The sequence below is a fragment of the Amycolatopsis roodepoortensis genome, from assembly GCF_014873915.1.
GTDB lineage: Bacteria > Actinomycetota > Actinomycetes > Mycobacteriales > Pseudonocardiaceae > Amycolatopsis > Amycolatopsis roodepoortensis.
Window position 1 is genome coordinate 733,375 of sequence record NZ_JADBEJ010000008.1, and the last position, 111,942, is coordinate 845,316.

Genomic DNA, 111,942 nt, shown 5'->3' on the forward strand with positions numbered 1-111,942 from the left:
GTAGTAGGCCAGGGCGGTCGAGAATCCCGGGGTCGGGATGCCGAGCCGCACCGCCGTCGAGATCACCGAACGCCAAGAGTCCTGGGCGTCCTCGACGGCCTTGCGGAAGCCTCCTGAGGTCAGAAGCGTCGGCAGCGCGGGCTCCTCGGCGTACGCGGCCGTGATGTCGTTCAGGAACTTCGCGCGGATGATGCAGCCGCCGCGCCAGATGGACGCGACCTTGCCGAGGTCGATGTCCCAGCCGTATTCGGCGCCGCCCGCCTGGATCTGGTTGAAGCCCTGGGCGTACGCCACCACCTTCGACGCGTACAGCGCCTGCTCGACGTCGTCCGCGAAAGTGTCCAAAGCGGACCCAGTCAGCGGAGCGCGCGAGGGGCCGCCGAGACCGCGGGAGGCCTCGCGCAGGCTCGACGAGCCGGACAGCGAACGCGCGAAGACGGCCTCGGCGATGCCGCTGATCGGCACGCCCAGGTCCAGTCCGATTTGGACGGTCCAGCGGCCGGTGCCCTTCTGCTCCGCCTGGTCCGCCACGACGTCGACGAACGGTTTGCCGGAGGCGGCGTCGGTGTGGGCCAGTACCTGCGAGGTGATCTCGATCAGGTACGAGTCCAGCCTGCCCGAATTCCAGGTGCGGAAGACCTCGGCGATCTCGGCGGGGGAGTAGCCGCCCGCGCCGCGCAGGAGATCGAACGATTCGGCGATCAGCTGCATGTCCGCGTACTCGATGCCGTTGTGCACCATCTTCACGAAATGCCCGGCGCCGTCCGCGCCGACGTGCGTGCAGCACGGCTCGCCGTCGACCTTCGCCGAGATGTCCTCGAACAGCGGCCCGAGCGACTGGTACGACTCCTTGGACCCACCGGGCATGATGCTCGGCCCGTGCAGCGCTCCCTCCTCGCCGCCGGACACACCGGTGCCGACGAAGTGGATGCCCTTCTCGCGCAGCGCGGCCTCGCGGCGCCGGGTGTCCGCGAAGTGCGCGTTGCCCGCGTCGACGATCACGTCGCCCTTCTCGAGGAGCGGGACGAATTCGTCGATCACGGCGTCCGTCGGCGCGCCTGCCTTGACCATGATCACGACCTGGCGCGGCCGCTCCAGCGCGTCGACGAACTCCTGCGCCGAATACGCCGGGATGAAGTCGCCTTCGTCGCCGAACTGCTCGACCAGTTCCTTCGTCCGCTGCTCGGAACGGTTGTGCAGGGCCACCGTGTGCCCGTGCCTCGCGAGGTTCCTGGCCAGGTTGCGGCCCATGACCGCCAGGCCGGTGACCCCGATGCTCGCCTTCTTGCTCATCCGCACCCTTCCGCTTCGTTTCCCGTGCCGAGCCTATCCCCGTCGAGGGATACGGCGCCGGGGCGAGAAGGGATCAACCGGGAGTTGTCCACAACCCGGCCCGCCTGTGGACAACTCGGCTCACGCGGCCCGGGGCGGCGCTCGCGGCGGTACGCTGGGATCGGGGTCGCCCCCCAGGGACGGGTGGGGGCTGCGTGTGGGGGTTTGGGCCGGATTTGGAGTGTCTTGAAGGGCGCCTTTGGGGCGTTGGACGTCTCGAAGGGCGCCTTCGGGACGTGGGGTGCTGCCGGGGGTCGGTGTTCCCGATGTCGCATTTGGGGCGCTGAGGGTCTCTGATGCGACATTGGTGACACCCGAGCGGAAGGCGGCAGCGCGAAGGAGCCCAGGGGTGGGCGCGGCGGCCGGGAGGGTTGCGAAAGCCACTTTCGCAACCTTCAACGTTGCGAAAGTGGCTTTCGCAACATGCGGCGGGCGCGGAGGTGCGAGGCCGTCAGGAGAAGCACCGGATCGGGGCGCCGTTGAAGGTGACCATGTCCGCCAGCGCGGCCCCCAGATCGATCGGCGCACCCCACTCCAGCCCGTCCAGTTCGGCGTAAGCCCGGTGCAGGTTCGCCGGGAGCCGTTCCTGTTCGGACAGTGCCGCGTAGGGCCCGAGATCCGCTTCGCGAGCGGCCTGCAGCGGCGTCAGCCCGGCCGCCTTCCCGTATGAGGCGAGTTTCTGCAGGAAACCCAGGTACCCGTCGACGACGTCGATCGCTTCGGGGCCGCAAACCGGCCCGTGGCCCGGCACGATCGTCTCCGGCTCCAGTTCGCGGACCAGGTCCAGCGCCTTCCGCCAGCCGGCGGGCGAGCCCATCAGCGCGAAGGGGCTGCCGCCGTTGAAGATCATGTCGCCGACGAAGAGCACCCGCCGTTCCGGCAGCCAGACCAGTACGTCGTTGGTGGTGTGCGCCGCGTGTCCGGGGTGGATCAGCTCAAGCCGGACATCGCCGGCGTGCACGGTCAGCCGGTCGTCGAACAGGACCTCGGGCGGCCGCAGTTCCAAATGGCCCCAGTCGTTGCCGGTGAACGAGTTCTCGTAGGTGTTGATCCCGGTCGCGACCATCACCTCGCGCGTCTTCCGGTGCCCGATGATCGTGGCGCCGACCGCCAGGTAGTTGCCGTTCGTGTGGTCGCCGTGGTGATGCGTGTTGACCACGGTGGTCACCGGCGCCCCGCCCACCGACTCCGCCGTCGCCAGCAGCGCCCTGGTACGCCGTTCGGTCGAACAAGTGTCGATCAGCACCGTGTGATCGCCCGCGGCGACGAACCCGCAGTTGTTGATCCACCACGAGCCGTCCGGCTGAACGTAGCCGAAGACACCATCGGTGACCTGGCTGGCGAAGGGGGATTGGTCCACTCGGTCACTATGCCCGACCGGCGTGCCCGAAATGTGACGAGATCGCTCCGCCACCAGGGTGACGTACCAGGTGACTGGTGTTTTCGGGCGTTTCCTGGAACGCTGCGCAATGTCATCATCGAACCCCTCAAGGTGAAGTACCCTGGGTGGGTTCGAGTATTCGCGCGCAGGACCGCGGGCAGCCGCGGTCCTGATTATGTGGTCCGGGAGAGCAAGGCGATGGCCAGCACCGTCACCTCGCGCCGGAAGCAGCTCGGGAACGAGCTCCGGCATGCCCGCAACGCCGCGCGGATGACACAGCAGCAGGTCGCCGACGTTCTCGGCTGCACCCAGGGCAAGGTCAACAAGATCGAGTCCGGTGCCGTCGGGGTCAAGCTCGGGGATGTGCGATCCATGCTGAACGCGTTCGGGATCAACGGCGACGAGGCCGACACGTTGATGAACCTGGCCCGCGCCGCGGCCGGGCAGCGCGGCCACTGGTCCGGCTACCGATCCGTGGTGCCGCACTGGTTCCGCACCTTCACCGACCTCGAACCCGCGGCCGCGGAGATCCTCACCTGGCACGGCGAGCGCATCCCCGGCCCGTTGCAGTCCGAGCACTACATGCTCAAACAGTTCACCGAAGCGGGCGCCACGGACGTCACCTCGCTGGTCCGCAACCGGCTGGACCGCAAGGCCGTCTTCGAACAACAGCAGCCGCCCTACTACCGGTTCATCATCAGCGAAGGCGCCTTGCGCCGCGCTCCGGGCGGCTCCGCCCCGGCGGTGATGCTGGACCAGGTCGAGCATCTGCTGGCGCTGGACAAGCATCCGCGCGTGTACGTGCACGTGCTGCCGTTCGGCGCGCGCCTCGCCGCGGTGCCCAACGACTTCACCATCATGCGGTTTCCCGATCGCACCAGGGATTTCGTCTACATCGAACATTCCGCGGGCGGGTTGTACCTCGACGACGTCAAGGACTTCAACATCTTCGTCGACTCCTGGGACAGGCTGCGCGGTGCCGCGCTGGAACGTCAGGAGACCCGGCAGTTCCTCAAGGAACTCGCCGAGCTGTACAGAACCCAGATGCAATCCTGAGATGGACCCGCGGTTCCTGCCCGACGGCGTGGATCTCGAGCGGCCCAACGCCGCCCGGATCTACGACTGGGCGCTCGGCGGAACCGCGAACTGGGCGGTGGACCGGGAATTCGGCGAACAGCTGGTCAAGGCGTTCCCGCTCGTCCGCGCCCTCGCCAGGGCCAACCGGGCCTTCCTCGGCCGGTCTGTGCGGTACTGCGCCGAGCACGGTGTGAACCAATTCCTCGACCTCGGTTCCGGCGTGCCGACGGTCGGCAACGTCCACGAGATCGCCGACGACGCCGACGGCGACAGCCGGTGCGTGTACGTCGACAACGAGCCGGTCGCCGCGGCGCACGCCAGGATCCTGCTGGAGAAGAACGGGGATCCGGCCAGGCACGCGGTGCTCGGCGGCGACCTGTGTGACGCGGACGACATCTGGGAACGCGCCATCGACACCGGTGTCCTCGACCCGGCGAAACCGGTCGCCCTGCTCACCGTCGCGGTCCTGCATTTCGTGCCGGGCCCCGAACTCGCCGCCGTCATCGCGCGCTACCGGCGGTTGCTGCCCGCCGGCTCCTTCTACGCCCTGTCCCACGTCACGATGTCCGACGTGGAGGGTGACGAGCTGGGACAGGTCCAGCGCGTGGTGAAGCAGTACGAGCAGTCGAGCACGCCCGTGTCCTTCCGCGACAAGGAAGAGATCCTGGGTTTCTTCGGCGATTTCGAGCTCGTGGCGCCGGGTCTCGTCCCGGTCGGCGCATGGCGGCTGGACGACCCCCACTCGCCTGCGCTTAACTGCGCCATCGGCGGGGTCGCCCGCAAACCCGGTTTCTGACGAGGTGTGACGGTATGACTACGCAGCAGGATCCCAGCGACCCGGTGGCCCCCGAAGGTGTCGATCTCGAGCGACCCAACGTGGCCAGGGTGTACGACTGGTTCCTCGGCGGTTCGGCCAACTGGGCCATCGACCGCGAGTTCGGCTCGCAGGTGCTGAAACAGTTCCCGGAGGTCAAGACGTTCGCCCGCGTCGGCCGCGACTTCCTCGGCCGCGGCGTGGGTTACCTTGCCCGCCAGGGGATCACGCAGTTCCTCGACATCGGCTCCGGCGTGCCCACCGTCGGCAACGTCCACCAGGTCGCGAGCGCGATCAATCCCGACAGCCGGGTCGTGTACGTCGACATCGAGCCGGTCGCCGTCGCGCATTCCCAGCTGCTGCTGGAACGGGAAGGTCTGCTCGGGCGGCACGCGGTCCTGCAGGGCGACGTACGGGATCCCGACGACATCTGGAAACGCGCCCTCGAGACCGGAGTGCTCGACCCGCGGCAGCCGATCGGGCTGGTACTGGTCGGCCTGCTGTACTTCCTCGGCCCGGAGGAGCCCGTGCACGAGATGGTCCAGCGGTATCTCGATTTCCTGCCGTCGGGTTCGTACTTCCTGTCCTCGCATCTGACCGAGGACGGTGTCACCCGCAAGGAAGGCGACAACCGGGAGAACGTCCAGGAGCTGTACAAGAAGACGAGCGCGCCGTTCCATCTGCGGTCCCGCGCGGAGTTCGCCGCGTTCTTCGACGGGCTGGAGATGGTGGAGCCGGGTATCGACTGGATGGCCACCTGGCATCTCGACGAAGCGGATTCCCGGGCGAGCGACCGGTTCGCGGACGACCCGACCTTCACCGGCGGGCTCGGCGGGCTGGGCCGCAAGCCCTGAGCGATCAGGCCCGGCCGGTCAGATGCCCGACCATGGGTGTCAGATCGAATCGACCTTCGAGCGGCCGGCCGGTCCTGATCGGGTCCCGGTGCGCGCCGGGCGCGTCGATCTCCGAGTTCCACGGCGGCTGTTTGCGCAGCGGCGCCTGGATGAGGCTGAACCCGAACCGCTGACGCAGTTCGAGCCCGATGGTGCGGTGGTGGTGCTTCGCCGAGGCCAGGCGTTCGTCCTCACGGCGGAACAGCAGCGTGGTGAGACGGACGGCCATGGCGGTCACACCCCCCGGCTCGGACGCGGCAACCGCGCCTGGTCGGCCGAACCGGCGAGGCCGAGACAACGCTCACAGGGCATCCCCGAACCGACGGGGACCCATTCCAGGTGGTCGTACGGCATCGCCGCGCCGCAGCGGGCGTGCAGGAATTCGGGGTGCGAACCCCCGGTGTGCAAGTCGAAGAGATGCGCGGAGCGGCGGCTTTCGCCCGCCGTCCCGGCCATGAGCCTGCCGACGGCCAGTACCGTCGACGGCATGGTGTCCTGAATGATCACGCTGATCCTCCCCCACGAGGTCGGCGGTGGGTGGTCATGCGCCGCGGGGTGGGTGTTCCCGCCGGTCACCTGCCGTCGGTGTCCTGCCGGAACGGCGAAACTCCCGATCGGACGCACCCGGTGACGTCCGTCGCCGGGGTGTCCGCGTGCTGCGAGCGAATCACCAACAACCGAGCCCCGGCCGCTGCGATTAATCCTACTCCTGGAATAATCTTCATGTCGAGGGTGGGCGGAGTTGATCACCCACTTGGCCGTGCGGGATAGTCCCGTTGAGGCAGGGAGAAGCCGGGACGGTGACGGTTCGCGCAGGTCGCGGCCCGCACCCCCGACCGACGTTCGGAGGTACGACCAATGGCCGATTATCCATCGGCGTCGGATTACGATCCGACCACGGCCGTGTCGCTGTTCGACGACTCCGCGTGGGAGAAGTCCTTCGCGAGTGAGCCCAACGGGGGGAACTGCGTCGAGGTCAACCTCGCCCGTGAAGGCCTGGTGGGAGTACGTGACACCAAACTGGCCAACAGCCCCGTCTTCGTCTTCGATTCCGGTGAGTGGAACGCCTTCCTCGTGGCGGTCAAGGCCGGACAGTTCGATTTGAGCCCATGACGAAAGGCTCGCGTGCCCATCGGGACACGCGAGCCATCCGATCTTCGGTCACTTCGAGTCACACCGGGGCGGGTAGCCCGTTCCCGCGCAGCCTGGATTTCGTCCTACGCCAGGCGACGGCGATCAGCACGGCGAGGACGATCAGCGGGATCAGGCTGATCGACCAGCTCACCGCCATCGGCGGTCCCGGCTGTTCGAGCACCGCCAGATCCCGCAGTTCACCCGTGCCCTTGCCCGCGGGTCCCTCGATCTCGAACCGGAACGTCCACGAGCCCTCTGTCTGCAGGGCGCGGATGTCCAGTCCCCACACCTCCAGTTTCCGCGGATGCTTCGCCAGCGGCTGCGGACGGCCCAGCCGCCCGGTCTCCGGATTGAGGAACGCGAGCGTCCCCGACTTCCCGGCGATCCCGTCGTCCGGGATGAACGTGAAGTCCAGCGATTGCATGGCGCGCAACGGCCAGGTGCTGAAGCCGACCGTCATCCCGTACGGACCGACCTGGACCCGTTCGGTGTGGACGATGTTCACCGGTTCGTAGGCGTTCGCCGCGGGCGTGGTCGCGAACAGCAGACCGATCGCCGCCGCCAGTGCCAGCAATGTCTTACGCATGCGCGTTGTCCCCCTTCGCCGGGGCCAGCAGCCCCAGCATCCCGCCGAAACGCCAGCCGGCGAACCCGCCGAGCAGCCCGATCACCGCGCCGGCGGCGCCCGTCGCGAACACGACCGCCCACGGCATCCGGTCGGCGCCGTAGACGATCGCGTTCTGGATCGGCATGCTCGCGCCGACCAGGAGCCCGCCGATCCCGCCCGCCAGCACCGAAACCCGGCCCGCGGACCAGCCGCGCCGCGAAAGCAGGTAGACCGCTTCGAGCACGGCCGCGATGGGCAGCAGCGCCATCGGCATCATCGAGGGCATCGCGGGCACACCGTCGATGTAGTCGCGCATCGGCAGGCCGACGGCGCCCGCGTACGCTTCGGCGGCCCACGGCGAGAACCACCAGGTGATCGCCTGGATGACCGCCAGCGCCGCGGCGACCCGGACCGCTCCGCCGGGCCGCGCCCAGAACCCGGCGCCCGCCGAGACCAGCAGTACCGAAAGCAGCGCGATGCCGACGGAGACGACGTCGAGCCCGTCGACGTCGATCTGCTGCAGCCCCAGCACGGTGACCGTGCTGAACGCGATCAGCACCCCGAGGCTGCCGACCACGCCGACGGTGCCCCACCGGTGTTCCCGCGCGGCCGCGAAGACCATGACCGTGCCGATGATGCTCAGCGTGATCGACAGCAGCAGCCCGATATGCGGCGGCGAGTCGATCACCGCGTCGAAGCCGTAGAGACCGTGCCACCACTGGTCCCACAGGCCGTACAGCAGGAACATCGCCGCGCCGGTGCCGGTCACCAGATAACCGGCCGGGGCGGCGAAGACCTTGCCGAAGACGTTGATCGCCCGGCCGCCGACGCGCGCGTCGATCGGGCGGCCCGCCCGGCGCGCGGCCGTGGTCATCAGCACGACCACGAGGCTCGCGAGCCCGGAGATCGCGCTGCCCGAATACAGGAACAGGTGCGGCATCGTGAAGAACGTGTCCGGGCCGACGTCGCCGTGCCACTGGATGTCCCAGGTCAGCCCGATCAGCGAGATCACCGATCCGGCCAGCACGGTGCCCGCCGGTACGAGACCGGTGCGTTCACTTCGTGCCACCGAGACGGCCCTCGCTCCTCCCGCGGTGAGATCCATACCCCCGACCTCCCTCTCTTTACTTGACCAGCAAAGGAAAAACGTGCTGCGTGGCGCCGGACGGCCCGCGCAGTGAAACGGTGATCTCCCATTGCCCCGACATCGGCAGCAGGACGTCGCCGGTGCGGAACTTCCCCGGTGCCTCGGCGATCGCGGGCGACGGGGCGAGCGCGTGCCCCATCTGCGGCATCACGGGTTCGAGGGTGACGACGTCCGGCGTGGCGCCCGTGACGGTCAGGGCGAAGACGTTCCCGCCCTGGTGCGGGTCTTCGACCGACAGCTGCACCGTGTACGGGCCCTGCGTCGAGCGCTGCACCTGCTCCCCGCCACTGCTCGGCCACACCAGCCAGGCGACGATCGCCGCCGCGAGCACCGCGACCACGGAGATGAGCAGGACGGGCCTTCGTCTGTCCACTGTGGTCATTGCGGCGCCCCTTCCACCGGGACTTCGATCTGCATGGGCACGGTCAGCACCGTGTAGTCGCGTTCGGCCTGCAACCAGATCCGGTATTTGCCGGGTGCGGAGAAGGTGTAGGTGAACGGGACGTCGGGGCCGTACGCGGCGACGGTCTCGTCCGGTTTTCCCGGCATGCCAGGCGATTGCGGGATCATCGAATGCACATGGGCCCAGGTCGGCGCGGCAGCGGCATCCGCGCCGACCCGGCTGTCGTCGGTGATCGGGCCGACGACGATCAGGTGGCCGAGCATGCCCAGCCAGGGTTGGAGATCCGCCTTCCCGAACCGTGCGGTGATCGTGGTCGGTTTCCCCTGCCGAATTTCGACGTCGACCGGGTTGCCTTGCACGACTCGCTTTCCCGCTCCGGCGGGAACGGGTTCGGCGGGGGAGTCCGTTCCGGTCGCGACGCTCAGCGTGGTGCGGGCCAGCTGCACGCCGCCGCCTCGCCGGGCGAGTTCCGCGGCGACGGCGTAGGTCCCGGCCTCGGGCGGCGTGAACTTCACCCGGTAGTCACCGGGGCCGACCCGCACCGGATGCAGATGCCACAACCTGCCCGTCGGCGAGACGACGACCAGGTGGATCAAGGCGTTGTCGTGTACCAGAAGGTCGTCGACGGGGCGGCCGGTCGCGCCGTCGGCGACGGCGATCCGGACCTCGGCGAGACCGCCCGATCGCGCGTTCGGCGAGTGCACGGCCAGATTCACCGGCGGCCGGGAGAAGTCCACAGTGGACATCTGCGCGTTCGCGTACGGGTCCCGGATGTTGTCGATCGTCGGGTCCAGCTCCGCGCCGGGCGCGGGCGGCGGTGGGGTGGACGCGGAGAGCATCGCGCCGGTGATCGCGACCGCGAGCGCGGCGACCATCCCGCCGGCGGGGATCAGCGCGAGCTGCGGACGGCGCACGCGCATCGCGACGACGAGACCGAGCACCAGGAACACGCCCGCGGCGACGAAACCGCCGAAGGTGGCCTTCTCCCACGGCGGGATGACCCTGGCCGGGACGATGAACGGGATCGACGCGGTGTCCGTCCCGTCGTCGAGGCCGAGCTCCCACGGCCCCGGCTGGTCGACCTGGAGCCGCGCGGAATGCGCGCCGGGTTTGCCGTCCAGCGGCACGGTGGTTTCAGAGAACGTCGTCCCGGCGGCCGACGCGCGCAGTTTCAGTGTCCCCGGCGCGCTTCCGGTGTGGGTGACGACGTCGACGTGCAGCGGCCCGGGCGCGATGTCCATCCGGCGCAGGATGACCGTGAGGTCACGGGTGCCGAGCGTCTGCGCGACTTGGACGTCCGCGCCACTCGACACGCCGTCCGCCTGGGCGGTGCCGGACAGCAGAACGGACGCCAGCGCGCAGAGCACGAGTACGCGGGCGATGACCAACGGCGTCGTGCGCCGCCCCCTCGGTGAATTCCCCATCCCGGCCGAAGTTAACGACGATGGTCTCCGAAAGCGTCACGGCGCGGAGTGAACCGGGGTCCCCCGTAAAGGGGACCGCGCCCCTTACCGCAGTTGGGGGTCTCAGCTCAGCAGAAACGGTTTCAGGCTTTCCAACAGCGCCTGAGGGCGTTCCTCGGCGAGGAAGTGACCGCATTCTTCGATCGCCGTACCGGAGACGTCGTTCGCGTAGTCCTTCCAGATCTCCAGTGTCGGCAGCTTTCCCAGTAGACCGCTCGCTCCCCACAGCGCCAGCACAGGAAGTTCGAGGCGGCGACCGGCGTCGAAATCGGCGTCGTCGGCCTCCGCGTCGTGCGGGAACGAAGCGCGGTAATCGTCGAAGCCGGCCCGCAAGGCGCCCGGCGCGGAGAACGCGCGGACGTATTCGTCGACGGCCTCCCGGCTCAGCCCCTGCCGCTTATGCGTCCAGCGTTCGAAGAAGTAGCCGAGGTAGGCGGCGATGTCCCGGCCGGCGAGCAGTTCCGGCAGATCCGGCTGAAGGTGGAACAGCCAGTGCCAGTAGGCGCGGCCGATTTCGGTATCGAGGCGTTTCCAGAGTTCCCTGGTGGGGATGATGTCGAGGACGGCGAGCCGGTCGACCTGATCGGGCCGGTCCAGTGCCCAGCGGTGGGCGACCCGGCCGCCGCGGTCGTGCCCGACGACGGACACGCGCTCGAAACCCAGGTGGGTGGCGAGGGCGGCGACGTCCGCAGCCATCGTGCGTTTGTCGTAGCCGTCGCGCGGCTTGTCCGATTTTCCGTAGCCGCGCAGGTCGGGGGCGATGACGGTATGCGTGTCGGCCAATTCGCCGATGATCTCGTGCCAGCAGAAGGACGTCTGCGGCCAGCCGTGCAGGAGGAAGAGCGCGGGGCCCGTTCCGGCACGCAGGTAGTGCAGGCGGATGCCGTTGACCGAAGCGGTCTCGCTTTCTAACCGGTTCATGGGGTTAGAAGGTAGACCGACATCCTAACCGATGGCAAGGGTTAGAATCCTCGGATGGAGTGGGTCTTCGACGGCGGGCGACCGTGTCTCGACCTCGTGAACACCGTGCGCGAGCGGCACGAGGACGGCCGGGAGCTGCTCACCGACCCAGCCGCCCTCGCGGAATGGCTGCGGCTCATGGGTTTCGCCATCGCTGAGGCGAGCGCGGGCGAACTGTCGGCCGCGCGGGCGTTGCGGGAAGCGGTCGACAAAGTGCTGTTGGGTGAGCCGCGGAGCGCGGATGTTCTTCTGGTCAACGAGATGGCGTCCGGCGCGCCGTCACCGTGGCTGCGTTACGACGACGGCAAGCCGGTGAAGGAGCTGAGGCCGGTGTCGGTCGTCGCCGCGCTCGGCGCGCTCGCGGCCGACGCGATCGACCTCGCGACCGAGGACGTCGCGGTCCGGATCTGCGCCGCCGACGACTGTGGCCTGCGGTTCTGCGACGCTTCACCGAGGCGGTCGCGCCAGTGGTGCTCGATGGCGCGCTGTGGCAACCGGGCGAAGGCCCGTGCCCACTACGCCCGCACCCGAAAGCGTGTAGAGGACTAAATGCTGTTTTGTTAGTCCTGTTGGCGGTCTCCGTGCCCCCAGGTGTCGCGAAAGCCACTTTCGGGACATCAGACGTCGCGAAAGTGGCTTTCGCGACACGCTCCGTCTAGGGACACAGCGTCGGCCCCGACGTTGCGAAAGCCACTTTCGCAACCTTCAACGTTGCGAAAGTGGCTTTCGCAACCCGCCCCCTTTGTCCTCCCCGCACTAAAGACGGGCACTTCCGGGGCCGCTGGTGCCGCCGAGGAAGCGATAAGCGCGCGGATGCGCCCGGAACCAGACGTTGAGCCTGCCGATCCGGCGCACGAGCGAAGACCGCAACGTCACCGGCACGAGCCCGCCTGCCAGCCGCACCGCCGCGCGGAACCGGTCGAACCGGCGCTGGTCCCGGTCTGTCCACTGTAGACCGAGGCGCTCGCGGAACGCGGGCGGCAGCGTGGCGCGGATGACGAACATCTGGCCCCGATGCTGCCACCGCTGGAGCCGCACCCACCGTTCGTCGGGCAGCCATCGCCACGGCTTCTTCACCGTGCGGATCGTTTCGAACAACGTCGAGATCGTCTCGTTCGGGCCGAAACCGTCGATCATCTCCGCGTAGTACCGCTCGAATTCCGGCCATGTCGGCGGCATGTCCTGTTCGCGGAGGCCGAGGAGCCGTCCGACGTCGCACATCTGCGCGTAGTACTCGTCCAATTCGGACGGTGTCATCGGCGTTCCGTAGAACCGTTGTGTGTCAACGGGAACCATGACGAGAGTCGCGTGCACCCATGCGTAGGCGTGTGGGTTCAGCGCGCTGTATCGGCGGCCGTCGTCGACGCCGGTGAACGAGCGGTGCAGCGCACGCAGCCGGTCCGCTTCGTAGCGCGCGCCCTCCGGGCCGCCGTAGATGTAGATGGACAGCGACGCGGCCGTGCGCATGAGCCGGGTCCACGGATCCTCGACGTAGTCGGAATGATCCCGCACCCCGGCCGCGACCACCGGATGCGCGACCTGCAGCACCAGCACCTGGCCCGCCAGCAATCCGGCCCGGAAGTCGCCGAAGTACTTCCACGCCGCCGTCCCCTTGACGATCGGCGGACCGCTCATGACGCGCCGCGGACGAGCATCATCAGCGACTGCGCCACCCCGACGCCGTCGTCACCCGTGGCCAGCCTGCGCAACTGCAGGCCGGCGATCAGCGCGACGACGGGGCCGGTCAGCCGTTCCGGAGACGGCACGCCGAGCGTTTTCAGGATCACCAGGGCGAGCTCGTCGTAGGCGGCGAAACAGCGGGCGGCCGCGTCCTGGAGCCCGGGGTCGCGCGCGGCTTGCAGGTACAGCTCGTGCGCGCCGAGTTCGTCGGTGCCGAAGGGCAGCTGCGCGATGACCTGCTCGACCACCGACGCGGCCTGCTCGACGCTCAAGCCCTGCTCGCGGTACGCGTCGACGAATCCGGTCAGCTTCGTGGTCTCTTCCTCGACGAACAGCAGCATCGCCTCGCGCAGCAACGCGGTCTGGCTGGGGAAGTGGTAGGTCAGCGTGCCGAGCGAGACGCCGGCCGCGGTCGCGATCCGGCGGTTGGTCAGCCCCCCGACGCCCTGTTCCCCGACCACCTTGAGGGCGGCGTGGAGAATGGCTTCGCGGGTGTTCACCAAGCGGTCTCGGGTTTGCGGTCCTGCCACCGTTCGACCTCTTCCAGTTGCGCGGCCAGCGAGATCAGCCGTTCCTCGGCGTGCGAGGGGCCGAGCAGCTGCCCGCCGAGCGGCAGGCCGTCCGGGCTCAGCCCGGCGGGGACGTTGACCCCCGGCCAGCCCAGCACGTTCCACGGCCAAGCGTAGGGGCACGCGGCGATCATGGCCTGGTCGGTCTGCCAGCCGGTGAGCTTGTCGAAAGTGCCGATCCGGGGTGGCGGCGTGGCCGTGGTCGGCGTGAGGACGACGTCCACCCGGCCGAACACCGAGCCGATCTGCCGTTGCAGCAACGGTTCCGTGGCACGCGCGAGCCGCAGCGCCGGCCCGGCCAGTGCCGAACCCTGCCGGGCGTTGGCGCGCGTGCGCGGGTCGAGTCGCGCCTGGTCCGGGACGCGACGGGACCAGTCGCGCACGCCGACGAGCGAACGCGGCAGGAAGGTGAGGCCGATCAGCCGGTAGTCGGGTTCGATCTCGACGATCTCGTGGCCGAGTTCGGCGAACCGCTCCGCGAGCCGGACGACGGCCGCGTGTGCCTGCGGATCGAGCCGCGTTTTCGTCGCGGTGAAAGGGATTCTGGTGGACAGTCCGATCCGCATCCGGCCCGGTTCGCGGCGGGCGGCCGCCTGGAACGCGGTGCCGGTGCCGGCGGCGACGTCGAGCAGCAGGGCAGCGTCGGCGACGGTGCGCGCGAGCGGGCCGACCACGGTCAGGCCGTGGAAGAGTTCGCGTTCGGTCGGGACGCGGCCGCGCTGCGGTTTGATCCCGACCAGATCGGTCCAGGCGGCGGGGATCCGGATCGACCCGGCCCCGTCGGAACCCAGCGCGGCGGCGATCACCCCCGACGCGATGGCCGCCGCCGCGCCGCCGGAGGAACCGCCCGGGGTGCGCTCGGTGTCCCACGGATTGCGGGTCGCGCCGAACGCCGGGCCTTCGGTGAACGGCCACTGGCCGAGTTCCGGGGTGTTGGTCTTGCCGATGAGCACCGCGCCCGCCCGGCGAAGCGCGGCGACCGGCGGGGAATCCGCGGTCGCGACGGTGAAGTCGCCTTCGCAGCCGAACGCCGTCGGCAGACCGGTGACGTCGAGGTCGTCCTTGATGGCGGTGGGGACGCCGAGCAGGGGAGCGGTCTCGCCGTCGGCGAGCCTCCGGTCGGCCTCCGCCGCCTCGCGAAGGGCTTCTTCGGCGCGAAGGCATTTGAAGGCGTTGAGAACGGGCTGACTGGCCTCGGCCTTTTCGAGCGCCAAGCGCGTGAGCTCGACCGACGTCGTGGCTCCGGTGGCGAGCATCGAGGCCTGTTCGGCAAGGCCGGTGAACGCGAGGTCCGCCTTCGAGGTGGTCATGGGATCCCCCTGCACGTCTCGTTCGTTCAAACGAACGATACCACCGGGTAGCGTGACGCGCATGAACCTCGATCGCTTCCCCCGCGTCGACCTCGGCGGCTATCCCACGCCGCTGCATCCGGCACCCCGGCTGGGTGAGGCCCTCGGCCTGCCGAACCTGCTGCTCAAACGGGACGACGTGCATCCACTCGGCGTTGGCGGGAACAAACTGCGCAAACTCGAGTTCCTGCTCGGCGCGGCGATCGAAAACGGCGCCGACACGGTGATCACCTTCGGCGCGCTGCAGACCAACCACGGCCGCCAGACCGCCGCGGCCTGCGCGAAGCTCGGATTGCGGTGCGAACTCGTGCTGACGGCGAAGGTCCCTCGCGAAGGTGACGCGTACGAACGGTCCGGCAACGTGTCCCTCGACCATCTCTTCGGCGCGAACGTGCACATCTGTCGCGACGGCGAGGAGACCGGCAGGACCTACGAGCGGCTGATCACCGAGGCCGCGGCCGAGGGTCGCGAGGTGGCCACATTCCCGGTCGGCGGCTCCGACGGCGTCGGCGCGCTCGGGTACGTGGCGGCCGCGCGAGAGCTGGCCGGGCAGCTCGGCGAGCTGGGTATCACCAAGGCGCGGCTGGTCGCCCCGCACGCCAGCGGCGGGACGTCCGCCGGGCTCGTCGTCGGGACCGCGGAACTCGATTGGCTGACGCTGGACATCGCCTGCGTCAGCCATCCTGTCGACGAAGCCCTCGACAACCTGGCCGACCTCACGATCGCGGCCTCCGTACTGCTGGGGAGCGAACCACCGTCACTCGAAGGTCTGCACATCGACGACCGCACGATCGGCCCCGGGTACGGGATCCCGACCGCCGGGACGTGGGACGCGGTGCGGCTTTTCGGCCGTACGGAAGGGATCGCGCTCGATCCCGTGTACACCGGCAAAGTGGGCGCCGCGCTGGTCGAGTGGGCCGCCGAAGGCCATTTCGCGGCCGACGAGCACGTTGTCTTCCTGCACACGGGCGGGCTGCCCGGTCTCTACGGCTACGCCCCCGAATTCGCTGACGCGGTGCGCCGCTGACGCGACCTTCAGCATCCCGGCGATCAGGATCACGTGTGCCACCAGCGAAATCCGCTGCATGACGCCGACCGGCGCGAGGTCGGTCAGCGTCATGAAGAACGGGATGTCGGACAGGCGCACGAAGATGAAGCTGAGCCCGAAGACGATCAACCCGGCCGTGCTGCCCCACGCCAGGCGGCCGACCAGCTTGGCCGCCGGCGTGCCGCGCAGGTTGTCGCGCAGGGTGAAACCGGCGGCGGGCAGGCTGAGGAACGCGATGAGACAGGCGTACAGGTGGATCTCGCCGCTCACCGGATCCGGGAATTCGGGGTAGCTCGCCGGGAAGATCGCGGCCGCCGCCAGCCCGAGCGACCACAGCACGAACAGCAGTTTCGTGGTGCGGCTGAGCGGGATCCCGGCCGCGGCCAGCGCGCCGAGGGCGGTGAGCGAGCCGATGGACAGGGAGAGCACGCTGGCGCCGAGCATGCCCGTGCCGCGGTCGACGTAGGCGTAGCTGGACAGCGTGTCGAACACCGGATCGCGTGAGCTGATCAGGTGGAGCACGACCATGGTGAACAGTGCCCAGCCGATGGCCGCGGCCGACGCGATCAGCCAGGGCTTGGCCCGCGATCTCTCCCCAGGGAACGTCATGCGTCCAGCGTGCTCGCGCGGGCGGGGTTTTCCGATCCGGGAAGCCCCCGGTTTTACCCTGGGGCTACCCCGAAGTCGACGAGTACCAGTAGCTGGTCATCGTGCCTTTTCGCGCGGGGCCAGCGCTCGCCGTCCGGGTCCTGTTTCTCCGCCGTGCGGACCGCGTCGAGGACGGCGTCCGGACCACGCTCCCGGCTGATCGCGAGCACCTCCGGCCAGTCGAACAGGTCGTACTCGTCGACGCCGATCGAGACGCCGTCGGTCGCCAGCAGCAGGGCGTCGACCTCCGAACGCGGCCAACTGCGGCGGACGGCCTCGGCGGCGGCCTTCGGTTCCGCCTCGGCGACCCAGAAGCCGTCCGGCGCGTTGCGTTTCGCGCGCACGTCGGCGCCGGTGCGGAGCTGGCCGCCTTCGCGCAGCGAGACGAGCCTGTCGTCGGTGAGCGGATCGGCGCCCGACGGGCCGAAGGCGACGATCGGGCTGTCGGCGAGCACCAGCCCGTCGACGGTGTCGTCCGTCCAACGCGCGATCGCGACCGTGCTCGACGGCGATCGTCCCGGTTCGAGGCCTTCGCGGCGGGCGACGTCGGCGATCGACTCGGCCAGCAGCACCCCGAGATCCGCTTGTGGTTCCGCGGCCAGGGCCCGCGACAGGCTGTGCACGAGCAGGCTCGCGTACCAGCCGCCGGACGGCAGATCCGGCCGTGGCGCGGTCGCCCCGTCGAGCACCACCACGGCGTTGCCGAGTACGGCGACGTGGTCTTCGGTCGGGCGCGTCGCTCCGTCCGCGCCTACTCCGTCCCTTTCCGCCACTGCGATTTCGACCATGACCCGACCCTAACTGTCAACTGAGGTTGACGCGGGCGGGATGTCAACGTAGGTTGACGTCATGACCGAAGCGACAGATCTGGCCGCGCGAGCCGGCGACCGCGATCCCCGGGTGGGATTGCGCGCCGTCGCCGCCTTGCGCCGGCTGTTGGAACAACTCGAGGCCGTGCAGGTCCGCAGCGCGCGGGTGCACGGCTGGTCCTGGCAGGAGATCGCGGCCGAGCTGGGGGTCAGCAGGCAAGCGGTGCACAAGAAGTACGGGAGGCACTGATGTTCGAACGCTTCACCACCGAAGCCCGCGATGTCGTCGTCGGGGCTCAGCGCGTGGCGTCGGACGAGGGATCGGGGAACGTCGACGCGCTGCACCTGCTGACGTCAATCGCGCGGCACACCGGCGTGCTCACCGCGCTGGGCTGCCCGGCGGACGAACTGGCCGACGACCTCCGGCGCGTCCGGCGGCGTGGCGGGATGAGCGATGCCGACGTCGAAGCCCTGAGCGGTTTCGGCATCGACGTCGAGCACATCGTCGAGCGGGTCGAGCAGACCCACGGCCCCGGCGCGCTGACCGGTGGCCGTCGTGCCGGGCGCGGTCATCGGCCGTTCACGCCGGAGGCCAAGAAGGTGCTGGAGAAGAGCCTTCGCGAAGCCATCGACGTCGGCAGCAAGCGCATCGAAGGCGAGCACCTGCTGCTCGCGCTGACCGCCGTCCCCGGTGCCGCGGCCGACGTGCTCGCGCAGCGGGGCATCGACTACCTCGCCGTCCGGCGCCTGCTGGAGCAACGGGAGGCCAGCTGACCTCCCGCTTCGCGGAACTCGCGTGATCAGACGCGTAACTCGCGTGCTTGGACGCCGCACACGCGAGTTACGCCCCTGATCACGCGAGTTACGCCTCCAAACACGCGAGTTGCGCCTCCGATCACGGGTGGGCGCGCTCCCGCCAGATGACGTACGGCAGGAAAGCCTGCGTCAGCGGCCCGATCGCGAGCGCGTAGAGGACCGTGCCGATACCGACGGTGCCGCCGAGCAGCCAGCCGGCCGCCAGGACGGTGATCTCGATGAGCGTCCGGACGAGACGGATCGACTTGCCCGTTCGCGCCGAAAGGCCGGTCATCAGCCCGTCGCGCGGGCCGGGGCCGAGCCGCGCGCCGACGTAGACCGCGGCGCCGAGACCGTTGAGCACCACGCCGGCGACCAGATTGAGGAGCTGCCAGCCGAGCACGTGCTGGTCGGGCAGGAAGAGCCGCACGAAGTCGACGGTGAGCGAGATGACCACGATGTTGGCGACGGTGCCGATCCCCGGCCGTTGCCGCAGCGGGATCCACAGCAGGAGCACCAGCACCGACGCGATCGCGGTGACCGTGCCGAACGAGAGCCCGGTGATCTTCATCAGCCCTTCGTGGAACACGTCCCACGGGTCGAGGCCGAGCCCGGACCTGGTCAGCATGGCCATGCTGCCGCCGTAGAGGACGAGCCCGGCGACGAGCTGGACCGACCGGCGGGTGGTGTCCTGGGAGATGCCGACAGGTCTGAGGTCGAGTTTGAGTGCCACGAGTCCACCATCAGGGGTAAGTGGCTACCTTGAACATGACCAATCTGGAACAATTGGCCTTATGGAACCGCTTATCCCGCTGACTGGACGCGTTTCTGGGTCGAAATTGGCCATTTTGCTGGGGAACTGGCGGCAGAGTGGTTCTCGACACGGTGCCGCGGATCTCGCGGCGGCCGTCGAGCTGCTGGTCCTCGACGGCAGGCTCCCGCTCGGCACGAAACTCCCGGCCGAACGGGAGCTCGCCGACGCGCTGGAGGTCAGCCGCACGCTGATCGGCGCCGCGCTGGACAAGCTGCGGGCCGACGGTCTGGTCGCCAGCCGTCGCGGGGCGGGTTCGTGGATCGCGTCGCCCGGCGGCCGGGGCCGGGACGCGATCCTGCCGACCGGCGAGGACCTCATCGACCTCGCCCAAGCCTGTCCGCCCGCCGTCGCCGGCCTGGTCCCGGCCGTGGACGCCGCGCGGAAAGCCCTGGTGGACCACCTCGGCGAGAACGGTTACCAGGTACGCGGCCTGCGGATCCTGCGCGAGCGGATCGCGCGCCGCTACACCGAACGCGGGCTGCCGACCAACGCCGAACAGGTGATGGTCACCAACGGCGCGCATCACGCGTTCGTGCAGGTCCTGCGGATGCTGGCCGGCCCTGGTGACCGGGTGCTGGTCGAACAGCCGACGTATCCGAACTCGCTCGAGGCCATCGGCGCCGCGCACGCCATCCCGGTGCCGGTGCCCCTGGATCCGGCCACCGGCTGGGACATCGTCGGGATCGAGGCCGCGCTGCGGCAGTCCGCGCCGAGGCTCGCGTATTTCGTCGCGGACTTCCAGAACCCGACCGGCCTGCGGATGGACGCCGACAGCCGTCAGCGCCTCGCGACCGCGCTGAACCGCGCCCGGACCCCGGCGATCGTCGACGAGACGCTGGTCGAGCTGGACCTCGAAGGCGATCCGGCCGACGGGCCGCCGCCGCTGGGCGCGTACCTGGGTGACCTCGGCATCACGATCGGCTCGGCGTCCAAATCGCATTGGGCGGGTCTGCGGCTCGGCTGGATCCGCGCCTCCGAGGACGTCATCGGCAGGCTGATCGCGGCCCGGTTCGCCGTCGACCTGGGATCGCCGGTCTTCGAGCAGCTCGTCCTCGCCGAACTGCTCGACGACGGCGGGGCCGCGCTGGCGCACCGCCGTCAGGAGGCGCTGGCGCTGCGGGACGCGCTGACGGGGGCGCTGAACTGGTACTGCCCCGAGTGGACGTTCACCGTGCCGCGCGGCGGGCTTTCGCTGTGGTGCCGTCTGCCGGAGCCGATGAGCACGCGGCTGGCCGTCGCTGCGGCAGGCCACGGTGTGCAGGTGGCGCCGGGTTCGCGATTCGGTGTCCACGGTGGACTGGAGCGCTGGCTGCGGCTGCCGTACGCGCTTCCGTCCGACCGGCTTTTCGAGGCCGTGCGGCGGCTGGGCACGGCGGCCGCTTCGGTGGCCGCGACCCCCGCCACGGCGGCCCCGGCCACCGTCCAGGTCATCTGACCCCCCGAAATGCTTGGGTGGAAAACGGAAATAGCCGGTGCGCCGGCGGGGCGCTCGATGCTCCAGGGAGGGCATCGGCGCCGCGCGACCAGCGCACCGGCTATCCGGCCCGCCCCGAGACCGGAATCTCGGGACGGGCACCGCGGCGGTTACCCGGCACAGCCCCTCGACGTGCCGGGAACCGCCCGCGGTTCAGGCGGGCTTCGAGCTTGACCGGCTCCTGCTCGGCGCGGTGAGCAGAAGCCCCCGAAGTCCACCCGGTGCTGGTCCCGGCGCCGCAGGGGCAGCGCGGCGCCGGGGCCGGGATCCGAACCGGCCGGGCGCGGTCGGCCGTTCGGAAAGACAAAGGGGATGCCTGAAAGAGGGGCAGGCGAAAAGCGGCTTGTGCCGGCGGGATCAGCAGACGTCGGAACCCGAAGTTGATCTTGGTTTGGACGTGGTTCTCCCCGGCGACCCGGTCAGGTCAGTCGGGGGAGGTGGCGGGAAGCGCGGCTTCCCTGCCGGTGCGCTCGCCTTCGTGGTCGCAGCCGGTTCCGATGAGCTTCAGCTGCGTGGCGGGCATTCCGGCGTCGAGCACGGCGAGCGGCCCGCGGCCGCCGCCGGTGTTGTCGTGGCCCGGCTGGGCGGTCGTCGTGGGCGCGATCGGGGCCACCGGGGTGCTCGGCAGGCCACCGCCACCGCCGGAGCCGCCGCCGTCCGGGGACGCGTGCGTGTCGGATTCGGCGGGCGCGGCCGGAACGGGCTGGGCGTCGGTCTTGACCCGGACGGGCAGCGCGACGCGGTGGTTCTGGCTCGCCGTCGCCGGAGCGGGGCTCTCGGCGGGGACGGCCGGACGCGGGGCCGGAGCGGCAGGCGCGGGGGCGTTCTCCGTGACGGCCTTGGCCGGGACGGCGATGGTGACCGAGCCGCCGGCCGACTCGCCGGAGCCGCCGCCGAAGACGGGGTCGAGCATGTCGCCGGTGCCCGGCAGGATCACCGGAGCACCCGCGTCGCAGCACGGACCCGGCGTGAGGATCGGCGTGACGACCTGGTCGCCGATTCCGTCTACGACGCCGACGACCCCGCCGACGGTCTGGACGACACCGCCGACCGTGGTCGTGACGACATTCAGCACGCCGCCGATGAGGCCGCCGAGCAAGCCGTTGGACGCCTGGGTTTTCGCGGTCTTCGTGGCAGGTTCCGGAGAAGAAGTCTTCGAAACCGCCGCTTCCTCCACAGTGGCCTCAGGCTCCTCGTGCGCAACGGGAGCGGGCTCTTCTTGAGAGGTCTCAGCGGGTTTCGCGGTTTCGGTCGCGGTGGAGTCCGAATTGGACTCAGTGGACTCGGCGGGCTTCTCGGGAGTAGTCGTTTTCCCGGATCCGGTTTCGTCCGCGGGCTGCACGACGGAGGTCTCCGGCGTCGCGAGGGGCTCTTCGTCGGCCGAAGCCGTCGTGCTCAGCACGGCGCCGAGGAGCCAGCCGGTGAGCACGAGTCCGCCCGCGAAAAGGATTCGCTTCGGGGCGGTGAGGCCGCCACGGCGCACGACTGCCGTACCACTCATGGCAATCACCACCGTCCGCGCCTGAAACCCACGTTTCCCGCGTGAGTTCGATCTTTCTTGGGGTCTCTTCCGGCCAGGTCGCAGTTCCCCCGGGGCTGCACCAGTTTTAGCACCGGAGGGGAGTGTTTCACTTCAGCCGCCGCCGATCCAGCCCGTTAGGCGGAACGACGCAACCGGCTCCGGTGCCTGGAGTACCGGAGTTGATCACTCTCGGTATGTACCCGGCGGCCATCCGGGGAGGGGTGGAACTACTCAAATCATCGGTGACCTGACCTTTTCCGGATCCCGGATGCGGTGTGTGCCGTCCAAGTCGCGTTCGGTGATCGGTGCGGCGAGCGCAAGCCGCTAGGAGGGGAAGGTCCGGGATGTGGGACGTGAACGCGTTGTCCGCGGCGGTGCTCAAGACCCTGAAGGCGTACCGGCTGAGCGAAGCCGACGCGCACGACGTCTGTCAGGACGCGTGGCAGGAACTCCTTCGCGCACCCGGCGCGTTACGCGACGAAGCGAAGCTCGCCGCTTGGCTGACGACCACCGCGCGGCGCCGCGCGCTCCGGATGATCACCAGGAACAGGCGCGAAACACCGCGTCCGCTGCCCGGCGCGGAGCCGACCCCGGAGGCCGAGGTCGTCCGCGCCGAACGCGACCGCGCGCTCTGGGCGGCGGTCGATCGCCTGCCGGACTCGCATCGGCGGATGATGCGGCTCCTCGCGTACCGGCCGGAGCTGTCCTACGCCCAGCTCGCGGGGGAGCTGGGCATCAGTCCGGCCAGCGTCGGCAGGCTCCGACGGCGGTGTCTGGACCGGCTCAGACGGGCACTCGAGAAAAGCGGCTGGGCGTGAACATCGGACGAGTCACCGAAGTTTGCGCAATCGGGTGACCGCTTCGTCGATGACCTCGTTGCGTTTGCAGAACGCGAAACGCAGGAGGTGTTTCCACTCGTCCGGGTGATCGGTGAACACCTTTACGGGCACGGCCGCCACGCCCACCCGTTCGGGGAGTTCCCAAGCCAGTTCCGCGGCGTCGTCGAAACCGAGCGGCCGGACGTCGACGCAGACGAAGTACGTCCCGGCGGTCGGCCGGACCGCGAACCCGGCCTCCGCGAGACCCGCCGCGAGCCGGTCCCGTTTGTCCTGAAGGCTCGTGCGCAGGTCTTCGGCCCACGGCAGTTCGTGGTCCAGCGCGTGGGCGACGGCGGGCTGGAACGGGCCGCCCGAGACGAAGGTGATGAACTGCTTCGCCGCCTTCACCGCCGCGACCAGCTCGGGGCCGGCGCAGACCCAACCGATCTTCCAGCCGGTGCAGTTGAACGTCTTGCCCGCGCTGGAGATCGAGACGGTCCGGTCGCGCATGCCGGGGAAGGTCGCGAGCGGCAGATGCTCGGCGTCGTCGAAGACCAGGTGCTCGTACACCTCGTCGGTGATCGCGATCAGGTCGTGCTCCACGCAGAGCGCGGCGACGGCTTCCAGTTCGGCGCGCGTGAACACCGTGCCGGTCGGGTTGTGCGGAGAGTTGATCAGGATCGCCCTGGTCCGGCCGGTCACCGCGGCGCGCAGGCCCTCGACGTCCAGCGCGAACCGCCCGTTGCGTTCGACCAGGCCGACGACACGCCGCTCCGCGCCCGCCATGGCGACCGCGGCCGCGTACGAGTCGTAGTACGGCTCGATGACGATCACCTCGTCACCCGCCTGGGTCAGCGCGATCAGCGACGCCGCGATGGCCTCGGTGGCGCCGGCGGTGACCAGGATCTCGGTGCCGGGGTCGTACTCGACGCCGTAGCGGAGACGGTGCCGCGCGATCGCCGCGCGCAGCTCCGGCCGCCCCGGACCCGGCGGATACTGGTTCGCGCCCCCGAACAGCGCGTTCTTGGCGGCGTCGAGCATTCCGGCGGGCCCGTCGGTGTCGGGGAAACCCTGGCCGAGGTTGACGGCTTCGTGGCGGACGGCCAGTGCCGTCATCTCCGCGAAGATGGTCGACGTGAAGGGCTGGAGGCGGGGTACGAGGACAGGTTCGCGCACGATCAGCCATCCTCACGGACAATGGCCGTGTGGAGCAACTGACGCCCGCCAAGGTGACCCCAGCCGATCCGCCCGGTGGAAGCGCCGCCGAGGAGGAGAAGCGCCGCGGCCTGCGCAAGATGAAGATGGTCGCGCTGTCGTTCCTGCTCGGCGCGACGGTGATCTTCCTGCTGACCAGCTGGGCCGAAGCCGCCGGCTGGCCCGCCTGGGTCGGCTACGTCCGCGCCGCCGCCGAAGCCGGGATGGTCGGCGCGCTCGCCGACTGGTTCGCGGTGACGGCGCTGTTCCGTCATCCGCTGCGGATCAAGATCCCGCACACCGCGATCATCCCGAACAAGAAGGACGCGCTGGGCAGCAGTCTCGGTGACTTCGTCGGCTCGAACTTCCTTTCCGAGACCGTGGTCCGCGAGAAACTGAGCCGGGTCGAGGTCTCGAAGCGGCTCGGCGGCTGGCTCGCGCAGCCCGCCAACGCGGAGCGGGTGACGTCTGAGCTGGCCACCGTCGTGCGGGCGGCGGTCAAGGTGCTCCGCGACGAAGACGTCCAGGCGATCATGGAACAGGCCGTGGTCAAGCGGATCGTGGACAAGCCGTGGGGCCCGCCGCTGGGGAAGATCCTCGAAGGCGTGTTCGCCGACGGCGCGCACCACAAGCTGGTGGACCTGATGTGCGATCGCGCCTACGAATGGGTGCGGGACAACCACACGACGATGCTGCGCGTGGTCTCGGACCGGGCGCCGAGCTGGTCGCCGAAATTCGTCGACGAGATGCTCGCGGACAAGGTCTACGGCGAGGTGCTGTCGTTCGTCTGGGCGGTGAAGACCGACGTCAACCACCCCATGCGGCTGGCGCTGGACAAGTTCCTCGGCGAGTTCGCCCAGGATCTGCAGACCGACCCCGAGGTGATGGCGCGCGCCGAACAGGTCAAATCCCAGATGCTCGGGCACGACGAGGTGCAGAAGCTGATCGGCTCGGCCTGGGCGACGGCCAAGGAGATGCTCCTCAACGCCGCCGAGGACCCGTCGAGCGAGCTGCGGCGCCGCGTGCGCACCGGCCTGGAGACCCTCGGCGGGCGGCTCGTCTCCGACGACCACATCCGGTCCAAAGTGGACACCTGGGTGGAGGGCGCGGCGGCCTACGTGGTCACGCACTACTCCAAGGAGATCACCACGATCATCACCGACACCGTGGAGCACTGGGACGCCGAGGAGACCTCGCGCAAGATCGAGCTCCAGGTCGGCCGGGATCTGCAGTTCATCCGGATCAACGGCACGGTGGTCGGCGCGCTCGCCGGGTTGGTCATCTACACCGTCGCGCAGCTGCTGTTCTGAGTCGCCGCGCGTATACCACACTCCGGAGGGCCTACCGGGAGTTGTCCACAGGAAGTGGAGTCATCCCCAGGGTTATCCACAGCTTTTCACGTTTTTGGCCTAACGGTGTGCACAACCCCTGGGGGTAACTCGGGGGTGGGTGACACCAGAAGTTGTGGTCGTTGGGGCCCGGCCGGTAGCCGTAACTCGCGTGCTCGAAGACGTAACTCGCGTGTTTGAGGGCGTAACTCGCGTGCTTGAAGCCGTGACACCTCCAAGCACGCGAGTTACGCCTCTGATCACGCGAGTTACGCCCTCAAGCACGCGAGTGACGAGCTCAGGTCGAGATGTCCGCCGTCCGCGCCCGCCAGGCCCGCGCCTTCTCCCGGTTCCCGCAGGCCCGCATCGAGCACCACGTCCTCGACCGGTTCCGCGATTCGTCGTAGAACGCCCAAAGACAGTCGTCCGCCGGGCAGATCTTGAGCCGGATCCATTCGCCGAGCACGGTCAGCCGGGTCGACGCCGCCATCACCGCCTCGCAGACCGTTTCCGAGACCAGCAGCGGACCTTCCGGGCCGAGGACGATCTCCGCCGGAGCGCGCAGGCCGAGCCGGGGCAGCCGGGGGTCGCCGATCGCGGCCCGCAGCGCGTCCCGGGTTTCGCGCGCGGCCGCGGGGGTATCCGCGCGAAGCCGATGATCCCGGGCCCAGTGTTGCCAGGACTCCAGATCGTCCAGGAGGTCGGTGCCGCGTTCGACGTTCACCGTGTTCAGAAACTCGACCACCAGGGACGCGTCGGTGTTCACCTCGCCCAGTGTACGGGCGACACCGGTTGTCATCGGCTCCGATAACCCTCATACTCGGTTCACTGGTTACTCGATCATTCTGGAGGCTGAACCATGGGTGCGGTACCGACCTTCGGCGCGGTGGCCCTCGACTGCCCGGACCCGGTCGCGCTGGCGGAGTTCTACCGCGAGCTGCTCGACTGGAAGGCGGCCGAAGTCGCCGAAGACGGCCATTGGGTGACCCTGCGGAACCCGGAGGGCGGCGCGCGGTTCTCGTTCCAGCGCGTGCCCGACTACCGGCCGCCCGCGTGGCCGTCCGCCGAGAACCCGCAGCAGGCCCACATCGACCTCGACGTCACCGACATGGAGGCCGCGCACGAGCGCGCGCTGAAGATCGGCGCGAAGCTGCTCGACGACTCGCCGGAGACCTTCCGCGTGTACGCGGATCCGGTGGGGCACCCGTTTTGTCTGTGCGCCTGCTGACCTCGGACGAGAAAAATGCGTAATCTCTGATACGTGATTTGTCCGAAGTGCCAGAACGCCATGAAGACCGTCGACAAGAACGGCATCCACATCGACCAGTGCCAGGGATGCCGCGGCATCTTCCTGGACCGGGGTGAGCTGGAAGCCATCACGAGCGCCGAGAGCTCGTACTACGGCGGTGGACACGCCCCGCCCCCGCCGTACCAGGGAGGTGGACACGCGCCGGCTCCGCACTACGGACGGCCGGACTCCCCGCGGCCGCATCGCGGCGGCTACGCGGACTCGCCGAAGGGTTACCGGGGCGGTTACGCCGACTCGCCCAGGGGACACCGCGGCGGCTACGCGGACTCGCCGCACGGTTACGGCCACAAGCGTCGTAAGGGTGGCTTCCTCGAGGGCCTCTTCGACTGACCGTGGTCCTCGATCTCAAGATCTGCCCGGCCTGCGGTGATCGCGCCGAACGGCCACGAGTCGAGAGCGGGCTGCTGGTGTGCGCGGTGTGCGCGCACCAGTGGCCGTTCCGGCGCCTCCCGCTCTTCGCGCTGACCGGCCCGAGCGGCGCCGGCAAGTCGACGGTCGGGCCGCGGCTCGCGGAACGCCTCGGCGATCTCGCGCTCGTGGTCGAGCAGGACGTGTTGTGGACCGGGGCGCTGCGGGACGACGTCCCCGGTCATCCCGCGTTCCGCTCGACCTGGCTGCGGATGGCGGCGATGCTGCACCAGAACGGGCGGCCGGTCGTGCTCTGCGGCACCGTCGCACCGCCCGAGTTCGAGCGTTTGCCCGAGCGCGTCTTCTTCTCCGACATCCACTATCTGGCGCTCGTCAGCGAGCCCGAAGCGCTGCGCAAGCGTTTGCTCGCGCGGCCGGCCTGGCGCGAGTGGGACGAGGAGCGTGTCGAGGAGATGCTGGAGTTCAACGAGTGGCTGCAAGCGGAAGCGCCCTCGATGGATCCGCCGGTCGAGTTGTTCGACACCACCCACATCCCGGTGGACGACGCCGTCGGCCACGTCGAGAAGTGGGTGCGTGGCCTGCTTTCAGGGACGCAGCGGCCAAGTACGGCCGTCGGGTGAGTCCAGCCAGATCACCTGGTCTTCGCCGTCGAGGCTGAGCCCGAACCGGTCCCGCCCCGGCTCGCCGAGGCCGAGCCAGTCTTCGTACGCCGCCTCGACGATTTCCCACAGCCGCCGTGGGCCGCCTTCGGCCACCTCGAACTCGCTGCCCCGCTGCCGATGCCGCATCCATGAGCCGTCCGGGTGGACCAGCGTGGTGCTCTGGCCCGCCCGCGCGGCCGTCACGCCCGGAAGGTGGAGCCCGGCGAAGAACTCGAAGCGGCTGCGGACTTCGGTGATCACTCCCATCGGCAGCTTGGTCGGCCGCCAGGAGACGTCGCCTTCGAGCGCCTTCGACGGCTTGAAGCGGTGTGCGCGCAGGGGCATGAAGCGACCGTCGCGGGCGAGCACCCGCCCGTGTCCCGTCGCGCCTTCGCCCGCGACGATCCGGACGAGTCCGCCGCCGATCGGCCGGTTGAGCGTCGTGACGATCAGCCCGCCCGGCACCGTCTGCTCCAGCCACGCGGGCGGGATCGACGAAACCGAACAGGTGCACAGGACCCGGTCGTAGAGCACGCCGGCCGGGAAGCCCTCGGCGCCGTCGGCCGCCGCGCACGATGGCGCGTAGCCGATCTCCGCCAAACGTTTGCGCGCGGCGTCGACCAGCTCCGGATCGATGTCCACTGTGTACACGAGCCCGGAGCCGAGCCGATGGCACAGCAGGGCGGTGTTGTAGCCGGTACCCGTGCCGATCTCCAGGACACGGTGCCCGTCGGCGACCCGGAGCTCTTCGAGCATGATCGCCATGATCGACGGCTGGCTGGACGAACTCGTGGGCGTTCCCGGCTGGGCGCCGAGATAGCGCGCCCGTTCCCAGAGCCCGGAGTCGTCGTCGAGCTGGACGACCAGCACATCGGGGGAGTACACGCGCCGGAGCCACTCGTCGTCGCCGCTTTCGACCGCGGCCCAGCCGTTCGCCGCCGGGACGAAGAACCGCGGCAGGAAGACGTGTCTCGGCACGGAACGGAACGCGGTCATCCAGCGCGCGTCGTGCAGCACGCCCTCGGCGAGCAGATGCTCGACGAGGCGCCGCCGCAGCCGCGTCGCGTTCGACATCCCTCCACGGTAGCGGGGTGAGCACCAACACACCCGATGGTTGCAAGCAGAGTGCTTGCAATTGCTAGCACCCGGGCGTAGCGTTGAAGACGTCGCGAGGAGGTGACCGATGTCAGACAACGACCGGGATCAGCCCCCATCGGGTGGGCCGATGGAGAAGGTCGCGGACATCGCTTCCGACATCGGCGAGTACATCCGCCAGCAGCGCAGCAACGCGAAGATCTCCTTGCGGCAGCTGTCGAAACTCGCCGGCGTGTCCAATCCGTACCTGAGCCAGATCGAGCGCGGGGTCCGCAAGCCCAGCGCGGAGATCCTGCAGCAGATCGCCAAGGGCCTGCGCATCTCGGCCGAGGCGCTCTACGTGCAAGCGGGAATCCTCGATCTGCCCATGGGCGGCCCGGTCGGCGACGCGATCCGTGCCGACACCGAGCTGACCGAACGGCAGAAGCAGGTCCTGCTCGACGTCTACGAATCGTTCCGCCGAGAGAACGCCGCCGCGAAGCCAGAGCCGGTGGCGTCGACCACAGAACAAGCCGCCGAATCCAAGGAGTCAGCATGACCACCGCCACGAAGAACGACCGCAAGCACACCGCCCTCGACCAGGTCCGCACGCCGCTGCTGGCGGCGCTGGGTGCCGGCAACCTGGCCGGCCAGGCCGTCGTCGACGCCGTGGCCAAGGCCAAGGAGAAGGTCGTCGAGGGCAGCGAGAGCGCCCGCAAGAACATCGAGGAGCTCCCGCACGACGTCGAGGGTCTCCGCGAGAAGCTGGACCCGGCCGAGCTGCGCAAGGTCATCGACGAGTACACCGAAGCCGCGCTGAAGCTGTACAACAAGCTGGCCGAGTCCGGCGAGCAGGCGTGGGACAAGATCGCCGCGCAGCCGCAGGTCAAGAAGGCCATCGAGCAGCTCGAGGACGCGATCAGCACCGCGCAGGACCGCGTCGAGGGTGCGACCACCGACGCCCGCGAGCGCATCGACACGGTGCTCGGCAAGGTCACCAAGGGCACCCGCTCCGTCGGCGAGAAGACCGCCCGCAAGGTGACCGAGGTCGCCGGCGAGATCGCCGACGAGGTCGAGGAGATCGGCGACGACCTCGCGCACGAGACCCGCTCGGCTTCGCGCAAGGTCGCCAACAAGACCGCGCCGAAGACCACGGCCCCCGCGCGCCGCACCACCACCAGCCCGGCCGCCAAGAAGCCGGCCACCGCGCCGAAGACCACCGAGAAGTAAGGTCCGCGTGAACTCCGGGGCCCCCGGCACCGCCTTCGGTGCCGGGGGCCCGGGTCATTCGCCCGGTTTGACGTAAGCTGAGTTCGTGTTCGTTGCCACCTGGATCCTCATCGCCATCCATTGGGGCGGCGCGCTGACGGGGCTGTTCGCTTTCGTGCATGCGCTGTTGCAGCGCGCGGACGCGTATTCGGCCGCCGATCGGAAGACCAAGCCCATCTGGATGCTCATCACCGGTGGGTCCACCGTGGTGCTGACGTTCTTCCAGTTCTACGGCGGCGGCATGATCCTGTGGCTGCCCGCGCTGGTCGCGGTCCTGGTCTACCTCGTGGACGTCCGGCCCAAGCTCATCGAGGTGCAACGTGGCGGCCGTAACTGGTGATTAGGGTGGGCCTGTGACTACCTGGACCATCGCCGGAAGCCTCACCGTCGTCCCCGCCCTCTCCCGTACGGACCTGCTCGCCGAACCCGTCGCCAAGGCACTCGCCGCCCTGCCCGATCCGGACGCCGTCGGCGTCGTCGAGATCGACGCCGAGCTCGCCGACACCGCCGCCTTCTGCGAGGCGTACGGCTCCCCGCTTTCCGCGTCCGCGAACTGTGTCGTCGTCGCCGGCAAACGTGCCGGTGAGGTCCGCTTCGCCGCCGCGATGATCCTCGCCACCACCCGCGCCGACGTGAACGGCGTGATCAAACGCCGTCTCGACGTGCGCAAGGCGTCCTTCGCCCCGATGGACGAGGCCGTCTCGCTCACCGGAATGGAGTACGGCGGCATCACGCCGGTCGGGCTGCCCGCGGAATGGCCGATCCTGATCGACCAGCGCGTCGCCGACGAACCCGAACTGGTCATCGGCAGCGGTATCCGCGGCGGCAAGCTGCTGATCCCCGGCCCGGTCCTCGCGTCCCTGCCGGGGGCCGAGGTGATCGACGGGCTCGCGCGCCCCGTCGAGTGAGGCTGTCCACAAAGGACTTCTCGCTGGCCTCGGCCTTCGAGGCCGGGTCACTGGAGATCGATCCCGCGTTGCTGGCGGGGCTCGGCGAGAACCGCGCCCGTGTCCTCGCCGCGCTGACCGACCGCCCCGTCTACGGCGTGAACACCGGGATGGGGCGGCTCGCGGGGATCGCCGCGCCCGCGTCGAGCGCCTACCAGCGGAACCTGCTGCTCGGCCGGGCCGTCGGCGGTCCGCCGTGGCTCTCGGCCGGCGAAGTGCGGTGGCTGCTGCTGGTGCGCCTGCGGGATCTGCTCGCGCCGGAGGCGGGCGCGAGCCCTGAGCTGGTGACCTTCCTCGTCGACCGGCTGAACGAGGGATTCACCCCCGCCGTACCGCGGACCGGGCTGGGCAGCGCCGGCGAGATCATCCCGTTGGCGCACGCCTTCCAGACTTTCCTCGGCGTCGGGACCGTGCTGGTGGACGGCGTCGAGACGCCCGCGGCGGAGGTCCTGGCGGAGCCGTACGAGCCGGGGCTCAAGGAGGCCACGACCCTCATCCAGGGCTCGCCGCTGGCGGAGACGCTCGCCGCGTTCGCGCGGACCGAGGTCCAGCAGGTGGTGGACCTCCAGACGCTGGCCGCCGCGATCGCGATCGACGTTCTCGGTGCGCCGCAAGCGGTCTATCGCCCCGCGTCGGCGGGAGACGATCAGGTGCTGGAGTCGGTGCTGTACGAGATCGGTGGCCTGCTCGACGGTGCCACGGAGCGCCCGGGAGTCGTCCAGGCGCCGGTGTCCGTGCGGGTCGCGCCGCGGGCGATCGCCCATCTGACGCGGGTGAACGGTGAGCTGGGCGAGGTCCTGCGGCGTTCGGCGCCGACGGACTCGCCCGCCTTCCTCGACGGCGAATTCGTGTCCACGACGGGATTCCACGCCGTCGAACTCGGGCTGCGGATGGACGCGGTGACGGCGGCGCTGGTGCATCTCGGCGAGGTGAGCGTGCAGCGGACGCACCGGTTGCTCGACGAGCGGTTCAGCGGCCTGCCCGCGCAGCTCGCGGTGGAGCCGGGGCCGCGGGCGGGGCTGGTGCCGTTGCACAAACGCGCGGTGGGGGAACTGCATGCGCTGCGGCGGCTGGCCACGCCCGCGACCCTGGGCTCCGTCGACACTTCCGGCGGACAGGAGGACGTGCAGGCGTTCGCCTGGGCGGCGGGGAATCAGCTCCGTGACGCTTGTGCGCGGATGTTCGCCATCACCGCCTGCGAACTGATCACGGGTTCGCAGGCGCGGTGGCTGGCGGCCGGTGACGGCTCGCCCCGGCTTCGTGCCGCTTACGAGTGGCTGAGCGGACTGGTTCCACCGGTCACCGAGGATCGCCCGCTGGGACCCGAGGTGACCGCGTTGATCGCCGTGCTGCGGGATTCCTACTTCGACGACCTGACGACATTGGACTAGGTTCGGGCATCCGCGCGGGACTGGATCGCCAGCCCGCGAGGAGTCACCCAACGCGTGACGAGCGCGAAAACGCCTTCGCACACCAAAGCCAGCACGACGACCGCGATGCCACCCGCCAGGATCTCGCCGTGGCCGGGTTCGCCGAGGGCGAAACCGTCCACAATGTACCGTCCGAGCCCGCCGCCGTCGTTGACGATCGCGCCGATCGCGACCGTCGCCACCAGTTGCAGGAACGCGACGCGGGCACCCGCGAGAATGACCGGGGACGCGAGCGGCAACTCCAGGCGCAGCATGATCTGCCACTCGCGGTGACCGGTTCCGCGCGCGGCGTCGACGGTTTCCTGCTCCAGCTGGATGACGCCCGCGTAGGTGTTCGTGAACAACGGCGGCAGCGCCAAGGCCACCAGCGCGAGCATCAACGGCCAGAAGCTCGTATCCGCTTCGAGCCGGGCGGCCAGGAACCAGAACAGGATCACCAGCCCGAAGCTGGGGATCGCGCGGCCGATGTTCACCGCGCTCGTGGCGAGGAACTGCGCGCGGCGGTAGTGCGCCAGCCACAACGCGGGCGGGATCGTCAGCACGGCCGAGATCGCCAGCGCCAGCAAGGAGAATTGCAGATGCTCGACCGTCCGGTACGGCACGCCCGCCGGATCGGTCCAGCTCCAGCGGTTCGGTTCGCCGAACCACTCGATGGTCTGGTCGATGATGCTCATCGCGACGCCGCCTTCCGCGACCACGGCGCCAGTGCGCGCCCACCGAGCCACAGCAGCAGATCGACCACCACGGCCAGCGCCACGGAAAGCCCGACGCCGACGATGATCGACGTCGGATTCGGTGTCGCGGTCTGGATGCCGTTGCGGATGAAATACCCCAGGCCGCCCTTGCCGAGCATGGAAGTCACCGTCACGAGCCCGATCGTGGTCACCGCCGCGACCCGCAGTCCCGCGATCACCACCGGCAGCGCGAGCGGGAGTTCGACCTGCCACAGCAGCCGCGCACGCGTGAAACCCATGCCTATCGCGGCTTCGCGGACTTCCTTGGGCACTTGTTCGACACCCGTGACGATGTTGCGGATGAGGATCAGCAACGTGTACGTGGCCAAGGGGATCACCGCGGTGGTGAACGACGTCAGCCCGGTGAAGGGCACCAACACGGCGAAGGCGCCGAGGCTCGGGATGACGTACAACGAACCCGCCGTGCCCAGCGCGATGACGTAGAACCACCTGCGACGCAGCGAAACCACGGAAACACCGATCGACACCACCAGCCCGATGGCGAGGGCCGCCGCGGTCAGCGTGATGTGCTCGCCGAGCCGTTCGAAGATCTCGTCGAGGTTGCGGTCCACCCACCGCCACTCGAAGAGCGGCCGTCCGCCCTGGGCGGGAACGGGGAAAGCGGAGGATGCTCGCACCGGCCGACCTTACCCCGATCGGGCGGCCGGATTCCGTTCTCTGGGAGCGGACGGGGTGCAACTCTCAAAATGTGGATTCTTGTCGGGGCCCGGGGATACGGTTCTTTCCTCTGACGAGTCATAGGAGTGTGTGCACGTGCGCTGGACACGGAATGTTCGAGTGGGCGCGGTGCTCGCCGCCGCGATCCTCGGTATGACCGCCTGTGGGGGCGGAGACGACGCGGCGGCCCCGGCCGCGCCGAGCAAGGGCGGGGCGCCGATCGTGGTGGCGTCCTTCAACTTCACCGACAGCGTGATCCTCGCCGAGCTGTACGCGAACGCGTTGGAGGCCGAGGGTTTCCCGATCACCCGCAAGCTGAACCTCGCCACGCGTGAGCTGATCTACCCGGCGCTGAAATCCGGCGAACTCCAGTTCATCCCGGAATACCAGGGCGCCGCCATCACCACCGGATACGGAAAGGAAGCCGCGAAGGACGCGGCGGGCGAGCACGAGCAGCTCAAGAAGTTGTTCGAGCCCGACGGCATCACCTTGCTGGAGCAGTCGCCGGCGGAGAACAAGAACACCTACATCGTGAAGGCCGACCTAGCCAAGGAGAAGGGCCTCACGAAGATCAGCGACCTGTCCAAGGTCGACAACGTCATCGTCGCAGGAGGGCCGGAGTGCGCGGAGCGGCTTCCCTGCTTCAAGGGCTTCACGGACGTCTACAAGCTGAAGGCCACGTTCCAGACCGTGCAGGAGGCGGGCCCGCGCGTCGAGCAGCTGCGGTCCGGCAAGGTCACCGTCATCCCGGTCGACTCGGTGAGCCCGCTCGTCGGCGACCCGCAGTTCGTGGCGCTGGAGGACGACCTCGGCATCGTGCCGACCGAGAACGTCGTGCCCGCGGTGAACAAGAAGGTCCTCGACGAGCGCGGCGCCGACTTCGTGGCCGCGGTCAACGCCGTGAGCAAGGCCCTCGACACCGTGCAGCTGCGTGAGCTGAACAAGCGCGTCGACTCGGACGGTGAGAAGCCGGCCGACGTCGCGAAGGACTGGCTGAAGGAGAAGTCCCTCATCTAGGGCTGAAGTACGTGAAGGCCCCCTTCATTGCGCTAGACGCAGTGAAGGGGGCCTTCACGTACTCGCGCGAGGGGCCGCCCGTTCCCCCTGCGAGCACCGGTGGAATCGTGGGCGCTGTCGTTGCAACACGGGTGAAAGGGAGTGGGATGGGAAAGGTCACGGCCATCGCGGAGCGCACCATCGAGGCGCCGGCGGACAAGGTCAGGGCGCTCGTCGCGGACTACGCCGAAACCCGGCCGAAGCTGCTCACCGAGCACTACCGCGACTACGAGGTCACCGAAGGCGGGGTCGGCGCGGGCACGAAGGCGCGCTGGAAGCTGCAGGCCACGTCGAAGCGCGTGCGTGACGTCGCGGCGACGGTGACCGAGCCTTCCGAAGGCACCATCGTCGAGACCGACGCGAACTCCAGCATGGTCACCACCTGGACCGTCCGCGAGGTGCCGGAGGGCAGCCTCGTCCGCATCGAGACGACCTGGGACGGCGCGGGCGGCATCGGCGGCTTCTTCGAGAAGACCTTCGCGCCCGGCGGGCTCAAGCGGATCTACGAGGGAGTGCTCGGCAAACTCGCCGAGGTCGTGTAGTCCTCACCACAACCGGAATGGCCGCCCCGGTTCGCTCGTTGTACCCGGCGTGAATACGGGGCGACCGCCCCGCTTGAGCGACAGACTTGGAGTTACCTCGTGAACGCAACCGAGATCCGGCTCGCCTCCCGTCCGCACGGCGTCCCCACGCTCGAGAACTTCGAGATCGCCGACGTCGAGATCCCGGTGCCGGGAGAGGGGCAGATCCTGGTCCGCAACCAGGTGCTGAGCGTGGACCCGTACATGCGCGGCCGGATGAGCAGCGCGAAGTCCTACGCCGAACCGTACGAGGTCGGCAAGGTCATGCACGGCGGTGCCGTCGGTGAAGTGATCGAGTCCACCGTGGACGATTTCAAGCCCGGCGACATCGTGTTGCACGGCCTCGGCTGGCGCTCGCACGCCGTCGTCGCCGCGAAGCACGCGGTGAAGGTCGACCCCGAAGCCGCGCCGGTCACCGCGTACCTCGGTGTCCTCGGCATGACCGGGCTCACCGCGTACGCCGGGCTGCTCGACGTCGCGGAGTTCAAGGAGGGCGACACCGTCTTCGTGTCCGGCGCGGCGGGCGCCGTCGGGTCCGTCGTCGGCCAGCTCGCGAAGCTGAAGGGCGCGAAGCGGGTCATCGGCAGCGCGGGGACCGACGAAAAGGTCAAGTGGCTGACCGACGAACTGGGCTTCGACGCGGCGTTCAACTACAAGGACGCCCCGGTCGTCGAGCAGCTGCGCGCGGCGGCGCCCGAGGGTATCGACGTGTACTTCGACAACGTCGGCGGTGAGCACCTCGAAGCCGCGATCGACTCGATCAACCTGCACGGCCGGATGGCGATCTGCGGGATGATCTCGGTCTACAACAACACCGAACCGGCCGCGGCGCCGCGCAACCTCGCGTCGATCATCGCGAAGCGGTTCACCATGCGCGGCATGCTGGTCGGCGACCATTTCGCGCTCCAGCCACAGTTCGTCAAGGAGGTCGCGCCGCTGGTCGCCTCCGGTGAGCTCAAGTACTCGGAGACCATTGTGGCCGGTATCCGCAACGCGCCGCAGGCCTTCCTGGACCTGCTGGGCGGGGCGAACACCGGCAAGATGCTGGTCCGCGTCTGACCCTGAAGCGAAGGACGCTTTCCCCGCAGCTCATGCGAGGAAGGCGTCCTTCGGGTCAGTACTGCGTCGTGAGCGCGCCTTCCGTCAGCGCGGCGTCCAGCGCCTCCGCCGACATGTCCAGCTTCATCTGGTCGCGGAAGATCTGGCCGGCGGTCGGCAGGCTGGAGCGCTCCGGCCAGGTTTCCGGCTTCCACAGCGACGACCGCAGGAAAGCCTTGGCGCAGTGCATGTACAGCTCTTCGACCTCGACCATGATCGCCAGCGCGGGGCGCTTCCCCTTGACCACGAGGTCGTCGAAGAACGGCGCGTCCGCGACCAGTTTCGCGCGGCCGTTGATCCGCAGCGTCTCGTTCATCCCCGGGATCACGAACAGCAGCCCGGCGTGCGGGTTCTCGAGGATGTTGGTCTGGCTGTCGAGCAGCTTGTTGCCCGGCCGGTCCGCCAGCACCAGCGTCCGGTCGTCGAGCACCTTCACCGAACCGGCCGGGTCGCCCCGCGGGGAGACGTCACAGGTCCCGTCGGACGACGCCGTCGCCAGGAGGTAGAACGGCGAGTGTTCGATCAGCGTGCGCGCGTGCGGATCGAGGAAGGGGATGATCTTCCCCTTGGTGCGCTCGGCCGGGTGGCCGAGGTGCTCACGCAGCGCTTCGCGCGTCTCGATCACCTTGATCTCTGAGGTCCCCATAGCGACAGTGAACCACTAGGCGCTGCCCTGTGGGTCTGTCCGCGGTCTTCGCGCCCAGGTGCTCCCTGACGGCACGGGCGGGCTCGGCCGAGTACGACCCGGTACGAGGCCGACCCGCCCGCACCGTCAGGAACCACCTGGATCACGAAGCCCATCGAACAGACCCACAGGACAGCGCCTAGAACACGACAGTCCGGTTCCCGTGCACCAGCACGCGGCCTTCGAGGTGCCACCGCAACCCGCGCGCGAGCGTCACCTTCTCGATGTCGCGCCCCTTGCGGACCATGTCCTCGACGGAATCGCCGTGGTCGACCCGGATGACGTCCTGGTCGACGATCGGGCCCGCGTCGAGGTCCGCGGTGACGTAGTGGCAGGTCGCGCCGATGAGCTTCACCCCGCGCGCGTGGGCCTGGTGGTACGGCCGTGCGCCGACGAACGACGGCAGGAAGCTGTGGTGGATGTTGAGCGCCCGCCCGGCCCAGGCTTCGCACAGTTCCGGCGGCAGGACCTGCATGAACCGGGCGAGGACGACGGCGTGCGGGTCGTGCTCGTCGACGAGTTTCCGCACTTCGGCGAAGGCGGACGCCTTGGCCGCGGCGTCACCGGCGGGGAACGGGACGTGATGGAACGGGATGCCGTGGGCGCGGGTGATGTCGCCCAGCGAGGCGTGGTTGCCGATGACGGCGGCGACGTCGACGTCCAGTTCCCCGGAGGCGACGCGGCCGAGGAGGTCGTAGAGGCAGTGCCCGGCCTTGGAGACGAGGATCACGGCGCGACGCCGCTCACCGGTGTCGCTGACCTGCCAGCTGGACTCGGCCGAAAGCGACTTCGCGACGTCGGCGAAGCGGGTGCGCAGTTCGGCGGCGTCGAACGGGAGCGAGTCGGCGCGCACGACCTGGCGCGTGAAGAACCAGCCGGTGTCGGGGTCCGTATGGTACGCCGCTTCGACGATCCAACCGCCGTGTTCGGCGAGGAAACCCGAGATACGGGCGATGATGCCGGTGCGGTCAGGGCAGCCGAAGGAGATCACATAGCGACGTTCAGGGTTCGACACGGACCCCATTGTCGCTGGTCTCGGCCGCCGCGCGGCGCCGGGTCAGTATCCGGACGCGGACCCGCCGCCCGACCTCGATCGCCGCGACCAGCAGCAGGCCGAGCGCGAAGGACAGCAGAAGGCCCTTCTCCGGCTCGTCCGCGAAGGCCGCTCCGCCGACGAGGCCGATGAGGACGCTGTACACCGCCCAGATGCTCGCGCCGAGGGCGTCGAGCGGGACGAACTTGCGTGGCGGGTAGCCGAGGCTGCCGTTGGCGAGCCCGCTCGCGACCCGGCCGCCGGGCAGGTAGCGGGCGGCGAGGATCAGCAGGACGGCGTTGCGCCGCACCTGGATCTTCGCCCATTCGTAGCGCCGGACCCCGTCCGGGCCGCGCTGCAGGCGGGCGAGCGCACGCGGGCCCGCGGCCGCGCCGACGGTGTAGCTCAGGCAGTCGCCCAGCCAGGCCCCGAGCGCGGCGATCAGGGCGAGCAGCGCCAGCTGGGGGAAGTCCGTGCCGATCAGGACGGCGACGGTGATGACGGTGGTCTCGCTCGGCATGAACGGCAGGAGCGCGTCCAACCCGGACACGAGGAACACGATCACCCACAGCCAGGGCGATCCGAGCGTGCCCTCGAGCAGCCCGGTGACGTACTCCAGCAGTTCCACGGTTCCATGGTGATCACCGCAGGTCGCTTTGGGGTGACGGAGCGGGGTTCGACCGGTGAATTCCTAGTCCGGGGCCACCGACGACCACGGCACGGTGAGTTCACCCAGCCGCCACCGCGACGGGCGGTTCAGCACCGGCCAGCCCCGGGCGGTGAGCAGATGGACGGCGTGCGCCCAGCGGGCGCGGACGCCGAAGTTCTGGTGCGGTGCCGCCGTCGCCCAGCAGGTGTCCAAAATGGACAGTAGTTCGTGGACCCGTTCGCCGGGAACGTTGCGGTGAATGAGGATCTTGGGCAGTCGTTCGGCCACTGTGGACGGACGTTCCAGGCTGGCAAGATGGACGGACAGGGTCAGGCTGCGTGGCCCGCCGGAGCCGACCGCGACCCACGTGCTGAGCCGCCCGATCTCGTCGCAGGTGCCTTCGACGAGCAGTCCGCCCGGCGCCATCGCGTCCAGCATCAGCGACCAGGCGCCCGGGACCTCGGCCTCGTCGTACTGGCGCAGCACGTTGAACGCGCGCACCAGCACCGGCCGCGTCCCGGCGAGTTCGAAGCCGCCGCGCCGGAAGTCCAGCCACGGCCGGTCGACGGCGGTTTGCGCCACGGCGACCCGTTCGGCGTCCAGCTCCAGGCCAAGGACCCGGACGTCGCGCCGGACGGTGCGCAGCCGGCGCGCCATCTCGACGGTGGTCACGGGTGAGGCGCCGTAGCCGAGGTCCACCACGAGCGGTTCGTCCGCGCGATGCAGCAGCCCGGTCACGCCGGGGTCGCTCGCCAGCCAGCGGTCGACGCGGCGGAGCCGGTTGGGGTTGGTCGTGCCCCGTGTCGGTGCCCCGACCGGTTTCAGCGCTCGGCCAGCCACTTCGCGACGAATTCGGCCTCGCGTTCCAGCAGCTTGGTGACCTGTTCGGCGATCACGCCTTCCAGCTTCCCGCCGACGAACGGGATCCGCACCTTGACCTCGCCGCTGTTGACCAGCGTCGTCCGCTCGCCTTCGCCGGTCAGCGACGTCTTGGCGGTGATCTCGCCCGGCACGCCCGAGACCGACGCCGTCGCGGTGCCGGTGTAGCCGGATCCGGCGGCCTTCCAGGTCTGCTCCCGCTCGACGATCAGATCGCCCCGGTGCAGTGTCCGCACGGCCGACGGGAGCTTGTCCGAGCTGATGCCCTGGCGCAGCTTGTAGCGCACGCCGTCCCCGGCCGGTGCGTACTCCAGCAGCTCCGCGTCGTCGCCGCCGATCTGCTCCAGCCTCGCCCGCAGCGCCGCCTCGCCGGCGACCGCGTCGAACGTGGTCGCGAGGTCTGCGGAGAACGTCGATCGGTGCTCGATACGGGAGGCCATGGCGCCAGACAGTACCGTTCACGGGCGTGAGCACTGCCGAAACTCCCACCCTCGCCGACCACACCACGTTGCGCCTCGGCGGTCCGGCACGGCGTTATGCCGAGGCGAAGACCGTGGAGGCCCTGGTCGACGCGGTCCGCGAGGCCGACGACGCCGGTGAGCCGATCCTGCTGCTCGGCGGCGGCTCGAACCTCGTCGTCTCCGACGACGGTTTCGCGGGCACGGTGCTGAAGGTCGGCACGACCGGCTGGACACGTGACGGGGATCTCGTCGAGGTCGCGGCGGGGGAGAACTGGGACGGTTTCGTCGAGGATCTGGTCGCGAAAGGCCTCGGCGGGCTCGAATGCCTGTCCGGGATCCCCGGTTCGGTCGGTGCGACACCGATCCAGAACGTCGGCGCGTACGGCTGCGAGGTGGCCGAGTCCCTGGTCTCGGTCGACCTCTACGACCGCGCCACCCGCGAGATCCGCACGCTGAGCGCCGAAGAGCTCGGCTTCGGCTACCGCACGTCGATCCTGAAGGGGACCGACGCGGGCGTCGTGCTCACCGTGCGTTTCAAGGTCACCGAAGACGGCCTCTCCGCCCCGATCCGCTACGCCGAACTCGCCCGCACGCTAGGTGTCGAGATCGGTGACCGGGTCCCGGCGGCCGAAGCACGCGGAGCCGTCCTCGGGCTGCGTCGCGGCAAGGGCATGGTCCTTGACGCCGACGACCACGACACGTGGAGCGCGGGCTCGTTCTTCACCAACCCGATCATCGGCGAAGCGCGGCTGGCGAAGGTGCTGGCGGGGATCGTTGAGGTCGTCGGCGAGGACGTGCGCGTGCCGCAGTACCCGGCGCCCGGCGGCACGAAGCTGTCCGCCGCGTGGCTGATCGAGCGGGCCGGGTTCGCCAAGGGTCACGAAGGGCCCGGGGGCAGGGTCTCGCTGTCGACGAAGCACACGCTCGCGCTCACGAACCGGGGTAAAGCCTCGACGGAGGACCTTCTCGCTTTGGCACGCGAAGTGCGCGACGGCGTCGAAGCTCGCTTCGGCGTTTCGCTGCACCCTGAACCCCTTTTGATCAACTGCGCCCTCTAGCCTCCGCCCGCGTTCAGAGGACGAAATGCGGGAGGTGAACAACCCCACGCCCTCCCCGTGCGTCTATCCCCGTGAGGGGCGCGGGTGACTTCCGTCGCCGCGGGTAACGTCGGAGAGGTTCCCAGCGCTGAGCGGGTAGGGGCTCGCGGGGAGACGGGGATCTTCATGGGAGGTACACGTGATCGAACGGCGCACGGTGTTCAAGGCCGCGCTCGCCGCGGGGGCGGCCGCGCTGGCCGCTGCCTGCTCCAGCGGAGAAGGCGGTAACGCCAAGCCGGAAGGCAGCGGCGGGGAACAGAACGCCGCCCCGGTCGCCAAGATCACCGCCGAACCCGCCGCCGACGCCAAGGACGCCTCCGTGGTGACGCCGGTCGTGGTGAAGGTCGCCGACGGCAAGCTCACCGAGGTCAAGGTCACCGGGGAGGGCGGCAAGGACGTCAAGGGCGAGCTTTCCCCCGACGGGCTCACCTGGACCAGCACCGAGGTCCTCGGCTACGGCAAGACGTACACGTACGCCGCGAAGGCCACCGGCAGCGACAACAAGCCAGCCGAGTTCAAGGGCTCGTTCAGCACGGTCAAACCCGCCAAGGAGGTTCGCGCCACGCTGAACCCGACCGACGACGCCGAGGTCGGCGTCGCGATGCCGATCAGCGTGAAGTTCGCGTCCCCGGTCAAGGACAAGGCGGCCGCCGAAAAGGCGCTCACGGTGAAGACCGACAAGGACGTCGAGGGTTCCTGGGGCTGGCTGTCGGACACGCAGGTCGACTGGCGGCCCAAGGAGTACTGGCCCGCGAACATCAAGGTCAACGTCGAGGCGAAGCTCTACGGCGTCGCGCTCGGCGGCGGCGCGTACGGCAAGGCCGACGTGACCACCGAGTTCAAGATCGGCCGCAACCAGGTGGTCAAGATCAACACCCCGGACCACGTGATGAAGGTCTACCGGGGCGGCGCGGAATCGGCGAGTTACCCGTGCTCGAACGGCCTCGACTCCGACGTCCAGCGCAACACCCCGAACGGCACGTTCATCGTGATGACGAAGGAGCCGACGGCGCGGTTCGACAACGCGCGCTACGGCTACACCAACGTCAACAAGAAGTGGGCCTGCCGGATCTCGAACAACGGCGAGTACATCCACGAGAACCAGGACAACGCGGCGAACATCGGCAAGGCCAACACCTCGCACGGCTGCGTGAACCTGCTCGACTCGGACGCGAAGAAGTACTTCGACTCGGCCATGATCGGCGACCCGGTCGAGATCACCGGTTCGAAACTGGGCAGCCCGACCAAATCGGACGTCAAGGACTGGTTCTACGACTGGAAGTCCTGGAAGGCCCTGTCCGCGATCAAGTAGCCGGTCGGCCTCGTGAGTGGCTAGGACGGTTAGAACCGTCCTAGCCACTCACGAGGCCCATGCATATCGGAACCTCATAGGCTGGCGGCCATGAAGACCGAGGTAGTCGGCTACGGCGGGACCCGCATCGGCTTGTGGGTCGAGGGCGCCGAGAACACCCGTCCGATCGTGTTCGTGCACGGCTGGGCCCAGTCCGCCAGGGCCTGGGCGCCGCAGCTGGCGGACCCCGCGCTCAGCGAGCGATTCCGCCTGGTGGCGATGGATCTGCGCGGTCACGGCGACTCCGAGGTGCCCTCCGCCGGTTACGACGATCCGCGCGTCTGGGCCGAAGACCTCGCGTCGGTCCTCGACTTCGCCGGTGAGGACGCGATCGTCGTCGGCTGGTCCTACGGCGGTCTGGTGATCACCGACTACCTCCGCGTGCACGGCTCGTCGAGGCTCGGTGGCGTCGTTTTTGTGGGCGCCATCACAGAAATCGGCAAGAATCGGCCCGGTGGCAAGGTGGGGCCCGCCATGCGCGAGGCCATCCCGGCGGTGCTTTCGGACGATCCGGCGGTCGCGATTCCGGCGTTGGTGCAGTTCAGCGAGCGGATGACGGCCGCCCCGGTGTCCGGCACGCTCGCCCAATCGTTGCTCGGCGCCTGCCTCTCGACCCCGCCCGCGGTGCGCTCCGCGCTGTTCCGGCGCGACATCGGGAGCGAGGACGTACTTCGCGATCTGGACAAACCGGCACTTATCATCCATGGTCTCGCGGACGCTGTGATCGATCCGACGTCGGCGGAATACGCGGCGGGGAAGATTCGGGGGGCTGTCGTGCGTTGGCTACCTGAGGTGGGGCATCTGCCGTTCGCCGAAGCGGCGGACGAGTTCGGTGATCTACTGCGCCGGTTCGCCGATCAGTAGGACTTCGGGAGTGTTGACCAGGTGACGATCCCTCTGCACGGGTTCGACGCCGCGCCCAGGCGCGTCGCGGTGCTGTCGTTGCACACCTCTCCGCTGGAGCAGCCGGGCACCGGCGACGCCGGCGGCATGAACGTCTACGTGAGCCAGACGGCCACCGAGATGGCCCGCCGGGGCGTCGAGGTCGAGGTGTTCACGCGGGCGACGTCCTCGGATCAGCCTCCGATCGCCGAACTGGCGCCCGGCGTGCTGGTCCGGCACATCCCGGCCGGGCCGTTCGAGCCGCTGGGACGCGACGAGCTGCCCGCGCAGCTGTGCGCGTTCACCGCCGGGATGCTGCGGGCCGAGGCGTTCCACGAGCCGGGCTACTACGACCTCATCCATTCGCACTACTGGCTTTCCGGCCAGGCGGGCTGGCTCGCCCGCGACCGCTGGGGCGTGCCGCTGGTGCACACCGCGCACACCCTGGCCAAGGTCAAGAACGCCGCGCTCGCCGACGGCGACACCCCGGAGCCGCGCACCCGCGTGATCGGCGAGGAACAGGTCGTCGAGGAGGCGGACTGCCTGGTCGCGAACACCCGCGTCGAGGCCCGCGAGCTGATCGAGCTGTACGACGCCGACCCGCATTCCGTGCACGCCATCCCGCCCGGCGTCGACCTCGACCGGTTCACCCCCGGATCCCGGCCCGCCGCGCGCCGGGCGCTCGGCCTGCCGCCGGACGCGATCGTGCTGGCCTTCGCGGGCCGCATCCAGCCGCTGAAGGCGCCGGACGTCCTCCTGCTCGCCGCGGCCGAAATGCTGCGCGAGCGGCCGGAGCTGGCGTCGCGGCTGGTGGTGCTGATCGTCGGCGGCCCGTCCGGGACCGGGCTGGAGCAGCCGCAGGCCCTGCGCGAGCTGGCCGTCTCCCTCGGGATCGGGGCGCAGACCCGGTTCATGCCGCCGCAGCCCGGCCAGTCGCTGGTCGACGTCTACCGGGCGGCCGACATCGTCGCCGTGCCGAGCTACAACGAGTCGTTCGGGCTGGTCGCGCTCGAAGCGCAGGCCTGCGGGACGCCGGTGATCGCGGCCGAGGTGGGCGGGCTGCCGGTCGCGGTGCCGCACGGGGTTTCCGGGCTGCTCGTGCCGTCGCACGACCCGAAGGACTGGGCCGGCGCGCTCGCGAACGTCGCGCTGCGGCCAGGCTGGCGTGCCGAGCTTTCGGCCAACGCCGTCGTCCACGCGCGGCGCTTCTCCTGGCGCCGTACGACGGACCGGCTGCTGGACACGTACGCTCAGGCGACCGGCGCGTTCCGGCGTGCCCTCGAACAGCGCGCGGAGGTGGCGGTTTGACGCTCGACGAGACCTTGCGGTCCTCTTTGGACAATGCGGGCCTGAAATACGACAGGCGTGGCGAAGGAAAGTACTTCGTCACTTTGCCCGGTACGAAGAAGCTGCAGACCAATTGCTGGCTGGTCGCCGGGGATCACGCCTTCGCCGTCGAGGCCTTCGTCTGCCGCCGTCCCGATGAGTCCCATGAGGACGTTTACCGGTTCCTGTTGCGCCGCAACGCGAAGCTGTACGGCGTGCACTACACCGTGGACGCGATGGGCGACATCTACCTGGTCGGCCGGTTCGGCCTGGACACCGTCACCGAGTCCGAGCTGGACAAGATCCTCGGGCAGGTGCTGGAAGCCGCCGACGGCGATTTCAACACGTTGCTGGAGCTCGGTTTCGCGGAATCGATCAAACGCGAATGGGATTGGCGCGTTTCCCGTGGCGAGTCGCTCGCGAACCTTCAGGCGTTCAAACATCTCGTCGAGCCTTCGAACGGGCACGAACCCGGAGCCTTGACCGACTCGTGACCCGAACGGTGCAACGGGCCTGAGCCCGGCTCCGTCTCTTTCCGCGACACTGGAGGGAGACGGTCTTGATGCGCAAGCGAATGAGATGGGTCGCCGCCGCCGGCATCGTGCTGGCACTGGCGGGCTGTTCGGCGAACGATTCCGGCGGCAGCAGTGAATCCGCCGGGATGCCGATGTCGGCCGACACCAAGCAGGCCGCGCCGAACCAAGGGCCGGCGAACAAGGAGGGCACCGACAGCAAGGCGGGTTCGGGCAAGGCCCCGGCGCCGGCGGGACAGCCGGGCATCGCCGACCGCAAGCTGGTGCGCACGGCGAGCCTGGAGCTCACCGCGCCGAACGTCGCCGACGTGATCTCGCAGGTGCGCGTCATCACCCAGGGCGCCGCGGGCTACACGGGGCAGGAGAGCACCCAGGAGAAGCGGGCGTCGGTCAACGTCATCGTGCCCGCCGAGCGTCTCGACGGCGTGCTGGACCAGCTGGGGAAGCTCGGGAAGCAGATCAAACGCGAGGTCACCGCGACGGACGTGACCGAGCAGATGGTCGACGTCGATTCGCGGCTGGCCACCCAGCGGGCGAGCGTCGAGCGTATCCGCGCGCTGCTCGCGAGGGCGACGTCGGTCTCGGAGATCGCCTCGGTCGAGAGTGAGCTGACGAGCCGGGAGGCCGAGCTCGAGTCGCTGCAGAAGCGGCGCGAAAGCCTGGCCGGAAGTGTCGCCATGTCGACCATCTCCCTGCAGGTGAAGGCGGAGACCGTCGCGGCGGCGGAGGAATCCCGCGGCGGGTTCCTCGGCGGGCTGGGCGACGGCTGGGACGCGTTCCTGACCTTCGGCGGCGGCCTGCTGACCGTGCTCGGCGCGATGGTGCCGTTCCTGCTGGTCTTCGGTGTCCCCGCGGCCGCGCTGGTGTGGTGGCTGCGCAAGCGGCGCCGTCCGGCGGAGCCCGCGATGGCGACCGCTTCGGATCTGCCGTCCGCGCCCCCACTGGACTGAGGGGCACCAAGGCGCCGGCCCCGGAATCACCCTGGCGATCATGTCGCGAAAGCCACTTTCGGGACATCAGACGTCCCGAAAGTGGCTTTCGCGACACGCCTCGGAGATCCCAGGCGCGGACTGGAGCCGGAAGCCGGTAGGGGCCCCCGAAGATGAACAGGCGGGACGGCTCGAGGGAGGGGGGAGTCGCGATCTCGAGCCGCCCCGCTGAAGTTCCCGCCAAGGTGGACCCGGTGACGAGGGGGATGCCAACGGGGCCGGCGGGCGCCGCGACTCGGCAGGGGGGAGACGAGTCGCGGTCGTCACCCGCGTCGAACCGGGGAGTGCGTGGAATCCGGCCGCGCGGGACGTAGTCAACCTGTCAGATCTCCACCTGTAATCACAAGACTACCGGTTACTCCGTTCGAGTGAACTTGGAAAACGGGGATAACGGAGTGCAGCCTGATTTCCGGGGAACTGGACTTGTTGGCAGCCCGTCTTCTGGACGGGTGAAGGTGTTACTCGTGGGTAACGCACTCTCCGTAGAAACAAGGCGAAGCGCCGCCCTCTGACCGGCGCTTCCGCTCGCTCTGGCAGGCTGAACCCCATGGCTGAGCTTGGGACTCTGGTGCTGCTGCGTCACGGGCAGAGCACGTGGAACGCCGAAAACCTGTTCACCGGCTGGGTGGACGTGCCGCTGTCCGAGCAGGGCGAGCAGGAGGCCCGCAAGGGCGGGCAGCTCCTCGCGGAGTCCGGTCTGCTGCCGGACGTCGTCCACACGTCGCTGATGCGCCGGGCGATCTCGACCGCCAACCTGGCGCTCGACGCCGCCGACCGGCACTGGATCCCGGTGAAGCGCGACTGGCGCCTCAACGAGCGGCACTACGGCGCGCTGCAGGGCAAGAACAAGAAGCAGACCCTCGACGAGTTCGGCGAGGAGCAGTTCATGCTCTGGCGCCGCTCCTACGACACCCCGCCGCCCCCGATCGACCCGGCCGACGAGTTCAGCCAGGTCGGCGACGCGCGCTACGCCGACCTCGGTGACGCCGCCCCGCTGACCGAATGCCTCAAGGACGTCGTCGCGCGGCTGCTGCCGTACTGGGAGTCCGAGATCGTGCCGGATCTGCGCGCGGGCAAGACCGTGCTGGTCGCCGCGCACGGCAACTCGCTGCGGGCGCTGGTGAAGCACCTCGACGGCATCTCCGACGACGCGATCGCCGGGCTCAACATCCCGACCGGCATCCCGCTGCGCTACGACCTCACCGAGGACCTCAAGCCGGTCACCGCCGGCGGGACCTACCTGGACCCGGAGGCCGCCAAGGAAGCCGCGGCCGCCGTCGCGAACCAGGGCCGCTAAACCCACGCATTTCGTCCTCTGGACGCGGTAGTTCGCTCTCGAACCACCGCGTTCAGAGGACGAATTGCGTTCAGGGGAGGGCCTGGACCGATTCGACCCCCGCGGCCTTCCAGCCCTCGGGCAGCCGCTGGAGACGCAGGACGATCGGCAGGTACCTCTTCGTCGTCTGCCCGGCCGCGTCCTTGACGTCCGTCGTCGCGAAGAGCAGCACGCTCGCCTTGTCGTCCACGACCTCCATGACCGCGGTCGCCGGGTTCGGCGCCAGCGACGTCTTCGTGCCGCTGGACCGGATCTGGTTCAGCCGCGCCGCCTTGTCCTGCTGGAACTGGGTCAACAGCTGCCCGGTCGACACGGACTCGTAGCGGGCGTACGTGCCTTCGGGGTCGGCCGAGTCCACGTTCAGCAGGGCCTCCGCGGCGCGGAGGGCGCCGTCGCGGGCGGAATCCCGCGTCCTCGCGAACACCCGGTCGCCGGCGCCCGGTTTCTCCGCCGCGGGCGGCGGTACGGACGGGTTCACCTCGACCTTGCCGATCCGCCAGCGGTCGCCTTCGCGCGTGGCCGCGAGCAGCACCGACGCGATGCCCTTGTTCGTGGCGCCCGCCCTGGAGCTGCTCTGGTCGAGCACCGTCAGCACCCGCGCCTTGTCCGGCGTCTCCTCGACCGCCGCCGAGACGATCACCTTGGTCACGAGCTTGATCGGCTCGGCCGACTTCCGGACCTCGGCGAACAGCTTCGCCAGCTCGTCGCGCGCGCTCGGCGTCAGGTTGTCGGCGAGGGCCTTCTCGTACGCGGGCACGGCGGCGCTGTCGTAGGAGAACACCGCTTCGCTGGCCGTCTTCACCGCCGTGAGCACGGATGCCGTCTTCGCCGGATCGACGAGCGCGAGGTTCGCGGGCGGGGTTTCCGGTTCGGGCCGGGCGGTGCCGGAGACCGCGGTGGTGCAGCCCGCGAGCGCGAGCAGCACGACGAGTCCTGTCCAGCGTTTCACAGCAGCCCGAGTTCCCGCGCCCGCGCGTCGACCTGGAGCCGCGACGTCACGCCGAGCGCGACCAGCAGTTCCGAGACGCGGCGTTGATAAGTGCGAACGCCCATCCCGAGGCTCTTCGCGGCCTTCTCGTCCTTGCAGCCGGTGGTCAGGAACTCGAGGATCTGCGGTGCCTCCATCCGGATGTCGGCGAACCGCGCGTCGAACGTCTCCAGGGTGGTGGACGCCAGCCAGGCGGTTTCGAACAGCGAAAGGATTCCCTGCACCAGCTCGGGGCGCGAGATGACGCTGTACGAGCGCACCGCCTTGCCCTCGTCGCCCGCCATGATCGCGACCCGCTCGTCGAGCAGGATCGTCTCGTTGATCTCCTCGGTGCCGATGCGGATCTGCGCGCCGAGGCCGGACAGGTGGTGCAGATGCTCCGCGGTCTGCTCGTTCAGCAGGACGCCGGGGCGGTACAGCTTGCGGATCCGCTTGTCGCGGACCAGCCGTTCGCCCTGTCGCGTGAGCGACGGCCGGGAAAGCGCCCAGGTGTAGAGGTCGTCGGCCGCGCACGCGATGTCGGTCGCCGCGACGAACAGATGAGCCGTCCGGTCGAACAGCTCTTCTTCTCCGCGAATCAGGGAGATGTCACTGACGAGTTCCACGGCGACAGTCTTCCAACATTCCCCGGCACCCGTGACGGGAACGTCGCTATTCACCGAGGAGCGGGTTCGAAAGGTCACGACGAAAGTCGGGATCCGGGCACGGGACGGTACCGATGTCCCCGTTTCGGGTGACCCGCCTCACCCAGGAGGTCTCGGCCACGTGAACGAGGCCTGACCTGCAGGCGAACAGGGTGTCCCCAGGTGTCATAGGCATCACGAGTACGCGGCCGGGACTAGGCCAAAAGGCTACCCGCACGCTTACGATTCCCCTGTGACCACGCCTGTTGCACTCGCCCTGGCCGTCGGCGGACTGATCGTCGGTGTGGTTTTCGGCTTCCTGATCGCGAGGGGCCGCACCCGCCGCGAGGAGCGGCGGCCGACCGGTCCCACCGTGGCCGAACTGCTCGAACGCCTCGTGCGGTCCAGCAACAACGGCGTCGTCGTCCTCAACAAGTTCGGCGACATGGTCCTGCACAACCCGCGTGCCTACGAACTCGGGCTGGTGAAGGTCAACCAGGCCGATCCGCGGGCCCGCAAGGCCGCCGAGCAGGTGGTCGAGACCGACGAACCGATGGAGATCGACCTTTCCCCGCTGGAGGCGAGGGGACGCCAGCCCGAGGCCGTCCTCGGCGAGGTCCGCCCGCTCGGCGACGGGTTCACCGTGGTCGAGGCCGTCGACCACTCCGAGGCGATCCGGCTCGAAGCCGTCCGGCGGGACTTCGTCGCGAACGTCAGCCACGAACTGAAGACGCCGGTGGGCGCGATCGCGCTGCTCACCGAGGCCGTCCTCGACGCCGCGGAGGACACCGAGGAGGTCCGCCGCTTCGGCGGCAAGATCCTCCGCGAATCGACGCGGCTCGGCCAGCTCGTCACCGAACTGATCGCGCTGTCGCGGCTCCAGGGCGCCGAGCGGCTGCCCGACCTGAACGTCGTCGAGGTCGACGCCGTCGTCCGCGAGGCGCTCGGCAGGACGACGCTTTCGGCGGAATCCGCCGAGATCACCATCACCACCGACGCGGCCAGCGGGCTCCTCATCGAGGGCGACCGGACGCTGATGGTCACCGCGCTGTCGAACCTGCTGGAGAACGCCGTCGCGTACTCGCAGCCGGGCAGCCCGGTGTCGATCAGCAGGCGGCTGGTCGACGGGAAGGTCGAGATCGCGGTGACCGACCGCGGGATCGGTATCGCCGAGGACGAGCAGCAGCGTGTCTTCGAGCGGTTCTACCGCGCGGACAAGGCACGGTCGCGGGCAACCGGCGGTACCGGGCTGGGGCTGGCGATCGTCAAGCACGTGGCCGCCAACCACGGCGGTTCGGTCGGCCTGTGGAGCCGCCCCGGCACCGGGTCGACCTTCACCCTGCGGATCCCCGCGCACATCCCCGCCGAACCGGCCGCGCCCGCGAAACAGGCTCCGCCGGCGTCCCGGCCGGAGAAGACCCCCGAGCGGACACCCCGTCTCGTGGCAACAGGGCAAGAAAGCCCCGACCATGGAGGAAACCTGTGACGAGGGTTCTCATCGTCGAGGACGAAGAGTCGTTCGCCGACCCGCTCGCGTTCTTGCTCCGCAAAGAGGGCTTCACCGCCGCCGTCGCCGTGACGGGGCAGCAGGCACTCGAGGAGTTCGACCGCAACGGCGCCGACATCGTCCTGCTCGATCTCATGCTCCCCGGGATGAGCGGCACCGACGTCTGCAAGCAGCTCCGGCAGCGTTCCGCGGTACCGGTGATCATGGTGACCGCGCGCGACAGCGAGATCGACAAGGTCGTCGGCCTGGAACTCGGCGCCGACGACTACGTCACCAAGCCGTACTCGGCCCGCGAGCTCATCGCGCGGGTGCGGGCGGTGCTGCGCCGCGGTGGTGAGCCGGGCTCCGAAGGCGATCTGGCGCCGCTGGTGCTGGCCGCCGGGCCGGTGCGGATGGACGTCGAGCGGCACGTGGTGACCGTCGACGGCCAGGAGGTCTCCTTGCCGCTCAAGGAGTTCGACCTGCTCGAGTACCTGCTGCGCAACGTGGGCCGCGTGCTCACCCGCGGGCAGCTGATCGACCGGGTGTGGGGCGCGGACTACGTCGGCGACACCAAGACCCTCGACGTCCACGTGAAGCGCCTGCGGTCGAAGATCGAACCGGACCCGGGCTCGCCCCGGCACCTGGTCACGGTGCGTGGCCTTGGCTACAAGTTCGAGACGTGAGATAGCGCGTGAAGGCCCCCTTCCCTCGGCTCAGCCGAGGGAAGGGGGCCTTCACGCGGAGCCGTGCGATACAGATCACGGTTACGGTTTCGTGACCTGACGTGGGGGCGGGTACCGTAGACGCTCGTGCGCCTAGGGGTACTCGACGTCGGTTCCAACACCGTCCACCTGCTCGTGGTCGACGCCCACCGTGGCGCCCACCCGACCCCGATGCATTCCGAAAAGGCCGTCCTCCGCCTCGCCGAGCAGATCACCCGCAACGGCGACCTGAGCCGGGCGGGCGCGGACAGCCTCGTGCGCGCGGTCGAATCGGCGAAGGCGGCCGCGGCCCGGCTCGGCTGCGAAGAGGTCATGGCGTTCGCCACCTCCGCGGTCCGCGAAGCCAAGAACGCCCCGAAGGTGCTGGCGAAGGTCCAGGAACAGACCGGCGTCGAGCTCCGGGTGCTTTCCGGGATCGACGAATCCCGGCTCACCTTCCTCGCCGTCCGCCGCTGGTTCGGCTGGTCGGCCGGGAAACTGCTGGTCCTCGACATCGGCGGCGGCTCCCTGGAGGTCGCGATGGGCCGTGACGAGGAGCCGGATCTGGCCGAATCGCTGCCCTTGGGCGCCGGCCGGACCACCCGGACGCGGTTCCAGCACGATCCGCCCACCCGGTCGGAGCTGATCGCGACTTCGGCGTGGCTCGAAGAACAACTCGCCCCGCTCGCGAAGAAGGTCGCCAAATTGGGTGAACCCGATCGTGTCGTGGCGACGTCGAAGACGTTCCGGTCGCTCGCCCGGCTGACCGGAGCGGCGCCGTCGGCCAGCGGGCCGCATGTGCGCCGTACCCTGACCGACACCGCGTTGCGCCAGCTCATCGCGTTCATCTCCCGGATGACCGCCCATGACCTGGCACAACTCGAGGGGGTCAGCGCGAGCAGGGCGCATCAGCTGGTGGCGGGCGCGCTCGTCGCACAAGCCACCATGCGGGCGCTTTCCCTGGAAGAACTGGAGATCTGTCCGTGGGCGCTGCGAGAAGGTGTCATCCTTCGACGGCTGGACCATTCGAACGGTGCGGACGAGACTGTGGGCGGCAGCGCCCGACTGGACTTAGTCGACGGAGAACGGGCACGGTGAAGAGGTGACGGAGATGCGGATGACGGTGGATAGCGCGCGCGACGCCGCCCATGCCCCGTCGCGTGCCGGTTCGCAACGGCTGGAGCGCGCATTGGACTGCACGGTATGACGGACGAGACAGAGGGCGGCCAGCCACAGAAGACCGTGGCGGAGCTGCTCGCGCAGCACGGAGCCCAGCCCGAGGGCGGGCGCCGCAGGCGACGCCGCGCGGCCGACGACGACGAGGCTCCCGAGCCCGCTCGCGGGCGGCGCGCGCCGTCCCCGAGCGACACGGCGCCGCAGGCGATCATCGACAGGGTGTCCGGCGACACCCCGCCGCCGCTCAACCGTCCGCCGCGCCGCTCGCGCCCGCAGGACTCCGGAGCGCGTCCGCTTCCGCAGCCGCAGCAGGACTCCGGTCCGCGTCCGCTTCCGCAGCAGGACTCCGCGCCGCTGCCGGTGCCGCCGGACGTCGCGTCCACCCCGACCCGGCAGACGCCGCCGGTGCGCCCGCCGCAGGAGCAGAGCGGCTATCAGCAGCGTCCGCCGCAGCCGCCTCAGCAGTCGGGTCAGTTCGCGCGGCCGACACCGCCGCAGGAGCAGAGCGGTTACCAGCAGCGTCCGCCGCAGCCGCCGCAACAATCCGGCCAGTTCGCGCGGCCGACACCGCCGCAGGAACAGTCCGGCTATCAGCAGCGTCCGCCGGACTCCGAGGGGCTGCCGCCGCGTGGCCGTCCCCGCCCGGAGGAGACCCGCGGCGCGGTGCCGCCGGTCCGCCGTCGCCCCGAGCCGCCCGCCGGACCCCCGTCGTCCGGGTTGTCGGCGAGGCTCGACGGTGGTCTCGACACCCCGGCCGAAGACGTGCAGGACCAGCCGGGTCCGATGGCCAGCGGCGCGTTCGCGACGCCGCCCGCCCAGCCGGCGCGGCGCCGCCGTCCCGCGGCGCGCCCCCCTCAGCCGAAGGCCGAGCCGAACACCGAACAGTTCGCCGCGGTCGGCGACGAGGCGCCGGCCGAACCCGAGGCACCCGCGCCGGTGGAACCGCCGGCACCGCCCGCCGGCCTCGCCGGATGGCGTAAGCGCAGGCAGAAGGTGCAGTCCGAGGACACCGAGGTCGGCGGGATCCCGCCGGTGCCGCCCCCGGTCGCGCCCGTCGAGCCAGACGCCGATCCCGAGCCGGACCCGTTCGACGCGGGCCCCCCGACCATGGGGCATCCCGCGCCGATGCCCTTCGTGCCGCCGCACTCGCTCGACGACCGCGACCGGCAGGACAACCTCGACGAGTACGAGCGCGAGTTCGCCGACCCGGCGTACCCGGACGGCGGCCCGGACTTCGGCCGCGACGACTACGGCTACCGCGCCGACGACTACGAGGACGACTACGACGACAGCGTCGACGATGTCGTCGAGGACGAGCCCGCGGCGCCCGCCGAGAAGGTCTCGCCGGGCAAGCAGTGGCTGGCGCTGGCCGGTCAGCTCGCCCTCGGCGTCGTCGGCGGCGCCGGGGTCTGGCTGGGCTTCAACTGGCTGTGGGTGAACATCCCCGCCGCCGCGCTGGTCGCCGCGTTGCTGGTGATCGTCGCGCTGGTGTGGATCGTCCGGAAGATCCGCAAGGCGGAGGATCTCCAGACCCTGGTGCTCGCGGTACTGGTCGGACTGGTGGTGACGGTCTCACCGGCCGCACTCCTGCTGGTCGCGCGTTAGCGGCCTCGGGAAGGATGCCGGAATGGTTCAGCAGATTCCGGTAGGTCTCTCGACGGCGTCCGTCTGGCCGTTGCGGGCGGGCGCGGCGTTCGAGCTGGCCGCCGACCTCGGCTACGACGGTGTCGAGGTGATGGTCTGGGCGGACCCGGTCAGCCAGGACATCTCCGCGCTGCGCCGCTGGTCGCGCCGCACCGGCGTGCCGGTGCTGTCGATCCACTCGCCCTCGCTGCTGATCACCCAGCGCGTGTGGTCGCCGGATCCCGAGGTCCGCCTGCGGATGTCCGTGGACGCGGCGCAGGAGCTCGGCGCGCGCACGGTCGTGGTGCATCCGCCGTTCCGGTGGCAGCGCCGCTACGGCGACGCGTTCGGTGACCTCGTCGACGAGCTCGAAGAGGCGAGCGGGATCGAGATCGCGGTCGAGAACATGTTCAAGGTCCGCCCGCCCGGCGGCTCGCGAACGTCCCGCGTGTCGGCGTTCCGGCCGTCGATCGACCCTACGGACGTAGGGTTTCGCCACTACACGCTCGACCTGTCCCATACAGCGGCAGCCGGGATGGACGCCCTCGCGCTCGCCGAACGGATGGGGTCCGGGCTCGCGCACGTCCATCTGGCGGACGGCACGGGCCTGCCGAAGGACGAGCACCTGGTGCCCGGACGCGGGATCGAACCCTGCGCCGAACTGCTCGAAAAGCTCGTGAACAGCGATTTCTCCGGACAGGTCGTGCTGGAGATCAACACCCGGCGCTCGCCGAGCGCGGCGCGGCGGTCGCGGGATCTCGCGGAGTCACTCCTGTTCGCGAGGCTTCACCTCGGTCAGTGACAAAGATCGTCTCCGGGTGCGGAGATTCATTCCTCACTGCGCCCGAGGCGCTGGTACACGTAAAGTTCCGACCGTGAACCAGCTGCGCTTGTTGATCTCCCGCACCCCGATGGATCGGCTCGTGGCCTGGGTCAGTGCTCGGTGAGCGCGGCCGACGACACGAGCACCTCCTTCGACGCGGCGTGCGCGACGAGATCGCTGGGTGACGGCACTTTCACGGCGGTCCTCCGGACCGAATGGTCGATCGGTGGACACCCCCACGGCGGCTTCCTGATGGCACTGATGGCACGGGCCGCCCTGACCTTCCTCCACGAGCGCGGCGAGCCGCCGTCCGAGCCGCTCGCGATCAGCGCGGAGTTCCTGCATCCGCCCGCGGTGGGGCCGGTGCTGCTGCGCATGGACGTCCGGAAGGTCGGAAGGCGCGCCTCGGTCGTCGCGGTCACGCTGGAGCAGCGGGGCCGCAGTTGCGTCGAGGCCAGGGTGACCACCGGGCGGCTGCCGATGCGGCGTCCGGAGTGGACCGACGTCCCCGTCATGCCCGCGGAGCCGCCGCCCGGCGCGGTACCCATGACCGGCGAGACCTCCGAAGGCCTGTTCAACCTCGCGAAGGGTTGCGAGGTCCGGCTCGATCCCGCGAGCGTCGGCTACCTGCACGGCCGGATCGGGGACCCGCCGAGGATCCGGCTGTGGGTCCGGCCGAGGCACGGGCTCGCGGATCCGTTCTTCGCCCTGCTCGCGAGCGACGTGAACCCGCCGGTGGTCTACAACCTCGGGCGGGTCGGCTGGGCGCCGACCGTGCAGCTGACCGCGTTGCTGCGCACTCGCCCGGCGCCGGGCTGGCTGCGGGTGCTGGTCGAGAGCCGGTCGGTGCACGAGGCCTGGTTCGACTCGGACGCGCTCGTGGTCGACTCGCAGGGCAGGATCGTCTGCCAGGCGCGGCAGCTGGCGCTTGCCCCGGCGCCTGGAGCCTGACGGCTGTTTGGCACGCTGAACGGCATGAGTGTGATCGCGGTTCTGGGTGCCGGGAAGATCGGGGAGGCCCTGCTCTCGGGCCTCCTGCACGGCGGGCACAGCCCCGGCGACCTGCTGTTCACCGAGCGGTACCCGGCGCGCGCGGCCGAGCTGACCGAGCGCTACGGCGTGCACGGGGTCAGCGTCGCCGACGCCGCCCGCCGGGCCGACGTGCTGGTCGTCGCGGTCAAACCGCAGGACATCGAACCGGTGCTGGACGAGCTCGCGCCGCTGCTCGGCTCGGAGTCACTGGTGGTCTCGCTGTGCGCGGGCCTGCCGACCGCCCTGTACGAGCGCAGGCTGGCCGACGGCGTCCCGGTGGTGCGGGTCATGCCGAACACCCCGATGCTCGTCGGAGAGGCGATGAGCGCGGTCTCCGCGGGGGCGCACGCGACCGCCGAGCACATCGCGGTGGTGAAGGACCTGCTGTCGCACGTCGGGCAGGTCGTCGAGGTGCCAGAGTCGCAGCAGGACGCCGTCACGGCGCTGTCGGGCTCCGGCCCCGCGTACTTCTTCTACCTGGTCGAGGCCATGATCGACGCCGGCATCCTGCTCGGCCTGCCGCGCGCGCTCGCCGGACAGCTGATCATCCAGTCGGCGGTGGGCGCGGCGAAGATGCTCGCCGAGTCCGACGAGCACCCGGTGCTGCTGCGCGAAGCCGTCACCTCGCCCGCCGGGACGACCATCAACGCCATCCGCGAGCTGGAGAAGCACGGCGTCCGCGCGGCGCTGCTGGCCGCCATCGAGGCCGCGAAGGACCGCTCGACCGAGCTGGGCGCCGCCCACGAAGGCTGAAGCGACCCGAGCTCAAGGCGACCGAGGTCTTTTGATCTCTTGTAGTCGCGCGTTTAGGCCGTTAGGCCCCGCGATCGTGATGGCAGGGCGCCGTTCGAGCTAACGCGACTTCGCTGCGTAGCCGCGTCCTGGCAGTGCGGTCGCGGTCGCGCGATATTTATCCGGTCTCGCGTCGCTTTAGCCACACGTGTCCCGCTACTCTCAGGAGAGCACGTGCGTGTCGATACCACAGGTGGGGAAGCCTCGTGGCGCGACACGTGTCGAAGGACACGGTGAATCATGCCGCCGAACAAGAAGGATGACCTGCCTTCAGTGGGCCAGGTCCAGTTCCTGACGGTCGCCGAGGTGGCCACGCTGATGCGGGTCTCCAAGATGACCGTCTACCGCCTCGTTCACTCGGGCGAGTTGCCCGCGGTGCGCGTCGGGAAGTCGTTCAGAGTGCCCGAAAAGGCCGTTCACGAATATCTGCAGGGCGCGTACTTCGACGTGGGCTGAGGCCCGTTTCGCGGGACAGAACGTGCCCGCCCGAGGGCGTCTTCCGGGGCGCGAGTACCCTGGAAGACCGCTCGTGCCTGTGCGCTCCACCCGTTGGACGCTGCGCCGGGCAGCGTGACCGACGACGAAGGAAGGAGCGCTCACGATGGGCTCTGTGATCAAGAAGCGCCGTAAGCGCATGTCGAAGAAGAAGCACCGCAAGTTGCTGCGCCGGACGCGCGTTCAGCGTAGGAAGGCCGGCAAGTAAGACACAGCCGGTGAGTGGCCCGTCCAGTTTCTGGACGGGCCATTCCCATTTCGTGGGCGGTTTCCGCCCATTCGAGTGAGACGTGCATCCCCTCTGCGAGCGGCTGGTTAATAGCATGTAAGCGCTGGCTCGACTACCCCTAATGAGCGGTAACATCTCAAGGGCAGCCGCGCGATGCTTCCAATGAGTGCAGGTTCGCGCACACACGGTCGATGGACCAGCGCTCAAGGTCATCAGGACCCCGTGATCGAAGTCCGAGAACCGCCCGAAAGCCGCAGGGAGTCCTATGCCGTCGAACATCGTGCTCGTGACCGGGGTCGGGGGAGACCTTGGCGGGAAGCTGCTCGCCAGACTCGGCAACAATCCGGAGTTCGAGCGGGTGATCGGCGTGGACACCACGCCCCCTCGCAAGGCGGTCCTGCAGCGGATGGGGCACGCCGAATACGTCCGCGCCGACATCCGCAACCCGCTGATCGCCAAGGTGATCAGCACGGCCAAGGTCGACACCGTGGTGCACGCGTCGTGCACCGCGCATCCGGCGGGCCCCGCTCGCCGCACGGCGATCAAAGAGGTCAACGTCATCGGCACGATGCGGCTGCTGGCGGCCTGCCAGCGCTCGCCGCTCGTGCGCAAGCTCGTGGTGAAGTCGACGGCCGCGGTGTACGGCGCCGGAGCGCGCTCCCAGGCCGTCTTCACCGAGGATTCCGAGCTCATCCCCACCTCGACCAGCGGGTACGTGAAGGACGCCGTCGAGATGGAGGGATACGTCCGTGGTCTCCTGCGCCGCCGTCCCGACATCACGACGACACTGTTCCGCTTCGCCAACATCATCAGCCCGGAGATCGACACCGTGCTTTCGCGCTACTTCGCGCTGCCGGTCGTCCCCACCGTCTTCGGCTACGACGCGCGGATCCAGCTGCTGCACGCTTCGGACGCGCTGTCCGTGTTCGAGCAGGCGACGCTGAACGACAAGCCAGGCGTGTTCAACGTCGGCTCGGAAGGGGTACTCACCCTTTCTCAGGCGATCCGGCGGGCAGGCCGCGTCGGACTGCCGATGCCCAGCGGTGTCGTGCCGTCGGTCGGCAAGGTGCTGCGCGGAGCGAGGGTCGTCGACTTCTCCGCCGATCAGGTGCGGCTGCTGAACTTCGGCCGCGTCGTGGACATCACGAAGCTCAAGCAGGACTTCGGCTACACCCCGCGCTGGACGACGCGGGAAGCGTTCGACGACTACATCACCGGCCGCGGGCTCCGGCCCGTGGTGGACGGCGGCAGGCTGGCCGGTTTCGCGGGCAAGGTGCTGGTGGCCGCGGCGACCGGACAGGCGACCCACCGATGAGCAGACCGCACGAGAACTCTCACGAAGGCGAGGCGGAAAACGTGAGCGGCGCTGAAGCGCAGGTCATCCCGTTGCACGGCCCCGGCAGAGAGAAGCCGGACCCGGCCGTCCAGGCGGAACGGGATCTTCGCGAGTCGGAAGAAGCGCAAGAACATCTGGAGCGGGAGCGCCGGGCCGACGCGCCCGTCGTCGACTTCCCCGGAGCGGCGCGCGTCGCGCCCGCCAGGACCCGTCCGGCCGACGCGGATCTCCTCCCGGCCTCCCTCAGGACGGCGCTGGGCTTCCTGCGTGACCGGTTGACCGGTGACTACACCGTCGACGAGTTCGGTTTCGACGCCGAGCTCACCGAGACCCTGCTGTTGCCGCCGCTGCGCGCGCTGTACGAGAAGTGGTTCCGCGTCGACACCTTCGGCGTCGAGAACCTGCCCGCCGACGGCGGCGCGCTGCTGGTGTCGAACCACTCCGGCACGTTGCCGCTCGACGCGCTGATGACCGCCGTCGCCGTGCACGACCACGTCCCCGGCGGCAGGCATCTGCGCGGTCTCGGCGCGGATCTGGTGTTCCAGGTGCCGCTGGTGGGCTCCTTCGCCCGCAAGTCCGGGCAGACCCTCGCCTGCAACGCCGACGCGGAACGCTTGCTGCGCAAGGGAGAACTCGTCGGCGTCTGGCCGGAAGGGTTCAAGGGGATCGGGAAACCGTTCTCGTCGCGGTACAAACTGCAGCGGTTCGGCCGCGGTGGTTTCGTTTCGGCCGCGCTGCGGACGGGCGTGCCGATTATCCCCGTGTCGGTCATCGGCGCGGAGGAGATCTACCCGAAGATCGGGGACATCAAGCTCCTCGCGCGCGTGCTCGGCCTGCCGTACTTCCCGGTGACGCCGTTCTTCCCGCTGCTCGGCCCGCTCGGCGCGATCCCGCTGCCGACGAAGTGGAGCATCGAGTTCGGCGAGCCGATCCGCACGGACACCTACGACGCCGACGCCGTCGACGACCCGATGCTGGTCTTCACGCTCACCGACCAGGTGCGGGAGTCGATCCAGCAGTCGCTGTACAAACGCCTTTCGCAGCGAAAGAGCGTCTTCAAGGGCTGAAACGCGTCACTCGCGTGATCAGACGCGTAACTCGCGTGATTGGGGCCGTAACTCACGAGTTACGGCCCCAATCACGCGAATGACGGCTTAAAACACGCGAGTTACGGGTTGGGCTCCGCGTTCAGTGCGGTGTTGGGCAAGCGCGGCGGGTTGCGAAAGCCCGGACCGCATCCAGAGGACTAAACGCGGGGCTTAGCGCTTCCGGTACGCCATCCCGGCCGCGACGGCACCGGCCACGGCGCCGACGCCGAGCACCGAAGGCACGCCGATCTTCGCCGCCTTGCGCCCGGTCCGGAAGTCGCGGATCTCCCAGCCGCGCGCCCGCGCGACGTCGCGAAGACCGCCGTCCGGGTTCACCGCGACCGCGGTCCCGACGACCGACAGCATCGGGACGTCGTTCTGCGAGTCGGAATACGCCGTGCAGCGCTTGAGATTCAGCCCTTCGCGTGACGCCAGCGCCCGGACGGCGTGGGCCTTCGCCCGGCCGTGCAGCAGGTCGCCGACGAGACGGCCGGTGTACACGCCGTCCTTGGTCTCCGCGACGGTCCCCAGCGCGCCGGTGAGGCCGAGGCGCCGCGAGATGATGGCCGCGAGCTCGATCGGGGTCGCGGTGACGAGCCAGACGCGCTGCCCGGCGTCGAGGTGCATCTGCGCGAGTGCCCTGGTGCCGGACCAGATCTTGTCCGCCATCAGCTCGTCGTAGATCTCTTCGCTGATGTCGGTCAGTTCCTGCACGGTGCGGCCGGCCACAAAGGACAGTGCGCGCTCGCGGTGGGTCTTGATGTCCTCTTTGTTCTCCCGGCCGCCGAGCCGGAATTTCACCTGCTGCCAGACGAATCCGGCCAGATCGGCGGAGGTGAAGAACTTGCGCGCGGCCAGGCCGCGGGCGAAGTAGAAGATCGACGCGCCCATCATCATGGTGTTGTCGACGTCGAAGAACGCGGCCGCGGTCAGGTCCGGCGGAGCGGGCGGCGCGGGCGGCTCGAGTGCTTCGGCGGACGCGGTCGCCATGGCGGCCTCGGCCGACGCCTCGCCCGCCAGCTCGGCCAGTCGTTCGAGCTCTTGACTCTTATCCTTGCCCCGCCAAACTGACACGCACACCGCCTCCGGAATCCCAGGTGCCTGTGCACAGCGTAGCGAGCGGCCGAGCACGCTGTCCCGGGTGTGGTGCCTGCCTCACGTGACACCGAGTCAGCCGATGGTTATCGGCGGTAATCCCGGAATCAGCGGCGGAATGGAAATGAGCGGCGGCTTCGGCGTGGTGGTGGTCGTCGGCAGCGGCGGCAGGTTCGTGGGGCCGGGAACGGGCACCACGGGCGGCGGCGTGCCTCCGGTCGGCGGTGCGATCGGTCCGGTCGGGACCGCGGTGTCCACGGCGGACGACGGCGGCGCGGAGGACACCGGCGCCGGCGACCCGGTCGGTGCCGACGACGGCGGGGAAGACGTCACCGGCGGCAGGACCGCGTGGGGGGAATCGGGGTCGCGGACGCAGTCACCGGCGGCCGGGACCGCGCCCAGTTCGTCGGAAGAGCCCGTGGTGATCGTGTAGCAGACCAGCCGCGAGCCGAGATCCGTCGTGCGTTCCTGGACCTTGTCGAGCAGGGCACGGGCCGCGGAGAACTTGTCGCGCGCCTCGGCGGGCGCGTGCTCGACCTGGAGACCGAGCCGGTCGGACTGGTTCCGCGCCCAGGTGCGGAGTTCGGCGAGCCGGGTCTGGCCACCCTGATCGGTGACGAGCGCGGTCAGCCGCGAGACACCGGCGCGCAGATCCGTCTCGAAATCGGTGAGGCCGGTGAAGTAGGCGTCGGTGGGCGCGCCCTGCCGCGTCAGCTCGTCGAGCTCGCCGACGCGGTTCGCGGCGAACTCCAGATGCTTCTTGGCCTTGTCCTGCTCGTCGAAGGTGAGCCCGAGCGCGGCCGATTCACCCGCTCGTTTGATGCCGTACAGCGGATCGCCCGGCAGCGCGTCCTTGGACAGCAGCAGGGTGATGCCGCCGAGCGCCAGCACGAGTGCGACGGCGGCCGCGGCGAGGTTGGCGACAGCGTGACCGCGGCGCTTGGGGGCGGCTTCGGCCTCGGCGAGCCGCCCGGCGATCTCGTCACGGATGCGTTGGCGGGTCTCCGCGTCGGGGGCGCCGCCGGCGCCCAGTTCGCGCAAGCCGCCGACGAGCGCAAGTTCGTGTGCGAACTCGTCGTCGTCCGGGGAGTCGATGCCGTCGACAAGGTCGGCGAAGCGGTCACCGTCCGCCCGCTCCCGCGCGAACCATCCCGGCACGCCCACGGCGAAGTCTCCATCTGCTCAGCCCGGTCCTGACACCGGTCTGGCTGTGAAAACGAGCGGGGACGCCCAAGGGTTACGGCAAGGCCGGGTGAGGCATAAATATGGGACTTTAACGCAATCCGGTGGGCAGAAGTTGTGCCAAACGGCGTACCGCGCGGTGCTGAAGGGCCTTGATGGCGCCTTCGTTGCGCTTCATGATCGCGGCCGTCTCGGCGACCGAAAGCCCCTGCATGAACCGCAGCACGATGCACTCGCGCTGATCCTCGCCGAGTTCGGCGACGCAACGCAGCAGTTCGGCCCGGGTGGCGCGGCTGATGGCCTGCTGTTCGGGCCCGGCGACCGCCTGCACGCCGACGTTCCCGATCGGCGCGCCGTTGGGCTCGGCGACCTCGTCGGTGACCACTTCGAGGCGGAACCGGCTCGACTTCACGTGGTCGAGGATGATGTTGCGCGCGATGGTGACGAACCAGGCGCCGACGTCACGGCCCTGATAGCTCACGGACGTGATGCGGCGAAGCGCGCGGAGGAACGTCTCGCTGGTGACGTCCTCGGCGAGGTCCCGGTCGCCGAGGCGGAACAGGACGTAGCGGTAGACGACGTCGACGTAGCGGTCGTAGAGCCGTCCGAAGGCGGAGGTGTCGCCGTCCTGCGCGGCGCTGACCAGCTCCCACGCTTCGGCCTTCGCGGCTTCGGCGGCGTCTGAGCCTTCTTCCGCCTTGGGGCGGGCCGCGGGCGCCGCGGGGAAACCACTCCGGCGGAGGATATGGCCCGCCAGCATCGAGACGGGGTTCGGCGCGGGAAGAGTCACGGTCCACCTCCCGTTCCGGACAGGGAGGACCGGCCCGCATGTCCCACCGCCGCGTGGGCCTGCAAGATCTGCACGTCCGGACTCCCTTTCTCACCATCGAGTGATCAACACCACTCGACGACGCCCAGCAGCATACGTGTAGTTACCGCGAAGTAGGTAGCGGTGCCGGGGTTACGGAACTGCGACGAAAGCGAGTGACACCCATGACGGTGGGCGAGATGACAAACTGGCAACGCCGTTTCACCGAGGGAAGAGGTTCGCAGTTGAGCGCGGAGCAGGTTGCCGAAGGAAGCGTGCCCACCTTGCTTGCCGAGGCCGCCCGTCAGTGGCCCGGCAAGGTGGCCGTCCAGGAGACCGGCGGAGGGGTCGCGCTGACCTGGTCGCAACTCGACGCCGCCGCCCACGCACTGGCCCGTGCCCTGGTCGACGCGGGAATCGAGCGCGGGGACAGGGTGGCGCTGCGGCTGCCGACGTCAGCCGCGTTCGCGGTCTCGCTGTTCGGTGCGCTCCGGGCGGGAGCGGTGGTCGTGCCGATCTCGCCGCAGGGCCCGGCGGCGGAGCTGAACGGGCTGCTGGAGCACAGCGGCGCTCGGCTCGTCCTCGAACGCGAAGTCACCGAGGAACTCCCCGACGGAGTGACAAGCCTCTCACCGCCGGTTACCTCTGATGGAGCAGTCGAACCGGTCGACGCGTCCGGGGCCGGCGAGGACATAGCGGTCATCTCGTACACCTCCGGCACGACCGGCCCGCCGCGCGGCGTGATGCTGTCGCATCGGGCGCTGCTGGCGAACCTCGACCAGCTGAGCCGGATCGTCCCCACACCGCTCGTGCACGGCGACCGCGTGCTCATCACCATCCCGTTGTTCCACGTCTACGGGCTCGGGCCCGGTCTCCTGCAGACCACGGCGGTCGGCGCGACGGCGATCCTGTCCGAACGGTTCCTCGCCGAGCGCACGCTGGCCGACTGCGCCGAGTACCGCGTGACGTCGATCGCCGGCGTGCCCGCGATGTACGCCGAATTCGCCGCGATGGACCCGGAAGAACTCGGCCGGGGCCTGTCCACCGTCCGGCGGATGACCTCGGGTGCGGCGCCGCTGCACCCCAAGATCCTCACCGCGCTCCGCGGCGCCACCGGCCTCGACGTCTACGAGGGCTACGGCCTCACCGAATGCGCGCCGGTGGTCACCACGACGCTGGTCACCGGTTACCCGAAGCCGGGTTCGGTCGGGCGGCCGCTGCCCGGTGTCGAGCTCCGGCTGGTCGACAGCGACGGCGACGCGGAGCCCGTCCCGCTGGACCCGGACGACCTCGGCGACGCCTTCGACGAGGACGGCGGCACCGGCCTGGTGTCGATCCGCGGCGCGAACCTGTTCTCCGGTTACTGGCCCGACGGCTCGCACGGTCCCGGCGAGGACGGCTGGTTCCGCACCGGCGACGTCGGCTACCTCGACACCGACGGCGACCTGCACCTGGTGGACCGCGCCAACGACCTGATCATCGTCAACGGTTTCAACGTCTTCCCGCACGAGGTCGAGAACGTGATCTCGATGCTGGACGAGGTCGTCGAGGCGGGCGTCGTCGGCGTCGTCGACGAGCGGACCGGTGAGGCGGTGAAGGCCGTCGTCGTCCCGGCGCCCGGAGCTTCGCTCTCGGAGCAGCAGGTCGTCGAGCACTGCGCGGAGCACCTGGCGGGGTACAAGGTGCCGCACACCGTCGAGTTCGCGGAGTCCCTGCCCCATTCCGCCACCGGGAAGCTGCGCAGGATGCGCCTCAGGTAAGGATTGATGGCATGGCGCATCACGTGACCGTCATGACCCGCACGGGTTGCCACCTGTGCGAGGTCGCGGAACAGGACATCGAGCGGATCTGCGGCGAACTGGGCGTCGCCTGGTCGGCGGAGGACGTCGACAGCGACCCCGAATGGCGGGCCGAGTACGGCGACCGCGTGCCGGTGATCCTCGTCGACGACGCCGAGCACGGCTACTGGCGCGTCGAAGAGGACAGGCTCCGGAAGGCGTTGGCGTAACACACTCGTAAGGGGCGATCGGCCGACCTGAAGGCCGGTTCGCTCCGAAGATGGAGTCGTGGACGAACGCAGGCTCACCTCTTCCCAAGCCGCGCTGACCGGGCTCCTGTCGCTGGTGGCCGCCCTCGGCGTGGGACATCTCGTCGCGGGCTTCGTGGGGTACACGGCCTCGCCGTTCGTCGCCGTCGCGAACTTCGTCATCGACCACAGCCCGCACGCGGTGGTCGCGTGGGCCGAGCAGACGCTGGAGACCTGGGACAAGTTCGTCCTCAAGATCGGCCTCGCCGTCGTGCTGGTGCTGTTCGCGCTGCTCGCCGGGCAGCTCTCGCGCCGCAATCCGCTGCCGGGTCAGGTGATCGTCGGCCTGCTCGGCGCGGCAGGCGTCGCCGCCGTCTTCGTGCGCACCGACCTCGGGCAGATCGCGCTGCTGGCACCGGTGATCGCCACCGTCGTCGCGCTCGTCGTGTTCACCCGGCTGCATTCGTTCTTCCGCCCGAAGGTGTTCTTCGACGACCGTGAGGGCGAGGGGCCGGACCGGCGGAAGGTGCTGATCACCGGGGTCTCCGTCGCGGCGGGGGCCGGTGTCGCCGCGCTGACCGGCCAGATCGTCGGGACCAGGAAGAACGCCGAGGAGTCGCGGGCCGCCGTCGGCAGGCTCGTCGCGACGAGGACCGCGCCGCCGATCCCGCCCGACGCGGACTTCGCGAAGCTCGGCACCCCGCCGTACCTCACTCCTTCGAAGGATTTCTATCGGATCGACACGGCGCTGGTGGTCCCGCAGGTCCGCACCGAGGACTGGAGCCTGCAGATCCGCGGGATGGTCGACCGCGAGGTCACCTATCGGTATGAAGATCTGCGCTCGCGGCCGCTGATCGAACGCGACGTCACCCTGTGCTGCGTCTCCAACGAGGTCGGCGGCCCGTACATCTCCAACGCCCGCTGGATCGGCATCGACCTGCGAGACCTGCTGAACGAAGCGGGCGTGAAACCGGGCGCCGAGCAGATGTTCGCGACCAGCGTCGACGGCTGGACCTGCGGCACCCCGGTCGAAGCCGCCCTGGACCCGCGTCGCGGCGCGATGCTCGCCCTCGGCATGGACGGCGAACCGCTCCCGATCGAGCACGGCTTCCCCGCGCGGATCGTGATCCCCGGGCTCTACGGCTACGTGTCCGCCACCAAATGGGTCACCGAACTGGAGATCACCACCTGGGAGGAGCGCCAGGCGTACTGGCTCGGCCGCGGCTGGGCCAGGGAGGCGCCGGTGAAGACGCAGTCGCGGATCGACGCGCCCGGCTCGGCGGTGAACGCGGGCAAGGTCGTGGTGTCCGGGACCGCGTGGGCGCAGCACACCGGCGTCGCGAAGGTCGAGGTCCGGGTCGATCAGGGGCCGTGGCAGGAAGCCGTCCTGTCGGCGGAGACGTCGAAGGACACCTGGCGGATGTGGTGGACCGAAGTCCAGGTCGCCCCTGGTCAGCACGAGATCGCCGTGCGCGCCACGGACCAGTCGGGCTACACGCAGACGCCGGAGATCGCCGGTACCGTCCCCGACGGCGCCACGGGCTGGCACACGGTGTCGGTCAACGCGCGCTGACGCCGCGTGAAGGCCCCCTTCACGCGGCTCAGCCGAGGGAAGGGGGCCTTCACGCGGGAAATGCCCGGGTGTGGGGTGCGTCATCCCCTCTACCTGTGACTTTGTGCCTGCGTTCACAAGTGGCTACCGTAGATACGTCGCCTCCGAAAGCGCCCGGCATCGAACCGGACTCAGCGCCGCGGGTCAAGAGCCGATTTCCAGGTTCGGGCGATTCATGTCGTCAGCAGGGACCAGAGGGAGCGGACAAGCGTGGTGTCGCAACGAGGCCGGCGCACCCGGGTGACACCGGACGCCGACAACGCGCCCACCGCGGAGATGCCGGCCGTCGAGGCCACCGCCGAACCGGAAGCGGTCCGCGCGAAGTCGATCCCCGAAGCCGCCGTCGCCCGCCTCGCCGTGTACCTCCGTGTCCTCTCCGGGCTGGCCGAGCAGGGCGCGACGACGATCTCCAGCGAGGAGCTCTCGCAGGCCGCGGGCGTCAACTCCGCGAAACTGCGCAAGGACCTGTCCTACCTCGGCTCCTACGGCACCCGCGGCGTCGGCTACGACGTCCAGGTCCTGGTCAGCCAGATCGAGCGGATCCTCGGCCTGACCCGCAAGCACAAGGTCGCCGTGGTCGGGATCGGTAACCTCGGGCACGCGCTGGCCAACTACGGCGGGTTCCCCGGCCGCGGGTTCCCGGTCGAGGCGCTGTTCGACCTCGACCCGGATCTGGTCGGCGTCCCGGTCGGCGGCCTCCCGGTCTCACATCTCGACGAGATCCCCAAAGTCTGCGCCGAACGGCAGATCTCCATCGGCGTCATCGCCACTCCGCCCACCGCCGCGCAGTCGGTCTGCGACCGGCTCGTCGCAGGTGGCGTGCAGTGCATCCTGAATTTCGCCCCGGTCGTGCTGCAGGTTCCGGCACATATCGAGGTTCGCAAGGTCGATCTCGCGGTCGAGCTGCAGATCCTGTCGTTCCACGTCGCTCGTCGCGCCGATCTGGCCGCTAACGGCAACGGCGGAGGGGACAGTGGCCCCGGGGGCGCCGAGAATGGCAGCGTGAACGGCCACGGCAACGGAATGGTGGTGCGCTGAAATGAGCGTGTTGGCGGTCGGGCTCTCGCACCGCAGTGCCGAGCTGAGCACCCTGGAGCGCGTCGCGGTCCCCGCGACCGACGTGACCAAGGTGCTCCATGAGCTGCAGCAGGCCGAGCACGTCAGCGAGGCGATCCTGGTCTCGACCTGCAACCGCATCGAGGTCTACGCCGTCGTCGAGACCTTCCACGGCGGCCTCAACGACGTTTCCGACGTGCTCGCCCGCCAGGCCGGGATGCAGCCCGCGGACCTCTACGACTCGCTGTACGTGCACTACGCGGGCGCCGCGATCGAGCACCTGTTCTCCGTCACCTCGGGGCTGGACTCGATGGTCGTCGGCGAGACGCAGATCCTCGGCCAGATCCGCTCCTCCTACGCCACCGCGCGGGGGGCGGGCACGGTCGGCCGCACGCTGCACGAGCTGATCCAGACCACGCTGCGCGTCGGCAAACGCGTCCACACCGAGACCGGGCTCGACCAGCTGGGCGCGTCGGTGGTCTCCGAGGCGCTGGCCGCCGCGGGCGACATCGCCGGCAAGCACGCGCTGATCGTCGGCGCCGGATCGATGGGCGCGCTGACCGCTTCCCAGCTGCGCAAATCCGGGATCGGCGAGATCACCATCGCCAACCGCACCGAGGCGAGGGCCGCCCGCCTCGCCGCCGCGAGCGTCGAGCAGGGAGTGCCCGCCAAGGCCGTCCAGATGAGCGGGATCGCGGACGCGGTCGCCGAGGCGGACGTCGTCGTCTGCTGCACCGGCGCGCAGGCCGCGGTCTTCACCGCCGCGCACGTCCCGGCCCGCGCCGGGCGCCCGCTGGTCGTCTGCGACCTCGGCCTCCCGCGCGACGTCGACCACGACGTCGCCGAGCTGGCCGACGTCACCGTGGTCGATCTCGAGACCATCCAGCGCCGCATGCGGGATGCGGGCACCCCGACCACCGAACGGCAGACCGCGAAGGCCACCGGCATCGTTCTCGACGAGGTGCGCGAGTACCTCGCCGGCCAGCGCAGCGCCGAGGTCACCCCGACGGTGACGGCGCTGCGGCGCCGGGCGGCAGAGGTGGTCGACGCAGAGCTGCTGCGGCTGGACAACCGCCTGCCGGATCTCGAACCCGGGGTCCGCGAGGAGGTCGGCCGCACGGTCCGCCGCGTGGTCGACAAGCTGCTCCACGGGCCGACGGTGCGGGTCAAGCAGCTGGCCGCCGAGACGGCCGACACCGATTACGCCAACGCGCTGCGCGAGCTCTTCTGTCTCGACCCGCAGGCGCCCGCCGCGGTGGCGAGTCCCACCGCGCCGAAGGGTGCCGGCGGTGAGCGCGGCCCGATCCCGCCTTCGGGAAACGACGCGTCGCGCGCGCTCCGGCCGGAGGCCCCGCTATCGCGACGGCGGGGCGCCGAGTAATGACAAGCGAGTTCCAAGTGCACGGGCGCCCTGGCGGCGCGATCGCGGTCGCGCGCCGCACCGCGAAAAAGGACAGTGATCATCAGTGAGCAGAGTCATCCGCATCGGGACGCGCGGCAGCAAACTCGCCCTCGCGCAGACCGGCACCGTCGCCGACGCCCTGCGCGCCACCGGGGCCGAGGTCGAGCTCGTCACCGTGACGACCCCTGGCGACAAATCGTCCGCGCCGATCCCGACGATCGGGGTCGGCGTCTTCACTTCCGCGCTGCGCGAAGCCTTGCTGCGCGAGGAAGTGGACGTCATCGTGCACTCGTACAAGGACCTGCCGACGAAGCCGGAGCCGGGCATCACGCTCGCCGCCGTGCCGCCCCGCGAGGACCCGCGCGACGCGCTGATCGCCCGTGACGGGCTGACGCTGGGCGAGCTCCCGCCCGGCTCGACCGTCGGCACCGGCTCGCCGCGGCGGACCGCGCAGCTGCGCGCACTCGGTCTCGGTTTGGAAATCGTGCCGATCCGAGGCAATATCGACACCCGCATGCGCAAGGTGAGCGACGGAGAGCTGGACGCCGTCGTCCTGGCGCGTGCCGGACTGGCCAGGATCGGCCGGGCGGAGGAGATCACCGAGACCCTCGACCCGATCCAGATGCTGCCCGCGCCCGCACAGGGCGCGCTGGCGGTGGAGTGCCGGACCGGTGACGTGGACATCGAGCACCTGCTCGGGTCCACAGTGGACGATGAAGGCACCCGTGCCGTGGCGACCGCCGAACGGGCGTTGCTCGCGGCGCTGGAGGCCGGGTGCAGCGCACCGGTCGGAGCGCTGGCGGAGATCGTCGAGGACCTGGACGCCGAAGGGCGGGTCGTCGAGCGGATCTCGTTGCGGGGCACCGCCGCCGTCGAAGGGGACGGGGACGCGGTCGACATGGTGCGCGCTTCCGCGCTCGCCGACAAGAACGAAGCCGATCAGCTCGGCCGGACACTGGCCGCCGAGCTGCTCGACCTGGGGGCCGGCGCGCTGTCCGGCCCCGCCCAGTGAGTCAGAACGTTGAAGGTAGGGCCGCGCTCGACTGCGGCCGCTCAAGAGGAGAACGCACAGATGACCCCCGCGCGTAAGACCACCGGGCGTGTCGCCTTCGTGGGCTCGGGCCCCGGTGACGCCGGTCTGCTGACCGTCCGCGCTCAGGAGCTGCTCGCCAAGGCCGAGGTCGTGGTGACCGATCCGGACGTCCCTGCCGGCGTCCTGGCCTTCGCCGCCGAAGGCGCCGAAGTGCGCCCCGCCGTCGGCGAGGCCACCGAGGTCGCCAAGGACCTGGTGAACGAGGCCAAGGCCGGACGGCTGGTGCTCCGGCTCATCGCCGGTGACCCGCTGACCCAGCCCGCCGTCGTCGCCGAGGTGCAGGCCGTTTCCCGGACCAGCGCCGTGTTCGACATCATCCCGGGCGTCTCGCCCGGCGCGGCCGTCCCGGCGTACGCCGGTGTCGCTCTCGGTGGCACGCACACCGAGGTTGACGTCCGCGGCGACGTCGAATGGGCCGCCCTGGCCGCCACCCCCGGCCCGATCGTGCTGCACGCGACGTCGGCGCACCTGGCCGAGGCCGCGTCCGCGCTGACCGAGCACGGGCTGGCGCCGACCACCCCGGTCGCGGTGACGTCCAACGGCACCATCAACACCCAGCGCACCCTGGACACCACGCTGGCCACCGTCGCGAACGAGGCGGGCGAGCTCGTCGGCCCGCTCATCGTGACCATCGGGCAGGCCGTCGGCCAGCGCTCGAAGCTGTCGTGGTGGGAGTCGCGCGCGCTGTACGGCTGGAAGGTCCTGGTGCCGCGCACCAAGGAGCAGGCCGGTGAGATGGCGGAGCGGCTTCGCGGCCACGGCGCCACCTCGCACGAGGTCCCGACCATCTCGGTCGAGCCGCCGCGCAGCCCCGCGCAGATGGAGCGTTCGGTCAAGGGTCTGGTCGACGGCCGCTACCAGTGGATCGTCTTCACCTCGACCAACGCCGTCCGCGCGGTGTGGGAGAAGTTCGAGGAGTTCGGCCTCGACGCCCGCGCGTTCTCGGGCGTGAAGATCGCCTGCGTCGGCGAATCGACGGCCGCGAAGGTGCGCTCCTTCGGCATCATCCCCGAGCTGATCCCGGAGGGCGAGCAGTCCTCGGAGGGCCTCCTCGCCGAGTTCCCGCCGTACGACGACGTCCTCGACCCGGTCGACCGCGTGCTGCTGCCGCGGGCGGACATCGCCACCGAGACCCTTTCGGCCGGCCTACGCGAACGCGGCTGGGAGATCGACGACGTGACCGCGTACCGCACGGTGCGCGCCGCGCCGCCGCCCGCCGAGACCCGCGAGATGATCAAGACCGGCGGTTTCGACGCGGTCTGCTTCACCTCGTCCTCGACCGTGCGGAACCTCGTCGGCATCGCCGGCAAGCCGCACACCCGCACGCTGGTCGCGTGCATCGGCCCGAAGACCGCGGAGACCGCCGTGGAGTTCGGGCTGCGGGTCGACGTCCAGCCCGAGAAGGCCGACGTCCCGCACCTGGTCGACGCGCTCGCCGAGCACGCCGCCCGGCTCCGTGCCGAAGGCGCGCTTCCGCCGCCTCGCAAGGCGAAGCGGGCCCGCCGCTCCTGACGGTCGCTTTAAGTACGTGAAGGCCCCCTTCACTGCGCTAGACGCAGTGAAGGGGGCCTTCACGTACTTGGGGCAGCTTCGCCGCGTGGGTAGTGGCCGGTCATAGCGTCGGTGATTCCGGCAGTCGCGGGGGAGTGATCATGAAATCTCTCGTTCTCGCCGTCGCCGCCCTGGGTGCCGTGGCCTCGGATTTCCGGGTATGGCGGGCGCCGCCACCCCCTTCGAGGTCTGCACTCCGGCCGGTTGCGCGGTCCAAGGTGTCCGACAGTTCTCCCGTCTCCGCCCTCACCGTGTGGTTCACCGAGTCCCCGGTGGGCAGGAGGCTCCAGGCCGTCGTCGATGACGGGGCGAGATGGATCGATGCCGGGTTGTCGACCGGTGCGACCCGCTTGGTTCTGTTGAGGGTGTGTGGAAATAGGGACGTTGAGTGTCCCTATTTCCACACACCCCTCCTGAACCGGTCGTGACAGGGACGGTCGCGCCGGACTGTGTGGATTTCAGGTCATCCAACGCACCGAAATCCACACAGTGACACAGTGAAGGACGCGGTCCGGCACCGCGCCAGAACACGGTTCAGCTGAAGAACTTCACGACCTCCGTGTACGCCAGGTACGCGAACATCGCCAGGCACACGACCAGCAGCCCGTTCGAAAGCCACCGCGAGCGTCCTTCCCGTGGCACCCGCGAAGTGTTCAGCAGCACCAGCAGGGTCGCCGCCAGGAACGGCATGAACAACGCGCCCAGCACGCCGTAGATCACGGTGAGCTGGAAGGGCTGGTCCAGGAACAGCAACGCCATCGGCGGGAAGGTCAGCCACAGCACGTATCCCCGGTACGCGGCACTGCGCTCGCCGGCCTTCTTCTCGTACGTCTCAACGCTTTCCGTCGCGTCCTTGGGCAGCCGCAGGATGCGCCACCAGTCCGCGAAGAGCAGGCTCACGCCGTGCCAGACGCCGATCACCGACGTGAACGAAACGGCGAAGAAGCCGATGAGGAACGGGATCCGCGCCCATTGCCCGTAATCCGCGGCGAGGGTGTCGCCGAGGAACAGCAGGCCCTTGTCGCCCGAGATGATCTTCTGGCCCATCAGCAGTTCCGCGCCGACGATCAGCATGGCGATCACGAAGATCCCGGTCATGACGTACCCGACGGCGTTGTCCGTGCGCATCATCGGGAGCCACTTCGACGAGCGCCAGCCCTTCGCGAGCGTCCAGTAGCCGTACGCCGCCATGGTGATCGTGCCGCCGACGCCGCCGACCAGGCCGAGGACGTAGACGAGCGAGCCGTCGGGAAGGGTCGGGACGGCGCCCTTGAACAGTTCGGCGAAGTTCGGCACGACGAGGATCGCGGTCCCGACCACGGTCACGAACATGACGCCGACCAGGACGGTCATCAGTTTCTCGATGATCGCGTAGCGCCCGAACCACACCAGCGCGAAACCGAGCAGGCCGCAGATCATCGCCCAGTACCGCACCGAAATCGCGGGGAAGAGCGCGTTCAGCGGCAGGCCGGACGCGGACATCGCGGTCGCGCCGTAGACGAAGCCCCAGATCACCGCGTAGATCCCGAAGTAGATCAGCGCCCAGATCCCCAGCGTCCGCCAGCCGGACAGGATCGTCCGGCCCGAGGTCAGATGCCAGCGGCCGACGGCTTCGGCCAGCGCGAGTTTGAAGATCGTGCCGACGAGTACCGCCCACAGCAGCGTGTACCCGAAGCGCGATCCGGCCACCATCGTCGCGACGAGGTCGCCCGCGCCGACGCCGGTCGCCGCGGCCATGATCCCTGGCCCGACCTGGCGCAGCCGTGCGCGCCAGCCGACGGGCGGTTCTTCCAGTTGGTCGGTCACCGTTGAGCTCGACATGCAGGGGAAGGTAACCCACGTCACAGGGCGCGGGAATCGGACAAAGGTGACTCTTTACCGTTCCTTAGGAAAGGTTCGGCCGTTCACCGCCTCTCGAGCGGGCGGGAGTACCGTCGTAGGGGTGTTCCCCGAACATCGTCCCCGCAGGCTCCGTACCACTCCGGCCATGCGCAGGCTGGTCGGTGAGACGACGCTGCGCCCGCGCCAGCTGATCCTTCCCATGTTCGTGGCCGAGGGCGCCGACGCGCCCCGCCCGATCTCCAGCATGCCCGGGGTCGTCCAGCACACCCGCGACACGCTGCGCAAAGCCGCCGTCGACGCGGTCAACGCCGGCGTCGGCGGCCTGATGCTGTTCGGCATCCCGAAGACGCGGGACGCCGAGGGCTCCGGCGCGATCGACCCGGACGGCATCCTCAACGTCGCCCTGCGCGACCTGAGGTCCGAGCTCGGCGACGCCACGGTCCTGATGGCGGACACGTGCCTCGACGAATTCACCGACCACGGCCACTGCGGCGTCCTCGACGCCGACGGCGGTGTCGACAACGACGCGACCCTGCGCGTGTACGCGGAAATGGGTCTGGCGCAGGCGGAGGCTGGGGCGCATCTGCTCGGCCCCAGCGGCATGATGGACGGCCAGGTCGGCGTCATCCGCGCCGCGCTCGACCGCGCCGGCCGGACGGACACCGGCATCCTCGCGTACTCGGCGAAGTTCGCCAGCGCGTTCTACGGCCCCTTCCGCGAGGCCGTCGATTCGCAGCTGAAGGGCGACCGGAAGACGTACCAGCAGGATCCGGGCAACGTGCGTGAAGCGCTGCGCGAGATCGAGCTGGACATCGCCGAGGGCGCCGACATGGTCATGGTCAAGCCCGCGCTGTCCTATCTGGACGTCATCAGGGCCGCCGCCGAGACGTCGACGGTTCCCGTCGCGGCGTACAACATCTCGGGGGAGTACGCGATGGTCGAGGCCGCCGCGGCGAACGGCTGGCTCGACCGCGAACGCACGATCCTCGAGGTGCTGACGTCGATCCGCCGCGCCGGCGCGGACATGATCCTGACCTACTGGGCCGCCGAAGCCGCTGGTTGGCTGGACTAGGCAGTATCTCTCGAGGCGCGCTTTCGGATTTCCGTAGCCGGGCCGCGGCTGCGGGCGAGCACTCACCCAGCCGTGTCGGCGGCCCGCCTCCGCAAACCCGAGGCCTCCGGCCAAACAGAAACGCGCGCGCGTGTCCTCACCCGACCGGTCGACGGCGGTCTGAGCCACCCTCTAGGCTGCCTCGCGTGAGCGACAGCAGAGCCGACGAAACGGACGACGAGCGCCGCAAGCGGGGGATGTCACCGGACCCGATCCTGCCCGGCCAGAAACCACCGAAGATCACGGTGCCGAAGCCGGTCGCGATCTCGTTCTGGCTGTGGATCCTCGCCGGTGTCGTCCTCGTGGCCGGGCAGATCGCCCTGCTGGTGCTGAAGGACGAGCTGACCGAGGGGATCCTCAAGCAGATCAGGGAGAACCCGGTTCCCGGCCAGCCCGCCGATCCGGCGCAGGTCGCTTCCGGCGTGAACACCCTGCTGTGGATGCTGTTCGGCGGCGCGCTCACTTTCGCGGTGCTGTTCGCGCTGTTCGCGTACAAGGCCCGTGAGGGAACGCGATCGGCCAGGACGGTCCTCACCGTGGGCGCGGTCTTCCTGGTGCTGGTGGAGCTGCTGATCCTGCGCGGTTCGCTCAACGTGTTCCTGCTGGTGTCCACCCTGCTGGTGGCGATCGCGCTGGTGCTCATGTACCTGCCCAGTGTCGCCGACCATTTCCCGAAGGTCGGGCGCACGCTGCCATGACCGCCGAGCCGTCCCTCTACGACGAACCCGGCGTTGGCTGGACGGCTTTGCTCTGGGCACCGCTGTTCGCCCTCGCCGGGCTGCTCGCGGAACTGGCGACGGGCGGCCCGGTCCACTGGCTCGCCTGGATCCTGGTCGCGGCGGGGCTGGTGGCGATCACCGTGCCCTGGGTGTACGCGCGCCGCCGGTATCTCTCGCTCGAAGTCACGCCGGACGGCTACCGGCAGGGCAAGGAAACGCTGGAGGCGGCCCGGATCGCCGAGGTGCTCGAAGACGAGGCCCCCGTCGGCTCTCGCGTCCTCGGCGGTGGCTGGACGATCCCCAAGAAGTTCGGCGAAGTCGGCTTGAAGCTCGAAGACGGCGTTTTCGTGCGCGCCTGGGCAAAGGATCCGGAAGCCCTCCGTGCGGCTCTCGGGGATTTGGTGCGTGCTCGCACCACAGAGTCATGAGAAACTGCTCACCGTGATCGACCTTCCCCAGCCGACCGGCGCCGATCTGTGGCCACCGGAGGACTCCCGGCGCGACGCCCGGCTGCACAAACCCCTGCGCGCCGTGGTGGGGGCGGTCGAACTGATCCTCGCCGCGCTTGCCGTGTGGGGTGCCTTCGCCTGCTGGAAGGCCGGTGTCGTCCCGGTCGTGATCTCCTACGGCGAAACGACGCTCGAATCGCAGCGCTACTTCGGCGGCCCGCTCGCCGGCGCCATCGGGCTGGGCGTGCTGGCCGCGATCCTGGTGGTGGACGCGATCCGTCAGTTCCTGCTCGCCGTCCGGGCCAAGGGCCGCAAGCCCAAGGAACCGAAGCTCAGTTGAGGAACACGACCGCGGCGTTGACCGCGGTCGAGAACAGCAGCCACAGCAGATACGGCACGAGCAGCCAGGCCGCGGGTTTCGACCGGCGGCCGAACTCCGCCATCGTGATGGGCACGACGAAGTCCAGCACGAGGACGTCGGCCAGGGCGAGGACGTGCGCGCCGCCGGCGAAGAACAGCGGTGTCCACAGCAGGGTCAGCAGCAGGCAGACGCCGTAGAAGGCGAAGCCGCGCGTTTCGCCGTCGGTGCGCCAGTAGAACCAGCCCGCGAAGGCGACCAGGAGCAGCAGGACCGACCACATCGGGCCGTAGAGCCAGCCCGGCGGCGCCCACGACGGACGGGCCAGCGCGTTGTGCGTGTCGGTGCGGGTGGCGACCGCCAGCCCGGCCACGATCCCCACGATCGCCGCCATGGCGATGAATCCCGCCAAGGCCTGCCAGCGCAGGCGACGGTGGTGGGTCGGTGGTGACGGCACCGTGGACACGTGGATTCCTCCGCGAGGGTTTCGGCGGGAGTGCTTCCACCCTAGTGGGCCTGGTCACGCCATGCCCGGAACGGCGAGGACTCGGCGGCGGGTGTCCCCGGCGATTTGCGAGACTGGGGACGTGACTACCGGAGTCGATCAGTCCAAGGCATGGTTCGAACGAGCGAAGGCCGTGGTCCCGGGCGGGGTGAACTCCCCGGTGCGGGCCTTCAACTCCGTCGGCGGCACCCCGCGGTTCATGGTGCGCGGTGAGGGTCCGTACCTCTGGGACGCCGACGGCAACCGCTACGTCGATCTCGTCTCGTCGTGGGGCCCGATGATCCTCGGGCACGCGCATCCGGACGTCGTCTCCGCCGCCCGCGAAGCCGCTGTCGACGGCCTGTCTTTCGGCACGCCGACGCGCGGTGAGGTCGAGCTCGCCGAGGAGATCATCGGCCGCGTCGAGCCGGTGGAGCAGGTGCGCCTGGTCAACTCCGGCACCGAGGCGACGATGAGCGCGATCCGGCTGGCCAGGGGGTTCACCGGCCGGGCGAAGATCATCAAGTTCGCGGGCTGCTACCACGGTCACGTCGACGCGTTGCTCGCCGAAGCGGGCTCCGGCGTCGCGACCCTCGGCCTCCCGACGTCGCCCGGGGTCACCGGCGCGCAGGCGGCCGACACGATCGTCTTGCCCTACAACGACCTCGACGCGGTCCGGAAGTCCTTTGTGGACAACCCGGACGCCATCGCCGCGATCATCACCGAAGCCGCCGCTGGCAACATGGGCGCCGTCGCCCCGGTCGACGGGTTCAACGCCGGGCTCAAGGAGATCGCGCGCGAGCACGGCGCGCTGCTGATCATGGACGAGGTGATGACCGGGTTCCGCGTCTCGAAGGCGGGCTGGTTCGGCCTCGAAGGCGTCGCGGGTGACCTGTACACCTTCGGCAAGGTGATGTCGGGCGGGCTGCCCGCCGCGGCCTTCGGCGGCCGCGCCGACGTGATGGCGAAGCTGGCCCCGGGCGGGCCGGTGTACCAGGCGGGGACGCTGTCGGGGAACCCCGTCGCCGTCGCCGCCGGGCTCGCGACGCTGCGCGGGGCCGACGACGCCGTGTACGCGGCCCTCGACGCCAATGCGAAGCGGCTCGGCGACCTGTTCGGCCGGTCGCTCACCGAGGCGGGCGTCACGCACACCGTGCAGTACGCGGGCAACCTGGTCAGCGTGTTCTTCAGCGAGAACCCGGTGACGAACTACCCGGGCGCGCAGGCCTCGGAGACCTGGCGGTTCCCGGCGTTCTTCCACGCGTTGCTGGACAACGGCGTGTACGCGCCGCCGAGCGCGTACGAGGCGTGGTTCGTCAACGCGGCCATGGGCGACGCGGAGTTCGAGATCATCGAGTCCGCCTTGCGCGTCGCAGCCCGCGCCGCCGCCGAGGCGGTCCAGGCGTGAGCGCGACGACGATCGTGCACCTGCTCCGCCACGGTGAGGTGCACAACCCGGACGGGATCCTGTACGGCCGCCTGCCCGGCTTCAAGCTCTCCGACCGCGGACAGCGCCAGGCGCTGACGGTCGCCGAAGCCGTCGCGACGCACGACATCACGCACGTGGTCGCTTCGCCGCTTCAGCGCGCGCAGGAGACCGCGGCGCCGATCGCCGCCGCGCACCGGCTCGACGTCGACACCGACGATCGGCTCATCGAGGCGGACAACCAGTTCGAAGGCGAGCGGGTCGCCGTCGGCGATGGCGCCCTTCGCCAGCCGAAGCACTGGCCGAAGCTGGTCAACCCGTTCCGGCCGTCCTGGGGCGAGCCGTACGTCGAGATCGCGCACCGCATGCTCGGCGCCATCCACCGCGCGCGGCGGGCGGCCGAGGGCCACGAGGCGCTGTGCGTCTCGCACCAGCTGCCGATCTGGACCGTGCGGCGATTCCTGGAGGCGAAGCGGCTCTGGCACGACCCGCGCAACCGGCAGTGCTCGCTCGCGTCGCTGACCAGCCTGGTCTTCGAGGGCGAAGAACTCGTGCGGATCGTCTACAGCGAGCCCGCCGGCACGACCGACCCGAAGGTGACCGGCGCATGAAGCGACTCGTGGCGGCCGTGGTCGGGCTGGCGCTCGTCGTCACCGGCTGTTCCACCGGCAAGGACGCCGTCGTCACCGGCGGCTCGTTCAACTTCGTCTCGCCGGGCGGGAAGGTCGACATCACCTACGACGTCGCGGACCGCCAGCCGTCGCCGACGCTGTCCGGCGACGACCTGATGAACGAAGGCAAGCAGCTTTCGATCGCGGACTTCCCCGGCAAGGTCATCGTGCTGAACCTGTGGGGCCAGTGGTGCGGGCCGTGCCGCGTCGAGGCGCCGGAGATGCAGAAGGTCTACGACCAGACCAAGGCGTCCGGCGTCGAGGTGATCGGCATCGACCTGCGCGACAACGACCGGAAGCCGCCGCAGGACTTCATGCGGGACCGGAAGCTGACGTACCCGTCGATCTACGACCCGTCGGGGCGGACGCTGCTGCAGCTTTCGGGCTACCCGCGCAACATCATCCCGTCGACGATCGTGCTGGACAAACAGCACCGGGTCGCCGCGGTGTTCCTGCGGGAACTGCTGGCGTCGGACCTGCTGCCCGTCGTCCAGCGCCTGGCCGCCGAACCCGCCTGACCCACGCCCGGATCGCGTTTAGCCCGCTAAACGCGATCCGCCCACCGGGACCTAGGTCCTGACCGGGTGCGACGTAGGTCCCGTTCGGCCAGCCCCGGCGCTTTCACTCCGACCACACTGCCTACGCTCCTTTGCGTGAACGGTGTTACCGAGCTGGCGCTCTCAGGGCCGCTGCTGCTCGCAGCGGGCGTGGCGCTGCTGGCCGGGACGATCTCCTTCGCGTCGCCGTGCGTCGTGCCGCTGGTGCCCGGGTACCTCGCGTACCTGGCGGCGCTGGTCGGCGCGGACGCCCCCGCGGTCAGCCCCGACGAGGGGCGCAAGAAGGGCCGCTACGCCGTCGTCGGCGCGGCGGCGCTGTTCGTGCTCGGGTTCACCGTCGTCTTCGTGGTGACGCTGGGAACACTGGTGTGGATCGCCGACGTCGTCCAGCTCAACATGGACCTCCTCCAGCGCCTCGGCGGCGTGCTGACCATCGCGATGGCGCTGGTCTTCCTCGGCTGGATCCCGGGCCTGCAGCGCGAGTTCCGCTCGCACCACGTGCCGCGCGGCGGACTTTGGGGCGCGCCCGTGCTCGGCGCGGTCTTCGGGCTCGGCTGGACGCCGTGCATCGGGCCGACGCTGTCCGCGGTCATGTCGATGGCCAGCGCCACCGGCGGGGCGGCGGCGCGCGGTTACGTGCTTATCCTGGTCTATTGCCTCGGCCTCGGTCTGCCGTTCCTCATCATCGCGTTCGGCGCCCGCTGGGCCGTCCGCGCCACCGACTGGCTGCGCCGCCACGGCCGCCAGGTGCAGGTCTTTGGCGGTTTCCTGCTGCTGGTCGTCGGCGTCCTGCTGGTGACCGGACTGTGGGGCGACCTGACCGGCTGGATCCGGAACACCCTCGTGAACGACATCAGGCTGCCCTTGTGACCACTCAATACCGTCAGACGCCGCTGAAGCGGGTCTTCGCCTTCCTGCGCAACACCTGGCGCGGACTGACGTCGATGCGCACCGCGCTGGTGCTGCTGTTCCTGCTCGCGCTCGCCGCGATGCCCGGCGCCCTGCTGCCGCAGCGGAACCTCAACGTCGCCAAGACCGACGAGTACATCGCCGCGCACGGCTGGTGGGGCGAACTGCTCGACCGCCTGCAGTTCTTCGAGGTCTACGGCAGCGTCTGGTTCTCGGCGATCTACATCCTGCTGATGGTCTCGCTCATCGGCTGCCTCGCGCCGCGCAGCTTCGAGTACGCGAAGGCGATGCGCGCGAAGCCGGTGCTCACGCCGCGCAAGCTCTCGCGGATGCCGCATCACGTGTCCACCACGACCGACCGGACCCCCGAGACGGTCCTGAAGGACACGCACACGCTGCTCAAGGGCTGGCGCCGTGTCGAGCGCGAAGAGGCCGACGGAAGCCGCAGCATCTCCGCCGAGCGCGGGTACCTCCGCGAGACCGGCAACCTCGTCTTCCACTTCGGCATGCTCGGCCTGATCATCTTCTTCGCGCTGGGCAAGCTGTTCGGTTACGAAGGCCAGGTCATCGTCCAGGCCGACGGCAGCCCGTGGTGCAACTCCGGGATCCTCGGCTACGACACCTTCAACGCCGGGCTGCGCGTCGACGGCACCGACCTCAACGCGTTCTGCATCCGCCTCAAGGACTTCGAGGCGCGCTACACCGAGTCCGGCCAGGCGAACTACTACCACTCCAACATGGAGTACCAGTCCGGCGAAGACCTGCAGACCGGCGCGTGGAAGCCGTACGGGCTCGAGGTCAACTCGCCGCTGCGCACCGCGGGCGACCGCGTCTACCTGCTGAACTTCGGCTACTCCCCGAAGTTCACCGTGACCTTCCCCGACGGCACGGTGCGGACCAACATCACGCCGTGGCGTCCCGCCGACGAGCCGACGAAGCTCTCCGAGGGCGCGACGAAGATCGACCAGCCGGGTATCTCCGACCCGATCGAACGCCGCACCCGCCAGCTCGCGATCACCGGCCTCCTCGCGCCGACCGCGTTCATGCACGGCAACGTGCTGACGTCGTCGCGGCCCGAGGCGAACAAGCCGGCCGTGGCCGTCGACATCTACCGCGGCGACCTCGGCCTCGACGCCGGCCGCGGGCAGTCGATCTTCCAGATCGACCAGTCGCTCGTCGCGGACGGCAGGCTCAAGAAGCTCACCCGGCAGAACCTCGACCAGGGTCAGGAAACCGTGCTGGACGACGGCACGAAGGTCCGCTTCGACGGCGTCCAGGAATGGGTCGCCATCCAGGTTTCGCACGACCCCGTGCAGGGCTGGGTGCTCGTCTGCGCGGTCGCGATGCTGATCGGGCTGGCGGGATCGCTGCTGGTCAAACGGCGCCGGGTGTGGGTCCGGGTGACCCCGGCGGGTGAAGGTGAGCCGGGTACCGTGATCGAGGTCGCCGGGCTGGCGCGCACCGATCAGGCGGGCTATGGCGAAGAGTTCCAGCGGATCAGCGACAAGCTGGTCCAGGGGCAGAGAGGCAACTAGAGGTCATGCCGATCAACGAGACGCTGTCCCAGTACAGCGACTACTCCTACACCACCGCGGCGGCGATCTACGTCCTCGCGCTGATGTTCGCCCTCATCGAGCAGGGCTTCGGCGCGAAGGGCCGTCTGGCGGCCGAGCGCAGCAAGCAGAAGGCGCGCGAACTGGTCGGCGCCGGCGGTCCGCCGGCATACGGGACGCCCGTCGAGGCCCCGCGCGAGGTCGGCCGCCCCGAGCGCATCGGCCGCATGGGCGCCGCGCTGCTGGTGCTGGCCGCGCTGCTGCACCTGGCCGCGATCGTGCTGCGCGGCCTCGCCGTGCACCGCGCGCCGTGGGGCAACCTCTACGAATACGGCATGGCCACGACCTTCATCGCCGTCGTGACCTGGATCGTCATCATGCGGAAGTTCCCGGTCCGCCACCTCACCGGCTTCCTGCTGCTGCCGGTCGTGATCCTGATGTTCGTCAACGGCACCATGCTGTACACGACGGCCGCGCCGGTACAGCCCGCGCTCCAGTCGTACTGGCTGATCATCCACGTCTCCGCGGCGATCATCGGTTCCGGTGTCTTCCTGGTGCCGGGTGTCGCGAGCGTCCTTTACCTGTTCCGCGCCGCCCACGACGACAACCCGGCGAAGTTCGCCAAGTTCGGCCCGAAGCTGCCCGCGGCGGACGTGCTCGACCGCATCGCCTACCGCACCACCATCTTCGCCTTCCCGATCTTCACCTTCGGCGTGCTCTGCGGCGCGGTGTGGGCCGAGGCGGCGTGGGGCCGGTTCTGGGGCTGGGACCCGAAGGAGACCGTCGCCTTCGTGGCGTGGGTCGTCTACGCGGCGTACCTGCACTCCCGCGCCACCGCGGGCTGGCGCGGGAAGCGGGCCGCGATCATCAACATCGTCGGTTTCTCCGCGACGATCTTCAACATGTTCTTCGTGAACCTGGTGACGTCGGGTCTGCACTCCTACGCCGGGGGCTGACCGCCGCCTCTGCGCGCGCGACGACTACCGTCAATACTGAGGTATGGGGGTAGACGTGCGCGGAGGAGGAATTCAGCGGTGACCGGACCCAGCGAAGAATCGGCTCCTGGCCACCCCGAACCGACCGAGAGCGTCCAGCCCTCGGAGTTGTTCTCCGAGGACCGGACGGATTCGGCGCCGCATCCGCCCGCGGCCGGTTTCGAGGCCGAACCGACCCAAGTCGTGCAGCCGCAGTATCCGCCGCAGCAGGCCCAGTACCCGCAGCAGCAGCCCGCTCCCCAGCAGCAGCAGCCGCCGCTGCCGCAGCCGTCGCAAGGGCAGTATCAGCAGCCCTACGACCAGAACCTGCCGCCGCTGCACCCACAGCAGCCCCAGCCGCAGCAGGCCGCCCCGTACCCGCCTCAGCAGCAGTACGCGCAGCCGCAGCAGGCGGTTCCGGGGCTTCCGCAGCCGCAGGGCAGGCACGCGCTCCCGGACGAACTCGCCACCGCGAGCCTGGTGAAGCCGCAGAAGCGCAAGCCGCAGTCGGGCTGGCGCAAGGCCCTTTACGTGGGCACCGGCAAGCTGGTCAACCCGGGTGAGAGCCCCAAGGACACGCGTAAACGGGAGCTGATCGCGCAGATCAACCAGCCGCTGCGCGGGTGCTACAAGATCGCGATGCTGAGCCTCAAGGGCGGCGTCGGCAAGACCACCACGACGACCACCCTGGGCTCGACGTTCGCTTCGCTGCGCGGTGACCGCGTCGTCGCCGTCGACGCGAACCCGGACCGCGGGACACTGTCGCAGAAGATCCCGATCGAGACCACCGCGACCGTCCGGCACCTGCTGCGTGACGCGGACAAGATCACCAGGTACAGCGACGTCCGTTCGTACACCTCACAGGGCGGAAGCCGGCTGGAGATCCTCGCCAGCGAGCAGGACCCGGCGGTTTCGGAGGCCTTCTCCGAGGACGACTACCGGCGCACGGTCAACCTGCTGGAGCACTTCTACAACATCGTGCTCACCGACTGCGGGACCGGTTTGATGCACTCGGCGATGAAGGGCGTCCTCGACGTCGCGGACGCGCTGGTGGTGGTCTCCTCCGGCTCCGTCGACGGGGCGCGCAGCGCGTCGGCCACGCTCGACTGGCTGGAGGCGCACGGCTACGGTGACCTGGTCAAACGGTCCGTCGCGGTGATCAACTCGGTGCGGCCGAAGGGTGGCTCCGTCGATCTCGACAAGCTGTCCGCGCACTTCGGCGCGCGCGTCCGATCGGTGTGCCGGATCCCGTTCGACCCGCACCTGGAAGAGGGCGCGGAGATCGAGCTGGACCGGCTCGACGCGGACACCAGGCTGGCGCTGCTGGAACTGGCCGCCACCGTCGCCGACGGCTTCGGCGGCCAGCCGTACCAGCCGATCCAGGCCTAGTCTTTACTCTTTGTCCTCGTCTTTACCCTTGCGCTGCTGCTCACCGAGCTTGCGCAGGAAGTCGGGGTCGTCGTCCGGGGCCAGTGTCGGTCGCGACGAGGGCACCCCGACACGCTCGATCCCGAACGCGCGCCACAAGACCACGGCGACGGTGAGCGCTCCGATGGCCGCGAGCAGATAGATCATGCTCGGTCCCTTCCGCGTGGAGGACGTTCCTCAGTCCCACGAGGCTAGCCCCTTTGCCGCGCGTGGGGGGACTCATGGATACCCCAATGTGACGAAGGGCGGTTACGAGCCCTTCGTCACTGGAGTCCCATTTGAGGGAAATGCCTGCTCAGACCTTGCGGGCGGGCTCGCTGGCGTCGGTGGTGAGCTCGGCGAGGAGTTCGTTCACCTCGGCCTCGCGGAACCGGCGGTGCCCGCCGGGAGTACGGATCGAGCCGATCCGGCCCGCGGTCGCCCAGCGGGTCACGGTCTTGGGGTCGACCCGGAACAGAGCCGCCACTTCGCCGGGGGTGAGCAACCTGCCGCCCATGGTCGCGGTCATTTTCCGCCTCCTTCACGGTTCCAGTGCTAAACCGGAGGGCGGGCCCGATGCCCGTCGTGCCGGGTAGCCAACGCGGCAATCGTTGCATCTCACCCGTCAGGTACTCGAACGGTTGTCCATAGGTAAAGAGCCCTTAAAGGTCAAAACCGACAACCGCGACATGCGCGTTCCGGCCCCGCGGTCTTGTCACGGATGTATGAAAACGCGCCCTGATCACGCGAATCGGGCCGTGGCACCTAAGGTGTAGCGGTGGACCAGGTGGATCGGAAGATCATCGCGGCATTACGGGAGAACGGGCGGGCTACCTACGCCGACCTCGGCCGGTCTGTCGGACTCTCGGCTTCATCAGTGCACGAACGCGTCGGCAAACTCGAGGCCGCCGGCGTGATCACCGGCTACCACGCCATGGTCGACCCGAGCACGGTCGGGCTCGGGGTGACGGCGCTGGTCGGCATCCACCCCACCGACACCGCGACCGAGGACGACGTCGCGGAGGCGCTCGGGGCGCTGGACGAGGTCGAAAGCTGCTACGCCGTCGCGGGCGACGAGGCCTTCGTCGTCAAGGTGCGGGTGGCGACCGTCGACGATCTGGAGCGGACCCTCGGCAGGCTGCGGCGGATCCCCGGCGTCGGCCGCACGAACACCACCGTCGTGCTCTCCACCCGCTTCGAAGGACGGCCCAACAACGCGGGCCTGGACGACGGCCGCAACGGCAACGCGTAGCCTGCGTTGGTGTGAGCGATAATCACCTGCCCCGTGACCTGACGCTGTACGTGCTGGCCAGGTTCGTCCTGGTCGGGGTCATCGCAGGCGGGTTACTGCTGGCCAACGTCCCGCTGCTGGTCGCGTTGGTGATCGGCCTGGTCGTGGGGCTGCCGCTGGGCCTGCTGCTGTTCCGCCCGCTGAACGCGCGCGTGACCGCCGGGCTCGCCCGCCGCAACGAAAAGCGCGCCCGCGCCCGTGCCGAGCTGCGCTCGCAGCTGCGCGGCGACCGGGTGGACGGTGCCGCGTGAGCCTCCTGCACAGCCGCAGCTGGGTCCGCGAAGCCGTCCGCATCATCGAGGCCGACGCGAACCGCAGCGCCGACACGCACCTCCACGTCTTCCCGCTGCCCGCGGAATGGGGCGTGGACCTTTACCTGAAGGACGAGTCCGTCCATCCGACCGGCTCGCTCAAGCACCGGCTCGCGCGTTCGCTGTTCCTTTACGGTCTGGTGAACGGCCAGATCGGGCCGGACACCGTGCTCGTCGAGGCGTCCAGCGGCTCGACGGCGGTTTCGGAGGCGTACTTCGCGCGGATGCTCGGGCTGCGGTTCATCACCGTGGTGCCGCGCAGCACGTCGCCGGAGAAGATCGCGCTCATCGAGTTCTACGGCGGCGAATGCCACTACGTCGACCGCGCGCCGGACATGTACCCGGAGGCCGAGCGGCTCGCTTCGGAGTGCAACGGCCACTACCTCGACCAGTTCACCTACGCGGAGCGCGCGACGGACTGGCGCGGGAACAACAACATCGCCGAATCGGTGTACGCGCAGATGCAGTCCGAGCGGCACCCCGTGCCGGCGTGGATCGTCGTCGGCGCCGGGACCGGCGGCACGAGCGCGACCTTCGGCCGCTACGTGCGCTACAAGCGGAACACCACGAAGATCGCCGTCGTCGACCCGGAGAACTCTTCGTTCTTCGGCGCCTGGCAGACCGGGGCGCTCGACTACAGCACCGGCATGCCTTCGCGGATCGAGGGAATCGGGCGGCCGCGCGTCGAGCCGTCGTTCGTGCCCGGGGTGATCGACGAGATGTTCCAGGTGCCGGACGCCGCTTCGCTGGCGGCTATCCGCGTGCTGCGTGAGCGGACCGGGCACTGGGCGGGCGGCTCGACCGGGACGAACCTCTTCGGCGCTTTCACGCTGATCTCGCGGATGGTCTCGGAAGGCCAGGCGGGCAGCGTCGTCACGCTGCTGTGCGACGGCGGTGAGCGGTACGCCAACACGTACTACGACGACGCTTGGCTGGCGCAGAAGAACATCGACATCGCGCCTTACCTGGAGAAGTACCGGGAGTTTTTGGTGAGCGGGAAGCTCGCACCGGAGGCCTGACGGCTTCGGGTGGGCGTCGCGAGCACGGAAGACGCGTGACCGGCCCTTTCGCGCCGCACTGTGTGGATTTCGGGTCATCCAACGCCCCGAAATCCACACAGTCCCGCATCAAAGGTCCGGTGACGCCTCCACAGCGCGAGGGCGACGGCGGTCCCGGCATCCGCACAGTCCCGCATCAGACGCCTTCACAGCGCCAGCGCCACCGCGGTCAGCACCGCCCACCCCAGCATCGCGAATCCGGTGTCCCGCAGCGCCGGGATCAGCGCCCGCCCCTGCGCCCCGCCGCCGACGGCCTTGACCGACTTCAGCAGCAGCGGCGCGGTCACCAGGCCCAGCAGCGCCCACGGCGTCACGAAGGCGAGCAGCACGCTCACGACGTACGGCACCGCGACCAGCACCAGGTAAAGCCGGCGGGTCCCGCCATCACCGAGGCGGGTCGCGAGCGTGCGCTTGCCGGACTCGATGTCGGTCGGGATGTCGCGGAGGTTGTTGGCGGTCAGCACGCCGGTCGAGAACGAGCCGACGGCGACCGCGCAGCCGAGCGCGGTCCAGCTGACCTGTCCCGCTTGGACGTACACGGTGCCGAGCACGCCGGCCAGCCCGAAGAAGACGAAGACCGCGATCTCGCCGAAACCGTAGTAGCCGTAAGGCTTTTTGCCGCCGGTGTAGAACCAGGCGCCGAGGATGCAGACCGCGCCCATCGCCAGCAGCCACCACAGCCCGCTGATCGCGACGAGCACGAGCCCGAGGACGCCGGCGAGCCCGAGAGCCACGAGTGCGGCCGCCAGGACGGCCTTCGGCTTCGCGACTCCGGAGCCGACCAGTCGCAGCGGGCCGACGCGGTTCTCGTCGGTGCCGCGGATGCCGTCGGAGTAGTCGTTGGCGTAGTTCACGCCGACGATCAGCGCCAGCGAGACGAGCAGCGCGAGAATCGAGCGGGTCCAGGAGAAGCCGTCGAGCGCGATCGCCGCGCCGACTCCGGCGACCACCGGCGCCACCGCGTTGGGCAGCGTCCGCGGGCGCGCCCCTTCGATCCATTCACCAGCAGTCGCCATGTCGCCATTCTGGCCCTGGCCACTACCGGCCGGTATGCGGGGCTCGTCACCTGCCCGCGCCCTCGCGAGCAGGTGACGAGTCGCGCTACTTGAGGTCGTCGATCGTGTCTTCCAGGGTCCAGGTGAGCGTGCCGCTGTTCGGAACGGCGGTCTCCGGTTCGTCCGCCAGCGCGGGCCCGGCCAAAGCGACCAGTCCCATCGTGACGGCGGTGCAGGCCAATACTGTGCGTGTCCAGCGCGTCATAGGTAGACGTAAACCCGCGGGTAATGACTGTGTCAACAACGTCCCGGTAATCGGTGGGGAATTCACGACCTTCGTAGGAGATTCCTGACGGCCGTCCTGTCGACCTTCCCGGGGCCTCGCAAGGGGAGCTCTTCGGCGAATTCGACCCGCTTCGGAGCGGCGGCCGCGCCGGCCTCTTCGCGGCACGCGGCACGCAGCGATTCGACGTCGCAACCAGCGCCGACGACAAGCGCGACGACGGCTTCGCCCCACTCCGGGTCGGGCACCCCGACCACGCACGCGTCCCGGATCCCGGGTTGTGCGGTCAAGATCCGCTCGACGGTCGCAGCGGCCACCTTCACTCCACCGGTGTTGATCATGTCGTCGATCCGCCCGAGGATCTCCAGCCGCCCGTCGGCCGTCCACCGGCCACGATCGGAAGTGCGGAACCGGTCGTCCTCGAAGGCCTCCGCGGTCAGGCCGGGTCGCAGCCGGTAGCCGTGCGCGAGGACTTCACCCGTGATACAGACCCGCTCGTCTTCGAGTTCGACGCGTACTCCGTCCAGCGGTACGCCGTCGTAGACGCAGCCGCTCGCGGTCTCGCTCATGCCGTACGCGGGCACGATCTTCACGCCCGCTTCGGCGGCGCGCTCGCGGAGATCCGCCGTCGTCGCCGCGGCGCCGACGATGATCGCGTCGAACGCGCGCGCCGCCGCCAGGCCGGGGCCACCGGCGTCGAGCAGCCGCCCGAGCTGGGTCGGCACGAGCGCGGTGTAGCGCGGCCCGTCCAGGGACAGCAGCGGTGCGGCGGCTTCGGCGAAGTTGTCCGGCCGGAAACCGGAGGCGTGCAGCACGGACGGCGTCGTCCCGGCCAGCAGTGAGCGCACCAGCACCTGGAGTCCGCCGATGTAGTGCGCCGGGGTCGCGAGCAACCAGTGGCCCGGCCCGCCGAGCCTCTTGTGGGTCGCGTGAGCCGACGCGGTGAGCGCCGACGCCGACAGCAGGACCCCCTTCGGCTCACCGGTGGACCCGGAGGTGGCGATGATCACCGCCGTCCCGGGCTCGGCCGGGCGCGCCGGCTCCATCGCGTCGCGCAGGGGCTCCGACGAGTAGGGGAGGACGGCGGGGCCGCCGTCGAGCGCCTCGGCCAATGCCGTGGTGAGAGCGACGATCGACTCCGGACTCCCGTCCACCCCTACCGCACGCATCGCTCCACCCTACGTCCGCCCGCGGATCGCGTTTAGCCCGCTAAACGCAGGTCAGTAGTAGTACGGGAAGGCCGACCAGTCGGGGGAGCGCTTCTCCAGGAACGAGTCGCGGCCCTCGACGGCCTCGTCCTGCATGTACGCCAACCGGGTGGTTTCGCCGGCGAAGAGCTGCTGGCCGACCAGACCGTCGTCGGTGAGGTTGAACGCGTACTTGAGCATCCGCTGCGCCGTCGGCGACTTGCCGTTGATCGCCCACGCCCAGTCCAGCGCCTCGGCCTCGAGCTTCGCGTGCGGGACGGCGGAGTTGACCGCGCCCATCGCCTGCATCTGCTCGGCGGTGTACTCGCGGCCGAGGAAGAAGATCTCCCGCGCGAACTTCTGCCCGACCTGCTTGGCCAGATACGCCGAGCCGTAGCCGCCGTCGAAGGAGCCGACGTCGGCGTCGGTCTGCTTGAAGCGCGCGTGCTCGGCCGAGGCGAGCGTGAGGTCGCACACCACGTGCAGCGAGTGCCCGCCGCCCGCCGCCCAGCCGGGGACCACGGCGATGACGACCTTCGGCATGAACCTGATCAGCCGCTGGACCTCGAGGATGTGCAGCCGTCCGGCCCTCGCCGGATCGATCGTGTCAGAGGTCTCCCCTTCCGCGTACTGATACCCGGAGCGTCCGCGAATACGCTGGTCACCACCGGAACAAAACGCCCAGCCGCCGTCCTTCGGCGAAGGGCCGTTGCCGGTGAGCAGGACGCACCCGACGTCCGAGCTCATCCGCGCGTGGTCGAGCGCGCGGTAGAGCTCGTCGACGGTGTGCGGGCGGAAGGCGTTGCGGACCTCGGGACGGTCGAACGCGACACGTACGACACGTTTGCCTGAGCGGCTCTCAGAGGAGCGGTGATAGGTGATGTCGGTGAAGTCGAAACCTTCGACTTCCGTCCACAAGGCGGGGTCGAACAGCTCGGAAACCTGGGCGTCATCCACGTTTGGGAGAATAGGACGTGTGGCCGTGAGTCGTAGTGTGAAACCCGAGGTCTGCCGGTGAATCCTTCCACCGCGCAGGCCAGGGTCATCGTCGACGAACTCGTCCGCAACACCGTCTCGCACGTCGTCCTCTGCCCGGGCTCACGCAACGCCCCGCTGTCGATCGCGCTGTACGACGCGGCCGCCGCCGGGCGCCTCCAGCTGCACGTCCGCATCGACGAACGCGGCGCCGGTTTCCTCGCCCTCGGCATCGCCGCGCGCACCGGGCGCCCCGTCGCGCTGCTGTGCACCTCGGGCACCGCGGCCGCGAACTTCCACCCCGCCGTGCTGGAGGCCGACCGCGCGGGGGTCCCGCTGATCGTGCTGACCGCCGACCGGCCGCCCGAGATGCGGGCCGCCGGCGCGAGCCAGGTCATCGACCAGCACCAGCTCTACGGCAACGCCATCCGCTACTTCGACGAGCTCGCCGTCGCCGAACGCCGCGCCGGGCAGAACTCGTACTGGCGCGGCCAGATCTGCCGCGCCTGGAACGCCGCGTACGGCGAATGGCGCTGCGGGCCCGTGCACCTGAACATCCCGTTCCGGGAGCCGCTCGTGCCCGATATCGATGATGACGGCGAGTGGTACGAGTCACTCGAAGGGCGTCCCGACGGCGCTCGCTGGACGGAACTCCCGGACTTCGGCGCGCTTCCCTCTTTCGTGGTGCCCTCGGCCCGCCATGGCCTGGTCATCGCGTGCGACACCGGCGTGCAGGCGGCCAGCGAGTGGGCCGAGCTGCACGGCTGGCCGGTCGTCTCCGAGACCGGCGGTATCGGGATGGCGGGCGCGACCGCGATCTCGTCCGGCGCGTGGCTGCTCGGCGTCGAGGAGTTCATCTCGCGGCACAAACCCGAACAGGTCCTGTGCATCGGGCGTCCGACGGTGTTCCGGCAGGTCCAGCGGGTGCTGTCCGATCCGGACGTCGAGGTGCTGCTGGTCCGGCCGGATTCGGACTGGCCCGCGCCCGCGCACAACGTCCGCCAGGTCGGCCAGTGGTTCGACGAGCCGACCAAACCGGCCGATCCGGAGTGGCTCGCGAGCTGGCAGCGCGCGGACAAGGCGGCGGCGGGGGCGGTCACCGAAGCGCTGGCCGACGAGCCGTGGCCGAGCGGGCTGCGCCTGGCGACCGAGCTGGTCGACGCGGTCCCGGAGGGATCGCTGCTGGTCGTCGGCTCGTCCAACCCGACCCGCGACGTCGCCCTCGCCGGACGCCTGCGGCCCGACGTCCTCGTGCACCGCAACCGCGGCGTCGCCGGGATCGACGGCATGGTGTCGACCGCGATCGGCGCCGCGACCGTCCACAGGGGACATTCGTACGCCCTGCTCGGCGACCTGACGTTCCTGCACGACGCGAGCGGCCTGCTGACCGGGCCCGCCGAACAGCGCCCCGACCTGACGATCGTGGTGCTCAACGACGACGGCGGCGGCATCTTCTCCCTGCTGGAGCAGGGGGCGCCCGAGCACAACGCCAGCTTCGAGCGGGTCTTCGGCACGCCGCACGGCGCCGACCTCGGTGCCCTGTGCGCCGGATACCGCGTGCCGCACGTCGTCGCCGAGACGCTCACCGAGTTCCGCGCGGCGCTCAAGCCCGCGCCAGGGCTGCGCGTGGTGGAGGTTCGCGTGGACCGAACGCGCCATCGCGAGCTGCATGCGCGCCTCCGTACGGCGGTGTCCTCCGCCGTGCGTGCTGTCTAGCCGTTTTTGATCTCAGTCCAGAGGCTAGGAACCCCTCCTTCGGACGTGTCTCCGCGTCGATCGGCTGGCTACGTTCGAGCGCGCTGACAAATCCTGGGAGGATTCGCAATGCGCTTGAAGACTCGCGCCGGCTTCGCCGGATTGACCGCTGGCGTCGTCTCGGTGCTGCTCGCCGGCAGCGCGGCCGCCGCACCCGCGCCCGGCTCGATCGGCATCGGCGACCCGTACTACCCGCACGCCGGCAACGGCGGCTACGACGTCGGTCACTACGACCTCCGGCTTACCTATCAGCCCGCGACCGACCTGCTGTCCGGCGCCACGACGATCCTGCTCACCGCGACGCAGGACCTCTCGGCGTTCAACCTCGACTTCGGGCTGAAGGTGTCGAGCGTCCGGGTCAACAACCGGCCCGCGAAGTTCGCGACGTCGACCGACGGCACCGGTGAGCTCACCGTCACGCCGGCCTCGCCGCTGAAGAAGGGCCAGACGGCGACCGTCGTCGTGGCCTACGCGGACACGCCGTCGAAGGTGAAGATCGACGGCTTCACCGCCTGGAAGAAGACCCCGGACGGCGCGCTGGCCGTCGACGAGCCGCAGAGCGCGGCCTGGTGGTTCCCCTCCAACGATCACCCGACCGACCTGGCCACCTACGACATCTCGGTCGAGGTCCCGAACGACGTCGCCGCGCTGTCGAACGGCACGCTCGTCCGCAAGACGGTGCAGCGGCCGGGCTGGACGCGCTGGAACTGGCGCAGCACCAAACCGCAGGCGACGTACCTCACGTCGCTGGAGGTCGGCAAGTTCGAGGTGAACCAGCAGACCACGCCGGACGGCCAGCCGTTCATCACCGCCTACGGCGCCGACCTCGGCGAATCGCTCGGCGCGGCCAAGGCCAGCATCGAGCGGACGCCGGAGATCACCGAGTTCCTCGCCTCGAAGTTCGGGCCTTATCCGTTCGAGGCGCAGGGCGGCGTCGTCACCACCGGCATCACCTTCGCGCTGGAGAACCAGACGCGGCCGGTGTACGGCGCCAGGGCCTTCCGGAGCGGCTCCAACACCTCGATCGTCGCGCATGAGCAGGCGCACCAGTGGTTCGGCAACAGCGTCACGCTGGGCAAGTGGAGCGAGATCTGGCTGAACGAGGGTTTCGCCTCCTACGGCGAGTTCCTGTGGTCGGAGGAGGCCGGCGAGGGCACGGCCGACGAACTCGCCCAGTACATCTACGACTCGATTCCGGCCGAGGACCCGTTCTGGCAGGTCCTGCCCGCCGACCCGGGCGCGGACAACCAGTTCGACGCGGCCGTCTACGACCGCGGCGCGCTCGCGGTGCACGCGTTGCGCAAGGCCGTGGGTGACGACACGTTCTTCCGGATCCTGCAGACCTGGCAGCAGGTGAAGAAGGCCAAGTCGGCGGTGATCCCGGAGTTCATCGCGCTGGCGGAGCGGATCTCGGGCAAGCCGCTGTACGACCTGTTCCAGACGTGGCTGTACACGAAGGGCAAGCCCGCCGTGGGCCCGAACGGTGCGCAGGCGGCATTGCGGGCCGCTGTGGCCCCGGTCGCACCGAAGTCGTACCCGCAGATCAAGGCGACCCATGAATTCCTCGCCGAGCGACACGCCCACTGACGGGTAGCGATACGCTCGCGGCGTGACGGCCAAAGCGGAGCGGGTGAGGCGCATCGGGTGGTATGCCGCCCTCGTTGTCGCCTCACTCGTCACCGTGCTCGGTGTCTCGCTGCTGTTCGCCGCCATCCGGAACGACAGCGCGATCGAAGCGGAGCTCGGGCAGGCGACGGCGCAGGTCGAGTCGGTGGCCTTCGACCGCACGATCATCAACTACGCGACCCCCGACGGCATCATGCACAGCCCGGCCAACGGCGTGCTCTACCCGTCCGGGCTGGCCGCCGGGCAGTTGGTGAACATCGAGTACGACGTCGGCGACCCGGAACTCGCGCGGGTGGCCGGGCGCTCGGCGGCGAACACGCTGCTGCCGCTGGGCAGCATGATCTTCTTCACCTGGCTGATCGCCGGCCCGCTGCTGTGGTGGATCCGGCGGCAACGGCTGGCCTACCGGCGCTCGCTCGCCGAGTCGTCCGCCTGATCACGCGAGTTCGCCTTCCAATCACGCGTGTCGTCCCTCTGATCACGCGAGTGCGCCGTCTGATCACGCGAGTTACGCCCCCAATCACGCGAATCTCGCGCCCGATCACGCGAGTTACGCCCCCAATCACGTGAGTCCCGCACCCATCACGCGAATCTCGCGCCCGATCACGCGAGTTACGCCTCTAATCACGCGAGTCCCGCACCCAATCACGCGAGTCCCGTCCCCAATCACGTGAGTCCCGTGCTCAGTCGCGCGAGCTGGCCGTACGGAACCGGCGAACACGTGTGATCAGACGGCGCACACGCGTGATTGGAAGGCGAACTCGCGTGATTGGAGGCGTAACTCGCGTGATCGGGCGCGTAACTCAGCCAACCGACTCCTGCCACCAGCCCAGGACCTCGTCGGCCACACCGGGGGCCGCGACCAGGAGCGCGTCGACCGGCAGGGCCGCGCCTTCCCCGTGCCGGTCCAGGACCACGGCACCCGCCTCGATGGCCAGCGCGACCGATCCGGCGACGTCCCATTCGCGGTAGCTGTGCAGCACCGCCGCGGCCGCGTGTCCCAGCGCGACCTGCGCGATCGCCAGCGCCGCCGAGCCGAGCACCCGGACCCCGGCGTGCGCGGCGGCGGCCCGTTCGATGAACTGGCCCATCCCCGGCCAGACACCCTTGCGCGTGAGTTCCGTGCAGACGATCGCGCCGGCGGTCCCGCACCGGTCGGTGAGCGTGATCGGCTTGCCGTTCGCCCGGGCGCCGCGGCCGCGCGCGGCGGCGTAGATCTGGGCGCGGTACGGGTCGGCGACCACGCCGACCACCGGGCCGGAAGCGTCGATCAGGGCGAGGCTGTACGCGCACCAAGGCACACCGGCGACGTAGTTCGCGGTGCCGTCGATCGGGTCGACCACCCAGCGGTATTCCGCGACGTCGGCACCGTGGTCGGCACCGAATTCACCGCCGACGACGGGGATGCCGGGGAATTCCGCGGTCAGCACGCGCCGGGTGTGACGTTCGAGGATCCGGTCGGTGTCGGTGACCCAGTCGAAGGGCGAGTCCTTCGGATCGGGCTGGGCGCCCCGGCCCGCGGTCGCGGTGATCACGTCGGTCGCGTCGTTGGCCAGCCGCCCGGCCACTTCGAGGGCCCTCGACACCAGCCCGGGCTCGACGGGCTGAGGCGGCCTAGACGACAGGAGGGTCATGCCTGACTAGTGTGGCCGAGCCTGGTTTACGGAACACGACCTTGAGATGACATGTCGTCTGTTCCGTTTTTGTTGGCGTGGGTGTCACAACCGGATGCGACAGTGATCCGCGTGCGAGTCGCGATAGTCACCGAAAGTTTCCTGCCCCAGGTGAACGGCGTGACCAACTCCGTGCTCCGCGTCGTGGAACACCTCCGCGACCGCGCGCACGACGTGCTGATCATCGCCCCCGGGCCGGGTCCCGTGGAGTACCTCGGCGCCCCGGTCGTGCGCATTCCCGCCCTCGATTTCCCCGGCGTGAACTCCCTCCCGGTCGGCGTCCCGACCAGGACGGTGCTCACCGCATTGGCCGATTTCGGTCCGGACGTGGTGCATCTGGCGTCGCCGTTCGTGGTCGGCGCCCGCGGGCTCGCCGCGGCCAGGCGGCTGCGGGTGCCGTGTGTCGCGGTGTACCAGACCGACATCGCCGGTTTCGCCGCCGCGTACGGCTTCGGTATCGCCGCCCGCGCGGCCTGGCGCTGGGTGCGCCGCCTGCACTCGCGCGCCGACCGCACGCTCGCGCCGTCGACGGACTCGGTGGATCAGCTGAAACTGCACGGGATCCCGCGGGTGCACCGCTGGGCGCGCGGTGTCGACATCGAGCGGTTCTCGCCGGTCCACGCCGACCCCGCGATGCGGGCCGAGCTGGCGCCGAACGGCGAACTGCTCGTCGGTTTCGTCGGCAGGCTCGCGCCCGAGAAGGAGGTCGAGCGCCTGACCGCGCTCGCCGGGGTCGACGGGATCCGCGTGGTCGTCGTCGGTGACGGGCCGGAACTGCCGATGCTGCGCGAACGGATCCCGGGTGCCGCGTTCCTCGGCGCCCGCTACGGCGAAGAGCTCTCCGCCGCGTACGCGAGCCTTGACGTGTTCGTCCACACAGGACCGCACGAGACGTTCTGCCAGGCCATCCAGGAGGCGATGGCGTCCGGGCTGCCGGTGCTGGCGCCGAACGCGGGCGGCCCGAAGGATCTGGTCCTGCCCGGCCGCACCGGCTATCTGCTGCCCGCCGACCGTGCCGGGTTCGCGACGGCGCTGGTGGACAAGGTCGACGACCTGCGCGACGAAGCGCTGCGCGCCAGGCTGGGGGAGAAGGCACGAAAGGTCGTGCTCGGCCGCACCTGGCCCGCGGTGTGCCATGAACTGGTCGGCCACTACGAGGCCGTCCAGGGCAAGATCGCTCGCGCGGCCTGAAATGCACATCGTCCAGCTGGCCAACTTCTACGGGCCACGCTCGGGCGGGCTCCGCACGGCCCTGCACCACCTCGGCGCCGGCTACGTGGCGAGCGGCCATCAGGTGACCCTCGTGGTGCCCGGCCCGCGCTACGCGGACGAGACGCTTCCCTCGGGAGTCCGCCGGTTTTCCCTCCCCGCACCGCAGATCCCGGGTACCGGCGGCTATCGCGCGGTCGATCCGCATCGCGTGCGCGCGGTGCTGGAACGCCTGGAGCCGGACCGACTGGAAGTGTCCGACAGGCTGACCCTGCGCGGCATGGGCGTGTGGGCGCGGCGCAACGGCGTGCCCAGCATGGTGATCTCGCACGAGCGGCTGGACCGGCTCCTGGAGCAGTTCCTGATGCCGGAACCCGTCGCGCGGCGGGTCGCCGACGTCGCGAACCGGCGGATGGCGCGGCACTACGACACGGTCGTCTGCACGACGGCGTTCGCCCGCGCGGAATTCGACCGGATCGCCGCGCCGAACGTGCGCCGGGTGCCGCTCGGCGTCGACCTCACGACGTTCGCCCCGGCCCGGCGCGACGACGGCTGGCGGCACACGCTGACCGGGAACGCCGACGCGCTGATCGTCCACTGTGGACGTCTGTCGCCGGAGAAGCACGTCGAGCGCAGCGTGGACACCGTCGCCGAGCTGACCGAATCAGGGCACCGCGTGCGGCTGGTGATCGCCGGTGACGGCCCTCGAAGGCGTGCGCTGGAACGGCGGGCGCGCGGGCTTCCGGTGACCTTCCTCGGCTTCCTCTCCGGACGCGGCGACGTCGCGCGGCTGCTGGCCAGCGCCGACGTTTCCCTCGCTCCCGGTCCACACGAGACGTTCGGGCTCGCCGCGCTGGAGGCGCTCGCTTCGGGCACTCCGGTGGTGGTCTCGGCGTCGTCGGCGCTGCGGGAGATCGTGCGACCCGGCTGCGGCGAGGCCGTCGACGATCTGGCCCCGGCGTTCGCGGGCGCCGTCACCGGTCTCCTGGAGAGCCCCGAGGACGCGCGGCGGGCGGCGGCGCGGGCGCGAGCGGAGGAATTCGCCTGGCCAAGATCGGTACAGGGAATGCTCTCCGCACTCGCTTGAACACTTTGTATCCATTTTGTACAACCGGCATTCATCGTCCCCTCACGCCATCGAGCGAGAGGACGGCACGTGAGGTTCGAAGTACTGGGCACGTTCAGCATCTCTTCCGGATCGCGGTCGGTCCCGCTGCACGGCCGGATGAGGAGAACGCTCCTCGGCGTGCTGCTGGTCCGCGCGAACACCTTCGTCCCGGTGAACGTGCTCACCGAGGCGCTGTGGGACAGCAAATGGGAGCCGCGGGCGGTGCCGAAGCTGCACTGGCACGTCCACAAGCTGCGGCAGGCCCTGCCCGAAGGCGACCGGCTCACCTTCGACAACGGCGGCTACCGGCTGGAGGTCCACCCCGGCGAACTCGACGTCGAGACCTTCGAGACGCTGGCGGGCCAAGCGTTGAAGGCCGCCGGCCCCGCGCAGCGCGCTTCGCTGATCCGGCAGGCCCTCACACACTGGCACGGCGCGCCCTACGAAGGCCTCGACGTCCCGCTGCTTTCGGACGAGACGATGCGTCTCTCGGAGCACCGGCTGGTCCTGCTCGAAGAGCTCTACCAGGCCGAACTGGACCTCGGGCGGCACGCGAGCGCGGCCGTCGAGCTGGCGGATCTGGTGCGGCGGAACCCGTTGCGGCAGCGTGCCCAGTACCTCCTGATGGACGCTCTTTGGCGAGCCGGGCGCACGTCCGACGCGCTGGCGGCGTACCGGCGTGCACGCCGGGTCTCGGTCGATCAGCTCGGCCTCGAACCCGGGCCGGAACTGCGGTTGCTGGAGCGGAGGATCCTCGCCGGCGAGGTCGCGGGGGCCGGTGCGCACCGTGCCCCGGCGTTGCTTCACCGGGCCAGGTGAACCTACGGCGCGTCGCTTTGCTCCCGCTTGGGTGACCTGTCTCAGGACCTCGGGGTTAGGGTTCGAGGCATGTCCCGAGCGAGTCTTGACAAGGATCCGCACGAAGTCGCCGCCATGTTCGACGACGTCGCGGACGGCTACGACCGCGCGAATTCGTTCATGACCTTCGGCTTCGACCGCCGCTGGCGCACCATCACCGGCCGGGTGCTGGACGCCAAACGCGGCGAGAAGGTGCTGGACCTCGCGGCGGGCACCGGCGTGTCCACGGTCGAGTACGCGCGCAACGGCGCGTGGTGCCTCGCGGCGGACTTCTCGGTCGGCATGCTCAAGGCGGGCAAGCACCGCGGCGTCCCGATGGTGGCCGCGGACGCGATGAAGCTGCCGTTCGCCGACGAGAGCTTCGACGCGGTGACCATCTCGCTCGCGCTGCGGAACTTCGTCGACACCAAGGCCGCGCTCACCGAGATCGCGCGCGTGGTCAAACCGGGCGGCCGTCTGGTGATCTGCGAGGTGTCGACGCCCACATTCCCGCCGATCCGGTTCCTCCACCGGAAGTTCATCGCGAAGCTGCTCACCTGGGTCGGCGCCAGGACCTCGTCGAACCCCGAGGCCTACTCCTACCTGGCCGAATCCATGCTCGCGTGGCCGGATCAGCGGACGCTGGGCGAGATCATCGCGAGCGCCGGGTGGACCGAGGTGGAGTGGCTGAACCTCACGTTCGGCGTCGTCGCCATCCACCGCGCCAAAAAGCCCTCCGTAAACTCGCGGCCATGACACGTCGCAACGCTGACCACGACGCCGAAGTCATCGTCGTCGGTGCCGGACCGGCCGGCTCCACCGCCGCCACGTACCTCGCCCGCGCGGGCGTCGACGTGCTGCTGCTGGAGAAGACCGAGTTCCCGCGCGAGAAGGTGTGCGGCGACGGTCTGACCCCGCGCGGCGTCAAGCAGCTCATCGACCTCGGGATCGACACCAGCGAGGACGCGGGCTGGGTGCACAGCCGGGGCCTGCGGATCCTCACCGGCGAGCTCACGCTGGAGCTCGACTGGCCGGACCTGACCAGCTACCCGCCGTACGGCGTTTCGCGGACCCGCCAGGACTTCGACGACCTGCTCGCGAAGACCGCGGTCAAGGCGGGCGCGCGGCTCTACGAGCGCACCACCGTCACCGGCGCCATCACCAGCCCCACCGGTCGCGTGATCGGTGTCGAGGCGAAGGTCGGCCCGGAGAAGACGCCGGTGAGCTACCGCGCGCCGCTGGTCCTGGCGTGCGACGGCGTCTCCGCGCGGCTCGCGCTGAGCGTCGGCATCCAGAAGAACGAGAAGCGCCCGATGGGCGTCGCGGTGCGGCAGTACTACAAGAGCCCGCGCCACGACGACCCGTTCATCGAGGGCCACCTGGAGCTGTGGGACCGCTCGGACCCGCGCGACCCCAAGCTGCTGCCCGGCTACGGCTGGGCGTTCCCGCTGGGCGACGGCACGGTGAACGTCGGCCTCGGCATGCTGTCGACGTCGGCCGCGTTCCGCAGCACCGACTACCGCGCGCTGCTGCGCCAGTGGCTCGACGGGACGCCCGAGGAATGGGGCTACCGCGAGGAGAACGCCATCGGCAAGGTCGGCGGCGCCGGTCTCCCGATGGGCTTCAACCGCACCCCGCACTACCGCGACGGCCTCCTGCTGCTCGGCGACGCGGGCGGCATGGTCAGCCCGTTCAACGGCGAGGGCATCTCGGCCGCGATGGAGTCCGCGCAGCTGGCGTCCGAGTTCGTCGTGCAGGCGCTGGCGCGCCGCGAAGGCCCTTCGCGTGAGCGTGCCCTTGAGGGCTACCCGCGCGCCGTCGCGGAGCTCATGGGCGGCTACTACCGGCTCGGCAACGTGTTCGCGAAGCTGATCGGGAAGCCGAAGGTCATGCACGCCGCGACGAAGTACGGACTGCGGATCAACTCGATCCTTCCGTTGGTGTACAAGGGACTTTCGGGCTGCTACGACGCCAAGGGCGGAGACGGCGTGGACCGTCTCATCGCCGCTCTGGCGCGCGCCACCCCCTCCCCGCGCTGACGCTTTCGTAACTCGCGTGAAGGCCCCCTTCCCTCGGCTCAGCCGAGGGAAGGGGGCCTTCACGCGCTTGGGGCTCCACACGTCTGGACCAGTCACGGGTACTCCGGGCAGTGGTATCGGTCACAGGACAAATGTGGTCAAACGGACCCCGGAAGCCGATCTTGGGAACGACGTCGCAGGTCATCGGTACCGCACGCCGGAAGTAACCGTACTGGCCGTGCGGCCAAGTTAGGGCAGCCTTATAGCACGGGGCCTAGGGACAAGAATGTGAGTCACGTCCTACACTCGCCCCATGCTTTGTGAATCGCTTCACATCCTCGACGGGAGGCTTGTGAACTATTTCACAAGCAAGGGGGCCGTCATGCACGGCCCGTAAGGGTTGCCTTACCCCCGGCGGTGTGACCCAGGTGACTTAGGGTGCCGACCGAGGGAAGCGGTGAACCCCGACTCGAAAACCGCAGCGGCGCGGAAAGGATGGCGAAAACCCCGTGCTGATGTTGCCCGTGCTGACCCAGGCGAGCACCCCCTCGGTGCCCAACCTGGACATGTACCTCCCCCTGGTCCTCTTGTTCGTCCTCGCTCTCGCGTTCGCGGTGCTGTCGGTGCTGCTCGGCCCGCTCGTCGGCCCGAGCCGCGCCAACAAGGCGAAGCTCGCGGCCTACGAATGCGGTATCGAACCGTCGCCGCAGCCGGTCGTCGGCGGCGGCCGGATGCCGGTCGCGTACTACATCACCGCGATGCTGTTCATCCTGTTCGACATCGAGATGGTCTTCCTCTACCCGTTCGCGGTCTCCGCGGACGCGCTGGGCATGTTCGGCCTGGTGGAGATCGTGCTGTTCATCGCGACGGTCGGTTTCGCGTACGCCTACGTGTGGCGTCGCGGCGGCCTGGATTGGAACTAGAGAAGCATGGGCCTCGAAGAAAAACTCCCCAACGGCATCCTCCTGGCCAGTCTCGAAGGCCTGGTGAACTGGGCCCGCAAGAACTCGATGTGGCCCGCCACCTTCGGTCTCGCCTGCTGCGCGATCGAGATGATGACCGTCGGCGGTTCGCGTTACGACATCGCGCGTTTCGGCATGGAGCGCTTCAGCGCGACGCCGCGCCAGGCGGATCTGATGATCGTCGCCGGCCGCGTCACGCAGAAGATGGCGCCGGTGCTCCGCCAGATCTACGACCAGATGGCCGAGCCCAAGTGGGTGCTGGCGATGGGCGTCTGCGCCTCGTCCGGCGGCATGTTCAACAACTACGCCGTGGTGCAGGGCGTCGACCACATCGTCCCGGTCGACATGTACCTCCCCGGCTGCCCGCCGCGCCCCGAGATGCTGCTCGACGCGATCCTGAAGCTGCACGCCAAGATCCAGGACGAGCCGATCAACGCCCGCCGGGCCGCGATCCGCGCCGCCAGCGGTGAGCGCACCGAGCTGATCGCCTCCTCGATCAAGTACGCGAAGAAGTGAGCGACGTGCCCGAAGAAAACTCCCCCGAAACCCCGGAAACCGGCGGCGAGCAGTCCAGCGCCGAACGGCCCGCAGGCGGCCTCGAGCCGCAGGGCACCCGCCCGGCCGAGCCGGTCGTCACCGGTAAAGAGCGCCAGGGCATGTTCGGTGTCAGCGGCACCGGTGACACCTCCGGTTACGGCGGCGTCCGCCTCCCCGCGTACAGCCCGCCCCCGGCGGAGCGCCCGTACGGCGGCTGGTTCGACGAGTTCGCCGACGAGTTCTACGCGGCCTTGGCGGACAACAAGATCCCGGCGGACGCGATCCAGCAGACCACGGTCGACCGCGGCGAGATCACCTTCTACGTCTCCCGCGAGCACCTCGTCGAGATCGCCAAGGTCCTGCGCGACGACGCCGGTCTCCGCTTCGAGCTGCTCAGCTCCGTCTCCGGCGTGGACTACGGCGTCGACGTCCCGCAGCGGCTGCACTCGGTCTACCACTTCACGTCGATGACGTACCGCCGCCGCATCCGGCTGGAGGTCACTCTCGACATCGAAGACCCGCACGTCCCGTCGCTGGTCGGGGTCTACCCGACCGCCGACTGGCAGGAGCGGGAAGCCTGGGACATGTTCGGCATCGTCTACGACGGTCACCCGGCGCTGACCCGCATCCTCATGCCGGACGACTGGGACGGCCACCCCCAGCGCAAGGACTACCCGCTCGGCGGGATCCCGGTCGAATACAAGGGCGCGGAGATCCCGCCGCCGGACCAGCGGAGGTCGTACTCGTGAGCACCGAAAACCTCTCCGACGTCACGACAGGCACCGCCACCGGACCCCGAGGCGCCGACAGCACCGACGACGTCAACTACGCCGACTCCCGCGAGACCACCGAAGGCCGCGTCTACACCGTTTCCGGCGGTGACTGGGAAGACCTCATCGAGGACTCCCGCCACGACGAGCGCATGGTCATCAACATGGGCCCGCAGCACCCGTCGACGCACGGCGTGCTCCGGCTCGTGCTGGAGATGGAAGGCGAGACCGTCACCCAGCTCCGTTCGGTCATCGGCTATCTGCACACCGGGATCGAGAAGAACTGCGAGTACCGCACGTGGACCCAGGGCGTCACCTTCGTGACGCGCATGGACTACCTCGCCCCGCTGTCGACCGAGATGGCGTACTGCCTCGGCGTCGAGAAGCTGCTCGGCATCCAGGCCCCGCGCCGCGCCGAACTGCTGCGCGTGATGCTGCTGGAGATCAACCGCATCGGCTCGCACCTGGTCTACATCGCCACCGGCGGCATGGAACTCGGTGCCACCACGGCGATGACGCTCGGTTTCCGTGAGCGCGAAGAGGTCCTGCACCTGCTGGAGCACCTCACCGGTCTCCGGATGAACCACGCGTTCATCCGCCCCGGCGGTCTCGCGCAGGACATGCCCGCCGACTACCACGAGGTGGTCAGCGCGTTCGTCAAGACGATGGACGAGCGGCTTCCCTTGTACGACAAGCTCTTCACCGGTCAGCCGATCTGGCGCAACCGGCTCAAGGGCGTCGGGTACCTGCCGGTCGACGCGTGCCTCGCGCTCGGCGTCACCGGCCCGGTGCTGCGCAGCGCCGGTCTCCCGTGGGACATGCGCAAGACCGAGCCGTACTCCCGCTACGAGGAGTTCGAGTTCGACATCCCGACCTCGACCGAGGCGGACTGCTGGGCGCGCTACCTGCTGCGTGTCGAGGAGATGCACCAGAGCCTGCGGATCATCAAGCAGTGCCTGAAGAAGCTCGAGCCGGGCCCGGTCATGGTCGAGGACAAGAAGGTCGCCTGGCCGGCGCAGCTCTCGATCGGCAGCGACGGCATGGGCAACTCGCTCGAGCACGTCCGCAAGATCATGGGCCAGTCGATGGAGTCGCTGATCCATCACTTCAAGCTGGTCACCGAGGGCTTCAAGGTCCCGCCGGGCCAGACCTACACGTCGGTGGAATCGCCGCGCGGCGAACTCGGCGTGCACCTGGTCTCCGACGGCGGCACCAGGCCGTTGCGGGTCCACGTGCGCGAACCGAGTTTCGTGAACCTGCAGTCGATGCCCGCGATGGCCGAAGGCGGCCTGGTGGCGGACGTGATCGCCGCCATCGCCTCGATCGACCCCGTCATGGGGGGAGTGGACCGTTGAGCACCCAGCCCGGAACGACACCGACGCCCGAGCCCGGCACCAGCCTGGCCGAGCAGACCCATATCGCCGCCGGTGGCGACGTCGACGTGATCGCGATCGCGCCGGATCCCGCCGAGGCGGAGGGGATCCTGGAGAACGCGAAGCTCGAAGACATCTTCGACGCCGACACGTACGCCAAGGCGCAGAACCTGATCTCGCGGTATCCGCAGTCGCGGTCGGCGCTGCTGCCGATGCTGCACCTCGTGCAGTCGGTGCAGGGTTACGTGAGCCAGGAGGGCATCGCCTTCTGCGCGCAGAACCTGGACCTGTCCGACGCCGAGGTCAGCGCGGTCGCGACGTTCTACACCATGTACAAGCGCCGCCCGTGCGGCGAGCACCTGGTGAGCGTCTGCACGAACACGCTGTGCGCGGCCATGGGCGGCGACGCGATCTACAAGAAGCTCCAGACGCACCTCGGTTCCGAGGAGAAGCCGTTGGGGCACAACGAGACCGCGGGCACGCCGAACGAGCCCGGCTCGATCACGCTGGAGCACGCCGAATGTCTCGCGGCCTGTGACCTCGCCCCGGTCATCCAGGTCAACTACGAGTACTTCGACAACCAGACCGAGGAAAAGGCCGTCGCGCTGGTCGACGCGTTGCAGGCGGGCAAGAAGCCCGCCCCGACGCGCGGCGCGCCGCTGACGAACTTCAAGGGCGCCGAACTGCAGCTCGCCGGGTTCTTCCCGGAGGACGCGCAGCAGTACCGCACGGACGTCGACGGTCCTTCGCAGGCCGTCGAGACCCTGCGGGGAGCGCAGGTCGCGCAGGACCGCGGCTGGACGGCTCCCGCCATGAAGGACGTTCCGCTCCCCGAAGTGGAGAAGAAGTAATGGCCGATCCCATCACCCCGGTCCTCACGAAGCGCTGGCTTTCGCCCAACTCCTGGACGATCCAGTCCTACGAAGCCCTCGAGGGCTACACCGCGATCCGCAAGGCGCTCAAGGCCACTCCCGAGCAGATCGTCCAGCTGGTCAAGGACTCCGGCCTCCGCGGCCGTGGCGGCGCGGGCTTTCCGGCCGGCATCAAGTGGTCCTTCATGCCCCCGAACGAGGACAAGCCGCACTACCTCGTCATCAACGCCGACGAGGGCGAGCCGGGCACCTGCAAGGACATCCCGCTGATGATGGCGGACCCGCACTCGCTGATCGAGGGCTGCATCATCGCCTCGTACGCGATGCGCTCGCACCACTGCTTCATCTACGTCCGCGGCGAGGCGCTGCACTGCATCCGCCGTCTCAACGCGGCCGTGCGCGAGGCGTACGAAGCGGGCTACCTCGGCAAGAACATCCTCGACTCGGGATTCGACCTCGACATCACCGTGCACGCGGGCGCCGGGGCGTACATCTGCGGCGAGGAGACGGCGCTGCTGGACTCGCTGGAAGGCCGTCGCGGCCAGCCGCGGCTCAAGCCGCCGTTCCCGGCCGCCGCCGGTCTCTACGCCGCGCCGACCACGGTGAACAACGTCGAGACCATCGCCAGCGCGCCGTACATCGTCAACGGCGGTTCGGACTGGTTCCGCCAGATGGGCCGCGAGAAGTCGCCCGGCCCGAAGATCTACTCGATCTCCGGCCACGTCGAGAAGCCCGGCCAGTACGAATGCCCGCTCGGCACCACGCTGCGCGAGCTGCTGGACATGGCGGGCGGCATGAAGGACGGCATCCCGCTGAAGTTCTGGACGCCGGGTGGTTCGTCCACGCCGATGTTCACCGCCGAGCACCTCGATGTTCCGCTGGACTTCGAAGGCGCGGCGGAAGCCGGGTCGATGCTGGGCACGACGGCCGTGCAGGTCTTCAACGAGACCGTTTCCGTGCCGTGGGCCGTGATGAAGTGGACGCAGTTCTACGAGCACGAGTCCTGCGGCAAGTGCACGCCGTGCCGCGAGGGCACGTACTGGCTGGCGCAGATCCTGGAGCGCATGGTCGAGGGTCACGGCACCGAGGAGGACATCGACACCCTGCTCGACGTCTGCGACAACATCCTCGGCCGCTCGTTCTGCGCCCTCGGCGACGGCGCGGTCTCGCCGATCCAGAGCGGGATCAAGTACTTCCGCGAGGAATTCCTCGCACTGTGTGAAACCAACAAGCGCGAACTGGTGGGGGCGCAGGCATGACGATCGCACCCGACAAGCCGGGAACGTCCACAGAGGACACTCCGGTCCCCGAAGGCCACGTCAAGCTGGTCATCGACGGTGAAGAGGTCATCGCGCCCAAGGGCGAGCTGCTGATCCGCACCGCCGAACGGCTCGGCACGGTCATCCCGCGCTTCTGCGACCACCCGCTGCTCGACCCGGCGGGCGCCTGCCGCCAGTGCCTGGTCGAGGTCGAAATGGGCGGCCGCCCGATGCCGAAGCCGCAGGCCTCGTGCACCATGACGGTCGCCGACGGCATGGTCGTGAAGACCCAGTTGACCTCGGCCGTCGCGGACAAGGCCCAGCAGGGTGTGATGGAGCTGCTGCTCATCAACCACCCGCTGGACTGCCCGATCTGCGACAAGGGCGGCGAATGCCCGCTGCAGAACCAGGCGCTCGCGCACGGCCGCGCGGACTCCCGCTTCGTCGACACGAAGCGGACGTTCCCGAAGCCGCTGCCGATCTCCTCGCAGGTGCTGCTGGACCGCGAACGCTGCGTGCTCTGCCAGCGCTGCACCCGGTTCTCCCGCGAGATCGCCGGTGATCCGTTCATCGAGCTGCTCGAACGCGGCGCCCACCAGCAGATCGGCACCGCCGAGACCGCGGACGTGCTGGACCTGGCTTCGCGCACGACGTCGGGCCAGCCGTTCCAGTCGTACTTCTCCGGCAACGTCATCCAGATCTGCCCGGTCGGCGCGCTGACGTCGGCCGCGTACCGGTTCCGTTCGCGGCCGTTCGACCTGGTGTCCTCGCCGAGCGTGTGCGAGCACTGCTCGTCCGGCTGCGCCGAGCGGACCGACTTCCGCCGCGGCAAGGTCATGCGGAAGCTCGCGGGCGACGACCCCGAGGTCAACGAAGAGTGGATCTGCGACAAGGGCCGGTTCGCGTTCCGCTACGCCACGGCTGACGACCGCATTCGGCGTCCGCTGATCCGTAACGCCGACGGCGTGCTCGAAGAGGCTTCCTGGACCGACGCGCTGCGCGCGGCCGCCGAAGGGCTGGCCAAGGCACGCGACGGCAAGGGCGCCGCGGTGCTGACCGGTGGCCGCCTGACCGTCGAGGACGCCTACGCGTACTCGAAGTTCGCGCGGATCGCCTTGGGCACCAACGACATCGACTTCCGCGCCCGCCCGCACTCGGCCGAGGAGCTGGGCTTCCTCGCGTCGCACGTGGTCGGTACGACACCGGAAAGCGGCGTCACCTTCCGCGAGATCGAGCGGGCGCGCACGGTGCTGTGCGTCGCGTTCGAGCCGGAGGACGAAGCGCCGATCGTGTTCCTGCGGCTGCGCAAGGCGGCCCGCAAGAACCGCACCCGCGTCGTCCACTTGGGACAGTGGACCACCTCGTCGGTCCGCAAGACCTTCGGTGAGCTGCTGGCCTGCGCGCCGGGCGCCGAGGCCGCCGCGATCGACGGCATCGCGCAGCACGCGCAGGACGTCGACCAGGCGCTGGCTTCGGAAGGCGCGGTGATCCTCGTCGGCGAGCGCGCCGCCGAGGTCCCGGGTCTCTTCTCGGCCCTGCACCGGCTGGTGGAGCGCACCGGCGCCCGGCTCGCGTGGATCCCGCGTCGCGCGGGTGAACGCGGTGCCTTGGCGGCGGGCGCGGCACCGACGCTGCTGCCCGGTGGCCGCTCGGTCACCGACGCCGAGGCTCGCGCCGAGGTCGAAAAGGCTTGGGGCGTCACGCTTCCCGCCACGGAAGGCCGCGACACCACCGCCATCCTGAAGGCGGCCGCGGAGAACGGCCTCGACGGCCTGCTGGTCGGCGGCGTCGACCCTAACGACCTGCCGGATCCAGGCCTGGCGTTGCGGGCACTCGTGAACGCGAAGTTCGTGGTGAGCCTGGAACTGCGGCGCAGCGCGGTCACCGAGCACGCGAACGTCGTCCTCCCGATCGCCCCGGCGGTCGAGAAGGCGGGAAGCTACCTGAACTGGGAAGGCCGCCGTCGCGAGTTCGACGTCACCCTCGAAGGCACCGGCGCCCTGCCGGACTGCCGGGTGCTCGACACCCTCGCCGTCGAGATGGACGCGGACATCTTCACGCAGACCCCGGCCGCTTCGGCCGCCGATCTGGCGAAGCTGCCCGGCAAGACCGAGCCCGCGACCTTCGAGCCGGTGGCGGCCGCCGCCGCGAACGCGGGGAACGGCAAGGTCCTTCTCTCCACCTGGCGTCAGCTGATCGACAACGGTTCGCTGCAGGACGGCGAGCCGCACCTCAAGGGCACGCAGCGCGAGGTCGTCGCCAAGCTCTCGGCGAAGACCGCCGAAGGTTTGGGCAAGACCGTGAAGGTCTCCACCGAACGCGGTTCCATCACGTTGCCGATCGAGGTCGCGGACCTGCCGGACGGCGTCGTGTGGCTCCCGGGCAACTCCGACGGCTCGGCCGTCCGCGCCTCCCTCGGCGCGGGACACGGCTCCGCCGTCACCCTCACCGGAGGTGAGAAGTGACTCCGTTGCTCAGCCAGATGCCGGACGCCGCCGAGCGGGCGGCGCTGCTGGCCGACGACCCGTTGTGGCTGATCCTGATCAAGACGGTCGTCATCCTGCTGATCGGCCCGATCCTGACGATCTTCCTGATCGTCTGGGAGCGGAAAGCGGTCGGCCGGATGCAGAACCGCCCCGGCCCCAACCGGGTCGGCCCCGGCGGTTACCTGCAGTCCCTCGCGGACGCGATCAAGCTGCCGTTCAAGGAACAGATCATCCCGGACACCGCCGACCGCAAGGTGTACTTCCTCGCGCCGGTGATCTCCGCGGTGCCGGCGCTGATCGCGCTGGCGGCGATCCCGTTCGGCCCGGTGGTCTCGATCTTCGGTGAGCGCACCACGCTCCAGCTGGTCGACCTGCCGGTCGGCGTGCTGGTGATCCTGGCCTGCTCCTCGATCGGTGTGTACGGCCTGGTGCTGGCCGGCTGGTCGTCCGGCTCGCCGTATCCGCTGCTCGGCGGGCTGCGAAGTGCCGCGCAGGTGATCTCCTACGAGATCGCGATGGGTCTCTCCATCGTCGGCGTCATCCTCTACGCGGGTTCGATGTCGACCTCGCAGATCGTCGAGTCACAGCAGACCGGCTGGTACTTCTACCTGCTGCTGCCGAGCTTCGTGATCTACCTGATCTCCATGGTCGGCGAGACCAACCGCGCGCCGTTCGACCTCCCCGAGGCCGAATCCGAGCTGGTCGGCGGTTTCCACACCGAGTACAGCTCGATGAAGTTCGCGATGTTCTTCCTCGCCGAGTACGTCAACATGGTGATCGTTTCGGCGTTCGCGACGACGTTGTTCCTCGGTGGCTGGAAGTTCCCCTTCGTCGGCGCGGACCACGCGCTGAACCAGGGCTGGCTCCCGCTGATCTGGTTCGCCGCGAAGCTGTTCATCCTGCTGTTCGGCTTCATCTGGCTGCGCGGCACGCTGCCGCGGCTGCGGTACGACCAGTTCATGCGGCTGGGCTGGAAGGTCCTGGTGCCGGTCAACCTGGTCTGGATCGTCGTGATCGTCACGGTCCGCGCGATCAAGAACTCGGGTGGCCTGTCCACCCCGCAGATCCTCATCGGCGGTGGCGCGCTCATCCTCGTCGTCGTCATCCTGAGCCTGCTGCTGCCGGACAAGAAGGTCCCGGACGACGACTACGTCCCGGTGACCGGCGGCGGGTTCCCGGTGCCGCCGCTCGACCTGCAGGTCCCGGAGAAGACCCCGCGTCAGAAGGCCATCGCGAAGGCCGAAGCCCGGGCTGCCAAGCGCAAGCCCGCGGCGGTTTCCAGTGGAAGGGAGGCCGGCGATGGGGATGTTTGATCCCATCAAGGGTTTCGGTGTCACCTTCGGCATGATGTTCAAGAAGGTCGCCACCGAGGAGTACCCGGAGGCGGGCGCCCCCGCGGCTCCGCGCTACCACGGCAGGCACCAGCTCAACCGGCATCCGGACGGGCTGGAGAAATGCGTCGGCTGCGAGCTGTGCGCGTGGGCCTGCCCGGCGGACGCGATCTTCGTCGAAGGCGGCGACAACACCGAAGAGGCGCGGTACTCGCCCGGTGAGCGGTACGGCGCCGACTACCAGATCAACTACCTGCGCTGCATCGGCTGCGGGTTGTGCGTCGAGGCCTGCCCGACCCGGTCCCTGACGATGATCAACTTCTACGAGCTGGCCGACGACGACCGGCAGCGGTTGATCTACACCAAGGAAGACCTCCTCGCGCCGCTGCTGCCCGGGATGGAGCAGCCGCCGCATCCGATGCGGCTGGGCGACAACGAGCAGGACTACTACGTCAACGGTCCCGAGCTCGCGCGCAAGCCCACCGGGGCCACCGAAGCGGAGGCCGTCAAGTGATCACGGCTTTCCTCGCGCAGACCGATGTTTCGGCCGGCATCACCACCGGCGAGACCATCGCGTTCTGGGTGCTCGGCCCGCTCGCGCTGCTCGGCGGGCTCGGCATGATCTTCTCCCGCAACGCCGTGCACTCGGCGCTGTGGCTGGTCCTCACGATGCTGTGCCTCGGCGCGCTGTACATGATCCAGCAGGCGCCGTTCCTCGGCTTCACGCAGATCATCGTCTACACCGGCGCGATCATGATGCTGTTCCTGTTCGTGCTGATGCTGGTCGGCCGGGAGAGTTCCGACTCGGTCGTCGAGGTGCTGCGCGGACAGCGGGTCATGGCGACCCTGCTCGGCATCGGCGTCGGCGGGCTGCTCGCCGCGGGTCTCGCCCGCGCGATGGCCAACGTGACCCCGGCCCTGCCGGTCGACCCGGCGAACGTCGACGGCGGCGGCCCCGGCGGGCTGGGACGGCTGATCTTCACGAAGTACCTGTTCCCGTTCGAGCTCACCTCGGCGCTGCTGATCACCGCCGCGCTCGGCGCGATGGTGCTCGCGTTCACCGACCGGCACGCCAAGGGCGGCAAGAAGAACCAGAAGGAACTCGTCGTCGACCGGTTCACCGGCAAGCACGACCGGCCTTCGCCGCTGCCCGGCCCCGGTGTCTTCGCCACGGCCAACTCGGTCGCCACCCCGGCGCTGCTGCCCGACGGCTCGATCGCCAGGGAGTCGCTCTCGGAGATCATCGAGTCGACCTCGGCCGCGCAGCTGGAAACCGAGCGCAAACAGGTCGCCGGAACGGAAGAAGTTCCCGACGCCCACGCGCTCGTAGGTAAGAAAGAAGGGGACGAGGAATGACCCCGACGTACTACCTGCTCCTGTCCGCGCTGCTGTTCGCCATCGGCGCGGTCGGGGTGCTGGTGCGCCGCAACGCGATCGTCGTGTTCATGTGCATCGAGCTGATGCTGAACGCGGCGAACCTGTCCCTGGTCACGTTCGCCCGGATCAACGGGTCGCTGGACGGCCAGGTGATGGCGTTCTTCGTGATGGTCGTGGCCGCCGCGGAGGTCGTGGTGGGGCTCGCGATCATCATGGCGATCTTCCGCACCCGGCGCTCGGCCTCGGTCGACGACACCAACCTGCTGAAGTACTAGGAGCACCGAGTTGACCGCATCATCGTGG

At 69.5% G+C, this 111,942-nt stretch carries 119 protein-coding genes and 2 pseudogenes (2 of these 121 cut by a window edge); 81 read left to right on the forward strand and 40 right to left on the reverse strand.

Features of this window, described 5'->3' with window-relative positions:
- Together gndA and H4W30_RS41210 are read right to left on the reverse strand one after the other, a co-directional pair.
- Window positions 1–1,293, reverse strand: partial view of an NADP-dependent phosphogluconate dehydrogenase gene (gndA, locus tag H4W30_RS41205; RefSeq protein ID WP_192747658.1) — the 5' portion only. 147 nt of this gene lie to the left of the window's left edge; the window shows 1,293 of its 1,440 coding nt (coding positions 1–1,293); it begins with the start codon at window positions 1,291–1,293; its stop codon lies off the left edge, out of view.
- Window positions 1,294–1,783: 490 nt separating this feature from the next.
- Window positions 1,784–2,692 carry an MBL fold metallo-hydrolase gene (locus tag H4W30_RS41210; protein ID WP_192747659.1) on the reverse strand — a complete coding sequence of 303 codons (909 nt, stop codon included), beginning with the start codon at window positions 2,690–2,692 and terminating at the stop codon, window positions 1,784–1,786.
- Window positions 2,693–2,911: 219 nt separating this feature from the next.
- On the opposite strand from H4W30_RS41210, the gene H4W30_RS41215 reads away from it, so the two are divergent.
- From H4W30_RS41215 to H4W30_RS41225, 3 genes are read left to right on the forward strand one after another with little or no spacing between them, the layout of a single operon-like run.
- The gene (locus H4W30_RS41215) at window positions 2,912–3,769 is read left to right on the forward strand and encodes a helix-turn-helix domain-containing protein (RefSeq protein WP_192747660.1); all 858 of its coding nucleotides are present in this window, start codon (window positions 2,912–2,914) and stop codon (window positions 3,767–3,769) included.
- Between the two features lies 1 nt (window position 3,770).
- Window positions 3,771–4,586: an SAM-dependent methyltransferase gene (locus tag H4W30_RS41220; RefSeq protein WP_192747661.1), complete on the forward strand. Its 816-nt coding sequence runs from the start codon at window positions 3,771–3,773 to the stop codon at window positions 4,584–4,586.
- A gap of 14 nt (window positions 4,587–4,600) precedes the next feature.
- The gene (locus H4W30_RS41225; RefSeq protein WP_192747662.1) at window positions 4,601–5,458 is read left to right on the forward strand and encodes an SAM-dependent methyltransferase; all 858 of its coding nucleotides are present in this window, start codon (window positions 4,601–4,603) and stop codon (window positions 5,456–5,458) included.
- Window positions 5,459–5,462: 4 nt separating this feature from the next.
- Here H4W30_RS41225 and H4W30_RS41230 read toward each other — a convergent pair whose 3' ends face one another.
- Window positions 5,463–5,726, reverse strand: coding sequence for a hypothetical protein (locus H4W30_RS41230; RefSeq protein WP_185927113.1), 264 nt, complete (start codon window positions 5,724–5,726; stop codon window positions 5,463–5,465).
- Window positions 5,727–5,731: 5 nt separating this feature from the next.
- Window positions 5,732–6,004, reverse strand: a complete 273-nt coding sequence (locus H4W30_RS41235) for a hypothetical protein (RefSeq protein WP_192747663.1) — start codon at window positions 6,002–6,004, stop codon at window positions 5,732–5,734.
- A 351-nt stretch (window positions 6,005–6,355) separates the two neighbouring features.
- On the opposite strand from H4W30_RS41235, the gene H4W30_RS41240 reads away from it, so the two are divergent.
- The gene (locus H4W30_RS41240; RefSeq protein WP_126733169.1) at window positions 6,356–6,610 is read left to right on the forward strand and encodes a DUF397 domain-containing protein; all 255 of its coding nucleotides are present in this window, start codon (window positions 6,356–6,358) and stop codon (window positions 6,608–6,610) included.
- A gap of 58 nt (window positions 6,611–6,668) precedes the next feature.
- Here H4W30_RS41240 and H4W30_RS41245 read toward each other — a convergent pair whose 3' ends face one another.
- The 5 genes from H4W30_RS41245 to H4W30_RS41265 form a co-directional block, all read right to left on the reverse strand.
- A complete protein-coding gene (locus tag H4W30_RS41245; protein WP_225950824.1) occupies window positions 6,669–7,217 on the reverse strand; it encodes a hypothetical protein in 549 nt (182 codons plus the stop codon).
- The gene (locus H4W30_RS41250) at window positions 7,210–8,343 is read right to left on the reverse strand and encodes a hypothetical protein (protein ID WP_192747664.1); all 1,134 of its coding nucleotides are present in this window, start codon (window positions 8,341–8,343) and stop codon (window positions 7,210–7,212) included. Before H4W30_RS41250 ends, H4W30_RS41245 begins: the two co-directional genes overlap by 8 nt.
- Window positions 8,344–8,362: 19 nt before the next feature.
- On the reverse strand, window positions 8,363–8,767 hold the full coding sequence (locus tag H4W30_RS41255; RefSeq protein ID WP_192747665.1) for a FixH family protein: 405 nt from the start codon (window positions 8,765–8,767) through the stop codon (window positions 8,363–8,365).
- Window positions 8,764–10,212: a hypothetical protein gene (locus H4W30_RS41260; RefSeq protein WP_192747666.1), complete on the reverse strand. Its 1,449-nt coding sequence runs from the start codon at window positions 10,210–10,212 to the stop codon at window positions 8,764–8,766. The genes H4W30_RS41255 and H4W30_RS41260 overlap by 4 nt, the downstream gene beginning before the upstream one ends.
- 102 nt (window positions 10,213–10,314) lie before the next feature.
- Window positions 10,315–11,172 carry an alpha/beta fold hydrolase gene (locus tag H4W30_RS41265; protein ID WP_192747667.1) on the reverse strand — a complete coding sequence of 286 codons (858 nt, stop codon included), beginning with the start codon at window positions 11,170–11,172 and terminating at the stop codon, window positions 10,315–10,317.
- Window positions 11,173–11,226: 54 nt separating this feature from the next.
- Here H4W30_RS41265 and H4W30_RS41270 point away from each other — a divergent pair, with 54 nt between their 5' ends.
- On the forward strand, window positions 11,227–11,760 hold the full coding sequence (locus H4W30_RS41270; protein WP_192747668.1) for a CGNR zinc finger domain-containing protein: 534 nt from the start codon (window positions 11,227–11,229) through the stop codon (window positions 11,758–11,760).
- 207 nt (window positions 11,761–11,967) lie between these two features.
- Here H4W30_RS41270 and H4W30_RS41275 read toward each other — a convergent pair whose 3' ends face one another.
- From H4W30_RS41275 to H4W30_RS41285, 3 genes are read right to left on the reverse strand one after another with little or no spacing between them, the layout of a single operon-like run.
- A complete protein-coding gene (locus H4W30_RS41275) occupies window positions 11,968–12,846 on the reverse strand; it encodes an oxygenase MpaB family protein (RefSeq protein ID WP_192747669.1) in 879 nt (292 codons plus the stop codon).
- The gene (locus H4W30_RS41280; protein ID WP_192747670.1) at window positions 12,843–13,391 is read right to left on the reverse strand and encodes a TetR/AcrR family transcriptional regulator; all 549 of its coding nucleotides are present in this window, start codon (window positions 13,389–13,391) and stop codon (window positions 12,843–12,845) included. The genes H4W30_RS41275 and H4W30_RS41280 overlap by 4 nt, the downstream gene beginning before the upstream one ends.
- Window positions 13,388–14,770, reverse strand: a complete 1,383-nt coding sequence (locus tag H4W30_RS41285) for an amidase (protein ID WP_192747671.1) — start codon at window positions 14,768–14,770, stop codon at window positions 13,388–13,390. Before H4W30_RS41285 ends, H4W30_RS41280 begins: the two co-directional genes overlap by 4 nt.
- 61 nt (window positions 14,771–14,831) lie before the next feature.
- On the opposite strand from H4W30_RS41285, the gene H4W30_RS41290 reads away from it, so the two are divergent.
- Window positions 14,832–15,836: a D-cysteine desulfhydrase family protein gene (locus tag H4W30_RS41290; RefSeq protein WP_192747672.1), complete on the forward strand. Its 1,005-nt coding sequence runs from the start codon at window positions 14,832–14,834 to the stop codon at window positions 15,834–15,836.
- 78 nt (window positions 15,837–15,914) lie between these two features.
- Here H4W30_RS41290 and H4W30_RS41295 read toward each other — a convergent pair.
- Window positions 15,915–16,466, reverse strand: a pseudogene (locus tag H4W30_RS41295) (DUF998 domain-containing protein); the annotation flags it as partial.
- A gap of 53 nt (window positions 16,467–16,519) precedes the next feature.
- Window positions 16,520–17,293: a protein phosphatase 2C domain-containing protein gene (locus H4W30_RS41300; protein ID WP_192747673.1), complete on the reverse strand. Its 774-nt coding sequence runs from the start codon at window positions 17,291–17,293 to the stop codon at window positions 16,520–16,522.
- Window positions 17,294–17,354: 61 nt separating this feature from the next.
- On the opposite strand from H4W30_RS41300, the gene H4W30_RS41305 reads away from it, so the two are divergent.
- Window positions 17,355–17,564: a sigma factor-like helix-turn-helix DNA-binding protein gene (locus H4W30_RS41305; RefSeq protein ID WP_004559389.1), complete on the forward strand. Its 210-nt coding sequence runs from the start codon at window positions 17,355–17,357 to the stop codon at window positions 17,562–17,564.
- The gene (locus tag H4W30_RS41310) at window positions 17,564–18,088 is read left to right on the forward strand and encodes a Clp protease N-terminal domain-containing protein (protein ID WP_192747674.1); all 525 of its coding nucleotides are present in this window, start codon (window positions 17,564–17,566) and stop codon (window positions 18,086–18,088) included. Before H4W30_RS41305 ends, H4W30_RS41310 begins: the two co-directional genes overlap by 1 nt.
- Before the next feature lie 121 nt (window positions 18,089–18,209).
- Here the strand turns inward: H4W30_RS41310 and yczE are convergent, their stop codons facing one another.
- Complete coding sequence (yczE, locus tag H4W30_RS41315; RefSeq protein ID WP_192747675.1) at window positions 18,210–18,842, reverse strand: membrane protein YczE; 633 nt, start codon at window positions 18,840–18,842, stop codon at window positions 18,210–18,212.
- Window positions 18,843–18,903: 61 nt separating this feature from the next.
- On the opposite strand from yczE, the gene yczR reads away from it, so the two are divergent.
- A complete protein-coding gene (gene yczR / locus H4W30_RS41320) occupies window positions 18,904–20,358 on the forward strand; it encodes a MocR-like transcription factor YczR (protein ID WP_192747676.1) in 1,455 nt (484 codons plus the stop codon).
- A 463-nt stretch (window positions 20,359–20,821) separates the two neighbouring features.
- On the opposite strand, the gene H4W30_RS41325 is transcribed toward yczR, so the two are convergent.
- Entirely contained in the window at window positions 20,822–21,898 is a 1,077-nt protein-coding gene (locus H4W30_RS41325) for a hypothetical protein (RefSeq protein WP_225950825.1), read from the reverse strand.
- A 365-nt stretch (window positions 21,899–22,263) separates the two neighbouring features.
- Between H4W30_RS41325 and H4W30_RS41330 the strand changes: the two genes are divergently transcribed.
- On the forward strand, window positions 22,264–22,737 hold the full coding sequence (locus tag H4W30_RS41330) for a sigma-70 family RNA polymerase sigma factor (protein WP_192747677.1): 474 nt from the start codon (window positions 22,264–22,266) through the stop codon (window positions 22,735–22,737).
- Window positions 22,738–22,749: 12 nt separating this feature from the next.
- On the opposite strand, the gene H4W30_RS41335 is transcribed toward H4W30_RS41330, so the two are convergent.
- A complete protein-coding gene (locus H4W30_RS41335; RefSeq protein WP_192747678.1) occupies window positions 22,750–23,913 on the reverse strand; it encodes a pyridoxal phosphate-dependent aminotransferase in 1,164 nt (387 codons plus the stop codon).
- 29 nt (window positions 23,914–23,942) lie between these two features.
- Between H4W30_RS41335 and H4W30_RS41340 the strand changes: the two genes are divergently transcribed.
- On the forward strand, window positions 23,943–25,241 hold the full coding sequence (locus H4W30_RS41340) for a DUF445 domain-containing protein (RefSeq protein WP_192747679.1): 1,299 nt from the start codon (window positions 23,943–23,945) through the stop codon (window positions 25,239–25,241).
- A 316-nt stretch (window positions 25,242–25,557) separates the two neighbouring features.
- On the opposite strand, the gene H4W30_RS41345 is transcribed toward H4W30_RS41340, so the two are convergent.
- On the reverse strand, window positions 25,558–26,025 hold the full coding sequence (locus tag H4W30_RS41345) for a CGNR zinc finger domain-containing protein (RefSeq protein WP_371878878.1): 468 nt from the start codon (window positions 26,023–26,025) through the stop codon (window positions 25,558–25,560).
- 93 nt (window positions 26,026–26,118) lie between these two features.
- On the opposite strand from H4W30_RS41345, the gene H4W30_RS41350 reads away from it, so the two are divergent.
- The 3 genes from H4W30_RS41350 to H4W30_RS41360 are packed head-to-tail and all read left to right on the forward strand — an operon-like array spanning window position 26,119 to window position 27,557.
- Window positions 26,119–26,487, forward strand: coding sequence for a VOC family protein (locus H4W30_RS41350; RefSeq protein WP_192747681.1), 369 nt, complete (start codon window positions 26,119–26,121; stop codon window positions 26,485–26,487).
- A gap of 33 nt (window positions 26,488–26,520) precedes the next feature.
- Window positions 26,521–26,898 carry a zf-TFIIB domain-containing protein gene (locus tag H4W30_RS41355; RefSeq protein WP_192747682.1) on the forward strand — a complete coding sequence of 126 codons (378 nt, stop codon included), beginning with the start codon at window positions 26,521–26,523 and terminating at the stop codon, window positions 26,896–26,898.
- Window positions 26,899–26,900: 2 nt separating this feature from the next.
- Window positions 26,901–27,557: an AAA family ATPase gene (locus H4W30_RS41360; RefSeq protein WP_192747683.1), complete on the forward strand. Its 657-nt coding sequence runs from the start codon at window positions 26,901–26,903 to the stop codon at window positions 27,555–27,557.
- Here the strand turns inward: H4W30_RS41360 and H4W30_RS41365 are convergent.
- The gene (locus tag H4W30_RS41365; RefSeq protein WP_192747684.1) at window positions 27,522–28,652 is read right to left on the reverse strand and encodes a methyltransferase domain-containing protein; all 1,131 of its coding nucleotides are present in this window, start codon (window positions 28,650–28,652) and stop codon (window positions 27,522–27,524) included. The genes H4W30_RS41360 and H4W30_RS41365 overlap by 36 nt on opposite strands.
- Window positions 28,653–28,803: 151 nt before the next feature.
- Between H4W30_RS41365 and H4W30_RS41370 the strand changes: the two genes are divergently transcribed.
- The 5 genes and pseudogenes from H4W30_RS41370 to H4W30_RS41390 form a co-directional block, all read left to right on the forward strand.
- Window positions 28,804–29,211: a helix-turn-helix domain-containing protein gene (locus tag H4W30_RS41370; RefSeq protein WP_192748013.1), complete on the forward strand. Its 408-nt coding sequence runs from the start codon at window positions 28,804–28,806 to the stop codon at window positions 29,209–29,211.
- On the forward strand, window positions 29,208–29,882 hold the full coding sequence (locus H4W30_RS41375; RefSeq protein WP_126733190.1) for a hypothetical protein: 675 nt from the start codon (window positions 29,208–29,210) through the stop codon (window positions 29,880–29,882). The genes H4W30_RS41370 and H4W30_RS41375 overlap by 4 nt, the downstream gene beginning before the upstream one ends.
- A gap of 85 nt (window positions 29,883–29,967) precedes the next feature.
- The gene (locus H4W30_RS41380) at window positions 29,968–30,261 is read left to right on the forward strand and encodes a DUF2516 family protein (protein ID WP_034310520.1); all 294 of its coding nucleotides are present in this window, start codon (window positions 29,968–29,970) and stop codon (window positions 30,259–30,261) included.
- A 13-nt stretch (window positions 30,262–30,274) separates the two neighbouring features.
- Window positions 30,275–30,829 carry a YbaK/EbsC family protein gene (locus H4W30_RS41385; protein ID WP_126733191.1) on the forward strand — a complete coding sequence of 185 codons (555 nt, stop codon included), beginning with the start codon at window positions 30,275–30,277 and terminating at the stop codon, window positions 30,827–30,829.
- Window positions 30,826–32,253: pseudogene (locus tag H4W30_RS41390) on the forward strand (aromatic amino acid lyase); the annotation flags it as partial. The gene H4W30_RS41385 and the pseudogene H4W30_RS41390, both read left to right, overlap by 4 nt.
- A 2-nt stretch (window positions 32,254–32,255) precedes the next feature.
- Here H4W30_RS41390 and H4W30_RS41395 read toward each other — a convergent pair.
- Window positions 32,256–32,972 (reverse strand): ABC transporter permease, encoded by a 717-nt coding sequence (locus H4W30_RS41395; RefSeq protein ID WP_126733193.1) that lies wholly within the window; start codon window positions 32,970–32,972, stop codon window positions 32,256–32,258.
- Window positions 32,969–33,604, reverse strand: a complete 636-nt coding sequence (locus H4W30_RS41400; protein WP_378234589.1) for an ABC transporter permease — start codon at window positions 33,602–33,604, stop codon at window positions 32,969–32,971. The genes H4W30_RS41395 and H4W30_RS41400 overlap by 4 nt, the downstream gene beginning before the upstream one ends.
- A gap of 226 nt (window positions 33,605–33,830) precedes the next feature.
- Between H4W30_RS41400 and H4W30_RS41405 the strand changes: the two genes are divergently transcribed.
- From H4W30_RS41405 to H4W30_RS41415, 3 genes are all read left to right on the forward strand, one after another.
- Window positions 33,831–34,727, forward strand: coding sequence for an ABC transporter substrate-binding protein (locus H4W30_RS41405; RefSeq protein ID WP_192747687.1), 897 nt, complete (start codon window positions 33,831–33,833; stop codon window positions 34,725–34,727).
- Window positions 34,728–34,873: 146 nt separating this feature from the next.
- On the forward strand, window positions 34,874–35,308 hold the full coding sequence (locus H4W30_RS41410) for an SRPBCC family protein (RefSeq protein WP_192747688.1): 435 nt from the start codon (window positions 34,874–34,876) through the stop codon (window positions 35,306–35,308).
- Between the two features lie 99 nt (window positions 35,309–35,407).
- Entirely contained in the window at window positions 35,408–36,406 is a 999-nt protein-coding gene (locus tag H4W30_RS41415) for an NADP-dependent oxidoreductase (protein ID WP_192747689.1), read from the forward strand.
- A 55-nt stretch (window positions 36,407–36,461) separates the two neighbouring features.
- Here the strand turns inward: H4W30_RS41415 and H4W30_RS41420 are convergent, their stop codons facing one another.
- The 5 genes from H4W30_RS41420 to H4W30_RS41440 all read right to left on the reverse strand — a co-directional run bounded on the left by H4W30_RS41420 (window position 36,462) and on the right by H4W30_RS41440 (window position 40,131).
- Window positions 36,462–37,091, reverse strand: a complete 630-nt coding sequence (locus H4W30_RS41420) for a pyridoxamine 5'-phosphate oxidase family protein (protein WP_192747690.1) — start codon at window positions 37,089–37,091, stop codon at window positions 36,462–36,464.
- 178 nt (window positions 37,092–37,269) lie between these two features.
- Window positions 37,270–38,154 carry a formyltetrahydrofolate deformylase gene (gene purU, locus H4W30_RS41425; RefSeq protein WP_192747691.1) on the reverse strand — a complete coding sequence of 295 codons (885 nt, stop codon included), beginning with the start codon at window positions 38,152–38,154 and terminating at the stop codon, window positions 37,270–37,272.
- On the reverse strand, window positions 38,132–38,791 hold the full coding sequence (locus H4W30_RS41430; RefSeq protein ID WP_192747692.1) for a DedA family protein: 660 nt from the start codon (window positions 38,789–38,791) through the stop codon (window positions 38,132–38,134). Before H4W30_RS41430 ends, purU begins: the two co-directional genes overlap by 23 nt.
- 63 nt (window positions 38,792–38,854) lie before the next feature.
- The gene (locus H4W30_RS41435; protein WP_126733201.1) at window positions 38,855–39,652 is read right to left on the reverse strand and encodes a class I SAM-dependent methyltransferase; all 798 of its coding nucleotides are present in this window, start codon (window positions 39,650–39,652) and stop codon (window positions 38,855–38,857) included.
- A complete protein-coding gene (locus tag H4W30_RS41440; RefSeq protein ID WP_192747693.1) occupies window positions 39,634–40,131 on the reverse strand; it encodes a DUF2505 domain-containing protein in 498 nt (165 codons plus the stop codon). The genes H4W30_RS41435 and H4W30_RS41440 overlap by 19 nt, the downstream gene beginning before the upstream one ends.
- Window positions 40,132–40,157: 26 nt before the next feature.
- Here H4W30_RS41440 and H4W30_RS41445 point away from each other — a divergent pair, with 26 nt between their 5' ends.
- The 7 genes from H4W30_RS41445 (at window position 40,158) to H4W30_RS41475 (ending at window position 47,627) form a co-directional block, all read left to right on the forward strand.
- Window positions 40,158–41,210, forward strand: a complete 1,053-nt coding sequence (locus H4W30_RS41445) for a UDP-N-acetylmuramate dehydrogenase (RefSeq protein ID WP_192747694.1) — start codon at window positions 40,158–40,160, stop codon at window positions 41,208–41,210.
- A 178-nt stretch (window positions 41,211–41,388) separates the two neighbouring features.
- Entirely contained in the window at window positions 41,389–42,561 is a 1,173-nt protein-coding gene (locus H4W30_RS41450; RefSeq protein WP_192747695.1) for a L,D-transpeptidase, read from the forward strand.
- Between the two features lie 90 nt (window positions 42,562–42,651).
- Window positions 42,652–43,464 (forward strand): alpha/beta fold hydrolase, encoded by an 813-nt coding sequence (locus H4W30_RS41455; RefSeq protein ID WP_192747696.1) that lies wholly within the window; start codon window positions 42,652–42,654, stop codon window positions 43,462–43,464.
- Window positions 43,465–43,485: 21 nt separating this feature from the next.
- A complete protein-coding gene (gene mshA, locus H4W30_RS41460; RefSeq protein ID WP_192747697.1) occupies window positions 43,486–44,790 on the forward strand; it encodes a D-inositol-3-phosphate glycosyltransferase in 1,305 nt (434 codons plus the stop codon).
- Window positions 44,787–45,302 carry a type III secretion system chaperone family protein gene (locus H4W30_RS41465; protein ID WP_192747698.1) on the forward strand — a complete coding sequence of 172 codons (516 nt, stop codon included), beginning with the start codon at window positions 44,787–44,789 and terminating at the stop codon, window positions 45,300–45,302. Before mshA ends, H4W30_RS41465 begins: the two co-directional genes overlap by 4 nt.
- A gap of 68 nt (window positions 45,303–45,370) precedes the next feature.
- Window positions 45,371–46,291, forward strand: a complete 921-nt coding sequence (locus tag H4W30_RS41470; RefSeq protein WP_192747699.1) for a DUF4349 domain-containing protein — start codon at window positions 45,371–45,373, stop codon at window positions 46,289–46,291.
- A 586-nt stretch (window positions 46,292–46,877) separates the two neighbouring features.
- Window positions 46,878–47,627, forward strand: a complete 750-nt coding sequence (locus H4W30_RS41475) for a phosphoglyceromutase (RefSeq protein WP_125678918.1) — start codon at window positions 46,878–46,880, stop codon at window positions 47,625–47,627.
- Between the two features lie 70 nt (window positions 47,628–47,697).
- On the opposite strand, the gene H4W30_RS41480 is transcribed toward H4W30_RS41475, so the two are convergent.
- Both H4W30_RS41480 and H4W30_RS41485 read right to left on the reverse strand, forming a co-directional pair.
- Window positions 47,698–48,615 carry a hypothetical protein gene (locus H4W30_RS41480; protein ID WP_192747700.1) on the reverse strand — a complete coding sequence of 306 codons (918 nt, stop codon included), beginning with the start codon at window positions 48,613–48,615 and terminating at the stop codon, window positions 47,698–47,700.
- Window positions 48,612–49,259, reverse strand: a complete 648-nt coding sequence (locus tag H4W30_RS41485) for a hypothetical protein (protein WP_034310555.1) — start codon at window positions 49,257–49,259, stop codon at window positions 48,612–48,614. Before H4W30_RS41485 ends, H4W30_RS41480 begins: the two co-directional genes overlap by 4 nt.
- A gap of 271 nt (window positions 49,260–49,530) precedes the next feature.
- On the opposite strand from H4W30_RS41485, the gene H4W30_RS41490 reads away from it, so the two are divergent.
- From H4W30_RS41490 to H4W30_RS41540, 11 genes are all read left to right on the forward strand, one after another.
- A complete protein-coding gene (locus H4W30_RS41490; RefSeq protein ID WP_185927116.1) occupies window positions 49,531–50,763 on the forward strand; it encodes a sensor histidine kinase in 1,233 nt (410 codons plus the stop codon).
- Window positions 50,760–51,449 carry a response regulator transcription factor gene (locus H4W30_RS41495; protein WP_034310560.1) on the forward strand — a complete coding sequence of 230 codons (690 nt, stop codon included), beginning with the start codon at window positions 50,760–50,762 and terminating at the stop codon, window positions 51,447–51,449. The genes H4W30_RS41490 and H4W30_RS41495 overlap by 4 nt, the downstream gene beginning before the upstream one ends.
- A gap of 126 nt (window positions 51,450–51,575) precedes the next feature.
- Window positions 51,576–52,565 (forward strand): Ppx/GppA phosphatase family protein, encoded by a 990-nt coding sequence (locus H4W30_RS41500; RefSeq protein WP_126733210.1) that lies wholly within the window; start codon window positions 51,576–51,578, stop codon window positions 52,563–52,565.
- 105 nt (window positions 52,566–52,670) lie between these two features.
- Entirely contained in the window at window positions 52,671–54,248 is a 1,578-nt protein-coding gene (locus H4W30_RS44425; protein ID WP_192747701.1) for a hypothetical protein, read from the forward strand.
- A gap of 22 nt (window positions 54,249–54,270) precedes the next feature.
- Complete coding sequence (locus H4W30_RS41510) at window positions 54,271–55,068, forward strand: sugar phosphate isomerase/epimerase family protein (RefSeq protein WP_192747702.1); 798 nt, start codon at window positions 54,271–54,273, stop codon at window positions 55,066–55,068.
- Between the two features lie 141 nt (window positions 55,069–55,209).
- A complete protein-coding gene (locus H4W30_RS41515) occupies window positions 55,210–56,040 on the forward strand; it encodes a thioesterase family protein (protein WP_192747703.1) in 831 nt (276 codons plus the stop codon).
- Window positions 56,041–56,064: 24 nt separating this feature from the next.
- On the forward strand, window positions 56,065–56,874 hold the full coding sequence (gene proC, locus H4W30_RS41520; protein WP_192747704.1) for a pyrroline-5-carboxylate reductase: 810 nt from the start codon (window positions 56,065–56,067) through the stop codon (window positions 56,872–56,874).
- Window positions 56,875–57,153: 279 nt separating this feature from the next.
- On the forward strand, window positions 57,154–57,369 hold the full coding sequence (locus tag H4W30_RS41525) for a helix-turn-helix domain-containing protein (RefSeq protein WP_016330918.1): 216 nt from the start codon (window positions 57,154–57,156) through the stop codon (window positions 57,367–57,369).
- A gap of 145 nt (window positions 57,370–57,514) precedes the next feature.
- Window positions 57,515–57,616, forward strand: coding sequence for a 30S ribosomal protein bS22 (locus tag H4W30_RS41530; protein ID WP_007030867.1), 102 nt, complete (start codon window positions 57,515–57,517; stop codon window positions 57,614–57,616).
- A gap of 286 nt (window positions 57,617–57,902) precedes the next feature.
- Window positions 57,903–58,952: an NAD-dependent epimerase/dehydratase family protein gene (locus H4W30_RS41535; RefSeq protein WP_192747705.1), complete on the forward strand. Its 1,050-nt coding sequence runs from the start codon at window positions 57,903–57,905 to the stop codon at window positions 58,950–58,952.
- Window positions 58,949–60,040 carry a lysophospholipid acyltransferase family protein gene (locus tag H4W30_RS41540; protein ID WP_192747706.1) on the forward strand — a complete coding sequence of 364 codons (1,092 nt, stop codon included), beginning with the start codon at window positions 58,949–58,951 and terminating at the stop codon, window positions 60,038–60,040. The genes H4W30_RS41535 and H4W30_RS41540 overlap by 4 nt, the downstream gene beginning before the upstream one ends.
- A gap of 192 nt (window positions 60,041–60,232) precedes the next feature.
- Here the strand turns inward: H4W30_RS41540 and H4W30_RS41545 are convergent, their stop codons facing one another.
- From H4W30_RS41545 to H4W30_RS41555, 3 genes are all read right to left on the reverse strand, one after another.
- Window positions 60,233–61,135 (reverse strand): HAD family hydrolase, encoded by a 903-nt coding sequence (locus H4W30_RS41545; RefSeq protein ID WP_192747707.1) that lies wholly within the window; start codon window positions 61,133–61,135, stop codon window positions 60,233–60,235.
- 96 nt (window positions 61,136–61,231) lie between these two features.
- The gene (locus H4W30_RS41550; protein ID WP_192747708.1) at window positions 61,232–62,320 is read right to left on the reverse strand and encodes a DUF5667 domain-containing protein; all 1,089 of its coding nucleotides are present in this window, start codon (window positions 62,318–62,320) and stop codon (window positions 61,232–61,234) included.
- 109 nt (window positions 62,321–62,429) lie between these two features.
- Window positions 62,430–63,128, reverse strand: coding sequence for a sigma-70 family RNA polymerase sigma factor (locus H4W30_RS41555; RefSeq protein WP_192747709.1), 699 nt, complete (start codon window positions 63,126–63,128; stop codon window positions 62,430–62,432).
- Between the two features lie 293 nt (window positions 63,129–63,421).
- Here H4W30_RS41555 and H4W30_RS41560 point away from each other — a divergent pair, with 293 nt between their 5' ends.
- The 7 genes from H4W30_RS41560 (at window position 63,422) to H4W30_RS41590 (ending at window position 71,847) form a co-directional block, all read left to right on the forward strand.
- Window positions 63,422–64,906 carry an AMP-binding protein gene (locus tag H4W30_RS41560; protein WP_192747710.1) on the forward strand — a complete coding sequence of 495 codons (1,485 nt, stop codon included), beginning with the start codon at window positions 63,422–63,424 and terminating at the stop codon, window positions 64,904–64,906.
- Between the two features lie 11 nt (window positions 64,907–64,917).
- Window positions 64,918–65,154 (forward strand): glutaredoxin family protein, encoded by a 237-nt coding sequence (locus H4W30_RS41565; RefSeq protein ID WP_037332991.1) that lies wholly within the window; start codon window positions 64,918–64,920, stop codon window positions 65,152–65,154.
- A gap of 58 nt (window positions 65,155–65,212) precedes the next feature.
- Window positions 65,213–66,745 carry a molybdopterin-dependent oxidoreductase gene (locus H4W30_RS41570; protein ID WP_192747711.1) on the forward strand — a complete coding sequence of 511 codons (1,533 nt, stop codon included), beginning with the start codon at window positions 65,213–65,215 and terminating at the stop codon, window positions 66,743–66,745.
- Between the two features lie 249 nt (window positions 66,746–66,994).
- Window positions 66,995–67,822 carry a redox-sensing transcriptional repressor Rex gene (locus tag H4W30_RS41575; RefSeq protein ID WP_378234336.1) on the forward strand — a complete coding sequence of 276 codons (828 nt, stop codon included), beginning with the start codon at window positions 66,995–66,997 and terminating at the stop codon, window positions 67,820–67,822.
- A 1-nt stretch (window position 67,823) separates the two neighbouring features.
- The gene (locus tag H4W30_RS41580) at window positions 67,824–69,221 is read left to right on the forward strand and encodes a glutamyl-tRNA reductase (RefSeq protein ID WP_192747712.1); all 1,398 of its coding nucleotides are present in this window, start codon (window positions 67,824–67,826) and stop codon (window positions 69,219–69,221) included.
- 85 nt (window positions 69,222–69,306) lie between these two features.
- A complete protein-coding gene (gene hemC / locus H4W30_RS41585) occupies window positions 69,307–70,254 on the forward strand; it encodes a hydroxymethylbilane synthase (protein ID WP_192747713.1) in 948 nt (315 codons plus the stop codon).
- Between the two features lie 60 nt (window positions 70,255–70,314).
- Entirely contained in the window at window positions 70,315–71,847 is a 1,533-nt protein-coding gene (locus tag H4W30_RS41590) for a bifunctional uroporphyrinogen-III C-methyltransferase/uroporphyrinogen-III synthase (RefSeq protein ID WP_034310603.1), read from the forward strand.
- 573 nt (window positions 71,848–72,420) lie between these two features.
- Here the strand turns inward: H4W30_RS41590 and H4W30_RS41595 are convergent.
- Window positions 72,421–73,707 carry an Nramp family divalent metal transporter gene (locus H4W30_RS41595; RefSeq protein WP_192747714.1) on the reverse strand — a complete coding sequence of 429 codons (1,287 nt, stop codon included), beginning with the start codon at window positions 73,705–73,707 and terminating at the stop codon, window positions 72,421–72,423.
- Window positions 73,708–73,828: 121 nt separating this feature from the next.
- Here H4W30_RS41595 and hemB point away from each other — a divergent pair, with 121 nt between their 5' ends.
- The 4 genes from hemB (at window position 73,829) to H4W30_RS41615 (ending at window position 76,347) form a co-directional block, all read left to right on the forward strand.
- Window positions 73,829–74,800, forward strand: a complete 972-nt coding sequence (gene hemB, locus H4W30_RS41600) for a porphobilinogen synthase (RefSeq protein WP_192747715.1) — start codon at window positions 73,829–73,831, stop codon at window positions 74,798–74,800.
- A gap of 185 nt (window positions 74,801–74,985) precedes the next feature.
- Entirely contained in the window at window positions 74,986–75,537 is a 552-nt protein-coding gene (locus H4W30_RS41605; protein WP_126733224.1) for a hypothetical protein, read from the forward strand.
- Window positions 75,534–75,986, forward strand: a complete 453-nt coding sequence (locus H4W30_RS41610) for a hypothetical protein (RefSeq protein WP_192747716.1) — start codon at window positions 75,534–75,536, stop codon at window positions 75,984–75,986. Before H4W30_RS41605 ends, H4W30_RS41610 begins: the two co-directional genes overlap by 4 nt.
- Window positions 75,964–76,347 carry a hypothetical protein gene (locus H4W30_RS41615; RefSeq protein WP_192747717.1) on the forward strand — a complete coding sequence of 128 codons (384 nt, stop codon included), beginning with the start codon at window positions 75,964–75,966 and terminating at the stop codon, window positions 76,345–76,347. The genes H4W30_RS41610 and H4W30_RS41615 overlap by 23 nt, the downstream gene beginning before the upstream one ends.
- Here H4W30_RS41615 and H4W30_RS41620 read toward each other — a convergent pair.
- A complete protein-coding gene (locus tag H4W30_RS41620) occupies window positions 76,340–76,831 on the reverse strand; it encodes a TspO/MBR family protein (RefSeq protein ID WP_192747718.1) in 492 nt (163 codons plus the stop codon). The genes H4W30_RS41615 and H4W30_RS41620 overlap by 8 nt on opposite strands.
- A gap of 121 nt (window positions 76,832–76,952) precedes the next feature.
- On the opposite strand from H4W30_RS41620, the gene hemL reads away from it, so the two are divergent.
- From hemL to H4W30_RS41655, 7 genes are all read left to right on the forward strand, one after another.
- Window positions 76,953–78,257 (forward strand): glutamate-1-semialdehyde 2,1-aminomutase, encoded by a 1,305-nt coding sequence (gene hemL / locus H4W30_RS41625; RefSeq protein ID WP_192747719.1) that lies wholly within the window; start codon window positions 76,953–76,955, stop codon window positions 78,255–78,257.
- Complete coding sequence (locus tag H4W30_RS41630) at window positions 78,254–78,886, forward strand: histidine phosphatase family protein (protein ID WP_126733229.1); 633 nt, start codon at window positions 78,254–78,256, stop codon at window positions 78,884–78,886. Before hemL ends, H4W30_RS41630 begins: the two co-directional genes overlap by 4 nt.
- Complete coding sequence (locus H4W30_RS41635) at window positions 78,883–79,464, forward strand: TlpA family protein disulfide reductase (RefSeq protein ID WP_192747720.1); 582 nt, start codon at window positions 78,883–78,885, stop codon at window positions 79,462–79,464. The genes H4W30_RS41630 and H4W30_RS41635 overlap by 4 nt, the downstream gene beginning before the upstream one ends.
- 135 nt (window positions 79,465–79,599) lie before the next feature.
- A complete protein-coding gene (locus H4W30_RS41640) occupies window positions 79,600–80,373 on the forward strand; it encodes a cytochrome c biogenesis CcdA family protein (protein WP_192747721.1) in 774 nt (257 codons plus the stop codon).
- 74 nt (window positions 80,374–80,447) lie between these two features.
- Entirely contained in the window at window positions 80,448–81,947 is a 1,500-nt protein-coding gene (gene resB / locus H4W30_RS41645) for a cytochrome c biogenesis protein ResB (RefSeq protein ID WP_225951033.1), read from the forward strand.
- Between the two features lie 5 nt (window positions 81,948–81,952).
- A complete protein-coding gene (gene ccsB, locus H4W30_RS41650; protein WP_192747723.1) occupies window positions 81,953–82,921 on the forward strand; it encodes a c-type cytochrome biogenesis protein CcsB in 969 nt (322 codons plus the stop codon).
- Between the two features lie 78 nt (window positions 82,922–82,999).
- Window positions 83,000–84,328, forward strand: a complete 1,329-nt coding sequence (locus tag H4W30_RS41655; RefSeq protein WP_192747724.1) for a MinD/ParA family ATP-binding protein — start codon at window positions 83,000–83,002, stop codon at window positions 84,326–84,328.
- A 3-nt stretch (window positions 84,329–84,331) separates the two neighbouring features.
- Here H4W30_RS41655 and H4W30_RS41660 read toward each other — a convergent pair whose 3' ends face one another.
- Together H4W30_RS41660 and H4W30_RS41665 are read right to left on the reverse strand one after the other, a co-directional pair.
- Entirely contained in the window at window positions 84,332–84,514 is a 183-nt protein-coding gene (locus H4W30_RS41660) for a hypothetical protein (protein WP_005151794.1), read from the reverse strand.
- 148 nt (window positions 84,515–84,662) lie between these two features.
- Window positions 84,663–84,875, reverse strand: a complete 213-nt coding sequence (locus H4W30_RS41665) for a BldC family transcriptional regulator (protein WP_005151795.1) — start codon at window positions 84,873–84,875, stop codon at window positions 84,663–84,665.
- A 249-nt stretch (window positions 84,876–85,124) separates the two neighbouring features.
- Between H4W30_RS41665 and H4W30_RS41670 the strand changes: the two genes are divergently transcribed.
- The 3 genes from H4W30_RS41670 to cds1 are packed head-to-tail and all read left to right on the forward strand — an operon-like array spanning window position 85,125 to window position 86,967.
- Window positions 85,125–85,598: an Lrp/AsnC family transcriptional regulator gene (locus tag H4W30_RS41670; protein ID WP_192747725.1), complete on the forward strand. Its 474-nt coding sequence runs from the start codon at window positions 85,125–85,127 to the stop codon at window positions 85,596–85,598.
- 11 nt (window positions 85,599–85,609) lie between these two features.
- Window positions 85,610–85,888 (forward strand): DUF4229 domain-containing protein, encoded by a 279-nt coding sequence (locus H4W30_RS41675; protein WP_126733234.1) that lies wholly within the window; start codon window positions 85,610–85,612, stop codon window positions 85,886–85,888.
- Window positions 85,885–86,967 (forward strand): L-cysteine desulfhydrase Cds1, encoded by a 1,083-nt coding sequence (gene cds1 / locus H4W30_RS41680; RefSeq protein WP_192747726.1) that lies wholly within the window; start codon window positions 85,885–85,887, stop codon window positions 86,965–86,967. The genes H4W30_RS41675 and cds1 overlap by 4 nt, the downstream gene beginning before the upstream one ends.
- A 185-nt stretch (window positions 86,968–87,152) precedes the next feature.
- On the opposite strand, the gene H4W30_RS41685 is transcribed toward cds1, so the two are convergent.
- The 4 genes from H4W30_RS41685 to H4W30_RS41700 form a co-directional block, all read right to left on the reverse strand.
- Window positions 87,153–88,022: a 1,4-dihydroxy-2-naphthoate polyprenyltransferase gene (locus H4W30_RS41685; protein ID WP_192747727.1), complete on the reverse strand. Its 870-nt coding sequence runs from the start codon at window positions 88,020–88,022 to the stop codon at window positions 87,153–87,155.
- An 85-nt stretch (window positions 88,023–88,107) separates the two neighbouring features.
- On the reverse strand, window positions 88,108–88,266 hold the full coding sequence (locus H4W30_RS41690) for a hypothetical protein (protein WP_162836880.1): 159 nt from the start codon (window positions 88,264–88,266) through the stop codon (window positions 88,108–88,110).
- 62 nt (window positions 88,267–88,328) lie between these two features.
- The gene (menE, locus tag H4W30_RS41695) at window positions 88,329–89,453 is read right to left on the reverse strand and encodes an o-succinylbenzoate--CoA ligase (protein ID WP_192747728.1); all 1,125 of its coding nucleotides are present in this window, start codon (window positions 89,451–89,453) and stop codon (window positions 88,329–88,331) included.
- Between the two features lie 51 nt (window positions 89,454–89,504).
- On the reverse strand, window positions 89,505–90,428 hold the full coding sequence (locus H4W30_RS41700) for a 1,4-dihydroxy-2-naphthoyl-CoA synthase (RefSeq protein WP_192747729.1): 924 nt from the start codon (window positions 90,426–90,428) through the stop codon (window positions 89,505–89,507).
- Between the two features lie 57 nt (window positions 90,429–90,485).
- On the opposite strand from H4W30_RS41700, the gene menD reads away from it, so the two are divergent.
- The 3 genes from menD (at window position 90,486) to H4W30_RS41715 (ending at window position 94,263) form a co-directional block, all read left to right on the forward strand.
- On the forward strand, window positions 90,486–92,162 hold the full coding sequence (gene menD / locus H4W30_RS41705) for a 2-succinyl-5-enolpyruvyl-6-hydroxy-3-cyclohexene-1-carboxylic-acid synthase (RefSeq protein WP_192747730.1): 1,677 nt from the start codon (window positions 90,486–90,488) through the stop codon (window positions 92,160–92,162).
- Between the two features lie 108 nt (window positions 92,163–92,270).
- Complete coding sequence (locus H4W30_RS41710; protein WP_192747731.1) at window positions 92,271–93,788, forward strand: M1 family metallopeptidase; 1,518 nt, start codon at window positions 92,271–92,273, stop codon at window positions 93,786–93,788.
- Window positions 93,789–93,810: 22 nt separating this feature from the next.
- On the forward strand, window positions 93,811–94,263 hold the full coding sequence (locus tag H4W30_RS41715; RefSeq protein WP_192747732.1) for a DUF3592 domain-containing protein: 453 nt from the start codon (window positions 93,811–93,813) through the stop codon (window positions 94,261–94,263).
- Between the two features lie 367 nt (window positions 94,264–94,630).
- On the opposite strand, the gene H4W30_RS41720 is transcribed toward H4W30_RS41715, so the two are convergent.
- Window positions 94,631–95,461, reverse strand: a complete 831-nt coding sequence (locus H4W30_RS41720) for an inositol monophosphatase family protein (RefSeq protein ID WP_192747733.1) — start codon at window positions 95,459–95,461, stop codon at window positions 94,631–94,633.
- Between the two features lie 111 nt (window positions 95,462–95,572).
- On the opposite strand from H4W30_RS41720, the gene H4W30_RS41725 reads away from it, so the two are divergent.
- The 17 genes from H4W30_RS41725 to nuoL form a co-directional block, all read left to right on the forward strand.
- Window positions 95,573–96,691, forward strand: a complete 1,119-nt coding sequence (locus tag H4W30_RS41725; RefSeq protein WP_318780769.1) for a glycosyltransferase family 4 protein — start codon at window positions 95,573–95,575, stop codon at window positions 96,689–96,691.
- Between the two features lies 1 nt (window position 96,692).
- Window positions 96,693–97,796, forward strand: a complete 1,104-nt coding sequence (locus tag H4W30_RS41730) for a glycosyltransferase family 4 protein (RefSeq protein WP_192747735.1) — start codon at window positions 96,693–96,695, stop codon at window positions 97,794–97,796.
- 69 nt (window positions 97,797–97,865) lie between these two features.
- A complete protein-coding gene (locus H4W30_RS41735; RefSeq protein WP_192747736.1) occupies window positions 97,866–98,636 on the forward strand; it encodes an AfsR/SARP family transcriptional regulator in 771 nt (256 codons plus the stop codon).
- Window positions 98,637–98,705: 69 nt separating this feature from the next.
- On the forward strand, window positions 98,706–99,410 hold the full coding sequence (locus H4W30_RS41740; RefSeq protein ID WP_125678879.1) for a demethylmenaquinone methyltransferase: 705 nt from the start codon (window positions 98,706–98,708) through the stop codon (window positions 99,408–99,410).
- Window positions 99,407–100,693, forward strand: coding sequence for a geranylgeranyl reductase family protein (locus tag H4W30_RS41745; RefSeq protein WP_034310672.1), 1,287 nt, complete (start codon window positions 99,407–99,409; stop codon window positions 100,691–100,693). The genes H4W30_RS41740 and H4W30_RS41745 overlap by 4 nt, the downstream gene beginning before the upstream one ends.
- A gap of 494 nt (window positions 100,694–101,187) precedes the next feature.
- The gene (locus H4W30_RS41750) at window positions 101,188–101,595 is read left to right on the forward strand and encodes an NADH-quinone oxidoreductase subunit A (protein WP_192748015.1); all 408 of its coding nucleotides are present in this window, start codon (window positions 101,188–101,190) and stop codon (window positions 101,593–101,595) included.
- A gap of 6 nt (window positions 101,596–101,601) precedes the next feature.
- On the forward strand, window positions 101,602–102,150 hold the full coding sequence (locus tag H4W30_RS41755; protein ID WP_005151847.1) for a NuoB/complex I 20 kDa subunit family protein: 549 nt from the start codon (window positions 101,602–101,604) through the stop codon (window positions 102,148–102,150).
- Window positions 102,151–102,155: 5 nt separating this feature from the next.
- Window positions 102,156–102,920, forward strand: coding sequence for an NADH-quinone oxidoreductase subunit C (locus H4W30_RS41760; protein WP_192747737.1), 765 nt, complete (start codon window positions 102,156–102,158; stop codon window positions 102,918–102,920).
- Window positions 102,917–104,296, forward strand: coding sequence for an NADH-quinone oxidoreductase subunit D (locus tag H4W30_RS41765; RefSeq protein WP_192747738.1), 1,380 nt, complete (start codon window positions 102,917–102,919; stop codon window positions 104,294–104,296). Before H4W30_RS41760 ends, H4W30_RS41765 begins: the two co-directional genes overlap by 4 nt.
- Complete coding sequence (gene nuoE, locus H4W30_RS41770) at window positions 104,293–105,165, forward strand: NADH-quinone oxidoreductase subunit NuoE (protein WP_192747739.1); 873 nt, start codon at window positions 104,293–104,295, stop codon at window positions 105,163–105,165. The genes H4W30_RS41765 and nuoE overlap by 4 nt, the downstream gene beginning before the upstream one ends.
- Window positions 105,165–106,445, forward strand: coding sequence for an NADH-quinone oxidoreductase subunit NuoF (gene nuoF, locus H4W30_RS41775; RefSeq protein ID WP_126733248.1), 1,281 nt, complete (start codon window positions 105,165–105,167; stop codon window positions 106,443–106,445). The genes nuoE and nuoF overlap by 1 nt, the downstream gene beginning before the upstream one ends.
- A complete protein-coding gene (locus H4W30_RS41780; protein WP_192747740.1) occupies window positions 106,442–108,910 on the forward strand; it encodes an NADH-quinone oxidoreductase subunit G in 2,469 nt (822 codons plus the stop codon). The genes nuoF and H4W30_RS41780 overlap by 4 nt, the downstream gene beginning before the upstream one ends.
- Window positions 108,907–110,244, forward strand: coding sequence for an NADH-quinone oxidoreductase subunit NuoH (nuoH, locus tag H4W30_RS41785; RefSeq protein ID WP_318780770.1), 1,338 nt, complete (start codon window positions 108,907–108,909; stop codon window positions 110,242–110,244). The genes H4W30_RS41780 and nuoH overlap by 4 nt, the downstream gene beginning before the upstream one ends.
- Entirely contained in the window at window positions 110,231–110,776 is a 546-nt protein-coding gene (nuoI, locus tag H4W30_RS41790; protein WP_038520061.1) for an NADH-quinone oxidoreductase subunit NuoI, read from the forward strand. Before nuoH ends, nuoI begins: the two co-directional genes overlap by 14 nt.
- Window positions 110,773–111,618, forward strand: coding sequence for an NADH-quinone oxidoreductase subunit J (locus H4W30_RS41795; protein ID WP_192747741.1), 846 nt, complete (start codon window positions 110,773–110,775; stop codon window positions 111,616–111,618). Before nuoI ends, H4W30_RS41795 begins: the two co-directional genes overlap by 4 nt.
- The gene (gene nuoK / locus H4W30_RS41800; protein ID WP_005151882.1) at window positions 111,615–111,914 is read left to right on the forward strand and encodes an NADH-quinone oxidoreductase subunit NuoK; all 300 of its coding nucleotides are present in this window, start codon (window positions 111,615–111,617) and stop codon (window positions 111,912–111,914) included. Before H4W30_RS41795 ends, nuoK begins: the two co-directional genes overlap by 4 nt.
- A 10-nt stretch (window positions 111,915–111,924) precedes the next feature.
- Window positions 111,925–111,942, forward strand: partial view of an NADH-quinone oxidoreductase subunit L gene (nuoL, locus tag H4W30_RS41805; protein WP_192747742.1) — the 5' portion only. Its footprint extends 1,881 nt past the window's final position; the window shows 18 of its 1,899 coding nt (coding positions 1–18); it begins with the start codon at window positions 111,925–111,927; the stop codon falls past the right edge of the window.

Coding starts and splice junctions, on each gene's coding strand:
- H4W30_RS41215 (WP_192747660.1), top strand. CDS start 2,912: ATGGCCAGCACCGTCACCTCGCGCCGGAAGCAGCTCGGGAACGAGCTC.
- H4W30_RS41220 (WP_192747661.1), top strand. CDS start 3,771: ATGGACCCGCGGTTCCTGCCCGACGGCGTGGATCTCGAGCGGCCCAAC.
- H4W30_RS41225 (WP_192747662.1), top strand. CDS start 4,601: ATGACTACGCAGCAGGATCCCAGCGACCCGGTGGCCCCCGAAGGTGTC.
- H4W30_RS41230 (WP_185927113.1), bottom strand. CDS start 5,726: ATGGCCGTCCGTCTCACCACGCTGCTGTTCCGCCGTGAGGACGAACGC.
- H4W30_RS41240 (WP_126733169.1), top strand. CDS start 6,356: ATGGCCGATTATCCATCGGCGTCGGATTACGATCCGACCACGGCCGTG.
- H4W30_RS41245 (WP_225950824.1), bottom strand. CDS start 7,217: ATGCGTAAGACATTGCTGGCACTGGCGGCGGCGATCGGTCTGCTGTTC.
- H4W30_RS41250 (WP_192747664.1), bottom strand. CDS start 8,343: ATGGATCTCACCGCGGGAGGAGCGAGGGCCGTCTCGGTGGCACGAAGT.
- H4W30_RS41255 (WP_192747665.1), bottom strand. CDS start 8,767: ATGACCACAGTGGACAGACGAAGGCCCGTCCTGCTCATCTCCGTGGTC.
- H4W30_RS41260 (WP_192747666.1), bottom strand. CDS start 10,212: ATGGGGAATTCACCGAGGGGGCGGCGCACGACGCCGTTGGTCATCGCC.
- H4W30_RS41265 (WP_192747667.1), bottom strand. CDS start 11,172: ATGAACCGGTTAGAAAGCGAGACCGCTTCGGTCAACGGCATCCGCCTG.
- H4W30_RS41270 (WP_192747668.1), top strand. CDS start 11,227: ATGGAGTGGGTCTTCGACGGCGGGCGACCGTGTCTCGACCTCGTGAAC.
- H4W30_RS41275 (WP_192747669.1), bottom strand. CDS start 12,846: ATGAGCGGTCCGCCGATCGTCAAGGGGACGGCGGCGTGGAAGTACTTC.
- H4W30_RS41285 (WP_192747671.1), bottom strand. CDS start 14,770: ATGACCACCTCGAAGGCGGACCTCGCGTTCACCGGCCTTGCCGAACAG.
- H4W30_RS41290 (WP_192747672.1), top strand. CDS start 14,832: ATGAACCTCGATCGCTTCCCCCGCGTCGACCTCGGCGGCTATCCCACG.
- H4W30_RS41300 (WP_192747673.1), bottom strand. CDS start 17,293: ATGGTCGAAATCGCAGTGGCGGAAAGGGACGGAGTAGGCGCGGACGGA.
- H4W30_RS41305 (WP_004559389.1), top strand. CDS start 17,355: ATGACCGAAGCGACAGATCTGGCCGCGCGAGCCGGCGACCGCGATCCC.
- H4W30_RS41310 (WP_192747674.1), top strand. CDS start 17,564: ATGTTCGAACGCTTCACCACCGAAGCCCGCGATGTCGTCGTCGGGGCT.
- yczR (WP_192747676.1), top strand. CDS start 18,904: ATGGAACCGCTTATCCCGCTGACTGGACGCGTTTCTGGGTCGAAATTG.
- H4W30_RS41325 (WP_225950825.1), bottom strand. CDS start 21,898: ATGAGTGGTACGGCAGTCGTGCGCCGTGGCGGCCTCACCGCCCCGAAG.
- H4W30_RS41330 (WP_192747677.1), top strand. CDS start 22,264: ATGTGGGACGTGAACGCGTTGTCCGCGGCGGTGCTCAAGACCCTGAAG.
- H4W30_RS41350 (WP_192747681.1), top strand. CDS start 26,119: ATGGGTGCGGTACCGACCTTCGGCGCGGTGGCCCTCGACTGCCCGGAC.
- H4W30_RS41365 (WP_192747684.1), bottom strand. CDS start 28,652: ATGTCGAACGCGACGCGGCTGCGGCGGCGCCTCGTCGAGCATCTGCTC.
- H4W30_RS41370 (WP_192748013.1), top strand. CDS start 28,804: ATGGAGAAGGTCGCGGACATCGCTTCCGACATCGGCGAGTACATCCGC.
- H4W30_RS41375 (WP_126733190.1), top strand. CDS start 29,208: ATGACCACCGCCACGAAGAACGACCGCAAGCACACCGCCCTCGACCAG.
- H4W30_RS41395 (WP_126733193.1), bottom strand. CDS start 32,972: ATGAGCATCATCGACCAGACCATCGAGTGGTTCGGCGAACCGAACCGC.
- H4W30_RS41410 (WP_192747688.1), top strand. CDS start 34,874: ATGGGAAAGGTCACGGCCATCGCGGAGCGCACCATCGAGGCGCCGGCG.
- H4W30_RS41420 (WP_192747690.1), bottom strand. CDS start 37,091: ATGGGGACCTCAGAGATCAAGGTGATCGAGACGCGCGAAGCGCTGCGT.
- purU (WP_192747691.1), bottom strand. CDS start 38,154: ATGGGGTCCGTGTCGAACCCTGAACGTCGCTATGTGATCTCCTTCGGC.
- H4W30_RS41440 (WP_192747693.1), bottom strand. CDS start 40,131: ATGGCCTCCCGTATCGAGCACCGATCGACGTTCTCCGCAGACCTCGCG.
- H4W30_RS41455 (WP_192747696.1), top strand. CDS start 42,652: ATGAAGACCGAGGTAGTCGGCTACGGCGGGACCCGCATCGGCTTGTGG.
- H4W30_RS41470 (WP_192747699.1), top strand. CDS start 45,371: ATGCGCAAGCGAATGAGATGGGTCGCCGCCGCCGGCATCGTGCTGGCA.
- H4W30_RS41475 (WP_125678918.1), top strand. CDS start 46,878: ATGGCTGAGCTTGGGACTCTGGTGCTGCTGCGTCACGGGCAGAGCACG.
- H4W30_RS44425 (WP_192747701.1), top strand. CDS start 52,671: ATGACGGACGAGACAGAGGGCGGCCAGCCACAGAAGACCGTGGCGGAG.
- H4W30_RS41510 (WP_192747702.1), top strand. CDS start 54,271: ATGGTTCAGCAGATTCCGGTAGGTCTCTCGACGGCGTCCGTCTGGCCG.
- proC (WP_192747704.1), top strand. CDS start 56,065: ATGAGTGTGATCGCGGTTCTGGGTGCCGGGAAGATCGGGGAGGCCCTG.
- H4W30_RS41525 (WP_016330918.1), top strand. CDS start 57,154: ATGCCGCCGAACAAGAAGGATGACCTGCCTTCAGTGGGCCAGGTCCAG.
- H4W30_RS41530 (WP_007030867.1), top strand. CDS start 57,515: ATGGGCTCTGTGATCAAGAAGCGCCGTAAGCGCATGTCGAAGAAGAAG.
- H4W30_RS41535 (WP_192747705.1), top strand. CDS start 57,903: ATGCCGTCGAACATCGTGCTCGTGACCGGGGTCGGGGGAGACCTTGGC.
- H4W30_RS41540 (WP_192747706.1), top strand. CDS start 58,949: ATGAGCAGACCGCACGAGAACTCTCACGAAGGCGAGGCGGAAAACGTG.
- H4W30_RS41565 (WP_037332991.1), top strand. CDS start 64,918: ATGGCGCATCACGTGACCGTCATGACCCGCACGGGTTGCCACCTGTGC.
- H4W30_RS41580 (WP_192747712.1), top strand. CDS start 67,824: ATGAGCGTGTTGGCGGTCGGGCTCTCGCACCGCAGTGCCGAGCTGAGC.
- H4W30_RS41590 (WP_034310603.1), top strand. CDS start 70,315: ATGACCCCCGCGCGTAAGACCACCGGGCGTGTCGCCTTCGTGGGCTCG.
- H4W30_RS41595 (WP_192747714.1), bottom strand. CDS start 73,707: ATGTCGAGCTCAACGGTGACCGACCAACTGGAAGAACCGCCCGTCGGC.
- H4W30_RS41610 (WP_192747716.1), top strand. CDS start 75,534: ATGACCGCCGAGCCGTCCCTCTACGACGAACCCGGCGTTGGCTGGACG.
- H4W30_RS41635 (WP_192747720.1), top strand. CDS start 78,883: ATGAAGCGACTCGTGGCGGCCGTGGTCGGGCTGGCGCTCGTCGTCACC.
- resB (WP_225951033.1), top strand. CDS start 80,448: ATGCGCACCGCGCTGGTGCTGCTGTTCCTGCTCGCGCTCGCCGCGATG.
- ccsB (WP_192747723.1), top strand. CDS start 81,953: ATGCCGATCAACGAGACGCTGTCCCAGTACAGCGACTACTCCTACACC.
- H4W30_RS41660 (WP_005151794.1), bottom strand. CDS start 84,514: ATGATCTATCTGCTCGCGGCCATCGGAGCGCTCACCGTCGCCGTGGTC.
- H4W30_RS41665 (WP_005151795.1), bottom strand. CDS start 84,875: ATGACCGCGACCATGGGCGGCAGGTTGCTCACCCCCGGCGAAGTGGCG.
- H4W30_RS41685 (WP_192747727.1), bottom strand. CDS start 88,022: ATGGCGACTGCTGGTGAATGGATCGAAGGGGCGCGCCCGCGGACGCTG.
- H4W30_RS41690 (WP_162836880.1), bottom strand. CDS start 88,266: ATGACGCGCTGGACACGCACAGTATTGGCCTGCACCGCCGTCACGATG.
- menE (WP_192747728.1), bottom strand. CDS start 89,453: ATGCGTGCGGTAGGGGTGGACGGGAGTCCGGAGTCGATCGTCGCTCTC.
- H4W30_RS41710 (WP_192747731.1), top strand. CDS start 92,271: ATGCGCTTGAAGACTCGCGCCGGCTTCGCCGGATTGACCGCTGGCGTC.
- H4W30_RS41720 (WP_192747733.1), bottom strand. CDS start 95,461: ATGACCCTCCTGTCGTCTAGGCCGCCTCAGCCCGTCGAGCCCGGGCTG.
- H4W30_RS41730 (WP_192747735.1), top strand. CDS start 96,693: ATGCACATCGTCCAGCTGGCCAACTTCTACGGGCCACGCTCGGGCGGG.
- H4W30_RS41740 (WP_125678879.1), top strand. CDS start 98,706: ATGTCCCGAGCGAGTCTTGACAAGGATCCGCACGAAGTCGCCGCCATG.
- H4W30_RS41745 (WP_034310672.1), top strand. CDS start 99,407: ATGACACGTCGCAACGCTGACCACGACGCCGAAGTCATCGTCGTCGGT.
- H4W30_RS41750 (WP_192748015.1), top strand. CDS start 101,188: ATGTTGCCCGTGCTGACCCAGGCGAGCACCCCCTCGGTGCCCAACCTG.
- H4W30_RS41755 (WP_005151847.1), top strand. CDS start 101,602: ATGGGCCTCGAAGAAAAACTCCCCAACGGCATCCTCCTGGCCAGTCTC.
- nuoF (WP_126733248.1), top strand. CDS start 105,165: ATGGCCGATCCCATCACCCCGGTCCTCACGAAGCGCTGGCTTTCGCCC.
- H4W30_RS41780 (WP_192747740.1), top strand. CDS start 106,442: ATGACGATCGCACCCGACAAGCCGGGAACGTCCACAGAGGACACTCCG.
- nuoI (WP_038520061.1), top strand. CDS start 110,231: ATGGGGATGTTTGATCCCATCAAGGGTTTCGGTGTCACCTTCGGCATG.
- nuoK (WP_005151882.1), top strand. CDS start 111,615: ATGACCCCGACGTACTACCTGCTCCTGTCCGCGCTGCTGTTCGCCATC.